This window comes from Thorsellia kenyensis, from assembly GCF_042432445.1.
GTDB classification, from domain to species: Bacteria; Pseudomonadota; Gammaproteobacteria; order Enterobacterales; family Thorselliaceae; genus Thorsellia; species Thorsellia kenyensis.
This window is the reverse complement of record NZ_JBHLXE010000016.1, coordinates 1-115,343: the sequence shown is the minus strand read 5'-3', so window position 1 is coordinate 115,343 and position 115,343 is coordinate 1. Positions and strand designations below refer to the sequence as shown.

Here is a 115,343-nt window from a genome sequence, read left to right as displayed (position 1 = left end):
TGGGGATAAAGTGACTCAACTACCCAAAGACTTTGAAATAGTTGCTAAAACTGATAGCTGTTCATTTGCTATGATGCAAAATGTGGATCGTCATTTTTATGGACTACAATTTCATCCAGAAGTCACGCATTCAAAACAAGGGTTTGTTATTATTGAACGTTTTGTCCATGAGATCTGCGGTTGCCAATCCTCTTGGACACCTGAAAATATAATCGAAGATGCGGTACTTAAATTAAAAAAACAAATCGGTGAAACTGATGAAGTGATTCTTGGATTATCGGGAGGGGTTGACTCTTCTGTGACTGCTTTATTATTGCATCGAGCTATCGGTAGTCGACTGACTTGTGTGTTTATCGATCATGGGTTATTGAGATTGAATGAAGCTGAGCAAGTGATGGAAATGTTTGGACAAAAATTTGGACTGAATATTATTCATGTCAATGCGGAAACTCGTTTTCTTGATGCATTAAAAGGAGAAGTAGATCCTGAAGCTAAGCGAAAAATAATTGGAAGAGAATTTGTAGCTGTTTTTGATGAAGAAGCCGCTAAACAAAATCAGGTAAAATGGCTCGCCCAAGGTACCATATATCCTGATATTATTGAATCTGCAGCGGCGAAAACAGGTAAGGCGCATCTGATTAAATCCCACCATAATGTGGGTGGGCTACCTGAAGATATGAAGTTAGGTTTGGTCGAGCCACTAAAAGAGCTATTTAAAGATGAAGTACGTAAATTAGGCCTCACACTAGGACTTCCTTATGATATGCTTTATCGCCATCCTTTTCCTGGTCCAGGTTTGGGCGTTCGAGTTCTTGGTGAAATTAAAAAATCTTATTGTGATATTTTACGAAAAGCCGACGCTATTTTTATTGAAGAGCTTTATAATGCTTCGTTATATCATCAAGTGAGCCAAGCTTTTACCGTATTTTTACCTGTGCGTTCTGTCGGTGTTATGGGCGACGGGCGACGCTATGATTGGGTTGTTTCTTTAAGGGCCGTAGAAACGATTGATTTTATGACCGCCCGTTGGGCGCATTTACCTTATGATTTTCTAGGTAAAGTCTCTAACCGGATTATCAATGAGGTAGAAGGCATATCTAGAGTGGTCTATGATATCAGTGGTAAACCACCTGCAACAATTGAATGGGAATAGGAAGTACATAATTAGAATAATATCCTGTTGTTTAGCTTTGTATATAAAAAATGAAGGCTAAACAACGGAACTAATGACTATCCCTTTCTATTTGTTCCGAATTTTTAAAGGTTGCGATTATGATAAAAGCGCTCATGATTGAAAAATTACAAGGAACTCACTCCGCTAGCATACAAGAATTTGAAGAAACACGCCTAGCCCCTAATGAATTAAAAATACTTATTCATTACTCCACCTTAAATTATAAAGATGCCCTAGCCATCACAAATAAATCACCTATTATTAAAACCTACCCAATGATTCCAGGTATTGATTTTGCAGGAGAAGTGCTGGAGAGCCTTCACCCTAGATTCCAACAAGGAGATTTGGTTGTCGCCAATGGTTTCGGATTAGGGGAAAAAATTATGGGGGGGCTTGCAACACATGCACAAGTACCAGCAGAACAAGTAATTCATCTACCTACTAAATTTACTCCTAAAGACACTATGATGATTGGTACTGCTGGATATACAGCAATGTTAGCTATTATTGCTTTGCAAAAATATGGTATAACGCCTGATAAAGGTCCCATTTTAGTTACAGGTTCGAATGGGGGAGTAGGAAGCTTTGCAATACGTTTATTAACTAAATTAGGTTTTTATGTGGTTGCAGCAACTAGAAGGATTGAGGAAGAGGAATATTTGAAAAAACTTGGTGCGAGTGAAATCATAGAAACTGACTCTTTAATTGCAGCGGGTAAACCTTTGCAAAAAGAAAGATTTGCTGGTGCAATAGATAATCTGGGTGGCAATGTACTAGTCAATATTTGTGCTGCTCTTAAGTATAGCGGAGCCGTCGCTTCTTGTGGTATGGCAGTAGGTTTAGATTTTAATGCCTCTGTTGCTCCCTTTATTATAAGAGGAGTTGGATTATTAGGCATAGACAGTGTCATGCGAAGTTATGAGCAGAGGGTATATGCATGGTCAATACTTGAAAGTCTTTTGACTAAAGAAGACTTAACACCTATTTGCAAAGAAATAACTTTAGAAGAGGTCATTGACAAAGCGCATCAACTTATCGGAGGCAATATTAGAGGCCGTCTTTATGTTAATATACTTAGAGAAAATAGACACTAAATAATTAACATAAATAAGTTACATACCTTGTTTTTAATTGACTATAGTCATCTTGGTGCGATTATCAAACTCTTCACGGTTTAATAGCGAAAGTAAAAAAGCTGGGTCAAATTCCTCATTTGTACTTGTTTCTTTGTTATCGAGTACCTGTAAGGCCAGTTCTCTTTTGGCGTGATGTAATTCAATGATATATTCTTCAATCGTATCTTTTGCAATTAAACGATAAACTGTTACAGTTTGTGTTTGTCCAATCCTATAGGCTCTATCACTTGCCTGATCTTCAACGGCAGGATTCCACCAAGGATCTAAATGTATAACAGTATCAGCCTCAGTTAGATTTAAGCCTGTCCCTCCTGCTTTGAGACTAATCAAAAAAACATCTGCTTTGTCGTCTTTGAAGGCTTTAATTTGTTCTTCTCTATGCTTTAAAGGGGTTTGACCATCTAGATAACTAAAATTAATTGATGAATCAGCAAGTAATCTATCTAGATGATGTAATAAGCCTACAAATTGGCTAAATACTAATATTTTGTGCCCCCCCGCTAACGCATCTTTTATGATCTCAAGGGCTTTTAACAGTTTACTGCTAGGCTCAGTAATATTATCAAAAACTAAGCTTGCATCACTACATATTTGCCGTAATCGGGTGATCCCTGCCAATATTTCAATCGGCATGTGCCTTTTTTTATTCAATATATCCAAGCGAACCGCTTCATAAGCAGCTCTTTCTGCTGAAGATAATTCAATATCATGGTTGATCTCTATTTTTTCAGGTAATTCTTCTAATACTTCTTTTTTAAGGCGTCTTAATATAAAGGGGGTGACTAAAAAACGAAGCTCAGTAATAGGGTCTTCCTCTTTATTAACTCTTGTAAAATGCTCTCTGAATTCACCTAAGGATCCGAGTAGAGAAGGATTTAAGAAATGAAATAAACTCCAAATATCTAATAAATTATTTTCAACAGGAGTGCCAGATAGTGCCAGTTTTCCATTACTAGGTAAAGATAAAAGAGCCTTAGTACGTTGGCTAGAGGGATTTTTTATTTGTTGAGCCTCATCGATGACTATCATCTGCCAATTTATAGTTTGTAAACTTGTTTGAAAGAGGGCTAATTGACTATACCCAATAATCAGTAGGCGATTGGGCTTTGAATACAACCCTTGAAGAAGAGCGTCTTTGTCATCAGCCATTTCAAAAATTGTGACTTCTATCGTAGGAGTAAATTTTAGGGTTTCATTTTTCCAATTATATAAAACAGATTTAGGGCAAACCACCAATGAGGGGCCTTTGTTAGAAAAATGCTCAATCACCTTCAATGCCTGTAGCGTCTTACCTAATCCCATATCATCTGCAAGACAAGCACCAAATCCATGATGAATGAGGTTTATTGCCCATTTAACCCCTTCTTTTTGGTAAGGTCTCAACATACTGAGTTTTTCATTATCGATTAATAAAGGTTCTTGCCATTGAGACATTTTATTTTGCCAATCGGTATTATCAATAGCTTTAATCACATCATCTAGTTGTCCACTGATAGGTGAAAAATCCTGCCTTACTTCCCCATTTTCATTCACAAGGTGAGACAATACGGCAAGCTGGTGCTTTAGTGATTGAGTAAACTGTAAACGACTTTCCCCCTCACCAAGAGCTATATAGCCTAGCCTTCTCGCTTGCAACATCTGCTGCAAAGTGATGATTTCTTCCCCATCAATAACAAATTCAGCATCTAATTTTAATACGCTTCCCACCGATTTAAACTCAAAAGCTAAGTCTTTAATATCGACTTTAATTATACGGTGCTGATCTTTCAACCAGTGCAGTTTAATATTTGATACTGATTCGAGTCGTCTTACCGTCGTTTCTGCATCAAGGAGTGGAATTATATACTCTTGATTTTCATTAAAATTTTTTATTTCAAGTATGTTTAGCAAATCTTCTACGATAGATTTCTCTTGCTCAATATCTCTTTTGACCCAACGATCTTGCCCCATATAGTACCATTTATCTCCAAAAGCACTCGGTACTTGAAGTGAGTTATCTTCAGTCTGGTGAGTGATGGCAAGAATTAAAACCTCTTTTTCAAATTTTAGCCAAACATGGGCAAAAGGTTCAAAAGTAACAATCTCTATATTAGATGTATCGTTAATATAATTATACCAACTGATGCGATTATTGATTTTTTCTATTAAAGATTCAGTAACTTTTGCTGAGATGATAGGGACTTTCTTCAGCATGTTTAAAAAACGGGAGGTTTCATGGCTGTGCGATTCAAATAGATAAACATTATCTGTATGCTTTCTTAATAATTTTTGTTCATCAACATATGCTGAACTTTTTTCATCAGGGTATTTTTCAATATGTACTTTATCTGTTTCAAAAGGTTCAAAGGTTAATAATATAGGATGTAATGTAAGGGTGATAGGATAGCCTTCATCACTAAAAAGATTATGTGCTGAGTGTAAAAGGGCGAGTAAAGTCGAGTTAAGCCTAAATGTTTCTTTTTCATGGGCAAATGTTTGAATTAAGTAATTCGCGATGGTTTTGTCATGATCGCTTATAATATGCCCGTAATTCTTATGAAGGGTGTGGATGTTGACTTTTCTTCCTAACGTCCAATCACGGTGAGTTTGTTTTTGGATTTTACCGCATAAATCGAATTTTTCAGTAAATGCCCAAATAAAGCGGATTGTAGTTAAATTCTCACTCTCTAGCATTGTATCTATTCCAATCAATTGGCTAATAACTATTTTAATAAATTGTAAACGAGCTAGTCTAATTTAAATCGAGTAATTTTTAAAGGCTTGAATCCATAAAAAATAGAAAAAGAATGAAAATGTGATTTAAGTTAATTTTTCGTGAGCAAATTATAAAAATGTTAAGAAAAAATAAGTAAGGAATGAAATAAATTGTCGGTAATTTTCTTTGCGAGAATAAGTTTTTAACGTTTTAAATGTGAAATTTTCTGCAAACATGTTCTTTTTACGTTATTATAGAAGGATTATTTCGCTAATGAATACCCCTTCAACAAGGGAATTTTTTATAAAATGAATCAGTAAACTATGAAACAAGCTTTTTTTTATCTTTTAACTGAGATAGAACCTAATTTCGATGCTTCTCAAGACCTTTGGCAGCAAAATAAACAAGTTAAACTCACGCAAAGAGAACAGCTAGCGTGCTGGTTGGCTGTTCGTTATTTTCAAACGCGTAAAAAAGTGTTGATTTTTTGCGAAAATGAGATGCATGCTGAGCGAATAGATGAAGCTTTGTGGGCTTATCAACCAGAACGATTTATTGCTCATGATCTGGTTTCAAAGAGCAAAAATCACACGACATTAATTCAAATCGGTTGGCCAGGGCATAGGAGTTTAGATAGTAGAGATATTCTTATTTATCTGGCCGATGAATTTTCTGATGTCACAACATTTTTTAATTCTGTGATTGATTTTGTCCCTGCCATTGAACAAGAAAAAGAAGTGGCCAGGATTAGGTATAAGCAATTTCGTGAAATGGGATTTCATTTAAAAACTGGGCCTTTGCCTGAAAAATTTTTGGCGAATACTCAGGATTAGCTTCAAGAACTTTCCCTCAAAGGTGACAGTAGGAGTCTCATAACATGGCTCTTTATAAAGAGTTCAGATGAAGAATTTACTGTACAATGATTTGATTAATATGGACTGAAGGAACATTTCCCTCTTTTTTAACTACATGATAGATAATGAGATTTAACAATGGATAAAACATATAGCCCTAAAGATATAGAACAATCACTTTATGATAATTGGGAAAAAGCAGGTTATTTTAAACCTAATGGCGATAGCTCTAAAGAGAGCTATTGTATTATGATCCCACCTCCAAATGTCACGGGAAGTTTACATATGGGGCATGCGTTCCAGCAAACCATTATGGATATTTTGACTCGATATCAAAGAATGCAAGGAAAAAATACCTTGTGGCAAGTAGGTACCGATCATGCTGGAATTGCAACACAGATGGTGGTGGAAAGGAAAATCGCTGCAGAAGAGTCTAAAACACGTCATGACTATGGACGTGAAGCATTTATTCAAAAAATCTGGGAGTGGAAAGCCGAATCAGGTGGTACCATCACAGAACAAATGCGTAGAATGGGTAATTCAGTTGATTGGACTCGTGAACGATTCACCATGGATGATGGTCTTTCAAATGCGGTTAAAGAAGTATTTGTTCGTTTACATGAAGAGGGTTTAATCTATCGTGGTAAAAGACTTGTAAACTGGGATCCTAAACTCAGGACAGCTATTTCAGACTTAGAAGTTGAAAATAGGGAGTCTAAAGGTTCACTATGGCATATACGTTATCCATTAGCCGATAGCGCTAAAACATTAGATGGTCTCGATTATATTGTTGTTGCCACAACTAGACCAGAAACCTTTATTGGTGATACTGGTGTTGCTGTTAATCCAGAAGATCCTAGATACCAACACTTAATTGGTAAGCACGTAATCCTTCCTTTTATTGACAGAAAAATTCCTATTGTAGCTGATGAGCATGCGGATATGACAAAAGGTACGGGTTGCGTGAAAATTACGCCTGCGCATGATTTTAATGACTATGAAGTAGGTAAGCGTCATCAATTGCCGATGATAAATATGCTTAGCTTAGATGGAAATGTGCGAGAAACGGCAGAAGTATTTGACACCCATGGTCAACCAAGCATCGCTTATCCTAATACGATTCCAGAGGCTTTTAAAGGTATGGAACGTTTCGCTGCACGTAAAGCTATCGTTGCAGCTTTTGATGAGGCGGGGCTTTTAGAAGAAATCAAACCTCATGATCTTGTCATTCCTTACGGTGATAGAGGTGGCGTGGTTATTGAGCCTATGCTTACCGATCAGTGGTATGTTAAAACAGCACCTCTTGCTAAAGCAGCTGTTGAAGCGGTGGAAAATGGTGACATAAATTTTGTGCCTAAACAATACGAAAATATGTACTTCGCATGGATGCGTGATGTGCAAGATTGGTGTATTTCCAGACAACTCTGGTGGGGACATAGAATTCCCGCTTGGTATGATGATGCCGGAAATGTTTATGTGGGTAGAACCGAAGAAGAAGTTAGAACGAAGCATGGATTGAATCAAGAAATAGCTTTGAGACAAGATGAAGATGTGTTGGATACTTGGTTCTCTTCTGCACTTTGGACTTTCTCAACCCTAGGCTGGCCTGAAAATACGGATGCTTTAAAACAGTTCCATCCTACAAGTGTTTTAGTCAGTGGGTTTGATATCATTTTCTTTTGGATTGCTAGAATGATCATGATGACACTCCATTTTGTTAAAGACGATCAAGGTAAGCCACAAGTTCCCTTCAAAACTGTTTATATTCATGGATTAATTCGTGATGAAGAAGGACAAAAAATGTCTAAATCTAAAGGGAACGTTATAGATCCTTTAGATATGATAGATGGCATTTCACTTGAGGAATTACTAGAAAAAAGAACTGGCAATATGATGCAACCGCAATTAGCGGAAAAAATTGCAAAACGCACACAAAAGCAATTTCCAGAAGGGATTGAGCCACATGGAACGGATGCTTTACGGTTCACTCTGGCCGCTTTAGCCTCCACTGGACGCGATATCAATTGGGATATGAAACGTTTACAAGGCTATAGAAACTTTTGTAACAAACTTTGGAATGCGAGCCGCTTTGTTATCATGAATGCTGAAGGTCAATCTTGTGGTGAAGGGTTAACAGAAAATGAAATCAAGTTGCTTCCTTATTCGCTTGCTGACAGATGGATTCAAAGCGAATTTAATCAAACAGTTAAAATCGTTAAAGAAGCATTTGATACTTACCGTTTTGATATGGCAGCTAATCAGATTTATGAGTTTACGTGGAATCAGTTGTGTGACTGGTATCTTGAATTGACTAAGCCTGTATTTAACCAAGGTACTGAAGTAGAACAACTTGCTACGCGTTTTACCCTCATCGATGTGTTAGAAAAATTATTGCGTCTCGCCCATCCAGTGATTCCTTTTATGACAGAAACTATATGGCAAAGAGTCAAGCCACTTAAAGGGATTGATTTACCTACTTTAATGCTAGCCCCTTATCCTACATATGTTCAAACCGCTCATGATGAATTAGCGATGAGTGATATTGAATGGATTAAAGAGGCGATTATTGCCATTCGTAATATCCGCGCAGAGAAAAACATTAAACCTAGCTTAGGGCTTGAAGTATTGGTCAGGACACAAGATAGCGATGTTGAACGCCGTATCGCTGATAATCTGACGTTCATTATTAAACTGGCCAATTTAACGGACATCAGGGTTCTTGCGTCAAATGAAACAACGCCTATGTCAGTAACTAAATTGGTTGGACGCAGTGAACTTTTTGTCCCTATGGCTGATTTTATCGATAAAACAGTTGAAATTGCGCGCCTAGATAAAGAGATTGCTAAATTAGAGAGTGAAAAAACTACTATTGCTCAAAAACTAGATAATCCTGGTTTTGTTGATAGAGCTCCTGCTGCAGTTGTTCAAAAAGAGAGAGAGCGTTTAGCTGAGATAGAAGAGAATATTGTAAAACTCGAGCAACAAAAGGACATTATCAGCGCGTTATAATGTCATTTTTAGCGATTGATACAAGTAATTTATGTGAGCACCAAAAGTATGGCTAAGGGAACTAAAAGGGCATTTGTTTGTAACGATTGTGGAGCTGATTATCCAAGATGGCAAGGACAGTGTACTGCCTGCCATGCATGGAATACCATCACAGAAGTCAGACTAGCCTCGCGTACAGCTGTTAGCAACCATCGAACTGGATATGCTGGACTTGATGGTGCTAGTAAAGTTCAAAAGCTCAGTGAAATTTCTCTGGAAGCGTTGCCTCGATTTTCTACTGGGTTTAATGAATTTGACCGAGTACTTGGTGGGGGAGTTGTACCTGGAAGCGCTATATTAATTGGTGGAAACCCTGGTGCAGGCAAAAGTACTTTATTGCTACAGACTTTAGTTAAACTCGCCACTCGCATGAAAACTCTTTATGTTACTGGAGAGGAATCTCTTCAACAGGTAGCAATGCGAGCAAATAGACTCCATTTACCTGCAGATAATCTATTCATGTTGTCAGAGACAAGTATAGAGCAGATTTGCCTGCATGCAGAAGCTGAAAACCCTTCTTTAATGGTTATAGATTCTATCCAAGTGATGCACATGGCCGATATTCAATCCTCGCCTGGTAGCGTCTCTCAAGTACGCGAAACAGCCGCTTATCTTACTCGTTTTGCTAAAACTAGAGGCGTTGCTATTATTATGGTTGGACATGTTACTAAAGATGGTTCTCTTGCCGGCCCCAAAGTATTAGAACACTGCATTGACTGCTCTATTTTATTAGATGGTGACGGTGATTCCCGATTTAGAACGCTTCGAAGCCATAAGAATCGTTTTGGCGCTGTAAATGAACTAGGCGTTTTTGCCATGACAGAGCAGGGGCTTAGAGAAGTCAGTAATCCTTCCGCGATTTTTCTAAGTCGTGGAGAGGAACTGACTTCAGGAAGTTCTGTTATGGTGGTCTGGGAAGGTACAAGGCCTTTACTTGTAGAAATACAAGCGTTGGTAGATCATTCGTTGATGGGTAACCCTAGACGTGTAGCGGTTGGATTGGAGCAAAATCGACTGGCTATTTTATTGGCTGTGTTACATCGGCATGGCGGATTGTTAATGGGCGATCAAGATGTATTTGTCAACGTAGTCGGTGGTGTCAAAGTGACTGAAACCAGTGCTGATTTAGCACTTTTGATGTCTTTAGTCTCTAGTTTTAGGAATAAACCACTTCCACGTGATGTGGTGGTATTCGGAGAAGTTGGACTTGCAGGTGAAATTCGCCCTGTACCTAGTGGCCAAGAACGGATCGTTGAAGCGGCTAAGCATGGTTTTAAAAGAGCAATAGTTCCTTATGGCAATTTGCCTAAAAAACCACCTAGTGATATGCAAGTGTTTGGTGTCAAAAAATTATCTGATGCGTTAACAATCTTTCACGATCTATAAGTTTTTAGCAAAATCCCGTAAACTCCGCCCAATCTAGCTATAATTTTAGTGACTGATAAGTTTCAATAAATTTATTTTGCTTTTCTCCATCTAATTTATGAGGTGAACCTTTAGGTTTTTTATAACTAAATACGTGACCAATGAGCCATTTATACATTCCTTAAAACAGTAAAAAAACTTGATAGGTTGTAGCGATATAACCAACTATCATCTGATAGTTATGCTGATATAAATGTTGAGTTAAATGAGTCAACAGTTCTTATGTTTGTGCTGCATTTAAATAACTTTCAGCGCCATCATTTTCAGGTGTTTTCAAGGTAGTCCTTACTATGTCTTAGCACTGTCGTTTCATGAATTAATTGAGATTCTGTGATTAATGTTGCTGACCAACTGTCATCGGCCAACAATACATCATAAATGCTATCACATATGCGTTGATCGTCAGTCATTTTATATTGAGTTTTTAAATTTGCTCTTTGTTCTGCTGTTAATTTAATTTTCAAATTAAATAGTCTGAACTCTTGATCTTTCAATGCCTGGCATAATCTCCGAGCACGGGTATAGTAAAATTAGCTCTATTTAAGCTAAGTATAAATGCGCTAAGGGGGGAATAAATTGATTGAACATGCACCACTTCACATGCTTGATTTGAAATTAAGCTATCCTTTTATTTAGCGAGGCACATGATCTATAATTGTGCCCCGTTAAATCATATCACGACTATTTAGCCTACATATTTTTCAATTTTATCTTTAGCGCCAGCGATTGCTGATTGCATCATTTCATCACCGTAAGCGATTCCTTCAGCACTGATGATAGTTACTTTTTTCACACCAATAAAAGGTAAAATCTGATTGAAAAATTGATCAATAACCGCATTTTCACCATAAATACCACCTGTTGCTTTTAAGACTAAAGCTTCATTAATGGCTAAAAGGCCTTCAGGTCCTTTTTCTGTATATTTAAAGGTTTCTCCAGCACGGCAAACTAAGTCAAAGTAGTTTTTAAGTTGGCTTGAAATATTGTAGTTGTAGAGCGGTGTACCTATGACTAGGGTATCGTGCGCTTTAAGTTCAGCAATAAGGCTATCTGATAAAGCTAACGCTTCTTTTTGACGAGAACTTAATTCAATACCATCAGTAGGACGTAAAATAGAGACTAATTCACTATCAAGTGTAGGTAATTTACTCTCATTTAAATCGCGTAAAGTGATTTTATCATTCGGATGATTTGCTTCCCAATTCTTGATAGCAAAGTCAACTAATGCATTTGATTGAGAATAATCGCCTAGGATGCTTGATTTTAAAAAAAGAACTTTACGCATATTTAACTCCCATGTTTTAGTTATTATTTATATAATATGATTGTTTAATTACGCAGCTATTTTAGCAATTAGGGAAAATAAATCTATTCAGTTAATTCGCTTAATACATTCATATTTTTTAAATGAGTTTGATTAGGAGGCTAAATACAATTAGAGAGAAAACGCCTACAACCCACTATTTATGACTGTTCACGTTTAAGGGTATTATAAGGCAGAAGAAAACCAAATCAATTTTATTGAATTTAAAAGCCACAATTCCAGTGGCTTTTAAATATTTACGCAGCATGCAGTTGAAGGTAAAAATACATTATGCCCATATGAGTAATGTGTAGTGTTTTTTCCCACGTCTTAAGAGCCCATAGCGATTATAGCGCTTATCACTATCGACAAATAGGTAGTCGGTTTGAGTTATTTTTTCGCCATTGAGAGTGATGGCATTAGAAGAAATTAATGTTCTAGCCTGCCCTCTAGACGGTGAGAATCCAGCATGAACTATTGCTTGTTGTAAATCATCTTCTGCTAAAAGTGTAATTTTAGGCATACCATCTTGCGCTAATTGTTCAAAATCTTCTTCGGTCAGTGCATTTAAATCACCAGAGAACAAGCTCTGAGTAATTCTTTTTGCCGCAGATAAGCCAGCTTCTCCATGGACTAACCGAGTCACATTTTCAGCAAGGATATATTGTGCTTGTGGTGCTTTGCCACTCGTTTTGTCATCGTTTTCAATCGTATCAATTTCTTCAAGTGATAGAAAAGTGAAAAATTTTAAGAAACGGTAGACATCAGCATCTGCAGTATTTATCCAAAACTGATAAAATGAATAAGGACTCGTTTTAGTAGGATCTAGCCAAATTGCTCCACTTTCGGTTTTACCAAATTTAGTACCATCGGATTTAGTAATAAGCGGGACGGTTAATCCGAAGACTTGTTTTTGGTGTAAGCGACGCGTTAAATCAATGCCTGAGGTAATATTCCCCCACTGATCTGAACCACCAATTTGCAAGGTGACGTTATGCGCGGCGCATAGATTTGCAAAATCATAGGATTGTAGGAGATTATAAGAAAATTCTGTAAATGAAATACCACTGTCATCGCGGTTAAGTCTTTGCTTGACAGCTTCTTTGTTGATCATTTGATTAACAGAGAAATGTTTACCAATGTCGCGCAGGAAACTTAACACGTCCATTTGCCCAAACCAGTCATGATTATTAGAGACTATTGCACTATTGCTTCCACAATCAAAGCTTAAGAATGGAGAAACTTGAGTTTTGATTTTTTCACTCCACTCTTTCACTGTATCTGAAGTATTAAGCTTTCTCTCAGCTGCTTTAAAGCTTGGATCACCAATCATGCCTGTAGCACCACCTACTAATGCCACGGGTTTATGCCCCGCATCTTGAAAGCGCTTTAAGCATAATAATGGCACTAAGTGACCTAAATGAAGGCTATCAGCCGTAGGATCAAAGCCGCAATAAAGTGATATAGAGCCTTGATTAAGTTGTTCTTCGAGAGCTTTTTCATCAGTGATTTGAGCTATCAACCCTCTTGATTTTAATTGTTCTATGAGAGACTGCTTTGACATAATACATTCCTTAATATTGATATAATGATTCGTTATGATTTTTAGTGGTAGAAGTATTTTACATCTAATTTTTACTAAATCATTTATCTACAAAAAACAAAAAGGCCGCATACAGATGCATGCAAGCCTTTAGATTAAATTCTACTGCTGAGATCACTCAGCAAAATTCACAATAATTATTTGGCTTTACCTTGGTTTGCAACTGCGGCTGCTTTAGCAGCGATTTCATCAGCATTACCAAGATAATAACTCTTAACAACATTCATATTGCTATCAAACTCATACACTAATGGTGCAGCTGTAGGAATATTAAGTTCTAGAATTTTTTCCTCGCTCATATTATCTAAATGTTTAATTAATGCACGAAGGGAATTACCATGCGCAGCAATGACAACACGTTCACCTTTAGCGATACGGGGTTTGATGTTCTCATTCCAATAAGGTACTACTCTGTCAATAGTTAATGCTAAGCTTTCTGTCAGAGGAATTTGTGATTCGTTAAGGCCTGCATAGCGAGGATCGTTTCCTGCGTAACGTTCATCTTCTTTTGTTAATGCAGGAGGAGTGATAGCATAACCACGACGCCATTGTAATACTTGGTCGTCACCATATTTAGCTGCCGTTTCTGCTTTATCTAAGCCTTGTAATGCACCGTAATGACGCTCATTGAGTTCCCACGCCTTTTCAACAGGTAACCATGCTTGATCGACACCATCTAAGACTTTCCAAAGAGTATGAATAGCGCGTTTTAAAACAGAGGTATAAGCAAAATCGAATTGAAAACCTTCTTTAGCTAATAATTCACCTGCTGCACGAGCTTCTTCCATACCTTTTGGCGACAGATCTACATCAGTCCAACCAGTGAAACGGTTTTCGCTGTTCCATAAACTTTCACCATGACGAATAAGTACTAATTTTGTGATTGACATAAGCAGGCTCCTAAATAAAGTAAAAATAAAAAAACTCGTTCGTTATCATAACATGATAAACCACTCAGCAAAATAATTTCTTCCGTGGATATTATAGCCTATCCATTAACAGGATAAAACATCTAACATACCATATTCGCATGAAGAGAAAGACAAATACTAACATATTGACAAAAAGAGATACACTTCGATAAATTGACAGCTAATTCTTGACTGAGTAAACTTTTTTGGCTCTTCGTCACTTTAGATGGAGTGTTGCTTTTTCAACTACCCTATAAAATACCATATTGCCTGCGGAACTTGTCAAGATAGTTGTTAGTTGTTTATAATTTTTAGGGTATTAAGCGTTTTAATTGCAAGTTCACTGTAGAGTGAAGAGACACCATAATCAAATACGGCATCTAAGGTTCTGCCAAGAACATCATCGTTCAGATGCTCACTATAGATCCCAGGCGCAATCAGTAAATCAATAGGTTTATCAGAAAAGTATTCGGGGACTAAATAGAGTGCTTGAGAATGAAATCCTAGGACATTAAGCAACATCGCTGCAACTGCTTGACCATGACTGACATGACATGGCTTAGTTTTAGGGATGACACGATCAATGTAGTCAATCAACCCAACCTGTTTAATAAAACCAGCAACCAATCCAAGATGCCCATAATCATATACGTCAACATTATCGAAGTTCATAATCACCATCCAAAAAGTCATAATTGATCATTTTTTGCTAATAATGTCAATGATTTAATGTTGAAATGTGATAAATATCACAAAAAAACACGTCAATTAATTAATTTTTGAACAGCGGAATGTCAGATAGAAAGTGAAACAATCAAATCTCTGATGTGGGGCATGCGAAAAGACAAAGCACAATGGAACGACGAGACGACTCAGGCTATGGATGCATTGAAAAAGTCAAAGTTGAAAAGTGCCAAAGCGTGGCAAATGAAGGAAACATTCCGAGCAATTTGTGCAGATGCCCACAAAACAAATGACAAAGAATCCATAGAAAAGAAATTAAATTCATGGATTAGTTGGGCCGAAGATGTCGATTAGCGCCATTTAAAGATGTAGCAAAAACATTGAATAAGCATTTTGATGGCATAGTGCGTGGTCTAATGGATAATCGTAGTAATGCATATGTAGAAGCGATGAATGGCTTATTGCAACAAGCTAAGAGAGCAGCGAAAGGTTATCGAAATATAAATACATTCATTACAATTGCATATTTACGCATGGGTAAATTAGATCATTTGCCTCAAAACCCTATGTATAAACCTCAGAAATCCACATAAGATGACGAGGAGCCGCTATTATAATAGAGTTACTTTTGAATAATAGCCACTATCCCAAACTTACAGATATCATCATAATTCATCTAAACTGATTAGATAAGTGTTGCTAATCAATATTCTAACAATAGTTTACTAAGATTTATCTTTAAGTATATAAGAAGTTGACTAATCAATGCAATAAAACATGGTCTTCAATTAAGTTATTTTAGTAACACTCACAATAGTCTCATTCGGCACTCAACCCAATTAATATACACTAAGTTCTTAATCAATTGCAGTATAAATCAATTGAAAAATTTCAAATTTATTCATTGTTGTTGCCAACAGGTTGCTCTAGACTATAATTTTGAATGATCTGATCAGCAACAATTGAAGGACTCCCATCAGCACGGACAATTTCACCGCTGGCGATCACTTTCTTATTGATGTCAACTTGATTTTCATCCGTGACAGTCTTTGGTAGTAGTAATTGTAAGTCTTTAGAAATATAATACTTTTTACCCGAATAACTTAACAGACATAGCGACCAGAATTGAGGATCGGTATGAATAAATGTCACTACATATGGTGTATTATCCCTATCAACATCATCAGAATCATAACTTTTGGTGAAAAGCGTTCCAGTCACCGAAATAGTTTCTCCTTCATTAATACATCCAGCCATAACAGGAATACTTAAAAATAACGTGATGAATAGTATAAATATTTTCTTCATATTAAACCAATCTGATAATAATGCTATTAAGTCACAATCCACTCAATATTTATCATAATAAAAAACACAAGGGATCACATAATAATGCTAATACAACTAATTTTTTAGATGTATTTTCCATTTTAACTAAAGTTGACTATTAATTAGAATTACTTTAATAATCATCTTCGTTAACAAAATACTTCAGTTCAGTATTTATTTCAATCCCCCGTATAAAACCTGTCTATTATTCATATCATTTAAATAAGATCTAAAATATTGATATTAAATTGACTTTCTTTCCTTTAATCGGTTTATTTATTATAATTAATGCAATTTCAACTCATTAAAAAGGTAAACGCTATGTTTGAAGATTCTAATGCTTGGGCAAATCGATTATTTGATGGTATCGAGGTTTCTGATAGTAGGTTAAAAAATAGATTAATCAAAACCGTGTAACTTATGTCAAATAATCCTGCCATACCTATTAATCGTACAGACTGTGGTGGAGCAAAAATAGAGGGCGCATACAGACTAATACGTAATCCTCGTATCTCAGCTGAAGTAATAGCGAAAGCTGGCTACAAAAATACAGCTAAACTTGTTGATGATTATGATGTTTTACTTGCCCTTGAAGACACTACCACGCTCTCTTCCAATCACTCCAATGTGTTTGATGAAATGGTAAATACAGCCTCAAAAAAATGAAACATGCTAAGGGAATTCTAATCCATTCAGTATTATTACATGACCCTAATTCAGGTGTTCCTGTAGGCCTTGTGTATCAAAATAGATGGCAAAGAGGAGCAATAAAAGCAGAATCAGAACAAGATGCAGAAACGGAGTACACTCGTAAACACACGGTCAACACACATTGAAAATCATTGTAATTTGATTTGTTTTGAAAATGAGTGAGTTAGATAGATCTAATATCAGCCATTGCGCAATGGAAGTAATTCATCCAAACGACTATTCATCCACGTAGGTAATTTCTTTAAACTATCAAATAACCATTTTGCAGGATCTAAACTATTTATTTTAGCCGTTGCCAGTAAACTCATGATCCCTGTCATCGCTTCACCTGCCTTCAGTGAACCAAAAAACGTAATTATTCAGGTGTCGGCATTTTATCAATGACATCCTGAATAAATTTGGGGTATGTATTATGCATGAATAAAGACTCCAATGCGTCAAAAACTGTAATACCATGTTTTTGGCACGTAGAGATATAACTGCGTATGCGACAAAACATCTCAGCACCTTTCATTGAACGAAAACATCCAGAGATTTTCTGATGAACTGTTGTCATCCTGATATCCCGCTCACCTTGATTATTGGTAAAAGGTATAAACGCCTCTGTCATAAACCGTAAGACATCTTCAGGGTGCTTGATTAACCGCTCCAACAAATTTCGCGCTTTACTCCGTTTTACAACCCCTTTTTTAGGTTTCGCATGCTTTTCTAGCGAGACCGTAGGGGGTGGAGGGCATTCAATTTCGGCTTGCTTGAGGAGTGTTTGGTATTGTTGATACACTTCTGCTTGACGTTCACTTGATAACATACCACCATTTGCTATAATTTCTGTATTAAGCCCCGTTAAAAATTGGTGCATTTTTTGTGCCCATGATTGCTCATCTTGTTCATAAGCACGGAGTAATTCCCTTAAATGATGGGCGTTGCACAGCGAATGCTCTGCCTGCATATATTTAAAATAGGCACGCCAATAGTCATGGCTTATTACCCCTCCAAAATGTGGCAAGGTGTTGATTTCATCCATGGCTTTATTCCCCTCGTTTTTCATGGGGGATCATCAGTGTCCAGAGTTCATTTGAAGCATTGTGCAGCCAAATTCTTTTACCACTGACATTGATACCTGTTTCATCTGCATGAATCAGTTCAAAGTGTATTAATGCGTGCTTAGCTGCTTGTTCAAATCTGTCTAAACGTTTAAATGCCAATTCTAGAAAGTTATACAAGGTACCCTTGCTGATATCAACATTGTAGAGCTCATGAAAATGTTGTTGTAATCTGTCATAAGGTATCAGTTGAAAGATAGCCATGTAGACTGGATTTAATTTAATAGATGAGCCGTATTGTGCTTTATGAGTGACACCTTCTGGAAAAGAAGCTGTGAATAATTTTCCTTGAGTATTAGCCACCACTTGAGCTTGGTACTCTCTGACTATTTTAGTGATCACAACTTCAGTGGTTTGCCTACGTTCCAGGCCTATGTCATGGTAGTCATCAGGCGGTAATGTTGACGTATCAACGGGTATTTTTATGATTTCATCGGGGTTATCCACTAACTCAAGCGTGACGCCCTGATGTCCTGATTGACCGCCCTGTTTCTTTTTCGGGGAGCCATCCTTAGTCACTTTACTATCAGGTTTAATATTCTTGGTCTTTCTTTTATCTTGAGAGGGTGGAATACTGCTGTTGAGACAATTGAGACCGACTTGATTCAATAAATCAACTGTTAATTCGATGAAGGTATTAATGATATCAATTGCAGCTTTGAAATCACCATTATAAGACGATACAAATTCTCGAGCCGAGCCGACGAATTGATGAGTGTTGATCGCTTTTTTCGTCAACGTTTTGGTTAAGATTGAGTTTGTATTCATAGTGCATCGTATACACCATGTTTTTTTTGGCAAAAAAAGTGCTTTAAATGCGATTTAGCGAACTTTAAATTTTCTCCTCTCAGAGGGGGATGTGGAATAACAGATTAAGGGCTTAATGAGCTTTGGAGGATCGTTAAATGTGCAAATATTGAGACTCTAAAATAAGCAAGGAAAAACAAAAAAAACACTAAAAACCCCGTCAAGAACATTTACAAATCTAGTTTTAACGGGGATACCTGAATGGTTACCAAAAAAACAACCAGTTTTTTCGACCTATTGCAATCGGTCGAATGGTATGTATATAATTACTATCAATAGGGATTTCGCCCGCTGTTAAATAAACTTAAATAGGTAGCCGCCTAACTTGTGCATCAAGCAATACTTTGTAAAATGCTGTATTGAGTAAATCCATTTTCAAGCCGATAATAGAACAACAATGAATACCACAAAAATAGTCACTGCATCGTTACGCCTTAAATCCCTGTCCTGAAGCACCAGGTTTTACGGGAAAGTAGAAAAAGTAACAATTTATGATATGTATCAAAACGTAGATCTTAATAATCATATAATGTCTTATCAAAGCTCTCCATAGAAGACTGCATCTAATTAGTCCTTTTAGTTTGTAAATATAACCTGGCTATTTGTTATACAACACCCCAACATCTCAAATTATTGCCATTTAATTCATTAGAGGTATTATATGTCGACACTTAGCGCATTTCAAAAATTCTGTTTAGATACCGTCATGAATAAAAATTTATCTAGTGCACAAAAAGCCCGTCAACTATCACTGCTTGCTGAAAATAACTTACCCTATGTAAAACTGCCTAAGGAAGTGCAAGATGCATTATATGAAAGAGTAATATGTAATATGTATGAGGGGCATGCACCTTATAAACCGAGATATGTATTACCAGATTATGCAAAATTTTTAGCAAATGGCTCTAAATGGCTAGAATTAACACCCGCAACAAATTTTGATGACGCACTTAATATGCTCACCATTATTTATCATCATGTGCCCTCTGTCACTGCTATGCCTGTATTCTTGGGCACGTTGGATGAAATATTAATGCCTTATTTGGGTAATGCTAGATAGAACCATTCCAGATGCATTTATGCATGCCAATATAGGACCGAGTGATAATATCATTTGCCGCACTATTTTAAAAATTGATAGAGAACTTAAACAAGTCGCCCCTAATCTCACATTCTTTTATGATGCTAATATTACCCCAGATGATCTGCTCGCTATTGCAATTACTAATATTTGTGGCTCTTCGTCACTTCAGATATTCATGACAAAAGTAATCAAATTATCAGTTTGACCAAACTATGATAGGCAAAAATGAACGCAAGAGTAGCAGTAACTTCAACAGTTTTGATTTAAGTCATTTGTTGGTGTCTAAAAAGAGTAGGGCTGACAAAATACCCGCGGCAATCAAAGGTCCTACCGCGACGCCTTTAAATAAGGCTACGCCAAGCGCTGTACCTAAAAGTAATCCTGTAATTAATTGAGGTTGATAGGTCATTAAACTAACACCTCTACCACCAAGCCAGGATACCAAGGCCCCTACTGCGATAGCGGCGATTAATTTCCAATCAAAAAATGAAGTGAAAGCTTTGCTTGTATCTATTTTGCCTGTCACAATAGGTACTAATACAGCCACAGTTAAAATTGTGATGCCAATTTGCAGCCCATTTTTTTCAACTAAAGGTAATAGAGGTTTTAGCGGTGTATACCTAATGAGAAGCAAAATAACTATTGCATAGATAATAGGGTGATTTTGGGTAAATAGCCCGAGTATTAATAAAACAATGAGTAATATGAGATTCGCGTCAAGCCAGGGAAACATAAAACATTCCTTATTTAAATAACTGGTTTTCTATTTATAAAAGCTTATTACGATGCAATTAGAACAAACCGGTGTGAATTAACAATAACTATTCTGATTTACTTTATAAAGTGAATAGTAAAAAAGGAGATAAGAGATTTTCTGATTTTTTCCTTATATTATTTGAACTCCTGGCCAGAGCAAAGTAGCTAAAAATAGGCATGTCAATAGGATTGTTGTTTATGGGAAAAACTAAACTGACTTCATACTTTTAATGGCCTTGATTAAGGCATTTACTCCCTTCTCTAGTTTATTGCGTGAACATGCGACGTTCAATCGAATGAAATTTTCATACGGCTTACCATAGATTTTACCTGGCATAATGGCCACTCTATGGCTATGAATGAGAGTCTTTTGCAATAATTCACTCTCTAAATTCAAGGCTCTAAGATTTATCCAAGCAAGATAAGTTGATTCTGGGATATGCCAATTAAGTTCAGGAAAATCGCTGTTGAGTTTATCTTGCAGATATTCTAAATTGCCATAAAGATGTTTTTTTAAAGCATCTAACCAAACATCCCCATGATTGTAGGCACTTATATGTGAAAGAACAAAAAATATAGGAGGGGATGAAAGAGAATTAATTTGCTTTAATCGATAGTCGTACTCTTTTCTATCTTCTTTATTGGATATAAAACCATAAGCTCCTCCAAGGGCAGGAAAATTAAAACTTTTTGAGGCAGAGGTAAATATGGCGTAATCTTCTATGGCAACAAGTTGCCAGGGTATATGTCTATTAGAAGAAAAACACATATCCATATGGATTTCATCACTAATGATTTTTACACCATACTGTTGTGCTAAACGTGCTATTTTTCTAAGTTCTTCTAAAGTCCACACTTTACCAGTGGGATTATGTGGAGAGCATAAGATCAATATCGTTGCTTTAGGGTGCTTTAATTGTTGCTCTAATATATCAAAATCACATAACCATGTTCCCATCGGTTCTTGGTAGAGTGGGCAAGGGCTGTAATGTCTCTTATTGGCATTAATTATTTTTTCAAAGCCATCATAAGCAGGTGTGTGTAAAATGATATGGTCCTCTTCTTGAGACCACATTCTAATTAATTCACTCACGCCATAGATCACTGAAGGTGAATAGATTAATTCATCTGATTTTATGAGGGTATTGAAACGAGTATCATACCAATGACTAATTGCTTGATAAAAATCATTATGCTGCCATCTGCTGTACCCAAAAACCCCATGTTCAACACGCTCTTTTAAAGCCTCTAAAACGCAAGGGGCTGTTGAAAAATCCATATCAGAAATTGTAAAGGGCAGAAGATCTTTAACGCCAAATCGATCTTCTACAAAATCCCATTGTGTACAAAAAGAACCTTTACGATTAACTACTTTATTAAAATCAAACATACTAAACACCTGTTTTTATACTAAGCTTGCCTCGGCTATTAAAAGGCAATATACCTAAAAAGGAAAAGCAAAACCAGAAGTTTTGCTTTTCAATTATTATTTATTTGTCTAAGGTGCACACTATGACAATTTAATTATTCACTCAGTGATCTATATAGTTAATTTACTTTCATTAGCTTTTCTAGTCCATCTTTGACTGTTTGCACTTTTGTACCAATAACGACTTGAAGATTGTGGTCGTTCAATTTTACCACGCCAAGTGCTTTTAGAGATTTTAGTTTATTTTCTTGCACTAAACTCATGTCTTGAACTGAGAGTCTTAATCTAGTAATACAATTATCTAAACTCACAATATTCTTTTTTCCTCCAAGGGCAACTAGAATACCTTCAATGTCATACCCTGTTGAGTCAAAATTAGCTGGTGTACCACTGAATTCGTTAGCAAGTGCCTCGTTAGAGTCTTTTTCGCGTCCAGGTGTTGGGATGTCAAATTTGGTAATTGCGAATCTAAAAATAATATAATAAATAACAAACCATAAGCCTGCAATAACAGGAACCCAGTGCCAGTTAGTTTTAGTTCCTTGAAGAACCCCTAAGACAATAAAATCAATTATGTTACCGTCTGTATTCCCGATTGTCACATCTAAAAGCCCCATAATCATAAAACCTAGGCCTGTTAAAATTGCGTGAATGACAAATAAGAATGGAGCTACAAATAAGAATAAAAATTCAATTGGTTCGGTGGTTCCACCTACCATACAAGCAATTACACCCGAAATGAGGAGTCCTTTTATTTTCATGCGATTAGCAGGTTTCGCACAATGGTATATCGCAAGAGCTGCTCCAGGTAATCCACCTAAGAACGCAGGCATTTTACCTTGTGATAAGAATCGAGTTGCACTGACTGAAAACTCCGTTACCTCGGAACATGCCAGCTCTTCTTTGAAAATTAATAAGGCACCACTAATGGTATTGTTACATACTTCTAAAGTCCCCCCAGCCTCCGTAAAACGGATAAGAGTTACAAGAATATGGTGTAGACCAAAAGGGAGTAAAAAACGCTCACCGGCACCAAATAAAAACGGAGCAAAAATACCAGCACCTTGAATTAAAGAACCTAATCCATTGATAGCCGCAGCAAAAAAAGGCCAAATAAAAGGGATTGCTAAGCCCAAAACATTCATGGTCAATAAGGTAATGATAGGAACAAATCTTACCCCGCCAAAAAATGAAAACGCATCGGGTAATTCAGTGCGATGAAATTTTTCATGTAAAAAATAGACCACGATACCGACGATGATTGCCCCTAATATACCGGTATCTATTGTTTGGACTCCAAGTATTGCTTTGATGTTCTGTTTTTTTAACTCCAATTCATCAAAACTTTCTAAAATACCAGCTTGTTTTAGATAAAAATTGATGGATAGGTTAAATACAGCAAAACCAATAAAACCAGAAAAGGCAGCTACACCTTTGTTATCCCTTGCTAATCCAAGTGGAATGGCGATGGCGAACATAACAGGCAAGTAGCCAAAAGCGAAATCTCCTATCCAAGCCATCCATTGAAAGAAAAGTTTAACTGTAGGGTTACCTAACCAAGGCAATTGAGCAATGACTCCCTCACTGCTCAGTGAACTACCAATCCCTAGTAGAATACCGCAAAAAGACAGTAGAGCAACAGGTAGCATAAAAGTCTTGCCTAGACTTTGAAAAAATTCCCAAAAAGTAATTTGGGGTGAAGTAGATTGATTACTCATGTTGAATCCTTGTTTCAATTTAAATTATATGGTCATTGAGGTATGATATAGAATTAACGATTAAACATTTAGAAATATTAGTAAGAAAAACAAGATAATTGGTGTTTAATAGTGAATTTGTGAGATTGATCACACAAAATCATATGAAAAGAGATTGAGTTGATACGCCCATTATCTTTATTCATTAAATAAATTTAGAAAAGGGCCGTATAGACAGTTCTATGTATAAGCTACTTGACTTTCAAGTTTTACCAAAACTTCCACCAAGGCTTTAAGATAGTCTTATTTTGGTTTGCTAATGTGTCCTGCATTATTGTTAGATTGCGTTCAGCTTTTTTTATTACCTCAGCTGTGTCATATTCTGTAGTCAATGCCAATGCAAGCTTACCAAATTCTATAGCCTTATCATAATTGTGTAACTGAAAATAAATAGAAGATATATTGAGTGCAGTACGCCCATTTGTTTCCCAAAATGGAGGGTTGTGAGTTAATGCTTTTTCTAGTTTAATTGAGGTTTCCTCAGGTTGTTGGCTGGCCACTTGACTTAATATATGGATTATCTGACTAAAATAACTTTCTTGTTGTGCTACTTGTTGATCTTCTGAGAGATAGGCATACCATTGATCAAGCCTTTCTAACCATATCATTAATTCTCTAAAGCGACCTTGTTGTCCTAGGTAGGGTACAAAAAAATCGAGTATGTTTTGAGGTGTATATCGACTATATCCATGAGTGTTAGCTATTTGCCATAAATTTTCAGCTGCCTCTACCATTTTCTCAAAATCTTGCAGTAGGTTATAAGCATCAAATATGCCAGAATAATGTTCAGCAAACGGGGATACCTTAATAGCTAAATGAGAAAGCTCTAAAATTTTTTGAGCTCTGCCTTTAATTTCTTCTGGCGTTTTTTTATCACATTCGCTTAGCTCACAGCAAATATTTCTGATAAGCATTGAGAAGTTATGAATATTACCATCCCGGTAATATCCAATCCCTGTTTCATAAAATCTCTGATATTGTTCAAAGCCGCATATTTCAAATTTATGTTTTAATGTTAAAATCGATTCATAATGATCCGAATATTTTTGCCACTCTTCTTCGCGAACAAAAAGTGATTGGCTTAGGTCAAAATTTTCAAATGCTTCACTTGCTGGCATAAACTCACTTTCTAATGCAGTTTTTATACCTAATAAATGGGCTTTAGCCCTGTAATATGCAGAAATATGCTCCTTAGAACGATAGTTATTTGGATCTCTAAAAAAACGTTCACACAGTGTTAATACTTTTTGATGGTATTCATCTTCATTAATTTGAGCTTTATTTTGTATCAACAAGTATATTTCAAACGATTGAATATCAACGTGGCTTGCATCGATTGATTTTGCTTTTGCTAAGTGTTCATTGAGCAGATGGGTTGCGATTTTTTGTTCTTCTTCAGTCAAAATGTAGTCTGAATGTCTATTTTTATTATATAGAGCAAAGCAGTTGTACCAACAAATAATAAGGTGCCAATATAAAGAAGGATTCATCTCATGATGTTTATAAGCTAGTGAAATGGCATGATTTGACGCATCTTTTAAATTAAATCGTATCGCATCTAATGCTATTTTGGCTGCTTTATCGTAGTTGCCCAGCTCAATTATCCAATCCATTAATTTGGTGGTAAAATGATGGCCTTGTCGCGCAATTTCATAGTGACCAGCAAGACCAAATTCAATGGCTTCTTCAAGTTGATTTTGTGCATATTTTTGTTCCGCTTTAATTTGTGCTATTTTAATATTTAATTCTTTTTTAATTGCATCTGGCCAGTCATCTTGAACCAATGCTTTAATATGAAATATCATTTCATCTATGCATTCAGGCATTAAAGATACAAGGAAATTGGCTTGTTCCAACCATGTCTTGGTTGTAACTTTGTCTTTAAATTTATCCTCTTGGAGGGTTTCTATTAAACGTTTAACAGAATTTTCGGCTTCTTCTTTTTGATTGTCACATATAAATGCAAAGCAATCACGAGAATAAATCCATAGCAAGCCTTCCAAATAGTTAACATTTTCCTTAGCGAACCTAGGTTCAAAGGCGATTCTTTTTCTTAGTAATTCTCTATATTTATTCCATTGCTTTGCCGATTCCACGATATTCAAAAACGTTGACCAGTCTTCAAGCACTGCACCTTTATCAGGCGAAGCAAAAAGTTCTTCAACTAAAACATCGCACTGAATAAGAAAATTTTCGTGTTTAATTTTTGTGTAAATAGATAATTTCCACAGGGATATTTGGATAGATATATAGATTTTATCGTTATTGTTTACATTATTTAAAATCGAATTCGTATAGGTCTCTATAACATTCAAAGCCATGTCAAATTCATTGATAACGTACCAAAGTCTAAAATATTTATTTAAAGAAGGATAATCATCAGGTTCACAACGGGTTTCCTCTAAACTACGTTTTAGCAAAAGTATTCTTTGTGCTTCATCAATAGTCTCTTTTGGATGTGAAAAAAAATCCCATTGGGCATCAAGCCATGAATGAAGAGCGCTGCCAGTTAATATATCTATAGAAGTCATGAGATTTCCTTAGTTAAAATGAGTTGATATGAGGATTATTAATTAAGAATGTGATAAGACAAAAGCAAACATTTATTTCATTTTAATGGGCTCTTTGCCTTGCTGAGGCCATGATATTGTATGCCATGGGTGTTTTTTATCATTGAGCCATTCATTGACCATCTGCAAAGTGATTTTGCTACCAATGTAATCGGTATGGCCATTGTTTAAATACTGGATTCTGCCTTTAGATAAGGCTTCAGCGTATTCTTGCCAAGACCCAAAACAATCTCTTGCTCTTATTGCATTCAGGGCCATTAGTTTTCCATGTGTGCCATTATCAATAAAGTTGAGGAGCAAAGAAAGTTGCAGGGTAAAACTCAATTTTGCCGTCGCAAAAGCTATTGCTGCGGCAATATCGTCATCATCATGGCAATCCATCAGGCCTAATCGGTACCAGTTTTGGGTGAAACGTTCTGTGATCATTTCTTCAATCGGTCTATTGCTAAGAGTATACGAAATATTTAAATAAGCCAACAAGGTGGGTTTCCAAATATTTATCAACTCTTTTTCGGGGGCAAATTCGCCATATTTAGCACAAGAAAGATAGTATCTTCCTTTAATGTTTTGATAAGCAAAAGGATGACCTAGAAGTCGCTCAAAGGCGACTCTGGCAGGTAGTTCGTCATTATAATAATCTATATAGCCGAGTGACTGATAATGATTTAATTTTTTAACTCTTAACTGTGATCTAATTGATTTATAAGGGTTAAAAATTAGCAAAATTCCTAGCAAAATAATTGCATATAGCATAAGAGCATTCTCAAAGAAATAAAGTGTAATTCAATTTATTCTTAATAGTCCTTATAATGAATAAAGTTATTAATATATTCGCTGTTTTGTAATTGTTTAAGTAGGTGTGGAGCTTTTGCCGCTATAGCCCAATCAACAATCAATGGTCGATTAACTATTTCTAATGCAAGTTTTGGTACTTTCCAAGCGATATTTATTTTTTCTTCAGTTGTGACGAGTTCACTTATTTTTTTCCACTGGTTTTCACTAAAAACGATGCCAATGTTATTAAGATCTATAGGCATGGTTTTATCGCACTCTAAGGTATTTAAAAAATTAATTAAGATCTCATGATATTTCTCGACAGGCGGTCTGTTTTGTTTACCTTTTACTTCTTGAATGATGAGTCGGTTATTATTTGAAATCAGAGCGCTGATAGTGATTCTAGGTAAATTATTTTCTGTTCTAAAACTGAAAATTTTCATTTGTGAACACTCACATTTTGAAGCGTAGTATTCAGCATAACCACCTATCATTTGTTGTCTGTTTTCAAATTGGCCAATGCAGTGGCGCATGTTTTGGCTTTCATATACTAATTCTTTGCGAAAATGTTCATTTTTAGCAAGCAGTTCAACAAAATTACCTAATGAGGAACTAAAAACACATTTTACTGCTTCAGGGGTGTGAGTGACTAGACCTTTGCTTGTTTTGATTTTAAAAAGGTTATGTTCATGTTCATATAAATATAATGCTTGAAATGCATTTATTTTTATTAATTTAGTACCAATTAGAGAGTATGATCTTGAGTGCAGGAACTCTAGATATTTTGCCTCTAAATTAATAAATACGGGGTGTTCATCATCGATCCAATAGAGCTTAGTCTGCTGTAAAAAAGCATTTGCTAACCATTGAGGTGGGTCATCACAAGTGTTTTCTTTTTGTTTGTTCCTGTTGAGTAGTTGCAGAGCATCACTGATTGAAATTACTTCTATCAACGCAGGATGAGCTTCTGAATAATTTCCTATTATGTAACGATAAAAGTGGTTAAGCATCCACGACTTAATGCTAGGTGAATCCTTGCGAGCAATAGAACGATGCTCAATCCCCTTTTTTAATTCAGCTGCATTAATTACATTTCTCGGGGAGTAACGTGAGAGCGTTAAGTGATTCGCCATTGTGAGGTAGAGTTCATTGTTAAAGTGATCGTATGGATAAATTTTTATGGATGTAACGAAATCTTATGGCGTTTATTTTCTGTTAATTATTAAAATTTGTCAACAATAGTAATAGTTGTTGCTTTGTTAATGTGATCTTGAATGTTCTGTCATTTTTTAGCCAAGCGCGTAACATGTAATTGGTAAAGCGAATTCATTTTTGTGCGATGAAGAATTTTTTACCTAATCCTATCAGTGTCAAATAGGCAAGAAAAAATGTATTTATAATGAAGTTGCTTCAAGTTTCAGGTGCAGTGATTATTCTAATGCCCATTAGGAGGGAATTAAGTCATGTCAATACCTGAAACTTGACTTCTATTGAGTATAGAGTACCTATGATTCTAGTGCTTTTTAAGGATTTCTAGCAGGAATAATTGTACCCTTATCATATTCAAGCCATGTCAGTTTTCTCTGTATTTCACAGTTTTCTGCCACGCTAATCAGCCCTGTATCACCTCTCATTGTAAAATTGCCGCTTTGTAGCGCACCAAAGTTCTGAGCGAGACGATTAGCATCTATACCCATAGCCAGTAATCTTACTTGAGAATAGTCATTTTGCATTAATGTCATAGCCGTTTGGTAACTTAAGGATTGAGGATTAGCAAGAAGAGGGATCTCACTGAATTTGACACCTTGCATTTCTAATCTAAAATCAGGTCCGCTATTGTTCTGATGGCTTCTAGAACTTGCATAAAGTCCTACCGAATTTTTACCAGCTGTTGCCGCATCTATTATAGGTTTGATATACAACCATTTTTCAGCTTCAGCGATGACATAAATGCTATCTACACCACCATCACGTATTGGACCGTTTATGTCTAGGGCATCACCATTAGCACCTATGACTTTTAGGTCATTTAACTCATGAATTGTTCTCACAATGGCACTCGAACCAGTTCTTTGTTCCCAGCGGGAATTAAATGCAGCTGCTACTCTGTCCCCTAGGTTACCATAAGGCACTAAAATAAGTGGTTTACTCTTACCATCAGATATCATACGTTCTGCAGCATCAATGGCTTCATCTTCAGGCGATAACGCGAAATAACAAATATTCGGATTACTCGAAAGCGTTTCAGGTACATTAAGTGCTAATATTTTTAGGTTTCCTTGATAACTACTTAATTGTTCTACTTGATTTTTTAATAAAGGGCCCACCACGGTATCTAAACCTGCAGCTTCTGCTTCGACAAGTATGGAATTAATGTCTTTTGCTTGAGTATCAAAAAGTGATGCATTCAGAGCAATAGGGGCTGGAGTAGACGATGGCACAATGGTTTGAGTATTAGCACTATCCCCGATTAAATCATTGAGTATAGAGGAAGTTTCTGCATTTGTCGCTTGATAACTTGAGACAATATCAGTTGTTTCAAAACCCAATTTTATAGCATTTGCAAAACTTGATACTTGAGACTGTCCACTAAAAGGTAATGCGAGAGCCACTTTAACATTTGATTGGTTTTGTGAGTAATTAGTCGTTGCAATATTTGATGCGCTGTATTGGCCTGGCGATAAAAATTGACTAGGAAAGTGTTCTACTGCAGGGTGTTGTGGATTACGAGTTTTCCAATTGTCTACAGCTACATCAAATAAGGCAGTGTTATTATTATCGTAACGGTAGGTATCATAGATATTTCTAAGTTCTAACCAACCTTGCAAAATAAATTCATTCGCACTTAGAGTGAATCTTTTAATTTCATCAGGGGAGATATTGGCGACTACACGCCAGGTTTCATTAATGAGTTGAGGTTTATCTTGACTTGGTGCTACGGCTTCAAGCCCTATGAAGGCTCTTAATAGCTCAGCAGAAGGGGTTTGTTCAGTCACTTGCATTTGGACCTTTGCTAATCTATATAATCCATTGTCATTTAACACTGATGTATTAATTTGGCTAATTAGACCTTTCGCTTCATTTATTTTAGCTTCTTTGACATACAGCTCTGCACGAGTTAAAGAAAAAAGTGCATAACTTTCATCCCCTAAACCTGTAGGAATTGCATCCAATATTTTGCCAGCTCCAACAAGATTGTTTTCTTGAATTAACGTAGCTGCTTGATAAATCAATATCGTGTTTTTATCGGAACCGGAAGCCTGTTGTAATAATGGTTCATAATCGGATGAAGTGGCTAATGGTGAATCTAACTGACTTTGTCTATTGGTTTGACAACTCGCTAAAAAAAGACTTGAAGCAATAATCAAGCAAAGTTGGGTTTTTTTATGATTTTTTAACATGGCTCTTTTCCAATATATTGAATGAGAAGTAAAACAGAACATTAATTTCTTAATTATAGCAGAAATCAACTAAAAGGAGAGTGTAAATTGTTATCTCATTTTAACAAAAATCCACTTTGTAAATAAATACAAAAAAACTAAAGTTCGTCTATCGATTAGAGAGATAATAAAAATAAGACTGAGAAAAACTTTTTAAAACCAAGGGGAAAAAATAGAGACTTACTAATTTAAGTAATTGATAGATTCATTGAATGAATTGATAAAAGACCACTTTCTTTGTTCTAGAATATTGCAAGCGATAAAATATTTAGTACTAGTAAACGGTTTTAGAAAATGGAATGAAATGTGTTATTATATAAGCCTAGTTTAAGAGTTAAAATGACTAAGCTGAGTAATTCAATCAACAATAACGATTTATTAATACCTGGGAGATGTGATGAATCAAGATAATCAATTAGGACAGTTATTTATCGTACCTACTCCCATTGGGAATCTTGGTGATATCACGCAACGTGCTATTAATACTTTACAACAAGTTGATTTAATTGCAGCGGAAGACACTCGTCATACAGGTAAACTATTACAGCAATTTGCAATAAAAACCCCTATGTTCTCACTTCATGATCATAATGAACAGGAAAAATCAGCTATTCTCATAGAAAAGCTTCAGTCTGGGGTATCTATTGCACTAGTCTCTGATGCAGGAACGCCACTTATTAACGATCCGGGTTATCACTTTGTTAAGCTGTGCCATGAGAATGGAATTAAGGTGATACCACTACCGGGTGCATGTGCAGCGATCACCGCATTATCGGCGGCAGGAATTGCCTCTGATAGATTTTGTTATGAGGGCTTTTTACCCGCTAAGTCAAAAGCAAGAATTTCGATACTTGAATCTTTACAAGAAGAAAGTCGAACTTTAATTTTTTATGAATCACCACATCGAATTAAAGAAACACTGTTAGATATGAAAGCCGTATTTGGTGATGAAAGGAGAGTGGTTATTGCCCGAGAATTGACTAAAATATGGGAAACAATATATGGATCACCTTTAGGTCAGTTAGTCGAATGGATTGTTGCCGATGAAAACCGTCAAAGAGGCGAATTTGTTGTATTAGTAGAAGGTTTCAAAGCGCCGGCCTCTGATGACATGGATTTTTTGAATCAAAAAGTCCTTGCAACATTGAAATTATTAATGAAAGAGCTCCCACTAAAAAAAGCAGCTGCATTCACAGCTGAAATTCATGGGGTGAAGAAAAACCCATTATATCAATGGGGTTTAGATAATCCCCTTGATTAGGTCGAGTTAACTAACCTGTAGCATTACATCCCCAAAAACATAATGTTTTGTTATGATGTAATTTTTAAGTAAAGGAGATAAATATGATTAGCATTCCACAACTTTTGATTATTGCTGTGATTATTGCCTTATTATTTGGCACCAAGCGTTTAAGATCGTTAGGCAGTGATTTAGGTGAAGCCATCAAAGGGTTTAAAAAATCAGTAAAAGATGAAGAGTCTAGCCCTAAATCCGACAACAGCCTCACAGAAACCAAAGGTAATCCTATAAAGGAGCCTCTTCAAGATTCAGTAAATGAACTAGACGATAAAAAAGATAAAAAACTGAAATAGCCTTATTAACAGTAGTCAAATTTTTATCAATAGACGTCTTAGTGAGGAAATATGTTTGATTTTGGTTTCAGTGAAATCGCATTAATTTTAGTATTAGGCCTGGTCGTGTTAGGCCCTGAGAAATTACCTATTGCGTTTAAAACAATAAGCCAGTGGATTAAAACAGCCAGAGAATTAGGTCAAGGTGTACAATATACGCTTAGCCAAGAACTGAAGATGCATGAAATGCAAGATGAGATTCAAAAATTAGGTGAGATGGCAAAATCACAACTATACCCTGCTGATAACAAAGCACTTAAAAAGGAAATTGAAGAATTAAGAGCTACAGTTGAAGAATTGCAAGCTCATATTAGCCTTTTATCCCCTCAAGGCCAAACGTACAAGAGTACTTTGATAAATATAGATCATAATGTAAAAACTCAGCATGTAGAAAATCAGTTTGTTGAGCAAATAATTGAGGAGGAAGATTTAGAAAGAGATGACGATATTGAATACTATGAACAAATAGATCTTAATATCATCAATTGCCATCCTCCAAGGCCTCCTTTAAATAAGGTTAAAATGGAAAATAGAAACTCTTTGATTGCAACAGCTAAAAATCAAGAATGATCCTTAGAAACTTTAAACTCATTATTTAGGTATGTTGCATTGATTTCGATAAAGCGGCTTATCCCTAATTTTTGCTGTTGTACAACTGATTTAATAGAATGGAACTGGTTTAACATAATATGCTAACGCACTCTGAAAGTGATTTTATTTCCCATCTTTATGCATTGCGTACTTGCGTGATAAAATCGCTATTAGCGCTTGTTGTTGTCTTTCTTGCCCTCATTTATTTTTCCAACGATCTCTATCATTTTGTAGCAAAACCTCTTATCAATGAACTTCCAACTAATACGAGCCTACAAGCCATAGGAGTCGCTTCGCCTTGGCTTGCGCCAATTAAACTCACTTTTATGGTCTCTTTATTCGTTGCGATGCCATATATTTTGTATCAATTTTGGTCCTTTATAGCGCCTGCATTGTATAAAAAAGAGAAAAAGAAATTATTGCCATTACTTTGTGCCAGTATTATATTGTTTTATTTAGGTATATTTTTTGCCTATTTTATTCTTTTTCCAGTGATCTTTTCTTTTTTTACGCATTCCGCACCTGCGGACGTGCTAGTGTCTCCAGACATAAATCAGTATTTATCGTTTGTACTAACGATTTTTTTTGCTTTTGGATTAGCGTTTCAAATTCCCGTTTTCACTTTATTGCTCTGTATGAGTGGTGTCGTATCTCCGGAAAGTTTAAAGGCAAAAAGACCATATATTTTTGTCGGAGCATTTGTCCTTGGCATGTTACTGACGCCACCGGATATTTTTTCACAAACATTACTTGCTGTGCCCATGTATCTTTTATTTGAGCTGGCATTATTCTTATCTAGATTTTATGTTCAAAAACCGAATCCTGACGAGGACACCGTACAAAAAAATTAATTTTTTATCTAAATTAAAATATACGTTTTACCACAATTAATTAACAAGGACTTAATATGCTTATTGGCCAATACCCTCAAACCAGATTACGTCGTATGCGTGCACATGATTTTAGTCGTCGATTAATGGCTGAGAATCAAATTACAGTAAATGATTTGATTTATCCTGTTTTTGTGAAAGAAGGGGAGGGGATCATAGAGCCTATTCCCTCAATGCCTGGTATTTCACGTATGAGTATTGATAATTTAGTTAACGAATGCATTATACTTGCTAAACTAGGTATACCAGCAATAGCACTTTTTCCAGTCATTGAGGTGGACAAAAAATCCTTAATGGCTGAAGAAGCATATAATAGTGAAGGATTAGTGCAAAGAACGATAATCGCAATAAAACGTGCAGTTCCTGAGTTGGGGATAATCACTGATGTGGCCCTTGATCCATACACTATCCACGGACAAGATGGTATTATCGATGACTCGGGCTATGTAGTAAATGATATTACAAATGAGGTTCTGATAAGACAAGCTCTATCCCATGCACAAGCGGGAGCAGATATTATTGCACCGAGTGACATGATGGATGGTAGAATAGGACTTATCCGCCAGCAATTGGAAAAGCAGAATTTTGTCAATACACAAATAATGGCTTACTCAGCTAAATATGCCTCGAGTTATTATGGACCTTTTAGAGATGCAATTGGTTCAAGTGGTAATTTAAAAGGTGGCAATAAAAAAACGTACCAAATGGATCCTGCTAATAGTGATGAAGCATTACACGAAATAGCATTTGATATCCAAGAAGGCGCAGATATGGTGATGGTAAAACCTGGAATGCCTTATCTTGATGTTGTTAGACGCTGCAAAGAGACATTTAAAGTACCTACGTTTGCCTATCAGGTGTCAGGAGAGTATGCGATGCACAAAGCCGCTTTTGCTGCGGGGTGGTTGGATGAAAAATCTGTTGTATTAGAGTCATTACTCTGTTTTAAGCGTGCAGGTGCGGATGGTATTTTGACATATTTTGCTAAGGATGTAGCGACTTGGCTGCAAGAGAATTAAAACTCTTCTTGTAGCAATAGGCTAACTTGAAAATCTTGCAAGTTAGCCTATTTATATGAAATATCCATTCAGCTTTCTTCAAAATGTGCTAGTGCTTTGATGATTTTTTTAAAGTTAATAGTAATTGGCTTTTATCCTATTTTCCTTTCAGCGACAAGCTTGGATTAGACTGTACTCAACTTTGAGTCTTTTATTTTATATATTAATGATGGTCATAATACTCGAAATATGTTTGAATTATGATCTCAGTGAAATGAATGATTTGTTATGTTAAATTCATCTATTATACTAAGCCACGAGCGATAAAATATCGCGAGTTCTATTTTAGTCCCCTAGCACAGTATTCTCAGTGATAGAAATATACCTATGGGAATATTTCTGAGCCGTTCCAGTCAATACATTTACCTGATTCATTTTGTGTTAATTGGTTGATAACCTCAGATAAACACTGGGCACTATGATCTGGCGAGAATATTTTATGCTGCGGTTGATTTTTTAAAAAAGGTTCAGATAACTGAGACTTAACTGTACCTGGATGCAGTCCCACTATGATGCCATTATTATTTACTCGTTTAAGTTCAATAGAAGCGGTTTTGATCAACATATTTAGTGCTGACTTTGATGCCCTATAGCTGTACCATCCACCTAACCTATTATCACTTATACTTCCTACTCTTGCTGATAAGGCGGCAAATACGGCTGGAATATTAGGATTTAAATGAGGTAAAAAATATCTTATCATCATAGCAGGTAAGAATGTATTTACAGCAAAAATATACTCTAAATTTTTTAACGAGAGATCATTAATAGATTTTTCAGGTTTTATTGTTTCATTCTGTAAAAAACCGGTTGCTAGTATGATTAAATCCAATTTTCCAGAAATAGTTATATTACTGACTACTTGTTGCATAGACTGATCATCAAAATAATCCACATAAAACTCTGTTAATGAGCTTAATGACTTGTTTTTATTATGAACAGAAGGCTTTAACGCTGTAGAATTAGGACGAGATAGGGTAAATAGTTCAGAGCCTTTGTATTGAGAGTAATGTTGCACTAAGGCACTTCCTATTGATCCTCGTCCACCAATAATAAGAATACGGTTAAATTTATTTTTGCAAGTATCACTGGCTATAGTTATAGAGGGGGTAGACATAGATTCTCCGAAAAAATTGATTTAGGTTGTGGTAAAGTTGAATGAAAAAGATCCATGCTTAATGCCCCTAAATTAATCATCACTCTAAGCCAATAAAAATTATTTCAGCTTATTTAAAATAATATCAGCGGTTTTCATTGCAGAATCAAATGCCCCTTCAACCCTACCACCTGAACAGAAATCTCCTGCAATAGCTAGGTTAGTATCACAATCAACTAGGAGTTTGCTTGTAGAAAAGTCTTGATTATTAGCATATCGCCATAAATGGATATCTTTATGAATAATAGAATCCGAATTAAAGGGCAAAAAACTAGTCACTTTGTGAATTAAATCTTCCAACACATCCTCTTTTTTCATATCAATACATTGCTCACTATATTTAGCTGAGGATTGGACTATCAATGTTGGAGCAGAAGATCTTCCCGGTTTTGTATGGTTTAGAGCGAGCCAAGCAATATCATGATTTTTGATATGAGCGCAGTCAAATGCTGAGTCTAATGGATGATTGAATTCCAACATTGCACTAAAACATGGCGTCATTTTAATCTTAGCAAGATCTTCGTAAAAAAAGCTGTTTTTATCAATAAAATGAAGTGCTTGATGTGAAGGGATCGCTAAAATTATCCAATCAAAATTTGAATATATATTTTGATGAGTATCCTTGAGCGTCCATTGCGTATCGCGATAAATTTTATCAATGTGCACATTGTTTAAAATATGGTATTCAGAGGCTAAATATTTAGCAAGGGTATTCATAGAGGGGGTAGCGATATAACGGGGTTCAATGGAGGGCCATTGTGTGCTGATTAAATTAAATCCATCAAAAAGAGCATATTTCGGATGCCATTGCGTCACTAGATTCTGATTGATTAAAGGTGCTAACCATGCCTTAAATTGAGTGTTTCTAGCTGTAAAGTATTGTGCACCATGATCGAACGTAGTGGAAGTATTTCGTCTTGTTGCTAATCTACCGCCGACACCGCGGGATTTTTCAAAAAGCGTTATATTCGCAAAATTTTTAAGTTTTTGGGCTAGCAAAAGTCCTGTTAGCCCTGCTCCTATAATGGCAATATGATTTTTTTTCATTTTTTAGCCTCAGAAGTATATATAAAAAAAGAACCAAAATTAATATTTTAAATCCATCTTTCAGCAATAGGCTGAATAATAGACTCTCTATTAATACTTGTTATTACTTCTAGTAAAGTCGGGTTATTGGTATAGATTTCGAAAGTTACTGCATGGTGATACTCTATATCGTAAATCTTAGTTTGCTGCTTATTTAGTAGATATTCAAGATGTTTCGCTGAAGTATAATCTGTAGTCACTTTATATCCTTTAAGTAATTCAACAGGAGTGAGTTCTACTTTTGTTAGTCCATCTTTTATAACACCTGAATAGGCCCTTATCAATCCACCTGTACCTAGTAATGTTCCCCCAAAATATCTCGTTACCACTGCTAAAGTATTTAGCATATTAGCATGTCTCAATTGTTCAAGAATCGGTAATCCAGCAGTTTTAGAAGGCTCCCCATCATCAGATTGATTCATAACAAGATTATTATTCTTGTCTAATACTATATATGCATAACAATTGTGATTTGCTTTAGCGTGATTTTTTTTGATCAGCTCTATACTAGATTTTGCGTCACTCTCGTTAGCAACAAAAGATAAGCTAGCTATAAATTTTGATTTCTCTATTACAGTTGTCGATGTAAAGGGATTTGATGGTTGATAATAATACAAAAGAGACCTCTTGAGCTATTAATATCGTATGAATAAGTACACCTAAAATAAGTTAAAAATACAGATGAGTGTCCTGGTTATTTGTTGGTGTAAATATAGATATATTCATACGAGCAACAATATTGTTACCTATTTTTTCTTCCTTAATAAAAGGTGTATTAATAAAAGGAATTAAAAAATAGGACATCTAAATTAGTTAAGACTTTTCTCGCACTTAATTGCGTGGGTTAACACAAAAATCGTTACATTAACTTAAAAAAATGATGCGACCTAATTGAAGCTTTATTCAATAGTTAAGCTAGTATGAGCAATCGCATAAAGTGTAAAAATGCATCAATAAAAAAGATGCTTTAACTCAATTAGGTATTCTATTGGGTGATTAGACAGATAGAATGCCAAGGCAACATGAGTTAAGAGTTAAGATGAAGCGTCTAATTCTTCCCAGCGGCTAAAAGCTTTTTCTAACTCTGCTTCTTTATTTGCTAATTGTTTCAATATTCCTTCTGTTTCTTGATGTGGCTTAGTAAAAAAGTCATTGCTACTGATGATAGCATTTAACTCCGTTATCTCATTTTCTAATGTTTCAAGGAGAGTAGGCAGAGCGTCTAATTCTCTTTGCTCTTTATAGCTCAATTTACGTTTTAGCTCACTAGGCGTATCAGTTTGAGTCGTTTTTCCTAAAGAGTTGTTCTCTAATTTACTTGTTTTATCGTCTAAAACCGAAGAGGATGTCATTGCACCATTTTGTTTAGCTAATTGAGATTTCGCTTCGTGAGACTGGAGTCTTTGTTGATGCGCATCATAATATCCACCAACATAGGTATTGATAATTCCATTACCTTCAAAAATCCAACATTCATTAACACAACTGTCAATAAATTCCCTATCATGACTGACTAAAAGCACAGTGCCTTGATAGCTATCAACTAATTCTTCAAGAAGTTCAAGTGTTTCAACATCTAAATCATTTGTTGGTTCATCGAGTATCAATAAATTGCTTGGTTTTAAGAAGAGCTTTGCCAGTAATAAACGATTACGTTCACCACCAGATAAAGCTTTAACTGGTGTCATAGCTCGTTTCGGAGGGAATAGGAAGTCTTGTAAATAGCCAAGTACGTGACGAGGTCTACCATTTACTAATACTTCTTGCTTACCTTCAGCAAGGTTATCCATAACTGTTTTTTCAGGATCTAACTCTGCACGATATTGATCAAAATAAGCAACATCTAATTTTGTACCCACGTGTAAACGACCTGAGGTGGGTTTCAATTCTTCTAATAACAATTTGATTAGCGTTGTTTTACCACAGCCATTTGGACCAATCAGGCCAATTTTATCTTGCCGTAGTATTTTGGCCGTTAGGTTATCTACAAATCGACGTAAGGCGCCCGTTTGATTATCGACTCTCTCAAATACAACATTCTCTAAATCGAAAACGATTTTACCCGATCGCGTTGCTTCATTAACGTTTAGATTCGCTTTACCTAGGACTTCACGGCGTTGGGAACGTTCTTGTCTTAGGGCTTTAAGGGCTCTTACTCGCCCTTCGTTTCTAGTTCTTCTCGCTTTAATCCCTTGGCGTATCCAAACCTCTTCTTGAGCTAGTTTTTTATCAAATTCTGCGTTTTGTAAAGCTTCTACTCTTAACAGTTCTTCTTTTCCTTCAAGATACTTATCATAGTCACCTGGCCAACTCGTGATAACACCACGATCTAAGTCGACAATGCGGGTTGCCATTTTTCTAATAAATGCACGATCATGCGAAATAAAGATGATGGCCCCGTTGAACTGTTTTAAAAATCCTTCAAGCCATTCAATCGTAGCAATATCTAGGTGGTTAGTAGGTTCATCAAGTAATAGCAAATTAGGTTTTTTCACAAGTGCACGACCTAGAGCTGCTTTACGCATCCATCCGCCAGACAATGAGGAAAGTTCAACGTCTCCATCTAGGCCAAGTTCAACAATGACTTCATTTATTCTGGATTCTAGGCTCCATAAATTATGATGATCTAATTGGGCTTGGAGCTCAAAAAGTCTATCCATTAGTTTATCACTTGGATTATGTGCGACTTCATGAGAAACTGCGTGATACTCTGTGAGTATATTCGCTTGTTCGGAAACTCCTTGAGCAATGTATTCGAAAACTGTGCCAGTAATATGACGGGGAGGATCTTGTTCTAAACGGGCGATGACAGTGTCATTTTCATAGATCAATTTGCCATCGTCTAAGTTGATATGCTTATCTATCACTTTGAGTAAAGTTGATTTACCTGCACCATTGCGACCGACGATACATACACGCTCACCCGTTTCTATGTGCAATTGAGCATTATCTAAGAGAGGGGCATCGCTATAGGACAAATACGCCCCGGATAAACTGATTAAAGACATAAAATTTCCTATTTAATAAAACACATAAATATCTAAAAAATCAAGTAAAGTAAATACTTCACAAATTATTCTAAGCATTAATTTTTACTGCCATTAGCCCTTATTGATTTAAGTGGGTAATTAGCCAGCTCTGGTGGATTTGTTTGTTACGCATAAAATCCAAAGAAAGCGTTTTTTCTGAAATATTGACCGCATCAAATCCAAGAGCATTGACTGCTTTTATATCTAATTTAAAGCCTCTTCGATTATTCGAAAACAGAATGGTGCCTAAGGGACGAAGAAGGGTTTTAAGACCTTCAAGGATGGTTAAGTAGTCTCGCTGTACATCAAATGTATCATGCATACGTTTAGAATTTGAAAAGGTTGGAGGATCGACAAAAATCAAATCATATTGAGTTTTTTCTTCTTGCATCACTGACAACCAGTAAAGGCAATCAGCTTGCACTAATTGGTGTTGCTTGCCACTTATACCGTTGAGCAATAAATTTTTTTCAGCCCAATTAAGGTAAGTATTAGATAAATCAACACTTGTCGTAGTTCTCGCTCCCCCTAATGCAGCATAAACACTTGCGCTTCCTGTGTAGCAAAAAAGGTTGAGGAAATCTTTTGCTTTAGCCATTTCACCTATTTTTTTTCTGGCCAGTCGGTGATCGATAAATAATCCAGTATCTAAATAATCGGTGAGGTTAACCCAAAATTTGGCTTGATATTCCTGAACTTCAATCATATTCTCTTTCTTGGCAATGCGATGGTATTGTTTCTGCCCTGATTGACGTTCACGAGTTTTTAAAATCAATTGTTGTGGTGTTAACTTTAATACATTAAGTGCCGTATTGATGGCATCAAAACGGCGTTTCCTTGCGATATTTTCATCGATCGTTTTTGGAGGAGCATATTCTTGTAAAACGACGTAGTCGCTGTACCTATCAATTGCTACATTATATTCAGGTAGATCGGCATCATAAATTCGATAGCATTCGATCCCTTCTTTTTCAGCCCATTTATCAAATTTAGAAAGATTTTTTTTCAGCCGATTAGCAAAATCAACTGCAATACCATGTTCTTTAATATCGAGTTGGCTCTCTGCATCATGCACTCTTTTGTTAACGTTATCCGAATAATTTACATTGTCTAGGTGATCTGCTTTATAACTACTGATAGAGTAGTTTTTTTGGATACAGTCCAAAGGTCCATTTTTTGCCTTGAACTGTTTACTTGAGCGTAATTGTAAGCTGCCAAGCAAGGTTTCTGAAGAAGTAAATACTGAGAGAGTCCAACCTTTAAAATATTGCTTAGCTTTAAGCCCAATCTGCCCGTATAAAGCAATAAGTTCGGGTTCACTATGAAGTCGCTCTCCATAGGGAGGGTTCATAATAAGTGTTCCTGTTCTGTTGGGATTGAAGGGATTTGAGAGCTCTGTGATATCTTGTGTTGCAAAATGAAAAACACCTGGTAAATCAAGTTCAGCAGCATTTTTTTCAGCGTTTCTTATCATGATAGGATCATTATCGTACCCGATAAAAAGTGGGCCATGTTCTTTACAATGATCGATAAGTTTTTGCTTACCTTCTTTGGCAATCGATTCAGCTTCGCTTTTTATTTCTTGCCAAATATCCGCTCTGTGTCCTCTCCATGCATAGAAACCGAAACGATAACGCAATATACTTGCTGGCATATTCGCCGCAAGCATCGCGGCTTCAATCAATAGGGTACCCGAACCGCAAAAAGGATCGATAAGAGGGGTGCTATTGACCCAACCAGATCGTTTAACAATCACAGCGCCTAGGGTTTCTTTTAAAGGTGCGGCCCCTGTTTGGGTACGATAACCTCTTTGATTTAGTGCGTGAGTACTTAAATCAATTGCAATTTGGGCTTTATCTTTGGCTAAAAAAACATTTATCCTTATGTCAGGATCTTGCTTTTCAACGTGTGGCCTAAGCTTTTTATCTTGAATATATCTATCAACAATGGCATCTTTGACTCTTTGAGCACCGTATTGTGTATTTCTGATCTCTTCATTAGTCCCTGTAAAGCTAACCATGATACTGGCATCTTCTTCGATAATTGCAGGCCAATCGATTTGTTTCACTCCAATATAAAGTGTCATTTCATCATATGCAGCAACACTCTGGATAGGAAGAAGAATTCTAGAAGCGTAGCGGCTATGAAGCAGACTTCTGTAAGCCAGTTTTAAGTTTTCCGTTTGGCTACTGTTTTCTTTGGAAAAATAGACGCCGCCTTGTGTTAATTGGCATTCATCAGCGCCAAGTGAAGTTAATTCTTGTTTTAGTATTTCTTCAAAGCCTCTTGCACATGAGGCAAAATATGTTTGCATGGGATATCCTAACAATCAAATAAGTTTAGTTTTAATTATAGCACAGACTTGCTTAAAACAACTATTTTCTCAATTGGCGCTTTAGCGATAGACTATATAATTTAATTCATTTAAGAGGATAGACAGTAAAATAAGCATTTGAATTAGACAAGATGCTTGATGCAAGGATTTTTAAGTTAAACTTTCTATTTTTCTGCTTTTGCGTTAATTTTTCATCATAAAGTTTCACCATAGATAAGACAAAGTGTAAGATTTTTGGTGTAACAAGTGTTATGATTGCGACATCTAATGCACTGTGCTTTTAATTATGGAGTGCTAACGCTTATATTTAGACAAGGATTGACATGGATATTTTATTTTCCATAATTATTTTACTATTTGTTGTGGCATTATCCTCTAGTTTAGTTAAATTATTACCATTTAATCTTCCTGCACCTATACTTCAAATTTTCTTAGGGGCTCTGGTTGCTTTACCTCCGTTTAATGTGAATATACGTTTAAACCCTGAGGTTTTTTTATTTCTATTTTTACCTCCATTACTATTTACCGACGGATGGCGATTTCCTAAAAAAGAGTTTTATTTTTTAAAACGGCCGATTCTCGCCTTAGCTGTTGGATTAGTTTTTTTTACAATTTTAATTGTTGGGTATTTTATCCATTGGATGATCCCTGTTTTATCATTACCAATGGCGTTTGCATTAGCTGCTGTTCTATCACCCACAGACGTTGTTGCAGTTAATGCGATCAGTGGGCAGGGGAAATTGCCTTCTAAATTAAAATTGGTCTTGGAAGGAGAGGCTTTATTAAATGATGCTACAGGGTTAGTGGCATTTAAATTTGCTTTAGTTGCAGGGGTGACAGGTGTTTTTTCTTTTAAGGAGGCCACTGGAGATTTCCTCTTAGTCGCACTTGGTGGGATCCTCATTGGTGCAAGTGTTGCCTGGATGATGTGTTTTATCCAAAATAAAATTGCTCGATTTAGCCACGATGAGCCAGGTATCCAGGTGATTGTCTTATTGCTTATTCCATTTTTAGCTTATTTGCTTGCCAATGAAATGGCTGTATCAGGTGTGCTAGCGGCAGTATGTGCAGGAATGACAATGACCTATAGTCAAAACGTTATTAAAACCTCTACGGCTTCAAGACTATTAAGTCATAGCATTTGGATTATGCTGGAATTTGTGTTAAACGGCTTAGCTTTTATCCTTATGGGGCTACAACTTCCTCATATCATGCAAACCATTCATGAAAGTCAAATTGAAAATGGGACAAACTCTGTAGTGCAGCTCTTGTTTTTTGTAGTGGCTATCTACATAGCTATGCTGTTCTTAAGATTTATTTGGGTCTATCTTGCCAATAAGATTAAAAATCAAGATTTTACTTCTAAACCTCCATTACCTCAACTTCCTGTACTTTTGACAGCAACTTTCGCAGGAGTAAGAGGAGCTATTACGCTAGCGGCGATTATGGCTATCCCATTTTTAACCAGTAACGGTGCACCATTTCCAAATCGAGAGTTGTTAATTTTTTTGGCCAGTGGCGTGATATTACTTTCTTTGATAGTCAGTAGCTTAGTTCTTCCAGCAGTGGTGAAATATTTTGAAGCGCACATAAGCGATCCTATTCACCAAGAGATCATTTATGCCAATCAACTACTTTCGCTAGAAGCTATTGATGCAATTCGTCTGCGTCAAGAAGAACTATTAAATCAATTAGATTTAGATGAAACTTCGGTGGAGGCGATTAATCAAGTTGCTGATAATTTAGTACAGATATATGAAAGAGAAAGTAATTTAACCGATGAAGAAATTGAAAAGACGTCTCTGGCTATTTTAACACTAAATTATGAAGCAGAACTTCATATTGCAGGGATTAAAGCTGAGAGAAAACTCTTAGATAGGTTACATTTGCAGCATAGGATCAGCGAACCGACATTTAATCACTTACTACGTGATATGGACTTGCGTGAAACGCTGAGTGAAAATAGGCAACAAAGAAAAGTTTGATAGACAGAGTGAAGGCAGAATATGATAGTTCCTGCCTTAGGATATATTAAATATTAACTATTAAAGCTATTTTTTTGACATCAACTTACTTATTTGAAGTCAATAGATCTACTAATCTCTGAAATTGATGAACTGAAAGGGTTGCTCTAGTTCAGAGTTTTTCATGAGTGCAATAACCGCTTGTAAATCATCTCTTGCTTTCCCTGTTACCCTGACTTGTTCACCTTGAATTTGAGTTTGCACTTTTAGCTTACTTTCTTTTATTATTTTAACTATCTGTTTAGCAATAGGGGGTTCAATTCCTTGTTTTAAAGTCGCTTCTATACTGAATGTTTTGCCACTGTGAATGGTGTCTTCAGGAAATTCTAATGCACCATTTTCAATGCCTCGTTTTAATAATTTTTCTTTTACAATATCAATTAATTGCCTTACTTGGAAATCTGATTCGCTAGTGATTTTGATGGTTTTGTTTTTATCATTTAATTCGATTTCTGCATGGACACCTCTAAAATCAAAGCGATTGGTCACTTCACGTAATGCGTTTTCAACTCCATTTCGTACTTCTTGTAAATCGACTTCTGAAACAATATCAAATGATGGCATGTTAACTCCTTTTTTGTGTAAATAACTGATGAGTCTTCAAAGAGAATCACTCAATCAGAGAGAGATTATTAAGCACAATATGCTATTAAAACTGCTATTTTCATTATTATAGACCCCTTGGTATATTATGGCTATGAAAAATACCCCTTTTTTGTGAATCTTAAGTAGAGTTATGCATTCATTAATTAGTCATTTCAGTCGACATTAAGTGTGTTGTCAGCAAAGAAAAACTAATTCTTTGCTAAAGTAATAAAATCAGCATATTTTTTTATTAGCGATCTGAATTGATCATAGGTCAACCCTAGTAATCTAGCCGCTTTTTTCTGGTGGTATAGAGATTGAGCTAACGCAGAATTAATTAAACTTACTTGAAACTCTTGGCTTGCTTGTTTAAAGTCTATAGGTAAATCAGGCATCTTAAATCTATTCACTCCTTGGTCTTTTTGTGCTTCTTTAGAAGGAACACAAGAACTTGATTGTGTTGCTAGCTGAGTATTTTTTTGAGTCTTAAAAGGATTAATAATGAGTTCTTCAATAGGTGCTTTGTTTTCATCCGTTCTAAAGATAGAACGTTCAACAGCATTTTTGAGTTCACGAATATTACCTGGCCATTTATGTTCGTATAGTTGTGCTACCGCATGATCTGAAAATCCGGGGAAATGTGTCCAACCTAACTCTCGACATATACACACTGCAAAGTGTTGAGCTAATAATAGAATATCTTTACCTCTTTCTCTAAGGGGAGGGAGATTAATTACATCAAAAGCTAATCTATCGAGCAAATCAGCTCTAAAAGTTCCTGCTTTGCTAGCGAGGGATAGATCTTCATTTGTTGCACATATGAGCCTTACATCAACTTTAAGTTCTTGACTGCCCCCAACACGTTCTAATTCACCGTATTCAATCACACGTAATAATTTTTCTTGGACAATTTTTGGGGCATTGCCAATTTCATCTAGAAACAAAGAACCTTTATCAGCACGCTCAAACCTTCCCTTATGTCTTTTTTGAGCCCCAGTGAAAGCTCCTACTTCATGACCAAAAAGTTCCGAGTCTAGCAATTGTTCATTTAGCGCAGCACAATTAAGAGTAATAAGAGGAGCTGACCATCTATTTGAAAGAAAATGTAAACGTTGAGCGATTAATTCTTTGCCCGTTCCTCTCTCTCCTAAAATCAGCACAGGTTTATTTATTTTTGCCAATCTTGATGCTTGTTCTAGTATTGCTATAAATTGGTTATCTTCACCGATAAGTTGTTCTGTTTTTTCCATAGTCTGTCCTTATGATTTATTTTTGTTATTTTACAGAGGCACCAAAATATTTTTCCATATTAGCTGAGATTCTGATGAAAAAGAAGCTAAAATTAGCAGTAATTTGGTTTTTTACACCATTTTGGAGTTTAATTTATCATTTATTGGTTGGATTGGTTTTTTTTGACTACAATTAGGTGCTTGGATAGTTAAAATAAATTTGAGTAAACCACTTAAAATGAACCCAAAAATAGTGAGTAGATTATTTTGTTAAATAAATTATTGAAAATAAATGCATTTATATTTCACTTTAAAAGTTGGCATGATTTTTGATTGAGTTATATGTGTCATGACAGTGAAGTTCAATCAAAGCGCTAATTTAATTGTAAGTCGCTTGTAGAACAATTTTAAACTTAAAATTAAAGAAAAAGAGGTAAATATTATGGGAATTTTTTCACGTTTTACGGATATAATTAACTCGAATATCACTGCATTATTAGATAAAGCAGAAGATCCGGCGAAAATGCTTAAGCTGATGATTCAGGAGATGGAAGATACTCTAATTGAAATAAGAACGACTTCAGCTAAAAGTTTAGCAGAGCAGAAACAAATTCAAAGAAAAATTGAAGAAGGTGAAAAGCAGCTGGCTGATTGGGAAGAAAAAGCAATCTTGGCTTTAAATCATCAAAAAGAAGATTTGGCAAGACTTGCGTTGATGGAAAAACAAAAGGTTGTGGAGTGGATAGATGTACTCAAAAGAGATCTTGCTGATATCAGCGAAGCGATTGAGAAAATGAAGAATGAAATCACCGCATTAGAACAAAAATTGGTCGAAACGCGCAATCGCGAGCAAACCTTAGCTTTGAGACATGAGGCGGCAGGTAACTCTTTAGAAGCAAGAAAAAATTTAAATAGTGGCAAGACTGAGGCTGCTATGGCAAGATTTGAACAATTAGAAAGAAGAATTGATGGTATGAATGCTGAATATGAAGCGCTTAATTTTGGTAAAACAAAAGACATCAATCAGCAATTTGCTGAATTGAAGGCGGGAGCAGAAATTGAAAATGAGTTAGCTAAATTGAAAGAAAAATTGCAAAAAAGTGAGTAATTCCATTTAGTCAATAAAGTGATAAGACCAGACGTTAATTAATTGTGACGTCTGGTTATCAAATTACGTAGTGAATTTTTAGGTTAGGGGCCTCTATGTTATTTAACATAATTTTTTTGATTATCTTATTACCAATATTGCTTTTGATTATTATTTTGTTGCTTACACTCAGCTTATTTAAAGGCAAGAAAAAAGCTGTGAATTATATGACAGATGATAATTGGCAAGAGCTTGTTATGCTTGAAGAACATCGAAGAAGAATGGTAGCAAGAGTTGAGTCATTACAAACTATTTTAACTACAGATTTTCCTTCATTATCTATACCTAAGATAGCTGTGCATGAAATAAAAATGAATCGCTCTGACAATTTAGCTTCAACAGTGATTGACAAAGTGGCAGAGGAGCTGAATTATTTAGAACAACATATTTTTAGATTGGAAACTGTACTTGACACGCAATTACCTAATTGGAGAAATGTCTAATGAATAAGAAATTATATCGACTAAGCAATGAAGGTATGGTAGGTGGTGTGTGTGCTGGTATTGCTCAATTTTTAGGAGTATCTGTTAGCCTGATAAGAATCATCGCAGTTATATTTCTTTTTATGGGTTTTTTTGTTATTACAATGGTTGTCTATTTTATTTTGGTCTTTTTATTGGATGATAAACCAATTGAGGCAATTCAACAACAAGGAAAGAAGCCTTTTAAGAGTCGAATTGAAGAGTTGAATGCCCAATTCAGTCAATCTCAACAAAGGGTCAATAACTTAGAAAAGTATATTATTTCAACAAATTATGAAATAGACAAAAAATTTAAAGATTTAAAGTAAAATTATTGTCGTATTAAAAGAGGTCATAGTGTTTTTTTGACGTGTAGCTACGAATTTTAAACCTATCAATTTGAAACCTGTATATAAGTTATTGAAAGAGTGAATCGAGTGAATCATGCGCCCAAACAAACAATCACACTTATAGGATTAGGAGCTTTAGGAAAAGTAATAGTATTTAAAGCGAACAGTAGGAATTTGTCTATTCAAGCTATTGTTCGCCACCATACGAAAATGAATTGTGAATATCTTTTAAATGATACTGATGGCGTGAGCCATAAGCTGAATGTCGCATGTAATGATTTTGAAATGTTATCACAAAGCGATCTTATCTTGCTTACCGTCAAAGCTTTTTCAATTATCGAGATCTTAGAACAGTTTGATAAAATCCTACCTTGTGATGTCCCGATTATTTTAATCAATAATGGCATGGGCATAAAAGAGCAAATCGAAGCGCGATTGCCACATAGGAAACATCAATTCTATCAAGTCATAACAACGATGGCTGCGTATACTGACTCTTTAGGAACGCACTTTGTATCAAAGGGTATGTCATATTATGGAAAAATATTTACTTCTTCAATACAAAGCAAAAGCTGTATGAGTTTTACTGAGTTGAACAAAAAAGAGCGAAGGCATACTGAGAATGAAGCTCTTACCATGTTCGAGTCTCTTTTTCTAGAGAATGGTGAGATATCATTAATCCATAGAGTGCATGAAATTTCTTATTATCAATTGGAAAAATTGTATATTAATGCTTTGATAAATCCATTAACTGTAAAATATCAATGTTTAAATGGTGGTTTACTTGACCATATAAATGAGTTGAATTTGCTGATTGATGAAATTTTGCTATTTCACTCAGCCCTGCATTCTAGTAATGCAATAAGCCAAAATTTAAGTCGAGATGAATTATACTTCAAACTTATGGATGTTATTCAAAAAACTCAGTACAATCAATCCTCAATGCTTCAAGATTTCCTGGCCTCTAGACGATTGGAAATTGAGGAAATATCAGGATATATCTTAAAAAAATCCGCCCTTATGTGTTTAGATTTACCGGCCACCCAATTGTTGTATGAAGAGGTGAAGAAAAGAATTTTAAGAGAACCCATCAAACATTAAAACTAGAATTAAAATTCAAATTTAAAAACTAAACAGGCTATTGGAGTGGATTTTGTTGTTAAGTTGGTTTTCGAGTCGTCTTAAAACATTCCGTTTTGATTTTTTACTTTTTTTTCTAAGTAACTATTGGCTAAACATATACACAAGATAAAGGAAAAAAAGTAAATGGATTAAATCACTTTACATTTTTACGCTAAAAGGTAGACTTGACATATTTTTTGTTAATTATTGATCTCTAAAAACGAAAGTAATCGGTAATTGTAATAAATAGGAATTATATTAGTATCTTACAGAGAGGTTTAAATGTCACAATTTGTTTTTACAATGCATCGACTGGGAAAAGTTGTCCCACCTAAAAAGCATATTCTTAAGAATATATCATTAAGTTTTTTTCCTGGTGCTAAAATTGGTGTGCTTGGGTTAAATGGTGCAGGTAAGTCTACACTTTTACGTATTATGGCGGGTGTTGATAAAGATTTTGAAGGAGAAGCTCGACCTCAACCAGGCTTAAAAATAGGCTACTTGCCGCAAGAACCACAATTAAATCCAGAACATACAGTTAGAGAATCAGTGGAAGAGGCTTTATCTGAGGTAGTGAATGCGATTAAACGTTTAGATGAAGTCTATGCACTTTATGCTGATCCTGATGCTGACTTTGATAAGTTAGCTAAAGAGCAAGAAGGATTAGAAGCCATCATACAAGCACAAGATGGACACAATATTGAGGCGCAGTTAGAGAGAGCAGCTGATGCGTTAAGATTACCTTCTTGGGATGCGAAAATCGGTAATTTATCTGGTGGGGAACGTCGCCGAGTGGCGCTGTGTCGTCTATTGCTTGAAAAACCGGATATGTTACTTCTTGATGAGCCTACCAACCATTTAGATGCTGAATCAGTTGCATGGCTTGAACGTTTTTTACATGACTTTGAAGGTACAGTTGTGGCAATTACCCATGATAGATACTTCTTAGATAATGTGGCAGGTTGGATTTTAGAGTTAGATAGAGGGGAGGGGATTCCTTGGGAAGGCAACTACTCTTCTTGGCTTGAACAAAAAGATCAACGCTTAGCGCAAGAAGCTTCAGCAGAAGCTGCACATCGAAAATCAGTTGAAAAAGAACTCGAGTGGGTAAGGCAAGGAGCTAAGGGGCGTCAATCTAAGGGTAAAGCGCGTTTAGCTCGTTTTGAAGAATTAAACAGTATTGAATATCAAAAACGTAATGAAACGAGCGAATTGTTTATTCCACCTGGACCTAGACTGGGTGATAAAGTACTTGAAGTAAATGGATTAAATAAGTCCTATGGTGACAAGGTCTTGATAGAAAATTTAAGTTTTTCTATACCTAAAGGGGCTATTGTAGGGATAATAGGTCCTAATGGTGCGGGTAAATCCACACTATTTAGAATGATTACGCAACAAGAGCAACCAGATAGTGGCTCTATTGATCTTGGAGAAACGGTTGTAGTCGCCTCTGTTGATCAATTTAGAGACGATATGGATGGCAAAAAAACGGTTTGGGAAGAAGTTTCTGGTGGATTGGACATCATGAAAATAGGTCAGTTTGAGATCCCAAGCCGTGCCTATGTTGGACGCTTTAATTTTAAAGGGGTTGATCAAGGTAAAAGGGTTGGTGAATTGTCTGGTGGTGAAAGAGGGCGACTGCATCTTGCTAAATTACTTCAAGTCGGCGGTAATCTATTGCTTCTTGATGAACCAACGAATGATTTAGATGTTGAAACACTTCGTGCTCTTGAGAATGCTCTGCTTGAATTCCCAGGGTGTGCAATGGTCATTTCACATGACCGTTGGTTCCTTGATAGGGTGGCTACACACATTATCGATTATCAAGATGAAGGGAAAGTTGAATTCTTTGAAGGAAACTTTACTGAATATGAAGAGTACAAAAAACGCACTTTGGGCGCAGATGCATTAGAACCTAAGCGCATGAAGTATAAAAAAATAAGCAAATAAGTTATGTATTAAATAGACAATTAAGGCCAGTTAGCACGTAAAATTCATTAATTGATAAATTTTTTTAGCCGAACTCCATGAATTTCATTTATGAAAAGAAAATTCATTCTCGACTAATTGCGTGTAAATCGCTATACTTCTGTGCCTTGATTCTAAATTTTGAATGGATACTGGCGTATTTAATGGCCAGTAATTTGATACACTGTGTATCTTACCTGAATGGCTTTTGGTAGGATATTGATTTTAAATTAATTAAAAATTTTTGAGGAATGACCATGTCAGTTGCTGATGAAAATACACCTGCAGTTGCTACTGAAAACGAAAAGGTTTCTAGTGAATTAGTTCGTAAGGCGACATTAACCATTACCGCTGATGCTTTTGCTAAAGCAATGCAATCTGAATTAATTAGAGCATCTAAAACTGTTCGTGTTGACGGATTTCGTAAGGGTAAAGTCCCTTTAAATATTGTTGAGCAACGTTTTGGTGCTTCAATTATGCAAGATGTGATTGGTGGGTTACTGCAAAGAACTTATTTTGACTATTTATCAAATGAAAAAATCATGCCTGCGAGTGACCCAACATTTAACGTACATCAGTTTGAACCTAATTCTGATATAAATTTTGAAGTGGAATATGAAATATTCCCGGAAATAAAATTACAAGATTTAGATAAAATCGAAATAGAAAAAAAAGTTGCTGAAGTTGAAGAAAGTGATGTTGATGAAATGCTAAATACATTACGTAAGCAACAAGCTACTTGGGTTGTATCTGAAGCCGTTGCGTCAAAAGAAGCAAGAGTAACTATTGATTTTGTGGGTCAAGTTGATGGTGAAGTATTTGAAGGCGGAGAAGCTAAAGATTTTGTTCTTGTTATGAATGAAAATCGTATGATCCCTGGATTTGAAGATGCTATCGTGGGACGTAAAGCAGGCGAGAGCTTTGATATTAATGTGACATTCCCTGAAGATTACCAATCCGAAAACTTAAAAGGTAAAGCAGCAATCTTCAAAACAACGCTAACCAAAGTTGAAGAGCGTGAACTTCCAGAATTCAGCGCTTCTTTCATTAAGCGTTTTGGTGTTAAGGATGGCACTCTTGAATCATTAAGAGCTGAAGTTAAGAAAAATATGATTCGTGAATTAAAAGCAGTCATCAAAAATAATGTCAAAGCACAAATTTTTGATGGGCTTTTAGCAAACCATAAAGTAACTGTACCTAATGCTGTTGTAAAAAGAGAAATAGATAATCTTAAAAAACAGGCCTTAGCGCGTTTTGGTAATGCAAATAAGATGGATCCTTCTAATCTTCCTGATGCGCTTTTTGAAGAAGAAGCAAAAAGAAGATCAAGCATTGGTTTACTGTTATCAGAAGCAATCAGTCATTTTGAATTAAAAGTTGATGAAGAATTAGTTAAAACAATGATTGAAGAAATTGCTTCTGCTTACGAAAATCCAGCCGAAGTGGTAAAACATTATAATAAAGATAAAAACTTAATGAACTCTATTCGTAATGTAGCTCTTGAGCAACAAGCAGTCGATACCATTGAAGGAAAAGCGAAAGTAACGGAAGTTAAGTCTTCTTTTGCTGAATTGCTAAAACAAAACCCGTCGATGGGTATGTAATTTAATATTTTTCAACAGACAATTGCCCGCATTATTTGCGGGCTTTTTTGCGCATTACTTCTGATTAAGTTGACTATATTTTAATGAAAAGAATTTAATTTTATTTTATTGGCTTAATTATATTAGAATGAGTATTATCTTCGTTTTAATATAATTAATTCAAACACTCACTTTTTGTCATGTTTAAGGAAAATAAGATGCTGAATAATACACATTCTCTCGCTGAACAAATGGCACTTGTGCCAATGGTTATTGAGCAAACCCCAAGGGGTGAACGTTCATTTGACATTTACTCACGTCTATTAAAAGAAAGAATTATCTTTTTGACTGGTCAAGTCGAGGATTATATGGCTAATCTTATTGTTGCTCAGTTACTTTTTTTAGAGTCTGAAAGTGCAGAAAAAGATATCTATCTTTATATCAATTCACCTGGTGGCGTTATCACAGCTGGTATGTCTATTTATGATACCATGCAATTTATTAAACCGGATGTAAGCACAATCTGTATGGGGCAAGCGTGTTCTATGGGAGCGTTTTTATTAACTGCTGGTGCTAAAGGAAAAAGACACTGTCTTCCTAATTCAAGAGTGATGATTCATCAGCCTCTTGGTGGCTATTCAGGTCAAGCTACTGACGTACAAATTCACGCACAAGAAATGTTGAAAATAAAGCAAAGAATGAACACCTTGATGGCGAAACATTCTGGAAAATCAGTAAAACAAATTGAAAAAGATACTGAAAGAGATAATTTTATGAGTGCACAAGAGGCCATGGATTATGGTCTTATTGATTCAGTATTAACGCAACGTCCAGCATAATATAATCATAAAAGTATGGATTTTAAGCCCATCTGAAACGTCATCTATTTTATCTATATAAACTTTAAATCCATTAAACTATATAGATAGTTATCACCTTTTAGTTATGGGATAAATGCCATGATTACGTTAATAGATTAATTGAACTTATAACAAACGCATTAGAGTAACTAATTGCCTTTATTGAGGTTAGAGCATGACTGATAAGAAAAAAGATAACAATGAGGGAAATAAAACCTTATTTTGCTCATTTTGCGGTAAAAGTAAAAATGAAGTAAAAAAATTAATTGCAGGACCCTCAGTTTATATCTGTAATGAATGTGTTGAATTATGTACTGACATTCTTGGGCAAGAAATTAAAGAAATGTCATATGATGATACGACAAAACCGTTGCCGACTCCCCATGAAATTAGAGCTCATCTTGATAGCTATGTGATTGGGCAAGACCAAGCGAAAAAGGTATTATCAGTAGCAGTTTATAACCACTATAAACGCCTAAGAAATAGTATGAACAGTGAGTCACAAATTGAATTAGGCAAAAGTAACATTCTTCTCATAGGACCCACTGGTAGTGGTAAAACTTTACTCGCTGAAACTTTGGCTAAAATGTTAGATGTGCCATTTACTATGGCTGATGCTACTACTCTTACAGAAGCTGGATATGTTGGTGAAGATGTTGAAAATATTGTGCAAAAACTACTACAAAAGTGTGATTATGATCCAAGTCGTGCAGAAAGAGGGATCATATATATTGATGAAATAGATAAAATTACACGTAAATCAGATAATCCCTCTATAACACGTGATGTTTCTGGTGAAGGCGTACAGCAAGCATTATTAAAATTAATTGAGGGAACAATTGCTTCAGTGCCACCTCAAGGGGGACGCAAGCATCCTCAACAAGAATTTATCCAGGTGGATACATCTAAGATTCTATTTATATGCGGTGGTGCTTTTGCTGGTTTAGAAAAAATTGTGGGTATGAGGGTTAACACGGGTACCAGCATTGGATTTGCTGCGACAGTTAAAACTGCGAAAGAAAAACAAGTCGACACACAATTATTTAGTAAGGTAGAACCTGAAGATCTAATTAAATTTGGATTAATCCCAGAATTTATTGGTCGTTTACCTGTGACTGCGGTTCTTGAAGAACTCAATGAAGAGGCACTTATCCAGATTTTAACTGAGCCTAAAAATGCGTTAACAAAACAATATCAAGCTTTATTTGAATATGAAGGTGCGACACTTGAATTTACTCATGCAGCGCTTACCGCAATGGCTAAAAAAGCATTGGAAAGAAAAACTGGGGCTAGAGGATTACGCTCTTTGATGGAAAAAGCGTTACTCGAAACTATGTATGAATTACCTTCCTTAAAAGAGGTTAATCATGTGTATGTAGATGAACGCGTGATTACTGAAAATGAAATGCCTACCATGTCATTAAAAAAAGCAGATGAGACGAACGCTCCGTCAGTAAAAAAATCAACAAGAGCGAAAGGAACAAAAAAATTAACAACGGTTGATACTAAGCAATCAGCTAAGTAATTTTTAAAACGCCTAGTTTATTTGCTTATGCGGATAAACTAGGCGTCCTATTAGTTTAAAAGACTTTTTTCTTCAAATTTGTCTAGTTAAAGATAAATTCTCCCTACCAGTTGAAAACTCATTTATAATCCCAATATTCTATCTCATTAACGAACAAATTTTTTTTGAATTTGAGTGCGGATACTCAATATTTAAAAGCATACATAAAGTATTAAAAGCGCCTAAGAGGAAAATAAAATGGCTGAGAATATTAAAACGGAAGAGCAAACGACAATATTGCCCGTTTTACCCCTTCGTGATGTAGTGATTTATCCCAATATGGTTATTCCTTTATTTGTAGGGCGAATAAAATCAATTGATAGCTTAGAATATGCGATGTTAAATACTAAGCAAATTTTACTTGTTGCGCAAAAAGAGTCGACAATAGACGATCCTAGCTTTGATGATTTATATCAAATAGGAACAATTGCCAATATATTACAAATGCTTAAATTACCTGACGGTACAGTAAAAGTTTTAGTTGAAGGAACAGAAAGAGCTGAAATTTTGGAAAAAAATCCTATTGCGGAAGTACAGTTCTTGAGTGCTGAAATTCAACTTTTTCAAACAAAAGCATTAGTAAAAAAAGAAAAAAAGGCGCTTGTTAATGCATTGCTTGAGCATTTTGAAAGCTATATTAAATTAAGTAAGAGAATCCCAAAAGAGGTCTTAGCTAACCTCGAGGAAATTGAGGATGCTGAAAAATTAGCGGATGCTATTACTGCACATATGCCATTTAAATTATCAGAAAAGCAAGATTTGCTTGAAATGAGAAACTTATTGGCACGTTTTGACTTTTTGATGGAAAAAATGACTAAAGAAATAGAAGTCTTGCAAATGGAGAAAAAAATCCGCAATCGTGTTAAGTCACAAATGGAAAAGAGTCAAAAAGAGTACTATCTCAATGAACAAATGAAAGCTATACAAAAAGAATTGGGTGAACTAGATCCTCAAAATGATGAATTAGAGGAATTGAATAAAAAAATATTAAAAGCGCAGATGCCTGAAGCAATTCAAGAAAAAGTACTTGCTGAACTTAATAAATTAAAAATGATGTCATCTTCTTCACCTGAGGCAACAGTACTACGCACCTATATTGATTGGATGATTCAATTGCCTTGGGCTCATAAAAGTAAAATTAAAACAGACATAAAAAAAGCTGAATTGACACTTAATAAAGATCATTTTGGCTTAGAAAAAGTGAAAGAACGCATTTTAGAATACCTTGCAGTACAGGCACGCGTGAAGCAGCTAAAAGGGCCTATTCTATGCCTTGTAGGTCCTCCAGGTGTAGGTAAAACCTCATTAGGTCAATCAATAGCTAAAGCAACGGGGCGAGAGTATCAACGTATTGCATTAGGTGGCGTTCGCGATGAAGCAGAAATTAGAGGCCATAGAAGGACCTATATTGGTGCAATGCCTGGTAAGTTAATTCAAAAAATGGCCAAGGTTGGAGTGAGCAATCCTCTTATTTTATTAGATGAAATTGATAAGATGGCATCAGATATGCGAGGAGATCCTGCATCTGCTATGCTGGAGGTTTTAGATCCTGAACAAAATAATGCATTTAATGATCATTATATCGATGTCGATTATGATCTATCTGATGTGATGTTTGTGGCTACTGCAAACTCTTTAAATATTCCAGGGCCACTACTTGATAGAATGGAAGTGATTCGTTTATCAGGGTATACCGAAGATGAAAAGCTGAATATAGCTAAAAAGCATCTCTTACCAAAACAGCTAGAACGTAATGGCTTGCAAAAAACGGAATTAAAAATAGAAGACAGCGCAATCGTTGATATCATCAGATATTATACTCGTGAAGCAGGTGTTCGAAATTTGGAAAGAGAGCTTGCGAAGATCTGTAGAAAAGCGGTTAAATCATTAATTAGCGTTGATGAGCCTAGCTTAATTAAAGTGAATGCTAAAAACCTTTCTGAATATATTGGTGTCAAGCGTTTTGATTATGGACGTGCTGATAAAGATCATCGTATTGGCCAAGTCACAGGGCTTGCTTGGACAGAAGTTGGCGGAGATTTATTGAATATTGAAGCGGCTAGCATGGTGGGTAAAGGTAAACTAAATTTCACAGGTTCCCTTGGTGACGTCATGAAGGAATCAATTCAGGCTGCAATGACTGTTGTTAGATCAAAAGCTGACAAATTAGGTATCAATGAAGATTTCTATGAAAAAAGAGACATTCATGTTCATGTGCCTGAAGGAGCGACACCTAAAGATGGTCCTAGTGCAGGGATAGCTATGTGTACAACTATAGTATCTGCGTTGACGGGAAATCCAGTTCGAAAAGATGTTGCTATGACAGGAGAAGTAACTCTTCAAGGTCAGGTGCTCGCAATCGGTGGATTAAAAGAGAAATTACTTGCTGCGCATCGTGGGGGGATTAAACTAGCGATTATACCTAAAGATAATATTAAAGATCTTGAAGAGCTCCCTGCAAATATTCTGTCTTCTCTTGAAGTGAAGCCTGTGAGTCATGTCGATGAAGTGTTGTCTTTAGCGCTGGTCAATCCGCCTTTCGGGTTTAGTATCGACAAATAAGGTTATGAGATAAGGCACACTTTTGTTATTAATTTCGATTGGGAAAGAGAATCTAGTGTATTATAGTCCCATCGAAAACTCAGCTTATTTTAGTGAATAGTTTGACAATTAAGCTAATAGTTTACGTGCTCAGTTCTAAAAAGAGTAAGCATTTAAATACGCTAATTAATGGACATGAAAGGTTATTATTTTTACAAAGTACTTAAAAATATATAAAATTTATGTAATGAAAGGCTGTCAACAGTTGAAATGTTTGCTTTTAGGCTTTATACTTTTGAAATAATGTACTTTGAAACGGCTCAAAAACACTATAAAGTGTCTTTATGTCTATTTATTGAGCAATACTGAAAATAAATAGTAGGTAATCACACAAGTTTCAGAGTAAAATATGGATTCTTTAAATTTGCGTATCGGTTAGGCTCGCTTAACCAAATTTTAATAATTAAAATGATAAAGGAAGGTTAAAATGAATAAGTCTGAATTAATTGAAGCTATCGCGGGTAAAGCTGAAATATCTAAAGCAGCTGCAGCACGTGCTGTTGATGCATTTACTTCAAGTGTTACTGAAGCTTTATCTAAAGGTGACACAGTGACTTTAGTTGGCTTTGGTAGCTTCGATGTTCGTGAAAGAGCTGCACGTAAAGGTAGAAATCCTAAAACAGGCGCAGAAATTGATATCGCTGCAAGCAAAGTACCAGGCTTCCGTGCAGGTAAAGCGCTAAAAGAATCTGTTAATAAATAATTATAACTAATTTATTTATCTATTTATGAGCGCATACTGTTTGCGCTTTTTTTATTTAATAATCATAGTAATTTTCTCATTGATTTAATAGAGAAAAATGATGGAGTGTTTCAATTATGATGATGGACAGGATCCGCGGTGCTGCTCAGCATATATTATTCAAAATATTGCTTGGCGTAATTATTCTCTCTTTTATCCTTTCAGGGGGCTTTTACTATATAGCGGCAGCACCTACTTATGCAGTTAAAGTCAACGGAGATGAAGTTTCACTTCAGGAGTTTAATGATTTATTCCAAAATCGCTCATATTTATTACCTGATGATGCGGATAATGAAGCTATTGATACACTCAAAGAAGAAGTCTTAAAGTCAGTGATCGATAAATTACTGATAGAACAATTTGTAAAATCATTGGATGTTACGATTTCTAACGATCAAATTAAAATGTTGATTGCACAAAACCCAATGTTCTTGAATGAATCAGGTCAATTTGACACACAAAAATACGAAGCTTTCTTGAATGAAAGATTTTTAACTGGAGATCAACTTGCTGAGTACATTCGTACAAAAGAGTTAACCCCACTTATTTTGCAAGAGTTAAATAATACTGTATTTACTCTTCCTAGCGAAATCGATGATTACGGCAAATTATTCTTACAAAAACGCACCATCAGAACAGCGCCTATAGATTTAAAAGTGTTTACTGAGAAACAGTCTGTAACTGATGAAGAGTTAAAGCAGTTTTATGAGGAAAATGAAATAAAATATACTCTACCTGAAGCTATTAAACTCAGCTACGTGATGATCGATAGAACCGATTTTCTTAATAGAATTGATGCTAATGAAGAAGCAGTGAAAACCTACTATCAAAGTTTTCTAGCGGATAAGAATTTCGCAATTATCCAGGTTGCTTCAAAAGCAGATGCGGAAAAAATCCTTGAAGAATTAAACGCTGGGGCAGACTTTGCTACCTTAGCCAAAGAACGTTCATTAGATATTGGTACCAAAGCAAGTGGTGGTGAATTAGGTATGATGAGTGTACAAGACCTACCAGATGCTTTTGCTGAACTAAAAACCCAAAATTTAAAAGAAAAAGGTCAGTTATCCTCTGTTATTCCATTTAATGAACAGTTTATTGTGGCTAAACTTGTTGATATTGATGATTCAATGCCAGAAGTCGGTACCCCAGAGTATCAATCCCTTGTAACTCAAATGAAAGCTGAAAAATCAACGGACTTATTTTTTGAAGCTCAACAAAAAGTCAGTGATATTTTAACGGGAGATTCCCCATCATTAGATGAAATAGTTAAAGTTGCTAATTTAACGATTATGACAACAGAGTTGTTTGATAGAGAAAATATTCCAGAACCGCTTAACTTTGAGCCGATTCTTGTTGATGCTTTTAATAGTGACTTTATAGAAAAAGCAGGTCAACCCGATGCATTTTCTGAACTCATAACACTTTCAGATGATAAAGTGGTTGTACTTCGTATTGATGAGCACAGAGAAAAAACGTTACAAAAATTTGATGAAATCAAAGAGCAAGTAACTGCTGATTTGAAACTTAAGAAATCTGAAGATGAGTTAAATACATTGACGGCACAAGCAATAACTGACCTTGAAAACAAGAAAGAGGGTGCATTGAATGCCCTGAAAACTGAATTTAAAAATCAAGAAGTTATCACCGCTGATTCTGATAAACCAGAATATCGTCAAGATGTTGAGTATCTTAAAGCTATTTTTGCACTACCCTTACCGAAAGAGGGTGAGTCAACTTATCAATCAATAACTAAGCAAAATGGTGAAAGAGTCATTGTCGCATTTGATGATATTGAATACCCAACACCTTCTGAAGAAGAGTATAAAGATTTCGAAGCACGCCTTAATAATTTAAAGGCAAGACAGTTTTCTGAAAGTTTATTGAAAAAACTTAAGGCAGGCGCTGAAATTGAGTATGGTGATATCGGTCTAGATACCTCCGCACTCTAATTTGCGAACGAAAAATTAAAAGAGCTGCTCGTGCAGCTTTTTTTTTACGTTTACCCAGCAAAGTCACAGTTGAAGAATCAAGTAGAATAAAGTTTTGAAACGACAGCTTAGGTAAAAGGTCCATTCCAACTTATCAAGATGAATAGCTGGTGAAATGCTTGTAGCTGATACATACATTATGTAACGCCCAATCAAAGGGTTGAAGTTCTCCAACTATTTGACTTATTAAATCTGAATAAGTTGAGAACGTTTCACAGAAAGTTAGGTATTTATTAATATCAGTTGTATAGTTAACTATACGTACGTTTATGTTAATCGGATAAAACGTGAACCTCTTATCCTTCTCGATTTGATGGAAAAGTCGCGTTACAATTAAGTGTATAAAAATACGATGGACTTGATTAAATAAATATCAAAGTTACTGTTTAATATAGGATAAAGAAGATGATCCCCAAATTAACTAGCGCTCCTTCGAACAACATACAAGTGACTGAATTTTTAAAAAGACTGAAAGCATCAGGATTTACAGGTGAGGTCACTGATACCTATTCTGATAGATTAACACTTGCGACAGATAACAGCGTTTATCAATCTTTACCTCAAGCGATTATCTTTCCTAAGTCTACCGCAGATGTCAGTTTAATGGCTAAAATAGCAGGGCTTGAGGAATATCAAACACTCAGCTTTGCCCCAAGAGGCGGTGGTACGGGTACTAATGGTCAATCACTTACCAGCGGTATTGTGGTTGATATGTCTAGGCACATGAACCATATCTTGGAAGTTAACGTTGAAGAGCGTTGGATCCGAGTTGAAGCGGGTGTAGTAAAAGATGCATTAAATGCTTTTTTAAAACCTTTGGGGTACTTTTTCTCTCCCGAACTATCAACCAGTAACCGAGCGACAATAGGTGGAATGATTAATACAGATGCCAGTGGACAGGGTTCTTTGGTTTATGGTAAAACATCCGATCATGTATTAGGATTAAATGCGGTATTGATATCAGGAGATTTATTAGAAGCCTTTCCAATGCCTTTAGAGATAGCAAAAGAGATAGCTAAACAAAATACACCTACAGGACGAATCTATCATCACGTGATAAAGACCTGTTTAGACTACAAAGAGCAAATCATTGAAAAATTCCCCCCTCTAAATCGTTTTTTAACAGGATATGATTTAAAGCATGCGTTAGATGATAAGACTAATCGTTTCGATCTGACCCGTATTCTTGCAGGTTCAGAAGGCTCTTTAGCGTTCATTACTGAGGCAAAATTAAACATCACTCCGCTGCCTAAACATAGACGATTAATAAATATTAATTATGATTCGTTTGATTCTGCACTAAGAGCAGCTCCCGTTATGCTAAAAGCTAACGCACTATCTGTTGAAACAATTGACTCAAGTGTTTTAAATTTGGCAAAAGAGGATATTGTTTGGTCAACTGTTAATAATCTTGTTAGCGCCCTAGATGATACAGATAAGATACAAGGGTTGAATATGGTGGAATATGCCTCAGATGATGAGGCTTTGATAGAGCAACAGGTAAAAACGTTATGTGAGATGTTGGATGACTCAATACAAATGGGGCAAGGAGTGCTTGGGTATAGGCTTTGCGATAAAGTAGAAGAAATTGAACGCGTATATGCTATGCGCAAAAAAGCCGTCGGATTGCTTGGTAATACTAAAGGTACGCAAAAACCCGTTGCTTTTGTAGAAGACACATGTGTTCCCCCTGATTCATTGGCTGATTATATATTAGAGTTCAGAGCACTATTAGATAATTATGGATTAACCTATGGCATGTTCGGACATGTTGATGCAGGTGTACTTCATGTCAGACCTGCATTAGATTTAATTGATCCTGTGCAAGAAGAGTTATTACACACCATTACAGAAGATGTTGTGAGATTAACAAAGAAATATGGCGGCCTTTTATGGGGAGAACATGGTAAAGGTTACCGAGCTGCTTATAGCCCTGAATTTTTCGGCCCTGAACTATACAAAGCGCTAAGAATCATCAAAGGAGCATTCGATGCGAATAATCGAGTAAATCCTGGGAAAATATGTACACCTATTCAAAGTGATACAGCGGAATTGATTTCAATTAAATCATTGAAAAGAGGTGCTTATGATCGCCAGATTCCTGTAGTGGTTAGAGAAAGTTTTATTGGGGCTATGTCATGTAATGGAAATGGACTCTGTTTTAATTACGATAAACATGCGGTCATGTGTCCATCTATGAAGGTAACGTCGAATCGCTTACATTCGCCTAAGGGAAGAGCTATGCTTGTGCGAGAGTGGCTGCGTTTATTGACTGAAAAGGGAGTAACTCCAAAAGATTTCAATGAAGCCTTGACTATGAATAAAAGTGTCACATCAATTCGATTTTTTCGAGAAATTGTGGAGAAGACTAAGAATACACTATCAAAACGTAAAGGCGAGTATGATTTTTCTCATGAAGTTAAAATAGCTATGGATGGTTGTCTATCATGTAAAGCATGTGCAACTGAATGTCCTATTAAAATAGATGTTCCCGATTTTAAAGCGCAGTTTTATCATATGTATCACTCTCGTTATCTTAGACCAATAAAAGATCATGTCTTAGCCCATATTGAAACCTTAGTGCCTTTCTTAGCTAAAGTGCCTAAAGCAACTAACATAGTAGTTAATAATCGTTTTTCTGAGCACATGATTAAAAAAATAGTTGGATTACAGGATTTACCTGCATTAGCAATACCGACACTCAAGCAAAGAGTTGAAAGGCATCCATCTGCTTTTAAATCGATTGAAGCAATTAAACAGTTAAATTCGAACGAGCGAAAAGATTATGTATTTATAGTCCAAGATGCGTTCACTACGTTTTATGAAGCAAAAGTCCTAGAGGATCTGCTGCAATTATTGGATATATTAGGCTTTAAACCAGTAATTTTACCATTTAAAGCAAATGGTAAAGCACAACAAGTCAAAGGCATACTCAATAAATTTCATAAAACGGTTCAACAAACAGCGGATTACTTAAATGAAATTGCTGAGCTAAATATACCCATGATTGGTGTTGATGCGGCAACAGTTCTATGCTATCGAGATGAATATGTAAAAACTTTGGGAAAAGAGACAATACAATTTAAGGTCTCGCTTATTCAAGAATGGTTATTACCTTGTCTTGAACATCGTAAAGAAGAAATTGATAGACTTATGGCTGCAGTACAGAAAGGAAATAATTTAAAAGAAGAAAGTTCGGCATGGACACTTTTTTTACATTGCACCGAGCGAACTAAAGTTGTTTCAAGTTTTTCAGATTGGCAACGTATTTTTGCGTTATTTAATCAATCTTTACTCAGTGAAAACGTAGGTTGCTGTGGTATGGCTGGTACTTATGGTCATGAAGTTGAGCATGTAGAAGAAAGCAAAGCCCTTTTTGTCATGTCTTGGCAAGAAAAATTGGATAAAAAAGAAAAAGGTAAAGTTTTGGCTACTGGGTTTTCATGTAGGAGTCAGGCTAAAAGGTTTTCTAGCCAAGAGCTACTTCATCCTGTTAGCGCCTTATTGCATATTTTACAAGGTAATGATCATGAAAAAAATTCATTTAATGTGGTTTAGGCAAGATTTAAGGCTGATTGATAATCAAGCATTGACAGCTGCTGTAGAGGATAAAGATGCCCAAACAGTGGCAATTTATATTCATACTGAAGCGCAATGGGATAAACATGAAACATCAATGGGAGCAAGAGCTTTTGTTGCTAGACAGCTTCAATCATTAGACGCAGAGTTAAGGGAACTTAATATTCCTTTTTATGTATTAGAGAGTACCGATTTTAAGGCGTCTTTAAAATTGCTCAATTCATTTGTTCAAATGCATCATGTCCATGCCCTTTTTTTTAATAAACAATATGAAGTTAATGAACTTGCGCGAGATAAAGAAGTCCATCAATGGATCAACGAAATAGATTGTTTGGCTTACATAGCTGATTTTGATGACAGTGTATTAGTCCCTCCAATGAAAGTGCTTACCCAACAAGGTGAAATGTATAAGGTTTTTACTCCTTTTCGTAATGCATTTTTGAAAGTACTCACTGAACAGCATCTTAGGGTATCTAAGGCACCAGATAAAAAAGCTGAAAACGTTTTTGTTTTAGATGGACAATTTGAATCTTTAGTTATTTCTTGTAAGGATCTAGTACAATATTATGAGAAAAACACCTGCCAATCGATACTAGAAAATCTACCTAAAGTTTCTGAAACAGAAGCAATCAACAGTTTACGCGTTTTTTGTACTGAGCACGCCGCTAAGTATGATGAAGTGAGGAATTTTCCGTACCAGGATAAAACCAGCCGACTGTCCGCCTATTTAGTGCATGGCTTATTGTCCCCAAGGCAATGTGTAAGACGTTTAATGATGGTGCATCCAAACGTTTTTAATGAGCCTAAATCGGGGGCGTTCTGTTGGCTCAATGAACTCATCTGGCGAGAGTTTTATAAACACTTGATTGTGGCTTTTCCATTTTTATGTAAGCATCAACCGATGATTGAGTGGACCAAAAATATTGAATGGCGTAATGATATGAGTTTATTTGATGCATGGAAAGAGGGAAAGACCGGTTATCCTATTGTAGATGCAGCTATGCGTCAACTAAACCAAACTGGCTGGATGCATAATAGATTAAGAATGGTTGTAGCCAGTTTTTTGGTTAAAGACTTACTGATTGATTGGCGCTTAGGTGAATCCTATTTTATGTCTAAACTAGTCGATGGTGATCTTGCAGCAAATAATGGGGGATGGCAGTGGGCAGCCTCAACAGGATGTGATGCGGCGCCCTATTTTAGAATTTTTAATCCTACCTCGCAAAGTGAAAAGTTTGATGAAGAGGGACATTTTATTCGTAAATATGTTCCAGAATTAGCAAAACTCTCTTCTTCCACTATCCATGAACCTTTTGCAAAAAATGCGCCCTTTGGCCTTAATTATCCTAAACCCATAGTGGAACATAAACGCATGAGAGAGCAAACGCTAGCAGCTTATGAAAAAGCTAAATCCTTTGGAACAGCGTTAGAATAAAAGAGTAAGTAAATTTTATATCAATAGCTTAAGGGGCTATTACGCATTAAGGGAATCTCTCTTGAAGAGGTTCAGATGGTTACATTATCCCAAAAACTTAGACTGAAAATAAAAAGTGTTTACATCGAGAGGATAAAGCTTGTTTGTATCTCTAAGTTTCTTTACAATAAAATGTTAATTTTTAACTGCGTTTCAAGGTATTATTACTCTTTAGATGAATGAGTGAGCAAGATTTTTTGAGGGCATAGATAAACTCAAACAACATCAAATAGTGAATAGATCAGCAGATAAGTTTCTAAGAGCGAGCAAAAAACAGAATTTCCGTGGTGGTTTTGTGTTTTACTGTATGTGAATATTACGTAACATCAGTTATTTAGATTCGCTTGAAAAGATATAAAAAATTTTTTAGCAAAATTAGGTAATAAGGTAAACAGGATAGGTATGAAAATTACAAAGCAAGGCAAACAAAACACGCTATTTAATATAACAAAAGGTTTTTGGCCTTTATTTTTTGTCTGTTGTTTGAGTGTCATTATTATCTATAGTAGTCAGTCACTTGCACAAACAACTAATGAAACTAATTTAAATTTGCAATCAATAGCTCAGACCTCTAGTGCTCCTATCGAAGTGCCTGTTATTGAAGCAAAAGCCTATATTTTAATGGATGCCTCCAATGGTCAAGTCTTAGCGGAATATAATGCCGATATGAAACTGGCGCCAGCAAGCTTGACCAAAATTATGACGAGTTATGTTGTAGGTCAATTTCTAGCAAAAGGCCAAATTGCTAACGAAGATATTGTCACTGTAAGTAAAAATGCGTGGGTTCAAGGAAATCCGGAACTGAAAGGTTCCTCTTTAATGTTTTTAGAGCCCAATCAACGTGTATCAGTTTTAGATCTAAATTTAGGTTTAGTGGTCCAATCTGGAAATGATGCTGCTATAGCTTTAGCTGAGCATGTCTCTGGTTCACAAGAAAAATTCATTCAGTTGATGAATGAATATAGTGTACAAATGGGACTGGTTAATACCCATTTTAAAACTGTCCACGGGTTAGATATGGATGGTCAGTTCAGTACTGCACGCGACATGGCACTTCTCTCTAAAGCGCTTATTAAAGATTTACCAGAAGAATATAAGCTTAACAGCATTAAAGAATTTACTTACGGTAAAATTAAGCAAATGAATCGCAATCGATTACTTTGGAGCGATACACTTAAAGTTGATGGACTAAAAACAGGTCATACCAGCGGTGCTGGTTATAATCTTGTCAGTTCTGCGTATGATGACACAGGAATGCGCCTTATTGCGGTTGTTTTAGGAACCGAAAGTGATAAAAAACGTTTTAGTGAATCTGAAAAACTACTCAGCTTTGGCTTTAGAGCATTTGAAACACGTACACTAGCAAAAGCAGGCACTGTTTTATCTAAGCAACCTATTTGGTATGGTGCTCAAAATGAAGTTGAGTTAGGATTAAGTGAAGATGCAGTTCTTACTTTCCCAAGAGGCCAAGCAAATCAATTAAGAGCAACACAAACCCTTTCACAGACAGTCTTAGAAGCTCCATTAAATCAAGGACAGGAAGTAGGGAAAGTTGTATTTAAGATAGGGGAAACTGTTATTGCTGAAAAACCGCTTGTGGTATTAAAGGCCGTTGAACAAGGTGGTTTTTTCAGTCGATTATGGGACTTCATTGTCTTAACCGTTTCTGGATGGTTTAGTTAATTGTTTAAACATTTGATCATTTTCTAGAATAATTTGAACCTACTAAAATGAACTGCTAAGCATTGAGTGATAAATGCCTAAAACACTTATGATGGAATACGAATGGCTCATTTTGTTAAGAATTTAAAAGACAGTTCTATGGCTAAACTTTTGCCGAAGTCAAAACACCAAGCACTATGCCCACATTGCGATCTTGTGGTTGATATGCCCTCTTTGAATGCAAATCAAAAAGCACAGTGTCCACGCTGTGAAACTACGCTAAGTACTCTGTGGAGTGAACCTTTTAAGCGAGCCTCAACCTATAGTCTTGCAGCACTTTTTATGCTGGTATTGTCTAATTTATTCTCTTTTGTTACCTTAAATGTAGCTGGTTTAAGCAGTGATATTTCGCTTGTTTCTATCTTAGATATTATGGTTGAGCAACGATATGATTTGTTAGCTTTTCTGTTTATGGTGTTTGTGCAAATTTTACCCGCATTTTGTATGTTTGCGCTCTTTTGTATCAGTAGCAGAGCCAATTTACCGAAAGCAGTGAAGATATTTTTAGTGCGCTGGTTAATTCGATTGAAACACTGGTGTATGGTTGAAATTTTTCTTGTTGGAGTCTTGGTTAGTTTTGTTAAATTAATTAGCTATGGGCAAGTAGGGGTAGGGCCAAGTTTTATCGCTTTTTGCGCGTATTGTGTTCTTCATGTGAGAGCTTTTCAATATGCTGATAAGAAATGGCTTTGGGATTTGGTTGAATCACAACCAAAAATACGGTTACTTGAGCCAGGAAAAACAGGGATTAGCCAAGGAGTCAAATCATGTGGCTGTTGTGGTGCTATATTAGAAAACGCTTCTATAGAATGTCCAAGATGTTACGCGCATAGTTTTGTCCGTAAACCGCAAAGTATCCAAATCACAATGGCGTTACTTATAGGATCTATTGTTTTATATTTACCCGCTAATTTACTGCCGATTATGAATACTTCTGCTTTTGGTAATAGTATTGATTCGACTATCATGGCAGGAGTTATTTTATTAATTAATGAAGGGGCATTGCCTATTGCGTTAATTATTTTTATTGCCAGTGTGCTAGTCCCTAGTTTAAAAATGATTGCAATTGCCTGGCTATGCTGGTGCACAAAAACTAAAAAAGTGTTAAATGGTCATCGCATGATGCAAGTTTATGAAGTTGTAGAATTTGTTGGCCGTTGGTCTATGGTGGATGTTTTTGTTATTGCTGTTTTAGTAGGTTTGGTAAGTTTTGGTAATCTTATGGCGGTATTCCCAGCAAGAGGTGTCATTTTTTTCGCCTTTGTGGTGATAGTAACTATGATAGCTTCGCAGTTTTTTGATCCTAGACTGATGTGGGATAGGCTGGAAAAAAATAAACGTGCAAAGGTGAACTAAAGCTATTTTTGTAACACAATTCAATGAATAATTTTAATCTTAATAGGGTTTATGATAAAAGACTATGACAAAACAAACTGATTCAATGTCAAAACAGGTTGAAACTAACAAAAATGCAGGTAGTGAGCATCCCCCTGTAAAAGAGCATTATAAGGACTCACTCGAAGGCTCAGAAAACAATAGTGAGGGGTTTCTGGCAGAAGTTAAAGCAGTTAAACGTTTCTGGTCTCCTGTGTGGATAGTTCCTATATTGTGTGTTTTTATAGGCCTTTGGATTATTTATGAGCATTATAGCTCTTTAGGGCCACAGGTGACTTTGACGACTTCAACGGCTGAAGGAATTGAGGCCGGTAAAACAAGAATTAAAACACGTAATGTGGATGTAGGAATCGTAGAAAGTGTTGAGCTCAGTGACGATTTTTCACAAGTGATTCTGACTGCCCGCTTATCTGATGGTAAGGAAGATTTTTTAAGGACTGACAGTGCTTTTTGGGTCGTTAGACCACAGATTGATAAAAGTGGAATCTCGGGTTTAGGTACCATTTTATCTGGTCCCTATATTGAGTTATTACCTGGGGTAAGCAAAGAAAGTAATAATACATTTGCTTTACTCGATGCGCCACCTATCGCTGCCCCAGATGCAAAAGGACTGCGTATATTTTTAGAAAGTGATGAGTATGGTCAATTAGCAGCGGGTGATCCTGTATTATTCAGAGGGTATCAAGTCGGTACTGTGGAAACAAGTGCCTTTAATCATGAAACTAAAAAAATGAAGTATCAGCTTTTTATCAATTCTCCTTTAGATAATCTGATTACTGAGAATGTAAGATTCTGGAAAGATAGTGGTGTAAATGTTGATGTTTCTGCTCAAGGGATTCGTTTTGAAATGTCATCTTTAGCCACCCTATTCAGCGGAGGCGTGAGTTTTGACGTGCCTAAGGGGTGGTCTGCTGGTCAAAAAGTTGCCAATAATACCTCGTTTCGATTATTTAATAACAGAACCAATATCTTAGAGCGTGAATTTAAAGAATTTGATCCTTACGTTATATTGGTCAGTGAATCAATTAGGGGTTTAGAACCTGGTGCTCCGGTTGAATTTAGGGGTATTCGTTTAGGAACAGTCATTGAAGCGCCTATGAATATTAACGATGAGCAAATTGTGAAGAATGATAATTTGGTGATTCCGATCTTAATTCATATTGAACCTGCACGTTTCACTGAGCTATTAGGTGAACAATTTAATGTCGTAGAGCAGTATGAAAAGGGTAATATCAAGGGATTAAGGGCTTCTCTAAAAGCAGCAAATCTATTGACTGGGGCGGTATTTATTGATTTGGATTTTTATCCAGATGATATTTTAGTGCAAGAAAAGCAAACATTTGCCAATTATCGTGTTCTACCGACAGTCAGTGGCGGAATTGCTCAAATTCAGCAAAAAGTCATGTTAACCTTGGATAAAATAAATAAACTACCTGTAGAAAATTTCATACAAGAAGCGACTGGCACACTTGAAACGAGCAAAGAAACGTTAGTGGCATTGAATGATACATTACACAGTGTTAATCAATTATTGAGTAATCAATCCACTCAAGAATTGCCTGCTGTGATGAAGACAACATTGCATGAATTAAATACCACACTTGAAGGGTTACAACCAGGCTCACAGGGTTACTCCTCTTCGGTACAAACACTACAGAGATTAGAACAAACGTTGCGAGAATTACAGCCTTTATTACAGACATTAAACCAAAAAAGTAATGCGCTCATTTTCGAAGCTCCAGCAACGGTTGATCCTGTACCAAAAGCCGCTAAGCCATAATTTCAAACGCCTCATGTGCATACGACATGAGGCCATTTACTAATAAACAGAGGAAATGTACTATGTTTAAACTCACCCGTTTTATCCAAAGTACCTTAGTATTTATTGGAGTAACATTTTTGGCTGGTTGTGGGTCATCGGCGCAAGAAGGTCCTAATTATTATCAACTTCCCTTCAATACAACTACTTCATCAGCCCAGTCAGATCAAATCGGCAGGTCTTTACCCGTTGTGTGGATAGAACCTATTATTTTATCTTCTCAATTAGCTTCAAGGAACATTGCATTTCAAACCAGTGATGTCAATTATACCTTAGCCCAAAATCATCTATGGGCAAGCGCATTAGAAGAACAACTTTCCGTAGCCTTTGAAACTGATTTAAATGCAATTTTATCTGGTTTTTTTATTACTAGACAAGGCAACTCTCAAGCTGATTATCGTGTTCAAATCAGTGTTTTGGAATTTCATCCTAGATTTGACGGTAAGGTCGTGATGTCAGGTCGATTTAATATTACTTCAAAATCAGGCAAGACAATCACTCAAGCTTTTAAGAGTGAGACATTACTTACAAAAGATGGATATGAAGAATCAGTCAGACAACTTGCCGTTTTGTGGCAAAAAGAGATTGAACTCATAGCGCAAAAAATCAGAGAAATAAACTGATATACTCTTTCTTTATAAACTGAGGTGATCATGATTATCCGTACATTCAAAGATGAAGACTTTGATAGTGTGATTACGCTATGGGAACGCTGCCATTTGAATAGTGATGAGGGGGATTTAGAGTTAGACATTGAGTTGAAATTAGCTCATGGGATCTCCCTTTTTCTAGTTGCTGAAGCTTCTGGTCAAGTCGTAGGTACTTTGTTAGGTGGCTATAATGGACAAACAGGCACAGGATCACATTTAGCAGTTCATCCTGAATTTCGGGGGCGAGGTATTGCTAATGCATTAATCACTCGACTTGAAAAAAAGTTGAGTGCTATGGGGTGCCCTAAACTCGAATTTTCTGTTAGTAGTGAAAATTATATGCTGATCCATATGTTTGAAAATTTGTCATATAATGAACGAAATATAGTAGTACTAGAAAAAACGATCCTGCACAAAGCGGAATAAATTACTTAATTAATCTATCATTTGTTTCACATCAATCAGTATTGACTTTCTTAATGCGTAGCCTAATTACTTTTTAATCAAATAAGAGTAGACTGATGCTCTTATGAATGGCTTTTCAAGACGTTTCAAAGTAACTTATCAATACAAAATATACCAAATGTTATAATGAGTTGATTTAGTGAGATAACGAATGAAGCTATAACCTTACTGAACATTCAATCTGTTTTTTCAAATTTTATGGAGAATTTATGCAAAATATTAATCCAACAAAAACAAAAGCATGGCAAGCGCTAACGACCCACTTTGCAACAATGAAATATGCTTCGCTCAACGAACTTTTTGCCAATGACTCAACTCGCTTCCAAAAATTCTCTAAAGTTTTTGGCGAAGATATCTTGATAGACTATTCTAAAAATTTGATCAATGATGAAACACTTGCCTTACTTTTACAATTAGCGCAAGAGACTGAACTCAGTACTGCAATAAATGCGATGTTTAGCGGAGAAAAAATCAATAAAACAGAAGACAGAAGTGTACTCCATGTCGCCCTAAGAAATAGAAGTAATAGACCTGTTTTAGTTGATTCCGAAGATGTAATGCCCCAAGTAAATGCCGTTTTAGCTAAAATGAAGGCGTTTACCACTCGAGTGTTATCGGGTGAGTGGCAGGGATATACAGGTAAAAGTATCACTGATGTGGTTAATATTGGTATAGGTGGATCGGATTTAGGTCCTTTAATGGTTACTGAGGCCTTAAAACCCTATAAAACTCCCCTTAGCATGCATTTTGTTTCGAATGTCGATGGCACACATATTGTTGAAGTATTAAAGCAAATTAATCCTGAAACGACACTATTTTTAGTTGCTTCAAAAACATTTACAACACAAGAAACCATGACAAATGCACATAGTGCAAGAGATTGGCTACTCTCATTTGCAAAAGAAGAGTCTGCTGTTGCTAAGCACTTTGTGGCACTTTCTACTAACAGTAGAGAAGTCAGCCGATTTGGTATTGATACTGACAATATGTTTGAATTTTGGGATTGGGTCGGAGGCCGCTATTCTCTTTGGTCTGCTATTGGCTTATCTATTGCTTTATCTATAGGTTTTGACAATTTTGAGGCACTTTTGCAAGGTGCTCATGATATGGATAATCATTTTAAAGAAACACCATTTGAAGAAAATTTACCTGTTATTTTGGCATTAATAGGAATATGGTATAATAATTTTTATGGCTGCGAAACGGAAGCTATTTTGCCTTACGATCAATATATGCATCGTTTTTCTGCTTATTTCCAGCAAGGTAATATGGAGTCGAATGGTAAATTTGTAGATAGAAATGGTGATGAAGTTGATTATCAAACTGGCCCAATTATTTGGGGGGAGCCAGGAACTAATGGCCAGCATGCATTTTATCAATTAATTCATCAAGGGACTAAAATGATCCCTTGCGATTTTATTGCTCCAGCTAATAGCCACAATCCTCTTTCAACACACCATGAAAAATTGTTGTCAAATTTCTTTGCACAGACGGAAGCATTGGCATTTGGTAAAACGAAAGAACAAGTTGAATCAGAGTTTCTTTCTCTTGGCAAACCTATTGAAGATGCTGCACATATCGTTCCATTTAAAGTATTTAAAGGAAATCGACCCACGAATTCAATATTACTAAAATCTGTTACTCCTAAGTCCCTTGGCGCATTAATCGCGCTGTACGAGCATAAGATATTTACTCAAGGAGTTATCTTAAATATTTTTTCTTTTGATCAGTGGGGTGTTGAATTAGGCAAACAATTGGCTAATAAAATTTTACCAGAACTGGCTGATGATAAAGAAGTGGTAACACATGACGTATCCACGAATGGGTTGATCAATTGTTATAAGAGTTGGAGACTTTAATAGTACTTAACTTTAATAGTACTTAACTTTAATAGTACTTAAGTTTCAGATTGAGTCAACGCGTTATAACGAAAACCCTACTCAGTTAGGGTTTTTTGTTGCATGCCTGTCAAAACTAGCAAGCCCATCTTCTTGAAAAAAACTAGGACACATCCTGACTAATAGACAGTATTTGAATTAGTGATATATGCTTATATGCTTCACAATTTAGATAATTATTAAGCATGTTATGCGCCAGTTCTGGGAGTTTATTTTTAGGCTCAACATAAGTTAAAGACAGGTGCTTAATGTATTAATCGCTTATCTACATTGACTTTAAGGCCTTTATTCTTTATACACCTAAGATAAAATACATGGGTAAGCCACATAGGTAAGTCACCTTAGATAGACCTAAAACTTCTCAGTATTTAAAATATCTAGCCCCACAAGAAATAGCCTTAGTGATTAATTCTAATAATTTATGTGCATTGAAGTTTCAGTGAATTGTACTTTCCCGAAATCAACACATTGAATTTTTTTGAAAGCACTAGCAATGCAGTACTTTCAGCTGATACTTTTTTTCCATTTTTAAAATGCCCTGTAGCATTTTATTTTTTCTTTTCTTTTTGTGTTGTAAAAACAGCTGTATGTACACAGCTGTTTTTCTTATCAGAATCCTCAATAAACTCTCTTTTCCAAGACTTTAATTGATGTTCAAAAATACCTTTCATACGACACCACTGACTGAGTTCTTCGCCAGAGAAAGCATGTGATTCTGCGATAGCTAATAATTTTTATTGAGCTGATCCAATTTACTATCAGAAGAGAGTTGATTTAATTGTTCTCTATGATTTCTAAGCCAAGCATCTAAGGAGCTCTTTGTTATGTTGAGTTCTCAGGATACCTCTTGCAGATAAGGATCTCCTTGGTTATTAGCGAATTTAACGGCATTCATTTAAACTTCACCTGAAAATTTTGGTTAGTCAGATTTGTAAACATCCATTTATTTAATGGTGGTTTACTATAAAATTATTAACAATTATCCTAATTGATAGAGGGATTATGGCTTAGATGAATGCTGATGTAACGCTGAAATTTTTGCGGTTTTATTTTGTCCAAATCAATGAGAACGAGACCATCAATACTGTCGCAAAAAGATGCATCTATACCAAAATCTAGGAATTTTGCCCCTCCAGACTCGCACAATTCAGTATATTGCTTATACAAAGTTGGTACAGAACAGTTCATATTTGCAAGTAAACTTTTTAAAGTTACAAAATCATTTGTATAATCATCGCCAGAAAAATAACTCAAAATTTCCGGCTGACTTTCAGGATAAGGGGCTCTTGATTTAGCTAATTCTATTGTATGCTGAAAGTAAAGGCGATAAAAAGCCACTAATAAATCTTTTGCTTTAGTTGGCATAGCACCCGAAATGGTCACCGGCCCTAATAAATATTTGTGCTCAGGATAAGCAGCTAAAAAGGCTCCTATTCCTTGCCATAGGTAATCTAAGCCACGTAATCCCCAATATTTAGGTTGAATGAAGCTTCTGCCAAGTTCCACACCTTTTTCAAAATATTCGTTCATTTGTGTATTATAAATAAAGAGCGAGTGGGTATATAAAGACTCAATCCCCTTTTGTTTGACAATCTCATTGGTTGGTATTAAGCGGTAGGCGCCAACAATTTCTAATTCTTCAGGATCCCATAACATTAATTGATAATAGTAATCATCATAAATGTCTACATCTCGGCGTAATCCAGTCCCTTCACCAACAGCTCTAAAGGCAATCTCTCTTAAGCGCCCAAGCTCACGTAATAAAATACTATTTGATTCATCTTCTCGTCGATAAAGATAAATGGATTTTCCATCAGGTGTTTTCCCCAAAGATTGCTGGGCTTCAATATGTTTTTTAAGCATCTTTCGCTCTTCAGGTGCGGCAATGGGTGAACGGGTTGCAAATAGTAATGCTCTGCCTGAAGCTAGCCTATAAACATGTTTGCGGAACCGTCTGGCTAAATCAGACAGCGGCATACCTTGATCTGTAAAATTCTCTAAAGGGATCATTTGCCCAATTTTAACCGTAATGGTTTTACCCCTTTGCTTAAACATTTCTCTAACTAACATTAATGTTGATAAGGGACGATATAGCCAGGAAACAGTATAAAAAAGGAAACTATTTTTCGCTTGGACATGAATTGGAATGATGGGAGCTCGGTATTTGATGGCTAACTTAATAAATCCAGTTTGCCAGCGAGGATCTCTTACTCCTTTGGGTTTAACTCGAGATACTTCACCTGACGGAAAGATAAGTAAACAACCTTTATTTTTGAGTTGTTGGTGCATAGCCTCTATTTGTTTGCGCTGAGTTGATTGATTGATATTATCCACACCGATAAATAAACTGCTTATAGGTTTTAAATAAGAAAGAAATTGATTAGCAACCACTTTAATATCTGGTCGTACTTTTGATATGAGTTTTAATAACAGAAGGCCATCTAAAGAACCAATCGGATGATTAGACACAATAATGATAGGGCCTTCTACAGGAATATTTTCTAAATCATCAGCAACATATTGGCTGCTGACATCAAAATAATCAAGTATTTGTTCTACACATTCGATTCCTCTTAAATGTGGATACTTGGCAGAAAATTCGTGGAAGTCTTTTTCTCTTACAAGTTTTCTTAATATACTTTTCTTTATTTTGCCTGTAAATGAGTTATCAAAATGACTTGGTAAAATTTCATCTAAATTGAACATCTAATGGTTCCTTTATTAAAACTACATCTTTATTTAATTATTTATGGTTGTTGTGTGTACATCAGGGTAATAACAGATCTTAGTCAATCAATGGTTAGAAAGATGGTAAGGATAATTTTAAGGCTTAAGGTTTGATATGTAAGAGGTACGCTTTAACAATTTTTCGTTTTGTACTCAAACCAGATATTTCTCCCTCGAAAAACAATAAATTTTTAAATCCAGCAATGGAAGCTTAAATCCTTAATAGGATTGTTTATAAAAATCACCTTGATTATAACAATACTTTCCTATGAATTGAACGCAATAATTACAAATAATTAATTTTTGTTTACTGAACACTTAATCCTAATGTAATGAATTTATAAATTTTGTGATATTGAGGGCTTAGCTCTTTTTTCAGCTGATAAATAAAAGTGCAAAATGCCCCCTAATAATATGCTAGAAATGCACTATTAATTTTCATTACGATAGATCAGATAGTCGCCTGTTTATTTGTTTATTTGTTTATTTAATAGAGGGAGATAAATCAGTTGTTGATGTGGGTGAAATAAATAAGATGCTAATGGCTAGCAATAATGCTAGCCATTATTGAAAGGTTTACTGCTTTTTCTCTTCTTCTTCCTTAGAATTTTCTAAATGTTCTAATGCAAGACCAGTGATTATGGATAAACAGCAGGCTAATAACGTACCTAAAATCCATGCAAAATACCACATAGTGTTCTCCTTAATGTATGGTCTAGATTCAAACCTAGACCATAATAATTAATATAGACGATGTTTATTATCTTCAATAAAGCGATCATTTAAACGGCCGAACATTTTGTAATAGCACCATGCAGTATAGCTAAGCACAATCGGCACAAAAATAATAGCAACAATAGTCATGATTTGTAAGGTCATTTGGCTAGACGTTGCATCCCACATTGTTAAACTGAATTCAGGATTTACAGTTGAAGGCATAATGAATGGGAACATTGCAATACCAAAAGTCATGATCACACCCGCTTGCGTTAATGAAGAAAAAATGAATGACCAAGCACAACGACCTAACTTTGAAAATAGAATAACAAGCAAAGGAGAGATAGCTCCTAAGGCTGGAAAAATCCATAAAGTAGGATATTTCTTATAGTTATTCATCCACGCACCAGTTTCAGTAGCCACTTCTTTACCAAAAATTACAGAATCTGCCGAGGTATCAATAGCTGATTTCAAAATAAAGCCATCAATTCCATAGGTTATCCAAATACCACCAACTACAAAAGCGATAGAGGTAATCAACGCAGTTACGATTGATGCTTTACGCGCTCTTAGATGTAATTCATCCACGGTACGCATCTGTAAGTAGGTTGCACCTTGCATTGATATCATCATGAGACTGACCACGCCTGCAAGTATAGCAAAAGGATTGAGCAAGCCAAAGAAGTTACCGTCGTAAAATATATTTACGTCGGCATCAAAATTAGTCGGTACACCTTGCAAAAGATTACCAAATGCAACCCCAAAGACTAATGCTGGCACAAAACTTCCTGTGAATATCCCTAAATCCCACCATCCTCTCCAGCGTGGATTTTCCAGTTTTGATCTGTAATCAAATCCAATAGGACGAAAGAATAGGGCACTTAATACCAATATCATTGCCACATAAAAACCCGAAAATGCAGTAGCATAGACCATTGGCCAAGCGGCAAATATTGCTCCACCCGCCGTGATAAGCCAAACTTGGTTACCATCCCAATGTGGGGCAATACTATTAATCATCACGCGACGTTGTGTATCTGTTTTACCAATAATAGGGACGAGTATGCCAACGCCCATATCAAAGCCATCAGTGATAGCAAACCCAATCAGTAAGACACCAATCAGTAGCCACCAGACAAACCGAAGTACTTCATAATCAAACATAATTAGACTCCTTGATCTGCATTTGCTAAATTAGAAACAGTGCTTTGTTCAAAATGGTAGCGACCAGTTTTTAGAGAGCTAGGCCCAATGCGAATATATTTTCTCATTAAGTAGATTTCTATTACAAGAAATACAGTATACAAAGCCAGAATGAGTCCCATAGAGAAAATCATGTCCCCTACGGTAAGATTTGAAGCAGCAATATGTGTTGGAAGGATTTCACCAACAGCCCACGGCTGACGACCATATTCCGCAACAAACCAACCCGTTTCAACAGCTATCCAAGGCAATGGTAAACTCCATAAAGCCCAGTGATGAACCCAGCGTTTTTTACCGATTTGATTTGAAAATGTGGTATACACACATGTAATAAATAAAAATAACATCAATATACCGCTCAACACCATGATCCTAAATGAAAAGTAAAGAGGTAATACACGAGGGATTGAGTCTTCTGTAGCTTGAGCAATTTGTTCTTCAGAAGAACCGACAATTTCATTGTTGTAACGTTTTAGAAGTAGACCATAGCCTAAATCATTTTTGGTTCTTTCAAATTCAGCCATAACTGTAGGATCTTGGCTGCCCGCGCGAAGTTTAGTTAAAGCATCATACGCGATAATCCCATTTCGTATTCTGCCTTCATGTAAAATTTTAAGGTCGTTAATCCCTAAAACTTCCCCATCTAGAGAACGAGTAGCAATTATTCCAAGTGCCCAAGGAATCTTAATCGCAAAGTGATTAGTCATGTTTTCTTGATCAGGGATGGCAAATAGGGTGAAAGCAGCTGGAGCTGGTTGAGTTTCCCATTCCGCTTCAATAGCGGCAAGCTTAGTTTTTTGCACATCGCCGAGCTCATATCCTGATTCATCACCTAATACGATGACAGATAGGATAGCAGCAAGTCCAAAGGTAGAAGCCATGGCAAAAGATCGTTTAGCAAATGCAAAGTCTCTGCCTTTAAGAATAAAATAAGAACTAATGGCTACAACAAAAATTGCTCCCGTTGTATAACCCGCAGCGACAGTATGTACAAATTTGACTTGTGCGACAGGATTAAATAGCAATTCACTAAAGCTACTCATCTCCATACGATAAGTGAGGTAGTTGAATTCAGAACCAACAGGATGCTGCATCCAGCCATTGGCTATCAGTATCCAGAGGGCTGAAAGATTTGAGCCGAGTGCAACAAGCCAAGTTACGGTTAAATGTTGTAATTTAGATAGCCTATCCCAGCCAAATATAAATAAACCCACAAAAGTCGATTCTAAAAAGAACGCCATTAAGCCTTCAATAGCTAGAGGAGCACCAAAGATATCTCCTACATAGTGAGAATAGCGTGACCAGTTGGTACCAAATTGGAATTCCATTGTCAGTCCAGTGGTAACCCCGAGGGCGAAGTTGATCATAAAGAGCTTACCCCAAAAGCGAGTCATATCTTTATAGATTTGTTTGCCTGTAAGGACGTACGTTGTTTCCATTATAGCCAATAAGAAGCTTAACCCTAAAGTCAATGGCACAAATAAGAAGTGGTACATCGCTGTTAACGCAAACTGTAATCGAGAGAGTTCTACAACGTCGATCATTTTACCTCCAGCGTCAGTAAGAAAAGGATTGATTTTTAAAAACAATTATTCAGGTTAGAATAAAATAGAGAACATAATCATCAGTTATGTATATTTGCAATGTAATTGTAAGATAATCAGAGTAAAACAAAAGCGATATTCGATTAAAGGCTTTTTTTTTACCAATTTGAGATTAAATCACTACAAAAACAACATATTCTCTTAACATTATAATTAACAATTTGATTCAATAATTTAACATTTGGAGAGAGCTTGATTTAGATCAAATTAAAATGTATTTAAATGAATTAGTTAAGTGATATAAAGTTGAGAAAAAATGATGAAAGGCGGGTAGAGATATAAGCAATTGAGTTACTATTGCTTATATCTCTAATAAATGCATAGTTTTGCTTTGGCATTTAACATATTATTGATGTGGCTCGTAGTCCATCAATAACTGTCGGGTGGTTGAAACTAAATCCAGAGGCTTGAAGTTTTGCACTAGACACATTTTGGCCACCAACAAATACATCTGCCATTTCTCCTAACATGGAAGTCAGCACCAATTTTGGCATAGGAAAAAATGAGGGGCGTTTGATATATTTTCCTAATGTTGATGCAAAGTTTTGTTGTGAGATAGTCTCAGGTGCAACCAAATTATATGTCCCGTTTACGGTTGAATTCGTCATAGCAAAAGCAAAAGCTCTGCTTACATCCTCTCTATGCACCCAACTGAGAATTTGTTTTCCATCGCCTAATTTTCCACCAACACCAAAATAGAAAGGAAGTGCTAATTTAGGTAACGCCCCTCCTTGACCAAACACAACCCCTAATCGAAAAGTCACAAGCCTAGTGTTGTCATCGGATAAAAGTTGAGCCTTTTCTTCCCATATTTGGCAAAGTTCAGCCATAAATCCTTGGCCTGTTAAACTTTCTTCTGTCAGAATTTCATCGCCATCTCTGACACCATAAAAGCCAATTGCAGATGCCTGAATAACAAGTTGTGGTTTTTGGGGACACTGCTTAAACCAACTTACCAATTGTGTCGTAATGTTCAGTCGACTTTCAATGAGTTTATTTTTTTGCTTTTGTGACCAAGGCAAACCAACAATTTGTTTTCCTGCCAGATTAATAACACAATCCACATCAGGCAATGAAGCTAATTCATTCAATTGACTAATCACCGAAATATTAGGGCCTAAAAGAGTCTTGGCTTTTTCAGGGAAGCGAGTTAAGAGGGTAACTTTATGATGAGCTGCCAATAACTGAGAGGTGATTAAAGATCCTATAAAACCGGTACCCCCTGTTAGTAGTACATGTTGAGGCGTGAGATTGTTAAATGGGTTATCCATTAAAGAAAGCGTAATAGGTGCATTTCGGGTTAAGCCTTTGAGTAATCCAGTCATACAGTAAACTCCATTAAAAATCCATCAAAGCATACACAATAGCACAATAAAAAGCGAGTTACATATAAAATGCTACTGTTTCACATCATTAATATGCTCTTCATTGGCTAAAAAGTGGTAAACAGCTACCTGCCCACGAATATTTAGTTCTGAGGGATCAGTATCCTTATCAGAAGAGCGTTTCGTAGTTGGTTTTGTTTCTTTTCGGAGTTCATGCACATATTGATTATCTAATGCTTTATTTAATACCCTAGCTTTAGTTGTATCACTAAATAATAAATTAATGATCATGAGCACTCTATTTTTAATATGTTCATCGAGAATTGGGACAGCAACTTCAATTCTATTGTCAATATTGCGTGTCATCCAGTCGGCTGATGATAGATATATTTTTTTATCGCCACCATTTTCGAAAATATAGACTCTATCATGCTCTAGGAACCTATCAACAATACTTATTGCTCTGATGTTATCACTGACACCTTTTATTCCAGGGATAAGTGAGCACATACCACGAATAAGTAAATCTACCTTGACTCCTGCTTTTGAGGCTTGGTAGAGTTTGTCAGTCAGATCGTTGTCTACCAAATTATTAATTTTAAGTGTTATTTTTGCATTTAAGCCAAGTTGTGCATTTTTTATTTCATTATCTATTAGCTGATGCAAGCGTTTTCGGCTATTTTGTGGCGAGACTAATAAGTGTTTAAATGTCACAGGTTTAAAAGGATTTTGAATGAAATTGAATACGCTCCTCACTTCATTCGTGATGTCAGGATTAGCGGTCAGTAAGGCGTAATCGGTATAAATCTTTGCTGTTTTTTCATTGAAATTACCCGTTCCGATATGGGCATAACGAACAATTTCATTACCTTCCTTTCGACTAATTAGAAAGAGTTTGGCATGGATCTTTAACCCGGGCACAGAAAAAAGTACGTGTATGCCTGCCTGAGTCAGTTTTTTGGCCCAGCTGATATTAGCTGCTTCATCAAATCTAGCCTGTAATTCCACAACAACAGTGACTTTTTTTCCATTATATGCAGCATGAATTATGGTATTCAATATTTGAGAGTCTTTGGCAACTCTATAAATATTGATTTTAATTGATAACACATCAGGATCAAATGCGGCTTGGTGCAATAATTTTAATACATGATCGAATGTGTAATAGGGATAGTAAAGGAGAATATCTCTATTTTTGATGGCTAAAAATTTGTTACGAAATAGTGAAAAGTTTTTATTTGATAGTGTAGGCAACGGGGTGTTTTGCAAAAGAGGCTTATTCATTTGTGGAAAATTAATAAAATCTCTAAAATTGTGATATCGACCTCCTGGTACTACAGAATCATAATTTGACAGTTCGAGTTTTTTCATCAAAAGCTCAACCATCGCATGCGGCATTTCCCGTTGATAGGTAAATCTGACTGGCTCTGCGGTTAGGCGTTGCTTGAGGCTTGAAGACATTATTTCTAATAAACTTGACTCCACCTCGGTAACTAAATCGTATTCAGCATCGCGTGTCATTTTCATTGAGTAAGCGTGGGCTTCTTCAAAATCAAAAAAAGGTCTGAAAATATCTTCTAGGCATAATCTAAGTACATTGTCTGCTAGAATCATTGTTTTTCGACGACTTAATGCCTCTGGCGGAAGTTTTATAAACCTTGGCACTTTATCTGTTGGAATTTCTAACAGTGCATATTGAATTGTGCTTTCATGAATAATTTCTACAGCAAGATATGTATATTCATCCTTTAAAAAGTCAATTAACCGTGTATCTTGATTAATTAAAATAGGAATGACGTGTTGTTTTATTTCTTTGTTGAAATATTCTCTTACCCACTGGGTTTGCGTTTCACCTAATTGATGTTCATTGACGAGAAATATATGGTGGCGAGCGAGCTCTATTAACAGGGTAGAATAGATTTGGTCAAATTGTTCATCACTTTTAAAAGATTTTGCTTGAATTTTTTTTAGTAGGTGCCTAAGTGTTTTGCCTGTTCCTTGTGATTCCGCAATGACTACACGTCTTTTAAGATCGGAAAAACGAACTTTGTAGAATTCATCTAAGTTATTGGCATAAATCCCTAAAAAACGCATCCTTTCAATAATAGGATTGCGTTTATCAGCTGCTTCTTGGAGCACTCTTTCATTAAATGCAAGCCAACTCAGCTCTTTTTCTATATATAATTTTTCTTGCCTCATGATCTTTCCAATTCAGTTCAATATGACATCTGAGTATAAATGTTCGAAATGAGTGGACATTCATACTCTTATAAAACAATTGATTGAGATAAAGATACTCTATAACACTTATAAATGACAAATTTATTATACTAAAGTGATTACTCTTATAAAATTATTGTCTTAGAGTATTCTCGCCTCGGCCTATCCACTTATAAGTGGTAAGTGCCTCAAGCCCCATAGGACCTCGGGCGTGCAGTTTTTGGGTGCTTACAGCTACTTCAGCCCCTAAGCCAAACTGTGCGCCATCAGTAAATCGAGTGCTGGCGTTCACGTAAACTGCAGCAGAATCAACTGAGTCAACAAATAAGTCAGCTAATTGCATACTCTGAGTTAAAATAGCGTCAGAGTGAGCAGTTCCATATTCTCTGATATGTTTAATGGCTGTTTGCATGTTATTAACCATTTTTATATTAAGCGCCAAACTAAGAGATTCTTCACTATAATGAACATCATTGGCTTCTTGAATTTTATCAAACCTGTTGGTTTTATTTAAAACTTGCATTGAGTTAGGGCAGACACGAAAAGAAACCCCTTTATTCAATAAATCATCATATAACAAAGGAATGAATGCTTCAGCAATCTCTGCATCGATTAATAGCGTTTCTAGGCTATTACACGCACTTGGCCTTTGGCATTTGGCATTTTCAATTAATGCTATAGCTTGAGCAATTTTTTCTGTATCAAATGTTCCATTGAAAATATAAGAACTTTCCAAGTAAATATGGCATACACCAATTCCACCTGTGATAACTGGTATAAAAGAGTTCTCCTTGCAGAGTTTATGCAAAGCAGCTCCTCCCCTTGGGATTAGCATATCGATATATTTATCTTGTTTTAGCAACTCATTAACCCATGCTCTATCTGGATCTGTAATAGCCTGTACACAAGTTCTAGGTAAATTAAATTCTTCTAAAGTATCTTGGATAACACTGACCAAAAGCTTGTTAGTATGCTGGGTCTCTTTGCCACCACGTAAAATCACAGCATTGCTTGTTTTAAGACAAAGACTAGCAACATCTATTGTAACATTCGGCCTAGCTTCATAAATCACCGCGACAACGCCTAAAGGAACTACACGTCTCTCAAGACGTAAGCCATTGGTTAAATTTTTCCCTTCTAATGTGTTGCCAATAGGTGTTGGTAAGGATGCAACATGCCTGAGTTCATCGATGATTTGTTTTAAGGTATTGTTATCTAAAACTAAACGGGCAATTAATGAAGGGGGAAGATTGGCTTGTTCTGCAGCAAGTAAGTCCTGCTTATTGGCCGCGATTAGAAGATCTTTCTGTGCCAATAATGCTTCTGCTAATCGCAAAAGTAGTTGATTTTTTTCATCAGCTGAACATTTGACAAGATCCCATGTTGCATGTTTAGCAGCTCTCGCTATCTCTTGCATTTCAATGGCTATTTCTTTTTGATTCTCGATTTTCATTTGCGCACAGTGCCTTTAAATAACTAAAAAAGAACTAAAATTTATCCATAATTATTCAGTACATTTAGAATTGATTTATACTATTTACCGATACATCATAGCAACAAGACCTTCACAATTAAACCTTATTTGTAAAAAATTAAGGTGATATTATCTAAGAGCCTAAATTCTAAAAATAGGGTATAGTTGTTAATATGAATGGGCCTTATACTGACTACTAACAATGTCCTTTCACTAATTGAAGTAAATTTTATTGATCGATCTTAAGTTCATAAAGAGTCAATTTGAGGGCAGTTAGTGAAATTTTTTTGAATATTATTTTAAATGTTAAGTTACTTTTAGCCAAGATATCGTGATTAAGTCAAATGTTATGCAAGTATTTTCAGTAAATGCTATCTTTTTTGTGGCGCTTAATAAATAATGATGCTATCAATAAAGGCGTTTTTGAGCACATAATGCTCTAGCAAGTTATTAGTGTGATTAGATAAATACCATTTCGATTATAAATCGTAAGCTGTCAAGCAACTTTTTCATTTGTTGAATGACCGAAAACAAAGTCTACACTTTGGGTAAGTAGCTACTTTAAAAGATAACTTTACAAAAAAGCATATATTTTTTTTGTTTTTTTTTATGTTAAATATTAAAGTATCAGTCCATAAATATTAATGGTTGGTTTAATTTTTTTGTGTTTTAATTATGCAATGACCTAAACTACAAATAAGTCGTATTTTTAACTAGAAATAGTTATGCATCAAAACTTATTAAACCATAATATGGTATTGCAAACATATTGCTAATTCACATAAGGGATAAGGTATGAATAATTTTTACGGTCGTTCTTTTTTAAAACTTTCAGACTACACTTCTGATGAAATACATCAATTATTGACCTTAGCTCATGTACTTAAAACCTCAAAGAAAACGGGCACTGAAAGCAAATCTCTAGAAGGCAAAAATATCGCATTAATATTTGAAAAGGACTCTACTCGTACTCGGTGTGCATTTGAAGTGGCTGCATTTGATCAAGGGGCACATGTGACTTACTTAGGACCTTCAGGCAGCCAATTTGGCCATAAAGAGTCGGTCAAAGACAGTGCAAGAGTGCTAGGACGCTTTTATGATGCAATAGAATACCGTGGTCATGGACAAAAAATCGTAGAAGAGTTATCTCAATATGCTGGTGTTCCGGTATGGAATGGCTTAACTAACGAATTCCATCCAACTCAAGTATTGGCAGATCTTTTGACCATGACAGAACATTGTAAACTACCACTAGAAGAACAAAAATTAGTATATGTCGGTGATGCTCGTAACAACATGGGGTACAGTTTACTTGAAGCGGCAGGTTTAATGGGCTTTACTCTAACTTTGATTGCGCCTAAGGCATTTTGGCCTGATGAAAATTTTATCTCCCAATGTAAGAAAAAAGCCCTGTTGAGTGGAGGTAAAATTGATATCACTGAGTCCATTTCTGAAGGTGTGATAGGTGCTGATTTTATCTATACAGATGTTTGGGTCTCGATGGGAGAGTCTAAATCTGTTTGGGAAGAAAGAGTTAATTTATTAAAGCCTTACCAAGTGACGATGAGTATGCTAGAAAAAACAGGGAATCCAAATATTAAATTTATGCACTGCCTACCTGCATTTCATGACTCTGAGACAGTGATAGGTGCTGAACTTGCTAAGCAATTTGATATGCCTAATGGAATTGAAGTCACTAATGAAGTCTTTGAATCAAGCCATAGCATTGTTTTTGATCAAGCTGAAAATAGGATGCACACCATTAAGTCTGTCATGGTCGCAACGCTATCCCCTTTACTTTATTAATATGTTTGCTTTCATTGGCAATTAGTGAATTTTCTAATTGTCCTTAAGGTGCGCGTTAACAAGATTAAAATTGGGCAATTCTTAGAAAAATAGGGCAATCACTAAAATGTTCAATTAATTCTTGCAAATTATCTCTTAATGATTTATCGTAATATCATTATTTATTTATGTTACTTGAACTAACTGAAAATGTTATTCACTTATTAAGGTATAGACTATGTTTGATTTAAATTTATTTTTACATCATCACCATCACACTGAATGATCTTTCAGGTGATATGCTTGGAAGAAATATAACTTCCAAGCGGTCTAAACTCTACTACTGACCCTCGGGAGATTACTTTCGGGGGTTTTTTTATGGTGATTTATAAAACATATGTGTAATTTTTAACAAAAAACTTCAATAAAATTTTCATAAAACTCTAAGGAGAGAAGAATGCTATCTAAAAATCGTTTACGTATTGCTATGCAAAAATCGGGTCGTTTAAGTGACGGATCTCGCGAACTGTTAGCTAATTGTGGCGTAAAAATTAACTTGCATACTCAACGTCTTATTGCATTTGCTGAGAATATGCCTATTGATATTCTTCGAGTCAGAGATGACGATATTCCTGGACTGATAATGGACGGGGTTGTTGATTTAGGTATTGTTGGGGAAAATGTCCTTGAAGAAGAATTACTAAGCAGAAGGGCAAAAGGTGAGGCGCCAAGTTATAAGATGCTAAGACGCTTAGATTTTGGTGGATGCCGCCTTTCATTAGCGTCTCCTGTTGATACCGAATTTAATGGCGTAAAAAGTCTTGAAGGTGCTAGAATTGCCACTTCTTATCCTTATATTTTAAGGGATTATCTACAAAAACAAGGTGTTACATTTAAGCCTTGTTTACTTAATGGTTCTGTAGAAGTCGCTCCAAGAGCAGGACTCGCTGATTTAATTTGTGATTTAGTTTCCTCTGGTGCAACACTTGAAGCGAATGGTCTAAAAGAAGTGGAAGTCATTTATCGTTCAAAGGCTTGTTTAGTACAACGTGAGGGTGAAATGAGCCCTGAACGTCTAGCACTCATCGATAAATTGTTGACCCGTATACAAGGGGTTATTCAGGCCCGTGAGTCTAAATATATTATGATGCATGCACCGAAAGATAAATTAAATGAGATTGTTGCCTTGATGCCAGGGGCAGAAAACCCAACCTTGTTGCCATTAGCAGGTGATGAAAGTAGAGTTGCACTTCATATGGTAAGTTCAGAGAATTTATTTTGGGAAACAATGGAAGCAATTAAAGCCTTAGGAGCAAGTTCCATTCTTGTTCTTCCTATTGAAAAAATGATGGAGTAGAGAACCATGGCGGATTTTTCTTTTAAACAACCTATTATTTGGGCTGATGCAGAACTAAAAGTACGACAAGCTTTGCTGCAGCGACCTGCGATGTCAGTAAATGCGTCAACAAGCAAAGTAGTCAGTGATATTATCATTAAAGTGAAACAAAAGGGTGATGAAGCAATAAAATCTTTTGCTCAACAATTTGATAAAACTGAATTAAAAACCATAAAAGTTAGTCGTGAAGAAATTGAATCAGCTCAAAGTCGCCTATCAGAGGCTTTAAAACAAGCTATTTTAGTTGCTAAAAATAACATATCACGTTTTCATGAGGCGCAGGTTCCTAAAGTTATAGAAGTTGAAACCATGCCTGGTGTGGTATGTCGTCAGGAAACAAGACCTATTGAGTCAGTTGGATTATACATACCGGGTGGAAGTGCTCCTCTTTTCTCTACTGTTTTGATGTTATCCGTTCCTGCGAAAATTGCAGGATGCAAGAGATTAGTTCTTTGTTCCCCACCGCCTATTGCGGATGAAATATTATATACAGCGGCATTATGTGGTGTTGATGAAATTTTTCAAGTAGGTGGGGCTCAAGCGATTGCAGCCATGGCTTTTGGTACAGAGACTATTCCAAAAGTAGATAAGATTTTTGGACCAGGCAATAGCTATGTTACAGAAGCGAAAAGACAAGTTTCTCAAGCAATTGATGGTGCAGCAATTGATATGCCAGCAGGGCCATCCGAGGTGCTAGTGATTGGAGATCATCGTGCAAACCCTGACTTTATTGCAAGTGATTTACTTTCGCAAGCTGAGCATGGGCCTGACTCTCAAGTGGTTTTAGTCACAGAGTCTGAACAATTAGCTTTACAAGTCGTTGAATCAACTTTAAAACAATTAAGCACATTACCAAGACAAGAGACTGCAACAGAAGCTCTTAGACATTCTCGGATAATCATAACTGAACATATCAATGAAGCCATCCATGTGAGTAATTTATATGGACCTGAGCATCTTATCCTTCAAATTGAAAATGCCTCTAGTTATGTTTCTCAAATAACGAATGCAGGATCTGTCTTTGTCGGAGATTATTCACCAGAATCTGCTGGGGATTATGCCTCTGGTACAAATCATGTCCTTCCGACCTATGGATATACCAAAACTTATTCAAGTCTTGGGCTGGCAGATTTTCAAAAAAGAATGACGGTTCAAGAACTGAATCAAGAAGGATTGATGAATTTAGGGGCCACGGTTGAAATTATGGCGAGTGCGGAACAACTCATAGCACATAAAGAGGCCATATCTGTACGTTTAGCACATATTAATGCCAAGCGATTAGTTAAATAGTGTGATGCCATTTTAGATATTTTTCATTCCATGAGAGATTAATTATGACAAATCAAAACCAAATGCAAAATGATGTGCAAGAATTATTAAAAAAAATCACAAGAAAAAATGTACAAGACTTAACACCTTATCTATCGGCAAGGCGTCTGGGTGGAAAAGGTGACGTTTGGTTAAATGCAAATGAGTACCCTATCACTCCAAAACTCACTGTGCACTCTGATTTAAATCGTTATCCTGAGTGTCAACCTTTGGCGGTAATTACAAGGTATGCTGAGTATGCTGGCGTAAATCCAGATGAAGTTCTCGTAACTCGTGGCGCCGATGAAAGCATTGAATTATTACTAAGGGCATTTTGTGAACCAGGTAAAGATGCGGTGATGTATTGTCCTCCCACTTATGGGATGTATAGCGTCAGTGCTGAAACATTTGGGATACAACAAAAAATAGTCCCCTCAACAAAAGATTGGCAACTCGATCTTGAGGCTATAGCTTCACAGATGGCGGATGTCAAATTAATCTATGTCTGCAGCCCTAATAATCCAACAGGAAATTTACTTCATGATGCGGATTTAATTAAATTGCTAGAAATGACCCAAGATCGAGCGATTGTCGCTATTGATGAAGCATACATTGAATTTTGTTTACAGAATAACAAAACCGCATGGTTAAAACGCTTTCCTCATATGGTGATTTTAAGGACATTATCAAAAGCTTTTGCGCTTGCCGGTTTGCGTTGCGGTTTTACACTTGCCCATAGGAATATTATTGACACATTATTAAAAGTGATAGCTCCTTATCCATTAGCAGCTCCTGTTGCAGATATGGCTGCACAAGCTTTGTTACCTGAGGGCATTGAAACCATGAAACAAAGAGTACTTGAAATTGAAAAAAATAGGACTTATTTGATTGAAGCGCTTAGTCATGATGAACGAGTTGTGCAGATCTACCCAAGTTTTACTAATTATATTTTAGTTAGATTTAAAGATTCAGCACCTATTTTTAAAGGATTATGGGACAGTGGTGTGATTTTAAGAGATCAGAGTAAACAACTAGGATTAGAAAATTGCATCAGGATTACTATAGGAACAGAAGAAGAGATGCAAGCTGTTGTAAGGGTATTGAGATCTCTAACAGTAGCATAAGAAAATAATGTTAAGAATTATTCTAAGAAAATGACAATAAAATCTTAGAAGTTAGATTAATTTTGAATGATATAAAGCTAAGGATAAATCATTTATTTTTCCTTAGCTTTTTTAGCCTACTTTTAGTAGGTTTGTTTTACTGAACGTAATAGATGCTTTTGAATAAATTATGGCAGTTAGAGAGTTGTTACTTAACGAATTCAATTCAATAAACAGCGTTTAAGTCGATTTTTGTTGTAATTAGAAGCAGCATGGCAGTAGCTTAACTTTGCTAGATGAGTTGTTTATTTACATGTTGAAAATTTTCGTGAAAAAAAGTAATGTATGGGATAAAATTGCATATCTTAATATTGATATTCGAATCATAAAAAACTAACAAAACTAACAAAACTAACTAGAGTTTATTATGTTAAGTCTTTTGTTATCAAAGACATTATTTCAAATGAAACGCAGAGATTAGGAGTAAAAATGAGTGTAATTAAGTGTCCACACTGTTTTACGGTTTCAGATCATGGAGTGAATATATGCAAAGGCTGTCGTGCCGAGGTGAGATATGGTTTTGGAAAACGTAGCGTTATTGTGAGTTTTATTTTATCTTATTTTGCAGCAACAAATACTATTCATCTACTGGCTTCATTCCTGCCGTGGATAACAATAGATAAAAGTAATGGTTTTATTGTTATCGGTGTATTTTTAGTTGTTTATTTTTCGATTATGCTTTTTATATGCAATAAATTATTTAAAAACTCCATTCGATTTATCAGATTTACGAGAATCTAATCAAATCAATGCAATTAGGATACGAAAATGCGGCTAATTTAGGTAGGAATTGGCTCTAAATTAGTACAAGCCGTTGGCTCCTTATTATATTGTGATGACATATGACTTTGAGTTAAGTCTGTTCAAAAAATTAACAAATGCCGTTAGTTTTTTATATACTGGGCTAGCAGTTGATAAAAAATACCAGAGTCCTATCAATATAGTCCTAAATGTGTTCTCTAATAGAATTTAGGACTAAACTTCTCTAAGTTATCCTTTTTTGTTTCAATAGTATTTTAATACAACAAAGAATAAAATTTACGACGGTATTGCGATGCTAAAGGATCACCTGTACCTAAGGCAGCCAATATATCTAAAAATGATTTTTTCATTTCACCGTCCAAGCAGTTCATCTCTTTTTTAAGAACCTCAAAAAGGCTAGATAAAGCCTCTTCATTTCGTCCAACTTGATGTAGTTGAAGAGCTAATGTATTGATTGCTCGAAAATCATTTGGATTTTCCGTCACTTGTAGCTGCAATTGTTGTATTTCAGGGGAATCGGCCGCTTTTCGTGCTAATTCAATTTGTGCCAGTAATCCTTGATAGAGTGAATCTCTATCTTGTGGTAATAAATGGGTCAATGTTTCCTCTGCATCATCAATACGTGAAAGGATAATTTGTGTTTCGGCTAATTTTAGAACAATGTCTTTGAAAATTGGGGCTTTGTTATCTGAAGCCTTAAATGCAGTTCTTAGCAGACTAAGTGCCTCTTGATACTGTTCTTCTGCTATGTGCCCTAGCGCTGCATGGAATGCTTGCTCAGCCTCTGAAGGTAGGGCATCTGCTAAAAATGCTTTGAGTTCTTCATAAGATTGTGGCCCTTGAATGGCATTAATCGGCTGACCGTCTTTAAATAGATAAAAAGTTGGTAAGGCTTGAAGTCCAAATTGTTGAGCTATGCCCATTTGTTCATCACAATTAACTTTGGCTAATATAAATAAGCCTTGGTACTCATTAGCTAAAGATTCCATCAATTGAGTTGAGGTTTGACATTCAGGAATTTGGGATGAAAAAAAATAAAATACCAAGGGTAACTCAGTGGATTGCCCTAGCACTTCTCTGATATTTTCGGTTGTGATATCAACAATCGTTAAAATCTCATTATTCATGGTGATGTTTCTTCCTCATTCAATCGTAAAAGTTAAGTTATATAAAAGTTTTGACTTGGCTTAGTGGGTTTAAAATGAAAAAAACACAAAGCCATTATTTCCAGCGTTTTCTAAAACTAAACATCGTTTCTTTAGTAGGTGATTTTACTACTTGAGAAATCAAAACAATAATGCTTATGAATAAAAAAACGCTAAATATACCAGTCATCCATTGGGATATTTCTAAGCCTAAAATTGCCCCTTGTATGTCAGAGCATAGACCTTTAGCTTCAAAAATAGAGGGAATCCATTCATTCCACTTCAAACCAAAATAGAATCTGGGGAATAAATCGCATTTATCCATTGGAGTAGGAAAAAATTGCATTTTTACTTGTAACCAACTATAACTCAAGCCATAGGCGGCAGAGTAAATCCAAAGGCCAATCGCAGTTATTCTTATAACAAAATTTTTTGGCGCGATCATGCCTAAAATTGAGGCAAACCAAATCCCTAAAATGGCTGTTCTTTGATAAATACATAACACGCAAGGTTGCATATCAAATCCATGCTGTAAGATTAATGCAGTACACAGCATGAAAGTTGTGATAACAAAAAGCAAGAACCAGGCCTTTTTGCCTATTGAAATCGATTTAAGATATTTTAACATTAGTGATTTCTCCTTGTTATCAACATTTGCTTTGGGTTTATCTTGCGTAATTTAGACAAATAATCCGAACAAATGCTGCTATATGATAACTTAATGCTGACCTATTGAACTAAACTTTACGTGGTCTTCTTGCTGCTGTTGCCATTTTATTATGGCGCTGTACTGCACGTCTGATTTGCCCCGTTTTAAGTTTTTTCTTATCTTGCTGTGGATTCACTTTTCCTTGGGTCTCTTTAGGTAACTGAACTAATTCACGCAGATAGTTGACATTATTGATGTCCATTTCTTGCCAACCCCCTCTAGGTAATCGAGTAGGAAGTGAAATATTGCCGTAACGAATCCTAATTAAGCGGCTTACTTGTAAATCAACCGCTTCCCAAATGCGTCGGACCTCACGATTACGGCCTTCCGTTAGCACAACATTATACCACTGATTAATGCCTTCACCGCCGGAAGCTGTTAGCTTTTTAAATGAGGCTGGGCCATCTTCAAGCTGAACTCCTCGAGTCACCATCCTTTTTTTATCATCCGTCACTTCACCGAAGACACGTACAGAGTATTCACGTTCGATTTCATTGCTCGGATGCATTAATCTATTGGCTAACTCTCCATCATTGGTAAATAGTAACAAGCCAGAAGTATTAATATCTAGTCTCCCTACAGCAATCCAACGACCATGGCTTATCTTCGGTAATCTTTCATACACAGTAGGTCGCCCTTCAGGATCATTCCTAGTACAAATCTCACCCTCAGGTTTATAGTAGATAATTACTCTACATTTTTCTTGTTCAGGCTCCTTAATAGAGATGATTTTCCCATCCACCCTAATTTTTAGGTCAGGAGAGATAATGACCCGCTCACCTAAATGGGCTATTTTACCATCTATACTGACCCGTCCTGCTTCGATTAATACTTCAACTTCACGTCGTGATCCTAAGCCTGCTCTGGCTAATACTTTTTGTAGTTTTTCACTACCAGGTACTGATGGCGTGTTATTTTCATGTACAGTTTTAGAAGCAGTATTTTTTACTTGCGATGTTAAACGTTTGGATGGAGCAGCGTGAGTTGTTTTATTATCTCTTTTAAGGGCATCTTTTGCACCATTTTGAGAAAATGAAGGCTTGTTGGAGCGTTTATTGTTTTTATCAGATTGATTTTTAGAATCTTTGCGTGTGCTAGACTCAGTATTTTTTTTTGAAAATTCAGTTCTTTTTATCATGGAGTTTACCTACAGGCGCCTTCACAGACGTCATTAATGAAGAGGGGGAATGTGTACTTATAACTAACAGGAGAAATAAGTGTTGATAATAAATATAGCTCATTAAGCTTTATCTCTGTTTGATTATAGCATTGATTAGCGAGAATGAAATAGTTCTATTTTGTGAGATTGTAAGATGTTTTAACTACAAAGATTGATAGGAATGAAATAGGCGATTAAAAGTAGGATAAAAAAATCGCCGCTAGATATGAAAACTTAGCGGCGAGGGAGATTAAATAGTTTTTAAATTATCAGTGTATTACTATTTTTTTGAAGAGTTAATTAATTCTGTAATTCCACCGATTGAACCTAAAATATTAGTGGCATCTAAAGGCATCATAACTACCTTACTGTTTTCAGATGAACCTATTGCAGTAAGGGCTTCAGTATATTTTTGTGCAACGAAATAGTTAATGGCTTGTAAGTCACCAGAAGAAATAGCGTCTGAAACCATACGTGTTGCATTGGCTTCAGCTTCAGCTGCTCTTTCTCTCGCCTCAGCTTGTAAAAATGCAGATTGTTTTTCCCCTTCAGCTTTGAGAATTTGCGACTGTTTTTCTCCTTCAGCCTTTAATATAGCAGCTTGTCGAATACCTTCTGCTTCAAGAATATCAGCACGTTTAGTTCTTTCTGCTTTCATCTGTGCATTCATCGCATTAACAAGTTCTACTGGCGGTCTTACATCTCTAATTTCGATTCGGGTAATCTTTACACCCCAGGGGTTTGTGGCTTCATCAACAATGCTAAGTAAGCGTCCATTGATAACATCTCTTTGGGACAACATTTCATCTAATTCCATTGCACCAAGTACAGTTCTGAAGTTAGTCATCGCCAAATTAACAATAGCGGCTTCTAAGTGGCTAACTTCATAAGCAGCTTTTGCTGCATCAATTACTTGAATAAAACAGATGGCATCGATAGAGACATTCGCGTTATCACGAGAAATTACTTCTTGAGATGGAATATCTAACACTTGTTCCATCATGTTGATTCTACGACCCACTTTATCAATCATGGGAACAAGAAAATTTAATCCCGGTTTTAATGTTTTAGTATAACGACCAAAGCGTTCTACGGTCCATTGGAATCCTTGAGGGACAACTTTGACAGATGAATAGATCAGTATGACCGCAAAAATAACGATAATAATAGGAAAAATATTAAAATCACCTAAAATTTCATTGAACATATGAATTTCCTTAAATAAATATTAAACACATAAATAAGTTTTTAGAATGGATTGTCATCAAAAACATATTGATGATCAATTGCCTATTTAAAAACACGCAAAAGAATTACACGGATAATTCACCATAAAGATCATATTCATCACTGTCATTGATCACTACCTTGACAATTTGACCTGGCAAGAATGAAGAAAGATCACCTGTGATAAACACATTTCCATCGATTTCAGGTGCATCTGCTTTACTTCTGCCTATGGCGCCTTCCTCTTCAATTTCATCAAGCATAACTTCTAATGTTTTACCTATTTTTTCTTTTAGTCGCTGGGTAGATATCTCTTGTTGTAATAGCATAAAGCGATTAAAGCGATCTTTTTTAATGTCATCAGGGACCGGATCATTTAGTTCATTCGCCTTAGCGCCTTCAACAGGGCTGTATTCAAAACATCCAACTCTGTCTAATTTTGCTTCTTTAATAAAGTCAAGCAACAGTTGAAAATCTTCTTCAGTTTCACCAGGGAAGCCTACGATGAAAGTCGATCTGAGGGTTATCTCAGGGCAAATTTCTCTCCAGTGCTTTATACGTTCTAACGTTCTTTCTATACTTCCCGGACGCTTCATTAATTTTAATATTTTAGGGCTAGCATGCTGAAGAGGGATATCTAAATAAGGTAATATTTTTCCTTCTGCCATCAAGGGAATAACATCATCTACATGAGGATAAGGATAGACATAGTGAAGTCTCACCCAAATACCTAAACGACTTAAAGCCTCACATAACCCATTTAGATGTGTTTTGACAGGCTCTCCTTGCCAAAAGCCTGTTTTGTGTTTTACATCGACACCAAATGCTGAAGTGTCTTGGGATATGACAAGCAGCTCTTTAACTCCTGCATCGGCAAGACGTTTTGCTTCATCAAGGATACTACCAATTTCACGGCTATCTAAATCACCGCGCATTGAAGGTATAATACAAAAGGTACAGCGATGATTACATCCTTCCGAAATTTTTAAGTAGGCATAATGTTTAGGTGTTAATTTAATGCCTTGTTCTGGCACTAAACTTAAAAAAGGATTGTGCGCAGGTTTTGGCAAATACGTATGAACATGTTTGAGCACTTCTTCGTAACTATGTGGGCCTGTTATCTCTAAAACTTGTGGATGCACTTCTCTGATTTGATTTTCTTTGGCACCAAGACAACCTGTGACTATCACTTTGCCATTCTCACTAAGTGCTTCTGCTATGGTTTCAAGGGATTCTTGAACTGCACTATCTATAAAACCACAGGTATTAACAATCACGAGATCTGCGTCATCAAAAGAAGGTACAACTTGATAACCCTCAATCTTTAATTGTGTTAAAATTCTTTCAGAGTCCACTAAGTTTTTAGGGCAACCTAAAGAAATAAATCCGACCTTTGGGGTTTGAGATTTTAAAATAATACTTTTAGAGTCAGCGTTTTGCGACATGTCAATTCCTTGGTTATTCTTAATTCAGTACGAGAAGCACTCACAATGGCTTTAACTTGCTATTGTACACTCTTAATCAATAGGATGTTAGATTTAATAATAAAAAAATGCGATTTTTTCTCGCTTCATACAGTTTTTTGTTTTCTTAATTTCATCCTCAAACGTAAAACCATTTTTAATAAATAAAGCAAAAATGAATCAGATAAAAATTAAACCGATAAACACCTTAAAACTTAAAAGAGCTCTTTATGGGCAAAAAGAACCCAAGAATCTATTTCCTTTTGATGCTGCAGATGAGTACTTACTAGAAACGCTCCATGAAAGCACGTATAGTAATATTCAAGGTCCAGTTATTATCTTTAATGATGCTTTTGGTGCACTATGCACTGCGTTATCTTCTTTGCATCCTTACCACGTTTCTGATTCATTTGTAAGTCAATTATCACTAAGGGAAAATTTACAGCGCAATCAGATAGAAAGTAGTCAAGTAACTATATTGGAAAGTAATGCATTGCTGCCAAAAGCTCCTGCTCTCATTATCATAAAAATCCCCAAATCCTTATCTTTGCTTGAGCATCAGATAGAGCAGATCAAAGCAATTATGAGCGATAAAACGAAAATTATTGGTGCAGCAAAAGCCCAAGATATCCACACATCTACTTTAAAATTATTTGAAAAAATAGGGCTCACTACGACCAGTCTCGCGAAGAAAAAGGCGCGGTTAGTTTTTTGTATCCCGAATGTTACCTCGCAAGAACAGCCATTAGGTGAATTCGTACAGATAACACCTAAAGTGTCTACCTTTAATCTTGATGGACAAACAGTGATATCGAATTATCCGAATGTATTTTCTAGAAATCAGTTAGATATTGGCGCCAGGTTTTTTATAGATCATCTACCCGCTGATTGTTCTGGTACATTTGTGGACTTAGGTTGTGGCAATGGAGTCATTGGGCTGACTTTGCTAAAAAAAAATCCAGATGCTAAAGTTATATTCACAGATGAATCTTATATGGCATTGGAATCAAGCCGTTTAAATGTATTAACTCATCGAGCAGACTGTCTGGATAGATGTGAATTTTTGATCATGGATGCATTACAAGGATTTCCTTCCTCAACCGTTGAGAGGATTTTTTGTAATCCCCCTTTCCATCAACAAAATACACTCACAGATCATATTGCTAGAAATATGTTTTTAAATGCAAAAAATAGCTTAGTGAAGGGCGGTGAGCTTATGATTGTCGGGAATAGGCATTTGAATTATTACCAACAATTAAAAAAACTATTTGGCAATTGTATTAATGTGGCAGGAAATAAAAAATTTGCTATCTTAAAAGCAACTAAGATGGTTTAACTCATTGACTGGCATTTTATTTTCATCTTTTTAAAATGTGATATGTTGGTGTTCCACTCTTAGCTTATCAGTAAATTAGGGCATCCAATCATAAAAAGATAATGATTGAATGCCGCCTATTAAATTTAAATGTAAGGAGACGTTGATAGACTTATCATTAGACTATTACCAACCTTTAACAGCTCCACCATCAAATAAAGAGTTTGCTTTTTCGAAGACTTCTTCAGATTGGTAAGCTTGGATAAACTGTTTTACTTCTTCAGAGTCTTTATTGTTTTCTCTAGCTACAATGATGTTAACATATGGTGACTCTTTATCTTCAACAAATATGCCATCTTTAGTTGGTGTTAAGCCAATTGAACTCGCGTATGTTGTATTGATTACTGATAAAGCCACTGTCTTATCGTCTAAAGAGTTTGGAAGAAGAGGCGCTTCAAGTTCAACCAAGTTTAATTTTTTTGGATTTTCTACTACATCAAGCACGCTTGGATTTAATCCAACACCTTCTTCAAGCTTAATTAGCCCTTGTTTTTCTAATAAAAGAAGAGCACGGCCAAGATTGGTCGGATCGTTAGGTAGGGTAATCGTGCTACCCTCAGCTAATTCATCAATACTTTTGATGTTTTTAGAGTAAGCCGCAATAGGATATACAAATGTATTTGCGACAGGTGTTAATTTATATCCACGAGCTTCGATTTGTTCATCTAAAAAAGGCTTATGTTGGAAAGCGTTAAGATCTATGTCACCTGAGTCAAGTGCTTCGTTAGGGATAACATAATCATTAAATTCTACCAATTCAACATCAAGGTTAAATTTCTCTTTCGCTACTTTTACTGCAGTTTCAGCAACTTCGTACTCTTTACCAGTGATAACACCTACTTTAATGCCATCTGCTAATACAAATTGGCTTAAAGCTAAAGAAACAGCTAATACACTTGCTTTGATAAGATTGTTTTTAATACGCATAGTTAAATCCTCTTAGTTAAATAACAAAAAATAAAAAATGTTTATAACATCAATTTTATTTACAACAAAAGTTTTACTTCTTTCTTACAGGTTACCTAAGAAAGGTGAACCCATGTAACCAATCAAAATATCAAAAGATAGATCATAATTAACTTATCTTCTATTAAAACGCTTACTTAGATAAGATCCTGTTAACTGAATAATTGTCACAATTAAAACAAAGATAATGACAACGGAGTTCATTACAAAAGCATCGTATCCAACATACCCATATTTATGAGCAATTTGCCCTAAGCCGCCAGCTCCTACCGCGCCACCCATTGCAGAATATCCCACTAAACTGATGAATACAACAGTAAAGCTATTAATGAGCCCAGGTAAAGCCTCTGGAATTAATACTTTAAAAATAATGCTATGAGGTTTCGCACCCATTGAACGGGAAGCCTCGATTAATCCTTCAGGAAGTTCTAATAGAACATTCTCAGTCATACGAGCAATAAAGGGGGCGCAGGCAACAGTCAGAGGGATAATTGCAGCCCATATTCCATGTTTTTGCCCTGCAATAATTTTAGTTAACTCTAACAGCCAAACAATCAAGATAAAAAAAGGAATTGCTCTAAAATAGTTGACAATCAAGCTTAAAATACGATACAAAGTTGGATTAGCTAAAATTCCATTCGGTCTTAAACAAAACAACAAAACTCCAATAGGTAAGCCAATCAAGATCCCAGAGGTTCCTGAAACAAAGGTCATTGTTAATGTTTCTAAAATACCTTGAGGAAACAATTTGACGATAACTTTAAGTGCTTTTTCTGATGGGGTGAACCAATTCACTAATAGATCAAACATATCCTAATTCCTCAATTTTGACATGATTTTCACGTAAAAAACGTATAGCAGAAGTTAGTCCTTCACTATTTCCACTTAATTCAGCCAACATCACACCAAATTTTACGCCACCTGCATAATCCATTTTAGCACTGATAATATTGCTAAGGACCTGATGTGATTGCGCAATTTCAGATAGTAAAGGTGCATCAACAGATTTACCTGTAAATGTCATTTTCAATAAGGGGTGCCCATTGTCTTTAGGTGTTTGAGATAATCTTATTTGGTAATCTTCTGGAATTTCTATATCGATGCTAGAGTTAATAAAGCTTTGCGCTAGTTCAGTTTTAGGGTGAGAAAACAGTTCAGCAACACTGCCTTGTTCTATCAGTTGTCCTTGGCTAATAACGCCGACTTTATCGCAAATACGCTTTACTACATCCATTTCATGAGTAATTAACAGTATCGTGATGTTGAGTCTGCGATTGATGTCTTTAAGTAATGTAAGAATTGAGGTAGTGGTCGCAGGATCAAGGGCACTCGTTGCTTCATCACACAATAGAACTTTAGGTTCAGTAGCTAGGGCTCTTGCTATCGCAACACGTTGTTTTTGTCCCCCAGATAAGTTTGCAGGGTAACTGTTGTGTTTGTCTGCTAAGCCAACAAGTTCGAGAAGCTCAGTAACTCTCTTTTTGATAAATGATTTATCTGAAATATTACTAAATTCAAGAGCTAAAGCGACATTACCAAATACAGTTCTTGATGAAAGGAGATTAAAATGTTGGAAAATCATACCAATTTGGCGACGTTGTTTAATGAGCTCTTGGTTAGAAAGTGTTGTCATGTTGACACCATCGACTATAACATCTCCTGAAGATGGCTTTTCTAGGATATTTACACATCTAATGAGTGTGCTTTTCCCAGCACCTGACGAACCTATAACACCAAAAATTTCCCCTTTTTTGATTTCCAGGTTTATATCTTTTAGTGCGTGTACTGACAGATTTTTTTGTTGGTAGATTTTATTAATATTTTTGAGAGTTATCATATTCATTATTTTAAGATTAAACGGTTAAATTTATGATTTACGTAGCAATAAGAATCACTCATTCGCTTCATGATGTTTATAATGCACTTTGGATGGATGGATGTCAAGATGTCTAGACGTCTATTTTTAGTGGATTTATTTTTAAGACTCAAAATTTGTATTTTTTCTGATAAATTGCATGTCGCCTAAAAAATAATTAAGTGATTGAATTATAGATATATTTATTGTTTTTTTTATTTTTTGTATTCTATGGAAAAACATTTCTATAGCAGAGGGACAGCTAGAAATCCTGTGTATGAAATAAAATTAAGCGCTAAAAATTACTCATTGAATTAATTAATTTTTTTTATTTTAACGGAAAAAACTCAAAAAATTAAATGTGGGAACATAATTTTTCCTTATAGCTTATAACTTTTAGGTGTGAGACGTTATAAATTATTGCTGTATTATCTATTTCATCTCCTGAAATAAGCCAATTTATAATACCACTTGACTGAAGACTGGAGCATGAATTTAACGTGTACACCATAAACTAGATAAGTTGAATTAAAAAACATGTCTTGCATATTCAATCATCTATTCAATGGTGAATGATCTTATTACAACCTTAAGGAGAACTTATGAATTCCAAAAGTAAATTGACTAGAATACTATCGATTTTTGCAGTAATGGCTTTTTCAAATATTGTATCGGCACAAACCATTAAAGTTGGAGTAATGACGGGCAAAGAGTATGAAGTTGCTCAAACTGCTGTAAAAGTGGCTAAAGAAAAATTTAATTTAGATGTTGAACTTATAGAATTTAATGATGGTGTTATACCTAATGAAGCAGTAAATTCAGGCGATATTGATTTAAATGCATTTCAACACAAACCATTTTTAGATGAACAAATTGAGGCAAGAGGGTACTCCCTTGCTATTGTTGGTAATACCTTTGTGTACCCGATTGCTGCTTATTCTAACAATATAAAGAGCATTGATGAGCTAGCTAAAAAGAGTACAGTTACCCTGCCTAATGACCCAACTAATTTAGGTAGGTCATTGTTATTAATTGAAAAGCAGGGTTTGATTCGACTCGCCCCAGAATCAGGTTTGAATCCAACATTGATTGATATTATTGAAAATCCTAAGGAACTTAATTTTGTGGAACTAGATGCACCGTTATTGCCAGCTTCATTGGATGACAAAACCGTTGCTTTTTCAGTGATTAATACAACATGGTCAAGTTCAATTGGATTAACACCTGAAAAAGATGGTCTTTTCGTTGAAGATAAAGATTCTATCTACGTCAATATTATTGTATCTAGAGAAGACAATAAAAATGAAGAAGCGGTAAAGCAGTTTGTAAAGTCTTATCAATCTGAGGAAGTATATCAGAAAGCTTTTGAATTATTTGATGGTGGTGTCATTAAAGGATGGTAATGAGGTTTGGCCATTTTGTCCTTTAGGAATTATTAAAAAGCCCGTAAACCCTTGTCCAATCGGTCGGGGATATAATTGCGAATTTGTGGTTTCTTGCGATTTTAGTGTTTTTTTGTTGCATTTCCAGCATTAGAAGCCAAACAGGAAGGTGACCAAGGTACACGATAATTACTCGTTTTGCGTAAATCTATGCTATCTGGTTGCAACCTATAAAGTGGGAAAAATAGCCCTTTAGGGCTGTGAGTCCTCACAGCAAGTCAGACTTAACCTATAGGAATTTTAGTCTCAGCAAATTTGAGTTTTGATTCCTTAGGTGTAGCAAATAAATAAACAAAGGTAAGAGGTCCAATTCTACCTATAATCATCAAGATGATAATGAGTATAAGTCCTAGATTCGATAAATTACTTGTTAATCCTCGAGAAAGGCCTACAGTACTTAGCGCAGAGATCACCTCAAAAACCAAATCTAATATATGAGCATTTTCAGATAAGGTTAAAATAAACGTACTGAACCAAATCAGTAGGATAGTGAAAACAGCCATACTAAAGGCTTTGTGTATTAGAGTTGGTGCAATTTCTCTTTTGTATAATGTGAGTCGATTGTTTCTTCTTATATAGTTAATAGATGCAAGAATTATAACAACAAATGTGACTACTTTAATCCCCCCCGCAGTACTTAAAGAGCCCCCACCAATGAACATAAGTAAAATGGTTAATAGGGTCGTTGAGTCTGTAACTTTACTATAATCGATGGTATTAAATCCTGCAGTTCTTGGGGATACAGCTTGAAACCATGATGCTAAAAGTTTGCCTGTATTTGATAAATTGGCTAAAGTTCCTTCGTTTGATTTCTCTAGCATAAAAAAAGCAAGAAAGGCTGAAAGATTTATCACTAGTGTGCTTAAAATCATTAGCTTGCTGTAAATTGATAATTTAGTCCATGTTCTATTATTTTTAATATCAATCCATACAGAGAAACCGAGCCCTCCTGAAATTATGAGTAAAGAAATCACTAAGTTTACTACAGGATCTTCTACATATTTCATTAGATTATCTGGTTCAAGAGCAAACCCTGCATTATTAAAAGCACTGACGACATAAAAAAAGGACTTAAATAGACTTTCACTTATCCCATATTCTGGTAACCAATAGCTAGAAAGAATGATGATTCCAATACATTCAGCTGTGATCGAAAATAGTATGACCGCTTTGGCTGTCGTATACAGTGTTTTAGTATTAGTTTGACCGAGAGCTTCTTTGGCTATGCTTTGTTTCAAAAAGCTGAGTTTACCGCCTAGAGCTATAATAGTCACTACTGCAAAAGTCATTAAACCAATACCACCAAATTGAATCAACAAAGTAATTATAGCCTGTCCAAGAGGAGTAAATTGGGTCCCAGTGTCTACAACACCCAATCCAGTAACAGTCACAGCTGAGGTCGCTGTAAATAAACTTTGCAAAAAAGTGATAGGTTCGGTGGTTGAAAAAGGCATTAAAAGCGCAGCTGTCCCTAAAGCAATTAATAAGATGACACAAAACAGCAGGACATACGGAGGAGCTAAGTTAATCATTAACTTACGAAGATTATTTTTGTGGGATAATCCTTTATTAAGTTCATGGTAATTTGTTGTCATTTAGAACATCCAGAAATAAATAAAACACTATAAAATATTAAAATGAACAAGCTCTATGAAAATAGATTAGCAATAGCAATTAATTTTTCATGTTCAGCAGTTAAAAGAAAGGTATCACCAAAATGCAGGACAAAATCAGGTGAGACAGGAGCGAATATTTCTTCATTTCGTTTAACTAGTAAAGGATGAATTTCATTGAAATGTTTTGTTATCAAATCTGAAATTTTAACGTGGTTAAATTTTTCTTTAATTTTAATAGAAACACTATAAACCCCATCACCCATAGAGATAAAATCTTCAATCATTGGATAGTTCAAAGAAATAGATACGTGTTGTGCAATATCTTCCTCAGGGTGAATAATTTTTGATACACCTAATTTTGAAACAATAGTATGGTGTTCTTTGCTGTTAGACTTTACCCAAATAGTTGGAGTATTGAGTTCTTTTAGGGCAAAAATAGTGAGTAAACTTGCTTGTATATCTGATCCTATTGAGACAATGACGGCATCACTTTCTTGTATGTTTAATTCAGCTAAACATCCTTTGTCTGTTGCATCACAGTTCACCACCAAAGTCATCAGATCAGCACATTTATCTACAATTTTTTGATTGCTATCAATCCCTATCACATTATGGCCTAACGACACAAGATTTGTTGCTAGAGCAAGCCCAAATCTCCCCAATCCAATAATAGTAAATTGTTTCATTTTTCACCTTTAAAAAATGTTTTTAGTATTTTAAACATCTTGCCAGTCACCAAATAGTTATATTTAAAAGTTGAGTAGTTAATCAAGCTGCTGACTTCATAGATGCTAGTTTTAAATAAAACAGCGACATAATACAAGTACTATATTATGGGTTACACGACAATAAAAAAGAGTTTAATTTCCCAATTAATCAAAAATTAAGTTTGTTAAATGTAATTTTTTATGTCTAAAAGCTTTTATTCGGTAGTCTAACAGAATAGAGCTGAAGAACAAGGTAAAATGGTATTAGTGTTAGCGAGTCAAATATTGAGGGGTATTTAATTTACAATTGGAAAAGTTATTGTTTTTGAAATATGGAGTATAAATTTAATTTCCTTGTTGGAATAAAATAACTATATTTTCAGAGAGCTTTGCATAAGTTTATAAATTGTCACCACACTGAAAGAGTGGTGACAATTTATACCGAAACGCTGGTGTTTTGTATGTATTTTGTTTGTTTTGAAATCGCAAATGATGATTAAATGTGCGAATTTAAAATTTATACAGAAATTCAAATGTAATACCCCTATTTTTAACTCAAATCAATAATGGAAAATTTGTTAGTAATGAATAGTTCAGCAAAAGTGAATATGTCAAAACAACAGGGTGTCTCAATTGAGCACTTTATAAAATTACATTGGTTTTAAATGGATGAGATGGGAAAATTACAGAAAGACAATAGGTAGTGAATTGAAAGGAATAAAGCTATCTTAGTAGTTGGGGTAATGGTTGTATAAACTTAATTGAAATCAACAGGCGATGCTTGGTAATGCTAGAAGGTTAGCAAATTTTTTTATTATTAAATCAAATGCATAGTTAAAATAATTTTATGTTTGAAACTTAAATCATTTTTACACCTTCTTGTTTTGCTAGGATTTGAAACTTCCTTTTTCTCTTTTGTATTCTGCAGTACTCATTAAATTGAAAGCGAAGTGTTTAACTATTGATAAATTTTGGGTATTTATCCTATCATGCTCCTCTGATGAATCCTCTTTCATGGCCAGACATAAACGCCAAGGAAGTGAGTATCTACGAACCAATGTCCTCTAGTAGATTGCAAGGATTCACGTGCAGTAAGATTTTCATTACATAGATAATACGAAGTTGCAAAAGTGCCTGTTTTCTTTGCTATTAGGCTTCTACATCTAGCATTTACTGTAAATGTTTAATATTTGGCCACTTATATTTTGTTATTTATTTTTCTTCGCATCAATAACATAGGCATTCCTTTGTTCTCTTCGTCAATGACAACGGTTATTCTGAATAGAAGTATTTTTTTCGGATTTTTCACTATTCCATAATTCTTGAAGTTTTTTTCTATTACTTTGTATAAATTAGGTTGACTGCCTTTTCTAATCTCTTTAATACTAAATAATAAAACAAATGATTTTATGTTTCGTTTCTCAAAAGTATAAATTGTCCACTTTTCACAAATTCTTTTTTTAATCAGATAAAATCTATGTACGCTGTCTTACGCTCCCCACAATGTGAGGAAAAAACGCCAAAATAAGAGTATTTTGGGTTCAGCCCTAATATACAAGGGAAATTCCGGAAATTATCTTTTTATTATAAATCAATGGATAAGAAAAACACAAGAAATAAAAAAGTTAAATATTGAAACTTTCTTAAACAAACTGCTTTTAATTTGAACGGAAATTAGCTATTATTGCTTTTAATAATTATTAAAAAAAGAGTATTTTCTTATTAAAGGTGCATTATGGAAAAGTATTGGGGTAAAATAAACAGTAAAACTGAGAATTTTCATCTGCTTGTGTATCATTCTTTAGATGTAGCTGCAGTTGCATGGCAGTTACTAAATCCAAATGAGAAACTCTGCAAGGATTTAGCTAATTTTCTGGGATTAACCACTAAACAGACTCGCGTAATTATTACTTTTTTTGTTGCACTACATGATTTAGGGAAATTTACCGATGCATTTCAAAGATTAGCTCGTTTTGACCCTTACTTAGCAGGCGGATTCAAAAAAGCATTCGATTATAATCCAATGGATTTAAAGCATGATGCTTTAGCTTTTTTGTTTTTTGAAAACATTCTTGAAAAAATCTCATTTTGGCATTCTAAAAGTAATGTTGATGTAAGAGGATTAAGGCAGATTGTTAAACCTTTATTTAATGCTGTATTTGGCCATCATGGATTGCCTGTTGAGGTTTCAGGTCAAGCGCTTCTAAATGCTAAAAAGTATGTTAATGAACAGAATTTTGTCGATGTAAATAAATTCATTGATCGTGTATTCGAACTATTATCGCCAGAGTTCCCAGATGATTGGTTTGTTAGAGATAAAGAACTTGCAAATAAAACAAAACAAATTAGCTGGATAGTTGCAGGTGTAGCTGTTTTAAGCGACTGGCTAGGTTCCAATACAGAGTATTTCAGCTATCTTGATAAATTAATATCTCTTAAAAAATATTGGGAATTAACGCAATCGCAGGCTTTAACTGCAATAAGGGAAATAGGTTTGATGAAGCGATTACAGGCTCAGGAATTTATTTCTTTTGAAAAAACATTTGGATTTAGGCCTACAGATCTTCAATCTTGGGCTGAACGCGTCAAACTAGTTGAGACACCTCAATTATTTATTCTAGAAGATACAACGGGTTCAGGAAAAACTGAAGCAGCCTTGACAATTATGCATAGATTATTAAATTTAAACGACTCTCAAGGTTTTTTCTTTGGTTTACCAACGCAAGCCACTACGAATGCAATGTATGAAAGAGTGATTAAATATTTTTCTAATTCGCTAAGCTACCCTACTGAAAATTCTAGTATCACTTTGGCTCATAGTGCTAATAGTTTGAATAAAACCTTTATTTCATCTATTAATTTTGACCATAACGACTACCATTCTAATGAAGAGTCTATTTTGTCAACATGCCATCGTTGGTTTAGTGATTCAAGAAAAAAAATTCTATTAGCTCAGGTAGGTGTGGGAACGATTGATCAGGCGTTATTAGCGACGTTACCTCAAAAACATCAATCGTTAAGGCTGTTAGGACTTTTTGGTAAGGTACTCATTTTAGATGAGATACATACTGCAGATACTTATGTTGATGATTTATTGAAAAATTTAATGACAATCCATGCTTCTTATGGCGGAAGTATGGTATTGCTAACAGCTACCTTATCTAAAAAACAGAAATTAAATTTAATTAATCATTGGGAGCGCTTAATTGGTGTGCAAATTACAAATGACATTTGCAATCAGTTTCCCTTAGCTACCGTTGTAAATGGGGTAGGTACGATTTCTGAATCCTTAAAAAGCAACTCAAATAATTCACGTGAAATAGGCGTTCAATTCCTTCATGATATCGATGAATGCTGTAATTTTGTAATTAAAAAGGCTAATGAAGGGTGTTGCATTGTATGGATAAGGAATACTGTGGATGAATCAATTCAAGCCTATCATAAAATTAAAAAATTAGTGAATATGCAAGATAAAGTAATCTTATTTCATAGCAGATTTACTTTGTCAGACAGACAATTAAAAGAAGAATTAATTCATCGCTATCTTGGTAAGGCTTCTGATAATAGTTTGAGACAACACACTGTAATTATTGCTACCCAAGTTTTTCAAGAGAGTTTAGATGTCGATACAGATTTACTGATTTCTGATATCTGCCCTATGGATCATTTAATTCAAAGAGTTGGACGATTACATAGACACATTCGAGATGAGAATGGAAAAGTAAATAATGATTTTGTTGATAAAAGGCCCTCTCCAATTGTTTATATTCATAGTCCTATATGGGATCAAAATCCAAGTGAAAATTGGTTAAGTAAAGATTTTCTTGGGACTGAAGCGGTTTATCAATCGCCAGCTCGTATTTGGTTGACTATGAAAATACTTATTGAACTGGCTGCTATTAGGATGCCTAAAGACGCAAGATTATTAATTGAATCAGTTTATGGCGATGATGTAAACATCCCGATAAACTTACAAAATAAAGATATCTTAGTGCAAAGTAAAGATATCCATAAAATTAATTTAGCACATAACGTCAGCTTAAAATGGGCAGAAGGGTATTCTAAACGAAGTGTGGATAGCGGAAATTGGTTAAATGACACTCTTGAAGCTTCAACTAGGTATTCTGAAAGAGATGTTAGACAGGTGATTGTTTGTAAAAGAATTAATGGTGAGCTAGTCTTTTATCATGATTCACTCCTTCACTATGAATATAGTGTAATTAAAGTTGATTCAAATAAATATGCAAAAAACTTGTTGCAACCTACAGATATTGACCAACAGATATTTGTAAAAAAGTACTCAGCCACAAAATTTGTTCAGATATGGTGCCACGAGGAGGATGAAAATTATGGCTATGAAAGTGAGGTCGGATTTTATGTTAAGGAGAAAAAACAATGAACTTGTTGAAAGATGAATTTCTTGTTGTTAAGTATAAAAATGGATTGGAAAGATCAATCACGTTTGATTTAATTTCTGATCCTGAAATTGTTGATTTTCTAGCGCCCAGATCAGATTTTTTAGGTGCCATGTATCAATTTGCAATTTACGTACTACAAACAATAGCCGCACCAAAAGATCTATATGACTGGGAAGATAAATATTTAAATCCAATGTCAAGAGAAGAATTAAACTTATTGACTGATCAGATTGCTCATGCCTTTAATTTATTTGGTAAAGGCCCACTATTTATGCAAGATTATGATGATTTGTCTTCAGTAAAAAATAATACACCAGTAGCTAGTCTCTTAATTGAAGCACCAGGAGAAAATACATTAAAACAAAATACAGATCATTTTATTAAACGTGGATTTTGTAATGTAATGAGTCCTGAAATGGCAGCTTTAAGTTTATTTACCCTACAAATAAATGCTCCATCAGGTGGGCAAGGGCATCGTACAGGTTTAAGGGGAGGCGGGCCATTAACCACAATTCTTAAGACTAACGATCAACACCGTAGTTTATGGCAAACTTTATGGTTAAATGTTTTGAGTTTAGATGAGTGGTCATATGATAAACCTGATTTCACTACAGGTGAAGTATTCCCATGGCTTATACCTACTAGAAGTAGTAAAGAGCCAGGTAGTGAAATTTACCCAATTAATAAAGACTTTAACATTCATCCATTACATATGTATTGGGCAATGCCAAGACGTATTAGACTTTCCTTAGAAAAATGTAATTCTGTCTGTGATATATCAGGCAAACGAATAACTCAAGGAGTGTTTAATTATCGAACTATTAATTATGGTCATAATTATTCAGGGTCCTGGTGGCATCCTTTGACACCTTATCGTACAAATCCACAAAAACCAGAGGAAGATAATTTATCTGTGAAGGGACAACCTGGAGGAATTACCTATCAACAGTGGCAATCTTTATTGTTTAATCGCCAGACATATGGATCACATCCAGCAAAAGTTATACAAGCATTCGGGGATGAAAGGTTCAGTTATTTAGAAAAACAGGAACAAAGCGCTCCTAAACTTTGGGCGTTTGGATTTGATATGGATAACATGAAAGCTCGTTGCTGGTATTCAACTGAATTCCCCATATTTTACCTCCCAATTGATCTTAGAAATCAACAAGTAGATGTTATTCAAAATATTATTGACGTATCTACAACAACGTTAAAAGGGTTGAGGGAGTATCTAAAATTAGCTCTAAAAGGAAGTGCTGAGAAAAATAAAATAGACAACTCGGCTATCAATGCAACTTTCTATCAAAAAACTGAATTATTGTTTTTTCAGACAGTTCAAAAAATTAAGTGGGAAGAAGAACAAGAACTGGTAACTTTAACAGATAAAAATGCTAGAGAGTTCGTATATAACTTAAAAAATATTGCGTTAGAAATATTCGATTCTTTAACTATCGATAATATTCAATTAGGTATGGTTTCTAAAATAAAAGAAATGGTACAAAACCGTAAAGCATTAGATGCCTATTTAAATGGTTATAAAAATAAAGAGCTTTCGAGTTTTAAAAAAATGTATTTTTTTGATAAAAAAGAGGCGGTAAATATGGAGAATACACATGGAAAAAAATGAATTTAATCAAAAGATTATAAGCTGGTGGGAAAGGTTGCATCATCATAAAGAACCTTTTTTACCTAAATCATTTAAAGCAGAACTAAAGCGGTGTGATTCATTGTTATCGGTGATGTTAACTAGCTCATTTCATCAATTTAGAAATGAGGTTTTATCTGAAGTAGAAAATCCAGACTTAGAAGTCTGGGCTGTAATAGTATGTTTATTTGCACATATTAAAACAAAAACAGTAGTACCAGAATCTATAGCCAAGTCATTGGGAGTAAAGCAAAATGGTTCTGAAAAAGCTAAGATGAGTGAATTAAGATTTAATCAACTACAAAAAGTATTAGAGAAAGATGAGTTTTTAATTCGAATGATTAGAGCAATAAAACTTTTAGATGGTACAGCATGCCCTAAAACATTAATGAGTGATATTCAGCAATGGTTCAAAGAAAAAAAATATCCTCAAGCTATACCTCCATCCCAACAGTTATCTGTTAAATGGGCATTAGACTATTATCAATAACATAAAATATTTAATTATTCATAAGGAATCTTATATGACAAAATTTATTCAGCTACATTTATTAACATCTTACCCAGCTTCTAATTTAAATCGAGATGATTTAGGCAGGCCTAAAACCGTCAGAATCGGTAATACTGAAAGAATTCGAATTAGTTCGCAAAGCTTGAAGCGTTCTTGGCGTGTATCGGATTTATTTCAAGAATCGTTAGGTGAGCATATTGGTATTCGAACTAGAAAAATAGGCTCAGAATTACAAAATAAATTTTTATCCGCGGGTATCGGCACTAAAGAAGCATTTGAATATGCTTCTTTAATAGCTTCAGTGTTTGGAAAGTTGCAAAGTAAAAGCGTTGATATTGAACAGATAGTACACATTAGTCCATTTGAAAAACTAGCGATTGATAGCCTAGCTGATATTATTTGTACCGAAAAACGAGCTCCCTCTGAGGAAGAGTTAAAATTATTGAGACATGAAAATATTGCAATTGATATGGCACTATTCGGTAGAATGCTAGCAAATAAACCAGAACATAATATTGAAGCTGCATGTCAAGTAGCCCATGCTTTTAGTGTGCATTCAACACTGATTGAAGATGATTTCTTTACGGCAGTAGATGATTTGAATGTGGGTATTGACGATTCAGGCGCTGGGCATCTAGGAGAAAGTGCGTTTGCTTCAGCTTTATTTTATACCTATATTTGTATCGATAAAGAGTTATTAATAGAAAATTTAGCCAACAATACTGAGCTCGCTAATAAAGCAATTGCAGCTCTCGTTGAGGCAGCAGTTAAAATTTCTCCAAAAGGTAAGCAAAATTCCTATGCATCTAGATCATATGCTTCTTTCGTCTTGGCTGAAAAAGGTGCGCAACAACCACGCTCATTATCTGTCGCATTTTTAAAATCAATTAATTCCGATGACTATTTGACAGATTCAATAAATATACTTTTACAACAACTTAATTCATTTGATGAAGTATATGGAAAATGTTCTGACGAAAGATATATGTTAAATACAGTTACTTCTCAAGGAAATTTTTCAGAATTTATTGAATTCATTAAAAAATAAATAAGGATTATAAATATGTCATATCTCATATTTAGATTGTATGGACCAATGGCAGCTTGGGGGCAAGCTGCCATTGGTGGTGTGAGGCATAGCGAATTAAGACCAACTAAATCAGCAATAATTGGGCTTGTTGCTGCTGCTCTTGGTTATAAAAGGGATGATTCTGTTAATATGCAAAAATTAGCTTCGAGTTTAATGTTTGCAGTGAAAACAATTAATCAAGGAGAATTATTAAGGGACTTTCATACCACTCAAGTTCCATCTAGTAACAAAAAAGGACCGATAAAAACTAGAAAAGATGAATTGACGGGTAAAAACCACGCTCTAAATACCATTTTATCCATCAGAGATTATCGCTCTGATGGGCTTTGGATTGTAGCGTTATGGTTAACAAAGGAACCTGAAATTTCATTAGAAACAATTCAAACAGCCTTCCTAAAGCCTAAGTTTTCTCTGAGTCTAGGTCGCAAATCTTGCCCGCTAGCACTCCCAGTTACACCTATGATAATAAAGGATAAGACACTAAAAGAAGCATTGGATTATAAATTTTCTCCTTTATCGATGTTTAGTTATTTTGAAGATCGTGTATTTAAAAAAAATAACTTAGTTACTTATGCATGGGAAGGAGAACGATCACTTTTATTGGCTGATGGAAGTCAACTGGAAAAAGTTCAAACCATTTCTAGATGGGATGATCCAATAGACAAATTACGTTGGCAGTTTAAAAAACGTGCCGAGCATGTACTTTATTTAGAGGACTAGATATGTTTTTATCAAGAGTTAGAATTAATCCAAATTTAAAAAAATTAGCTGAACATTTAGGTTCTGGGGTAAGTTATCATTCTCACCAACTACTTTGGAAGTTATTTTCTCATAATGAAGAAAGACAATTTTTATTTAGAAAAGAACTAGTAAAAAGAGGCCCATTAGCAGGTTTAATAGAGTTTTATGTGCAGTCAGAAGAATTGCCTGTTTCTAATGGTAATCAGTTTATTTTAGAGACCAAAGAATATGAACCTAAACTTAATGTAGGAGATAAATTATCGTTTAGGTTGAGGGTAAACCCTACAATCAAAATCAATGGAAAACGACATGATGTAGTAATGCATGCAAAAACAAAGCTTAGAAATAGTGATAAGTTGGATAAAGTGGCTGATTTTGATTTAATTACTCAATCGGCGATTGAATGGATAACTAACGAAATTAGAACACAAGCATGGGGAATTAGATTTGATATATCTCCTGTGGTTTTGTCCTATCAAAAAGAAACAATTTTTAAAGAAAGTAAAAAACAAACCTTGAGTTATGGAGTGGTTGATTTTGAAGGCGTCTTAGTGGTTACAGATGTTGAAAAGTTTAATTCTACTCTTAAAAATGGAGTTGGGCGTGCAAAAGCATTTGGATGTGGGCTTTTTTTGATTAAGCGTCTTTGAGAAAGAGTTGAAAAATGGCTTTTATTCCTTTAAAACCGATACCGTTAAAAGATAGAGTTTCAATGATATTTATTGCGATGGGCCGTATAGATGTGAAGGATGGTGCATTTGTGGTAATAGATGATACTGGTGAGCGAATGCTCATACCCATTGGTTCAGTATCATGCTTAATGTTGGAACCAGGTACTAGAATTTCGCACGCTGCAATCAAATTATGTGCCCAAGTGGGTACTCTAGTTACATGGATTGGTGAGGGCGGAGTAAGATTTTATTCTGCGGGTCAACCAGGAGGCGCAAGAGCTGATAAGCTTTTATACCAAGCTAAACTCGCTTTAGATGAACAGCTAAGATTAAAAGTGGTTCAGAAGATGTTTGAAATTAGATTTGGTGAATCAGCACCTAAAAAAAGAAGTATTGAACAGCTAAGAGGATTAGAAGGAAACAGGGTGAGAGTTTTATATGCCGAAATGGCCTCTAAGCACGGAATTAAATGGAATGGTAGAAATTATGATCGTGATAATTGGGGTGGAGCTGATATTATCAATCGAGCTATTAGTGCGGCTAATTCATGTTTATATGGAATAACTGAAGCGGCAATTTTGGCTTCAGGTTATGCCCCTGCAATAGGTTTTTTGCATACAGGGAAACCATTAAGTTTTGTTTATGATATTGCTGATATAATTAAATTTGACACAGTTGTCCCTGCTGCATTTAGCATAGCGTCTAAAAATCCTGTTAATGTTGAAAAAGAAGTTAGGGTCTATTGTAGGGAGGTTTTTAGAAACGAAAAAATAGTAAATAAATTATTTAATTTAATAGAGCAAGTTCTTAGTGCTGGTGAAATCGCCTTACCTGAAGCTTATAAAGATTCACAACCGCCTGCAATTCCTAATGCTAAAAAAATAGGTGATGAGGGTCATAGGAGTAAATAAATGTCTATGTGTGTTGTTGTAACAGAATCAGTTCCACCAAGATTAAGAGGGAGATTAGCTATATGGTTATTAGAGATTCGAGCAGGAGTCTATGTAGGAGATGTAAGTGCAAGGATAAGAGATATGATTTGGGAGCAAATCACTGAACTTGCCGAAGATGGTAATGTAGTATTATGTTGGTCAACTAATACTGAGTCCGGGTTTGATTTTGTTACCTACGGTAAGAATAAGCGGTTTCCATTTGAAATGGATGGTATAAAACTAGTTAAATTTTCACCTTTGTTAGATTTGAAAATTTAATTTTAGCTCTTTAAAAAAATAAAAATAATCGGTAGAATTTGCATAGGGTGAATTCAAGACATAAGTGCATACCCCACGATAATTTTTTCTCTGGTTATGCCTGTTAGTTCTT

General features: G+C 35.5%; 87 protein-coding genes, 6 pseudogenes and 1 other annotated feature (1 of these 94 running past the window's edge). Of the genes and pseudogenes, 49 read left to right on the top strand and 44 right to left on the bottom strand.

Going from position 1 to position 115,343, the window contains the following annotated elements:
* Both guaA and acuI read left to right on the top strand, forming a co-directional pair.
* On the top strand, positions 1-1,153 hold the 3' portion of the coding sequence (gene guaA, locus ACFFIT_RS01910; protein WP_385875869.1) for a glutamine-hydrolyzing GMP synthase. Its footprint begins 428 nt before the window's first position; only the last 1,153 of its 1,581 coding nucleotides appear in the window; the start codon falls outside the window, past its left edge; the stop codon is at positions 1,151-1,153.
* Between the two features lie 119 nt (positions 1,154-1,272).
* Positions 1,273-2,268 (top strand): acrylyl-CoA reductase (NADPH), encoded by a 996-nt coding sequence (acuI, locus tag ACFFIT_RS01905; RefSeq protein ID WP_385875867.1) that lies wholly within the window; start codon positions 1,273-1,275, stop codon positions 2,266-2,268.
* A gap of 33 nt (positions 2,269-2,301) precedes the next feature.
* Here acuI and ACFFIT_RS01900 read toward each other — a convergent pair whose 3' ends face one another.
* Positions 2,302-4,983: a DEAD/DEAH box helicase gene (locus ACFFIT_RS01900; RefSeq protein WP_385875865.1), complete on the bottom strand. Its 2,682-nt coding sequence runs from the start codon at positions 4,981-4,983 to the stop codon at positions 2,302-2,304.
* Positions 4,984-5,328: 345 nt separating this feature from the next.
* On the opposite strand from ACFFIT_RS01900, the gene ACFFIT_RS01895 reads away from it, so the two are divergent.
* The 3 genes from ACFFIT_RS01895 (at position 5,329) to radA (ending at position 10,293) form a co-directional block, all read left to right on the top strand.
* Positions 5,329-5,838, top strand: a complete 510-nt coding sequence (locus ACFFIT_RS01895) for a DNA polymerase III subunit chi (protein ID WP_385875863.1) — start codon at positions 5,329-5,331, stop codon at positions 5,836-5,838.
* Positions 5,839-5,997: 159 nt separating this feature from the next.
* Complete coding sequence (locus ACFFIT_RS01890) at positions 5,998-8,868, top strand: valine--tRNA ligase (protein ID WP_385875862.1); 2,871 nt, start codon at positions 5,998-6,000, stop codon at positions 8,866-8,868.
* A gap of 48 nt (positions 8,869-8,916) precedes the next feature.
* Positions 8,917-10,293: a DNA repair protein RadA gene (gene radA, locus ACFFIT_RS01885; RefSeq protein ID WP_385875860.1), complete on the top strand. Its 1,377-nt coding sequence runs from the start codon at positions 8,917-8,919 to the stop codon at positions 10,291-10,293.
* Positions 10,294-10,330: 37 nt separating this feature from the next.
* On the opposite strand, the gene ACFFIT_RS01880 is transcribed toward radA, so the two are convergent.
* From ACFFIT_RS01880 to ACFFIT_RS01855, 6 genes are all read right to left on the bottom strand, one after another.
* Positions 10,331-10,450, bottom strand: a complete 120-nt coding sequence (locus ACFFIT_RS01880; RefSeq protein WP_385875858.1) for a winged helix-turn-helix domain-containing protein — start codon at positions 10,448-10,450, stop codon at positions 10,331-10,333.
* A 145-nt stretch (positions 10,451-10,595) separates the two neighbouring features.
* On the bottom strand, positions 10,596-10,796 hold the full coding sequence (locus ACFFIT_RS01875) for a hypothetical protein (RefSeq protein ID WP_385875856.1): 201 nt from the start codon (positions 10,794-10,796) through the stop codon (positions 10,596-10,598).
* Between the two features lie 221 nt (positions 10,797-11,017).
* A complete protein-coding gene (locus ACFFIT_RS01870; protein ID WP_385875854.1) occupies positions 11,018-11,617 on the bottom strand; it encodes an NAD(P)H-dependent oxidoreductase in 600 nt (199 codons plus the stop codon).
* A 307-nt stretch (positions 11,618-11,924) separates the two neighbouring features.
* Entirely contained in the window at positions 11,925-13,199 is a 1,275-nt protein-coding gene (gene tyrS / locus ACFFIT_RS01865; RefSeq protein WP_385875852.1) for a tyrosine--tRNA ligase, read from the bottom strand.
* A 176-nt stretch (positions 13,200-13,375) separates the two neighbouring features.
* Positions 13,376-14,128 carry a 2,3-diphosphoglycerate-dependent phosphoglycerate mutase gene (gpmA, locus tag ACFFIT_RS01860; protein WP_385875851.1) on the bottom strand — a complete coding sequence of 251 codons (753 nt, stop codon included), beginning with the start codon at positions 14,126-14,128 and terminating at the stop codon, positions 13,376-13,378.
* Between the two features lie 315 nt (positions 14,129-14,443).
* Positions 14,444-14,821, bottom strand: coding sequence for a DUF4277 domain-containing protein (locus ACFFIT_RS01855; RefSeq protein WP_385875850.1), 378 nt, complete (start codon positions 14,819-14,821; stop codon positions 14,444-14,446).
* A gap of 126 nt (positions 14,822-14,947) precedes the next feature.
* Between ACFFIT_RS01855 and ACFFIT_RS01850 the strand changes: the two are divergent.
* Positions 14,948-15,426: pseudogene (locus tag ACFFIT_RS01850) on the top strand (transposase).
* Positions 15,427-15,730: 304 nt separating this feature from the next.
* Here ACFFIT_RS01850 and ACFFIT_RS01845 read toward each other — a convergent pair.
* Positions 15,731-16,141 (bottom strand): hypothetical protein, encoded by a 411-nt coding sequence (locus ACFFIT_RS01845; protein ID WP_385875848.1) that lies wholly within the window; start codon positions 16,139-16,141, stop codon positions 15,731-15,733.
* A gap of 441 nt (positions 16,142-16,582) precedes the next feature.
* On the opposite strand from ACFFIT_RS01845, the gene ACFFIT_RS01840 reads away from it, so the two are divergent.
* Positions 16,583-16,828, top strand: a complete 246-nt coding sequence (locus tag ACFFIT_RS01840; protein WP_385875846.1) for a hypothetical protein — start codon at positions 16,583-16,585, stop codon at positions 16,826-16,828.
* Positions 16,825-16,998, top strand: coding sequence for a hypothetical protein (locus ACFFIT_RS01835; protein WP_385875844.1), 174 nt, complete (start codon positions 16,825-16,827; stop codon positions 16,996-16,998). The genes ACFFIT_RS01840 and ACFFIT_RS01835 overlap by 4 nt, the downstream gene beginning before the upstream one ends.
* A 54-nt stretch (positions 16,999-17,052) precedes the next feature.
* Here the strand turns inward: ACFFIT_RS01835 and ACFFIT_RS01830 are convergent, their stop codons facing one another.
* The 4 genes and pseudogenes from ACFFIT_RS01830 to ACFFIT_RS01815 all read right to left on the bottom strand — a co-directional run.
* Positions 17,053-17,193 (bottom strand): transposase domain-containing protein, encoded by a 141-nt coding sequence (locus ACFFIT_RS01830; protein WP_385875842.1) that lies wholly within the window; start codon positions 17,191-17,193, stop codon positions 17,053-17,055.
* A 35-nt stretch (positions 17,194-17,228) separates the two neighbouring features.
* Complete coding sequence (locus tag ACFFIT_RS01825) at positions 17,229-17,921, bottom strand: IS66 family transposase (protein ID WP_385875840.1); 693 nt, start codon at positions 17,919-17,921, stop codon at positions 17,229-17,231.
* A complete protein-coding gene (locus tag ACFFIT_RS01820) occupies positions 17,902-18,744 on the bottom strand; it encodes an IS66 family transposase (protein ID WP_385875838.1) in 843 nt (280 codons plus the stop codon). The genes ACFFIT_RS01825 and ACFFIT_RS01820 overlap by 20 nt, the downstream gene beginning before the upstream one ends.
* 244 nt (positions 18,745-18,988) lie before the next feature.
* Positions 18,989-19,075 (bottom strand): annotated as a pseudogene (locus ACFFIT_RS01815) (hypothetical protein); the annotation flags it as partial.
* A gap of 369 nt (positions 19,076-19,444) precedes the next feature.
* Here ACFFIT_RS01815 and ACFFIT_RS01810 point away from each other — a divergent pair.
* Positions 19,445-20,039: pseudogene (locus ACFFIT_RS01810) on the top strand (glycyl radical enzyme domain-containing protein); the annotation flags it as partial.
* 96 nt (positions 20,040-20,135) lie between these two features.
* Here the strand turns inward: ACFFIT_RS01810 and ACFFIT_RS01805 are convergent.
* The 7 genes from ACFFIT_RS01805 to ACFFIT_RS01775 all read right to left on the bottom strand — a co-directional run bounded on the left by ACFFIT_RS01805 (position 20,136) and on the right by ACFFIT_RS01775 (position 30,554).
* Positions 20,136-20,600 carry a DUF441 domain-containing protein gene (locus ACFFIT_RS01805; protein WP_385875836.1) on the bottom strand — a complete coding sequence of 155 codons (465 nt, stop codon included), beginning with the start codon at positions 20,598-20,600 and terminating at the stop codon, positions 20,136-20,138.
* Positions 20,601-20,831: 231 nt separating this feature from the next.
* On the bottom strand, positions 20,832-22,013 hold the full coding sequence (locus ACFFIT_RS01800; RefSeq protein ID WP_385875835.1) for a MalY/PatB family protein: 1,182 nt from the start codon (positions 22,011-22,013) through the stop codon (positions 20,832-20,834).
* A 158-nt stretch (positions 22,014-22,171) separates the two neighbouring features.
* Positions 22,172-23,770, bottom strand: coding sequence for a maltose/glucose-specific PTS transporter subunit IIBC (gene malX, locus ACFFIT_RS01795; protein ID WP_385875833.1), 1,599 nt, complete (start codon positions 23,768-23,770; stop codon positions 22,172-22,174).
* 248 nt (positions 23,771-24,018) lie between these two features.
* The gene (locus ACFFIT_RS01790; RefSeq protein ID WP_385875831.1) at positions 24,019-26,340 is read right to left on the bottom strand and encodes a hypothetical protein; all 2,322 of its coding nucleotides are present in this window, start codon (positions 26,338-26,340) and stop codon (positions 24,019-24,021) included.
* Between the two features lie 72 nt (positions 26,341-26,412).
* Positions 26,413-27,132: a DUF1266 domain-containing protein gene (locus tag ACFFIT_RS01785; protein ID WP_385875829.1), complete on the bottom strand. Its 720-nt coding sequence runs from the start codon at positions 27,130-27,132 to the stop codon at positions 26,413-26,415.
* Between the two features lie 41 nt (positions 27,133-27,173).
* Entirely contained in the window at positions 27,174-28,286 is a 1,113-nt protein-coding gene (locus ACFFIT_RS01780; RefSeq protein ID WP_385875827.1) for a hypothetical protein, read from the bottom strand.
* A gap of 390 nt (positions 28,287-28,676) precedes the next feature.
* On the bottom strand, positions 28,677-30,554 hold the full coding sequence (locus tag ACFFIT_RS01775) for a penicillin-binding protein activator (protein WP_385875825.1): 1,878 nt from the start codon (positions 30,552-30,554) through the stop codon (positions 28,677-28,679).
* 436 nt (positions 30,555-30,990) lie between these two features.
* Between ACFFIT_RS01775 and rsmI the strand changes: the two genes are divergently transcribed.
* From rsmI to hemB, 5 genes and pseudogenes are all read left to right on the top strand, one after another.
* Positions 30,991-31,854, top strand: coding sequence for a 16S rRNA (cytidine(1402)-2'-O)-methyltransferase (gene rsmI, locus ACFFIT_RS01770; RefSeq protein ID WP_385875824.1), 864 nt, complete (start codon positions 30,991-30,993; stop codon positions 31,852-31,854).
* A 77-nt stretch (positions 31,855-31,931) separates the two neighbouring features.
* Positions 31,932-32,076: pseudogene (tatA, locus tag ACFFIT_RS01765) on the top strand (twin-arginine translocase TatA/TatE family subunit); the annotation flags it as partial.
* Between the two features lie 161 nt (positions 32,077-32,237).
* The gene (gene tatB, locus ACFFIT_RS01760) at positions 32,238-32,795 is read left to right on the top strand and encodes a Sec-independent protein translocase protein TatB (protein ID WP_385875822.1); all 558 of its coding nucleotides are present in this window, start codon (positions 32,238-32,240) and stop codon (positions 32,793-32,795) included.
* Positions 32,796-32,914: 119 nt separating this feature from the next.
* Complete coding sequence (gene tatC, locus ACFFIT_RS01755) at positions 32,915-33,667, top strand: twin-arginine translocase subunit TatC (RefSeq protein WP_385875820.1); 753 nt, start codon at positions 32,915-32,917, stop codon at positions 33,665-33,667.
* A 56-nt stretch (positions 33,668-33,723) separates the two neighbouring features.
* A complete protein-coding gene (gene hemB, locus ACFFIT_RS01750; protein ID WP_385875819.1) occupies positions 33,724-34,725 on the top strand; it encodes a porphobilinogen synthase in 1,002 nt (333 codons plus the stop codon).
* 364 nt (positions 34,726-35,089) lie between these two features.
* Here hemB and ACFFIT_RS01745 read toward each other — a convergent pair whose 3' ends face one another.
* The 5 genes from ACFFIT_RS01745 to rlmKL all read right to left on the bottom strand — a co-directional run bounded on the left by ACFFIT_RS01745 (position 35,090) and on the right by rlmKL (position 42,349).
* Entirely contained in the window at positions 35,090-35,881 is a 792-nt protein-coding gene (locus tag ACFFIT_RS01745; protein ID WP_385875817.1) for an SDR family NAD(P)-dependent oxidoreductase, read from the bottom strand.
* Positions 35,882-35,980: 99 nt separating this feature from the next.
* Positions 35,981-36,967, bottom strand: a complete 987-nt coding sequence (locus tag ACFFIT_RS01740) for an NAD(P)/FAD-dependent oxidoreductase (RefSeq protein WP_385875815.1) — start codon at positions 36,965-36,967, stop codon at positions 35,981-35,983.
* Between the two features lie 47 nt (positions 36,968-37,014).
* On the bottom strand, positions 37,015-37,623 hold the full coding sequence (locus ACFFIT_RS01735; protein WP_385875814.1) for a YigZ family protein: 609 nt from the start codon (positions 37,621-37,623) through the stop codon (positions 37,015-37,017).
* Positions 37,624-38,040: 417 nt separating this feature from the next.
* A complete protein-coding gene (locus ACFFIT_RS01730) occupies positions 38,041-40,014 on the bottom strand; it encodes an ABC transporter ATP-binding protein (RefSeq protein ID WP_385875812.1) in 1,974 nt (657 codons plus the stop codon).
* 100 nt (positions 40,015-40,114) lie between these two features.
* The gene (gene rlmKL, locus ACFFIT_RS01725) at positions 40,115-42,349 is read right to left on the bottom strand and encodes a bifunctional 23S rRNA (guanine(2069)-N(7))-methyltransferase RlmK/23S rRNA (guanine(2445)-N(2))-methyltransferase RlmL (protein WP_385875810.1); all 2,235 of its coding nucleotides are present in this window, start codon (positions 42,347-42,349) and stop codon (positions 40,115-40,117) included.
* Positions 42,350-42,693: 344 nt separating this feature from the next.
* Here rlmKL and ACFFIT_RS01720 point away from each other — a divergent pair, with 344 nt between their 5' ends.
* Positions 42,694-44,355, top strand: a complete 1,662-nt coding sequence (locus ACFFIT_RS01720; protein ID WP_385875809.1) for a Na+/H+ antiporter — start codon at positions 42,694-42,696, stop codon at positions 44,353-44,355.
* Between the two features lie 111 nt (positions 44,356-44,466).
* Here the strand turns inward: ACFFIT_RS01720 and ACFFIT_RS01715 are convergent, their stop codons facing one another.
* Both ACFFIT_RS01715 and pspF read right to left on the bottom strand, forming a co-directional pair.
* The gene (locus ACFFIT_RS01715) at positions 44,467-44,958 is read right to left on the bottom strand and encodes a YajQ family cyclic di-GMP-binding protein (RefSeq protein WP_385875807.1); all 492 of its coding nucleotides are present in this window, start codon (positions 44,956-44,958) and stop codon (positions 44,467-44,469) included.
* Between the two features lie 230 nt (positions 44,959-45,188).
* Positions 45,189-46,229 (bottom strand): phage shock protein operon transcriptional activator, encoded by a 1,041-nt coding sequence (pspF, locus tag ACFFIT_RS01710; protein WP_385875805.1) that lies wholly within the window; start codon positions 46,227-46,229, stop codon positions 45,189-45,191.
* A 421-nt stretch (positions 46,230-46,650) separates the two neighbouring features.
* Here pspF and pspA point away from each other — a divergent pair, with 421 nt between their 5' ends.
* The 19 genes from pspA (at position 46,651) to pgi (ending at position 73,557) form a co-directional block, all read left to right on the top strand.
* Positions 46,651-47,316 (top strand): phage shock protein PspA, encoded by a 666-nt coding sequence (gene pspA / locus ACFFIT_RS01705; RefSeq protein WP_385875804.1) that lies wholly within the window; start codon positions 46,651-46,653, stop codon positions 47,314-47,316.
* Positions 47,317-47,411: 95 nt separating this feature from the next.
* Positions 47,412-47,798, top strand: coding sequence for a hypothetical protein (locus ACFFIT_RS01700; protein WP_385875802.1), 387 nt, complete (start codon positions 47,412-47,414; stop codon positions 47,796-47,798).
* Positions 47,798-48,145 (top strand): envelope stress response membrane protein PspC, encoded by a 348-nt coding sequence (gene pspC / locus ACFFIT_RS01695; RefSeq protein ID WP_385875800.1) that lies wholly within the window; start codon positions 47,798-47,800, stop codon positions 48,143-48,145. The genes ACFFIT_RS01700 and pspC overlap by 1 nt, the downstream gene beginning before the upstream one ends.
* 108 nt (positions 48,146-48,253) lie before the next feature.
* Complete coding sequence (locus ACFFIT_RS01690; RefSeq protein ID WP_385875798.1) at positions 48,254-49,267, top strand: ketopantoate reductase family protein; 1,014 nt, start codon at positions 48,254-48,256, stop codon at positions 49,265-49,267.
* Positions 49,268-49,570: 303 nt separating this feature from the next.
* Complete coding sequence (ettA, locus tag ACFFIT_RS01685; RefSeq protein WP_385875797.1) at positions 49,571-51,238, top strand: energy-dependent translational throttle protein EttA; 1,668 nt, start codon at positions 49,571-49,573, stop codon at positions 51,236-51,238.
* A gap of 275 nt (positions 51,239-51,513) precedes the next feature.
* Positions 51,514-52,860 (top strand): trigger factor, encoded by a 1,347-nt coding sequence (tig, locus tag ACFFIT_RS01680; RefSeq protein ID WP_385875796.1) that lies wholly within the window; start codon positions 51,514-51,516, stop codon positions 52,858-52,860.
* Between the two features lie 197 nt (positions 52,861-53,057).
* Complete coding sequence (gene clpP / locus ACFFIT_RS01675; RefSeq protein ID WP_385875794.1) at positions 53,058-53,678, top strand: ATP-dependent Clp endopeptidase proteolytic subunit ClpP; 621 nt, start codon at positions 53,058-53,060, stop codon at positions 53,676-53,678.
* 196 nt (positions 53,679-53,874) lie between these two features.
* A complete protein-coding gene (gene clpX, locus ACFFIT_RS01670; RefSeq protein WP_385875792.1) occupies positions 53,875-55,224 on the top strand; it encodes an ATP-dependent protease ATP-binding subunit ClpX in 1,350 nt (449 codons plus the stop codon).
* A gap of 237 nt (positions 55,225-55,461) precedes the next feature.
* A complete protein-coding gene (gene lon, locus ACFFIT_RS01665) occupies positions 55,462-57,825 on the top strand; it encodes an endopeptidase La (protein ID WP_385875790.1) in 2,364 nt (787 codons plus the stop codon).
* A gap of 466 nt (positions 57,826-58,291) precedes the next feature.
* Positions 58,292-58,567: a non-specific DNA-binding protein Hbs gene (hbs, locus tag ACFFIT_RS01660; protein ID WP_385875788.1), complete on the top strand. Its 276-nt coding sequence runs from the start codon at positions 58,292-58,294 to the stop codon at positions 58,565-58,567.
* Between the two features lie 116 nt (positions 58,568-58,683).
* Positions 58,684-60,555, top strand: coding sequence for a SurA N-terminal domain-containing protein (locus ACFFIT_RS01655; RefSeq protein WP_385875786.1), 1,872 nt, complete (start codon positions 58,684-58,686; stop codon positions 60,553-60,555).
* A gap of 444 nt (positions 60,556-60,999) precedes the next feature.
* Complete coding sequence (gene ydiJ, locus ACFFIT_RS01650; RefSeq protein WP_385875784.1) at positions 61,000-64,152, top strand: D-2-hydroxyglutarate dehydrogenase YdiJ; 3,153 nt, start codon at positions 61,000-61,002, stop codon at positions 64,150-64,152.
* Complete coding sequence (gene phrB / locus ACFFIT_RS01645) at positions 64,124-65,608, top strand: deoxyribodipyrimidine photo-lyase (RefSeq protein WP_385875782.1); 1,485 nt, start codon at positions 64,124-64,126, stop codon at positions 65,606-65,608. The genes ydiJ and phrB overlap by 29 nt, the downstream gene beginning before the upstream one ends.
* Positions 65,609-66,049: 441 nt before the next feature.
* A complete protein-coding gene (locus tag ACFFIT_RS01640) occupies positions 66,050-67,330 on the top strand; it encodes a serine hydrolase (protein ID WP_385875780.1) in 1,281 nt (426 codons plus the stop codon).
* A 138-nt stretch (positions 67,331-67,468) separates the two neighbouring features.
* Positions 67,469-68,725 (top strand): membrane integrity-associated transporter subunit PqiA, encoded by a 1,257-nt coding sequence (gene pqiA, locus ACFFIT_RS01635; RefSeq protein WP_385875906.1) that lies wholly within the window; start codon positions 67,469-67,471, stop codon positions 68,723-68,725.
* 64 nt (positions 68,726-68,789) lie between these two features.
* A complete protein-coding gene (gene pqiB, locus ACFFIT_RS01630; protein ID WP_385875778.1) occupies positions 68,790-70,544 on the top strand; it encodes an intermembrane transport protein PqiB in 1,755 nt (584 codons plus the stop codon).
* Positions 70,545-70,606: 62 nt separating this feature from the next.
* On the top strand, positions 70,607-71,206 hold the full coding sequence (locus ACFFIT_RS01625) for a PqiC family protein (RefSeq protein WP_385875776.1): 600 nt from the start codon (positions 70,607-70,609) through the stop codon (positions 71,204-71,206).
* A gap of 30 nt (positions 71,207-71,236) precedes the next feature.
* The gene (locus ACFFIT_RS01620) at positions 71,237-71,659 is read left to right on the top strand and encodes a GNAT family acetyltransferase (RefSeq protein ID WP_385875774.1); all 423 of its coding nucleotides are present in this window, start codon (positions 71,237-71,239) and stop codon (positions 71,657-71,659) included.
* Positions 71,660-71,907: 248 nt separating this feature from the next.
* The gene (gene pgi / locus ACFFIT_RS01615; protein WP_385875772.1) at positions 71,908-73,557 is read left to right on the top strand and encodes a glucose-6-phosphate isomerase; all 1,650 of its coding nucleotides are present in this window, start codon (positions 71,908-71,910) and stop codon (positions 73,555-73,557) included.
* Positions 73,558-74,144: 587 nt separating this feature from the next.
* Here pgi and ACFFIT_RS01610 read toward each other — a convergent pair.
* From ACFFIT_RS01610 to ACFFIT_RS01575, 8 genes are all read right to left on the bottom strand, one after another.
* Entirely contained in the window at positions 74,145-74,267 is a 123-nt protein-coding gene (locus ACFFIT_RS01610; protein ID WP_385875770.1) for a hypothetical protein, read from the bottom strand.
* Between the two features lie 313 nt (positions 74,268-74,580).
* Entirely contained in the window at positions 74,581-76,302 is a 1,722-nt protein-coding gene (olsF, locus tag ACFFIT_RS01605; protein ID WP_385875768.1) for a bifunctional ornithine lipid synthase OlsF, read from the bottom strand.
* Between the two features lie 597 nt (positions 76,303-76,899).
* Positions 76,900-77,016, bottom strand: coding sequence for a cytochrome bd-I oxidase subunit CydX (gene cydX, locus ACFFIT_RS01600; protein ID WP_385875766.1), 117 nt, complete (start codon positions 77,014-77,016; stop codon positions 76,900-76,902).
* Between the two features lie 48 nt (positions 77,017-77,064).
* Positions 77,065-78,204: a cytochrome d ubiquinol oxidase subunit II gene (gene cydB, locus ACFFIT_RS01595; protein ID WP_385875765.1), complete on the bottom strand. Its 1,140-nt coding sequence runs from the start codon at positions 78,202-78,204 to the stop codon at positions 77,065-77,067.
* A gap of 2 nt (positions 78,205-78,206) precedes the next feature.
* Positions 78,207-79,787 carry a cytochrome ubiquinol oxidase subunit I gene (locus ACFFIT_RS01590; protein WP_385875763.1) on the bottom strand — a complete coding sequence of 527 codons (1,581 nt, stop codon included), beginning with the start codon at positions 79,785-79,787 and terminating at the stop codon, positions 78,207-78,209.
* Between the two features lie 398 nt (positions 79,788-80,185).
* The gene (locus ACFFIT_RS01585) at positions 80,186-81,172 is read right to left on the bottom strand and encodes a TIGR01777 family oxidoreductase (protein WP_385875761.1); all 987 of its coding nucleotides are present in this window, start codon (positions 81,170-81,172) and stop codon (positions 80,186-80,188) included.
* Positions 81,173-81,244: 72 nt separating this feature from the next.
* On the bottom strand, positions 81,245-83,371 hold the full coding sequence (ppk1, locus tag ACFFIT_RS01580) for a polyphosphate kinase 1 (protein ID WP_385875759.1): 2,127 nt from the start codon (positions 83,369-83,371) through the stop codon (positions 81,245-81,247).
* Positions 83,372-83,525: 154 nt separating this feature from the next.
* The gene (locus ACFFIT_RS01575; RefSeq protein ID WP_385875757.1) at positions 83,526-84,845 is read right to left on the bottom strand and encodes a glutamate-5-semialdehyde dehydrogenase; all 1,320 of its coding nucleotides are present in this window, start codon (positions 84,843-84,845) and stop codon (positions 83,526-83,528) included.
* Positions 84,846-85,661: 816 nt separating this feature from the next.
* Here ACFFIT_RS01575 and argF point away from each other — a divergent pair.
* The 5 genes from argF to ACFFIT_RS01550 all read left to right on the top strand — a co-directional run bounded on the left by argF (position 85,662) and on the right by ACFFIT_RS01550 (position 91,259).
* Positions 85,662-86,672 carry an ornithine carbamoyltransferase gene (argF, locus tag ACFFIT_RS01570; protein ID WP_385875755.1) on the top strand — a complete coding sequence of 337 codons (1,011 nt, stop codon included), beginning with the start codon at positions 85,662-85,664 and terminating at the stop codon, positions 86,670-86,672.
* A gap of 240 nt (positions 86,673-86,912) precedes the next feature.
* Positions 86,913-87,031: a sequence feature (His leader region), on the top strand.
* Positions 87,032-87,108: 77 nt separating this feature from the next.
* Positions 87,109-88,008, top strand: a complete 900-nt coding sequence (hisG, locus tag ACFFIT_RS01565) for an ATP phosphoribosyltransferase (protein ID WP_385875753.1) — start codon at positions 87,109-87,111, stop codon at positions 88,006-88,008.
* Positions 88,009-88,014: 6 nt separating this feature from the next.
* Entirely contained in the window at positions 88,015-89,337 is a 1,323-nt protein-coding gene (hisD, locus tag ACFFIT_RS01560) for a histidinol dehydrogenase (RefSeq protein WP_385875751.1), read from the top strand.
* A 62-nt stretch (positions 89,338-89,399) separates the two neighbouring features.
* Positions 89,400-90,479, top strand: a complete 1,080-nt coding sequence (gene hisC / locus ACFFIT_RS01555; RefSeq protein WP_385875903.1) for a histidinol-phosphate transaminase — start codon at positions 89,400-89,402, stop codon at positions 90,477-90,479.
* A gap of 468 nt (positions 90,480-90,947) precedes the next feature.
* On the top strand, positions 90,948-91,259 hold the full coding sequence (locus ACFFIT_RS01550) for a hypothetical protein (protein ID WP_385875749.1): 312 nt from the start codon (positions 90,948-90,950) through the stop codon (positions 91,257-91,259).
* Positions 91,260-91,534: 275 nt separating this feature from the next.
* On the opposite strand, the gene ACFFIT_RS01545 is transcribed toward ACFFIT_RS01550, so the two are convergent.
* The 5 genes and pseudogenes from ACFFIT_RS01545 to rimO all read right to left on the bottom strand — a co-directional run bounded on the left by ACFFIT_RS01545 (position 91,535) and on the right by rimO (position 96,965).
* On the bottom strand, positions 91,535-92,407 hold the full coding sequence (locus ACFFIT_RS01545) for a co-chaperone YbbN (protein WP_385875747.1): 873 nt from the start codon (positions 92,405-92,407) through the stop codon (positions 91,535-91,537).
* A 94-nt stretch (positions 92,408-92,501) separates the two neighbouring features.
* Positions 92,502-93,053: a disulfide bond formation protein DsbB gene (dsbB, locus tag ACFFIT_RS01540; RefSeq protein ID WP_385875746.1), complete on the bottom strand. Its 552-nt coding sequence runs from the start codon at positions 93,051-93,053 to the stop codon at positions 92,502-92,504.
* 109 nt (positions 93,054-93,162) lie between these two features.
* Positions 93,163-94,026 (bottom strand): annotated as a pseudogene (gene rluB / locus ACFFIT_RS01535) (23S rRNA pseudouridine(2605) synthase RluB); the annotation flags it as partial.
* A gap of 547 nt (positions 94,027-94,573) precedes the next feature.
* A complete protein-coding gene (locus ACFFIT_RS01530; protein ID WP_385875744.1) occupies positions 94,574-95,500 on the bottom strand; it encodes an SPFH domain-containing protein in 927 nt (308 codons plus the stop codon).
* 106 nt (positions 95,501-95,606) lie between these two features.
* Positions 95,607-96,965, bottom strand: coding sequence for a 30S ribosomal protein S12 methylthiotransferase RimO (gene rimO, locus ACFFIT_RS01525; protein ID WP_385875743.1), 1,359 nt, complete (start codon positions 96,963-96,965; stop codon positions 95,607-95,609).
* Positions 96,966-97,158: 193 nt separating this feature from the next.
* Here rimO and ACFFIT_RS01520 point away from each other — a divergent pair, with 193 nt between their 5' ends.
* Entirely contained in the window at positions 97,159-98,319 is a 1,161-nt protein-coding gene (locus ACFFIT_RS01520) for a methyltransferase (protein ID WP_385875741.1), read from the top strand.
* Positions 98,320-98,484: 165 nt separating this feature from the next.
* Here the strand turns inward: ACFFIT_RS01520 and metQ (ACFFIT_RS01515) are convergent, their stop codons facing one another.
* The 3 genes from metQ (ACFFIT_RS01515) to metN form a co-directional block, all read right to left on the bottom strand.
* Entirely contained in the window at positions 98,485-99,285 is an 801-nt protein-coding gene (gene metQ / locus ACFFIT_RS01515; protein ID WP_385875739.1) for a methionine ABC transporter substrate-binding lipoprotein MetQ, read from the bottom strand.
* A 153-nt stretch (positions 99,286-99,438) separates the two neighbouring features.
* A complete protein-coding gene (locus ACFFIT_RS01510; protein WP_385875737.1) occupies positions 99,439-100,134 on the bottom strand; it encodes a methionine ABC transporter permease in 696 nt (231 codons plus the stop codon).
* Positions 100,127-101,161, bottom strand: a complete 1,035-nt coding sequence (gene metN / locus ACFFIT_RS01505) for a methionine ABC transporter ATP-binding protein MetN (RefSeq protein ID WP_385875735.1) — start codon at positions 101,159-101,161, stop codon at positions 100,127-100,129. Before metN ends, ACFFIT_RS01510 begins: the two co-directional genes overlap by 8 nt.
* A gap of 698 nt (positions 101,162-101,859) precedes the next feature.
* Here metN and metQ (ACFFIT_RS01500) point away from each other — a divergent pair.
* A pseudogene (gene metQ, locus ACFFIT_RS01500) lies at positions 101,860-102,582 on the top strand (methionine ABC transporter substrate-binding lipoprotein MetQ); the annotation flags it as partial.
* Positions 102,583-102,845: 263 nt separating this feature from the next.
* On the opposite strand, the gene ACFFIT_RS01495 reads toward metQ (ACFFIT_RS01500), so the two are convergent.
* Both ACFFIT_RS01495 and ACFFIT_RS01490 read right to left on the bottom strand, forming a co-directional pair.
* Positions 102,846-104,216, bottom strand: a complete 1,371-nt coding sequence (locus ACFFIT_RS01495) for a TrkH family potassium uptake protein (RefSeq protein ID WP_385875733.1) — start codon at positions 104,214-104,216, stop codon at positions 102,846-102,848.
* Between the two features lie 53 nt (positions 104,217-104,269).
* Positions 104,270-104,923 (bottom strand): potassium channel family protein, encoded by a 654-nt coding sequence (locus tag ACFFIT_RS01490; RefSeq protein ID WP_385875731.1) that lies wholly within the window; start codon positions 104,921-104,923, stop codon positions 104,270-104,272.
* Positions 104,924-106,679: 1,756 nt separating this feature from the next.
* On the opposite strand from ACFFIT_RS01490, the gene cas3 reads away from it, so the two are divergent.
* From cas3 to cas2e, 8 genes are read left to right on the top strand one after another with little or no spacing between them, the layout of a single operon-like run.
* Complete coding sequence (gene cas3, locus ACFFIT_RS01485; RefSeq protein WP_385875729.1) at positions 106,680-109,343, top strand: CRISPR-associated helicase Cas3'; 2,664 nt, start codon at positions 106,680-106,682, stop codon at positions 109,341-109,343.
* The gene (casA, locus tag ACFFIT_RS01480; RefSeq protein WP_385875728.1) at positions 109,340-110,989 is read left to right on the top strand and encodes a type I-E CRISPR-associated protein Cse1/CasA; all 1,650 of its coding nucleotides are present in this window, start codon (positions 109,340-109,342) and stop codon (positions 110,987-110,989) included. The genes cas3 and casA overlap by 4 nt, the downstream gene beginning before the upstream one ends.
* The gene (gene casB, locus ACFFIT_RS01475; RefSeq protein WP_385875726.1) at positions 110,976-111,497 is read left to right on the top strand and encodes a type I-E CRISPR-associated protein Cse2/CasB; all 522 of its coding nucleotides are present in this window, start codon (positions 110,976-110,978) and stop codon (positions 111,495-111,497) included. Before casA ends, casB begins: the two co-directional genes overlap by 14 nt.
* A gap of 34 nt (positions 111,498-111,531) precedes the next feature.
* Positions 111,532-112,566: a type I-E CRISPR-associated protein Cas7/Cse4/CasC gene (cas7e, locus tag ACFFIT_RS01470; RefSeq protein ID WP_385875724.1), complete on the top strand. Its 1,035-nt coding sequence runs from the start codon at positions 111,532-111,534 to the stop codon at positions 112,564-112,566.
* A gap of 15 nt (positions 112,567-112,581) precedes the next feature.
* The gene (gene cas5e / locus ACFFIT_RS01465) at positions 112,582-113,328 is read left to right on the top strand and encodes a type I-E CRISPR-associated protein Cas5/CasD (RefSeq protein WP_385875723.1); all 747 of its coding nucleotides are present in this window, start codon (positions 112,582-112,584) and stop codon (positions 113,326-113,328) included.
* A gap of 2 nt (positions 113,329-113,330) precedes the next feature.
* Positions 113,331-113,999, top strand: a complete 669-nt coding sequence (gene cas6e / locus ACFFIT_RS01460) for a type I-E CRISPR-associated protein Cas6/Cse3/CasE (protein ID WP_385875721.1) — start codon at positions 113,331-113,333, stop codon at positions 113,997-113,999.
* A gap of 14 nt (positions 114,000-114,013) precedes the next feature.
* The gene (cas1e, locus tag ACFFIT_RS01455; protein WP_385875719.1) at positions 114,014-114,931 is read left to right on the top strand and encodes a type I-E CRISPR-associated endonuclease Cas1e; all 918 of its coding nucleotides are present in this window, start codon (positions 114,014-114,016) and stop codon (positions 114,929-114,931) included.
* Entirely contained in the window at positions 114,932-115,231 is a 300-nt protein-coding gene (cas2e, locus tag ACFFIT_RS01450; RefSeq protein WP_385875717.1) for a type I-E CRISPR-associated endoribonuclease Cas2e, read from the top strand.
* Positions 115,232-115,343: the final 112 nt, after the last annotated feature.

What these genes read in the sequence shown, in the direction of transcription:
- cas1e (WP_385875719.1), top strand. Translation starts at nt 114,014, where the DNA reads ATGGCTTTTATTCCTTTAAAACCGATACCGTTAAAAGATAGAGTTTCA.
- ACFFIT_RS01575 (WP_385875757.1), bottom strand. Translation starts at nt 84,845, where the DNA reads ATGAAAATCGAGAATCAAAAAGAAATAGCCATTGAAATGCAAGAGATA.
- ACFFIT_RS01785 (WP_385875829.1), bottom strand. Translation starts at nt 27,132, where the DNA reads ATGCTATATGCAATTATTTTGCTAGGAATTTTGCTAATTTTTAACCCT.
- casA (WP_385875728.1), top strand. Translation starts at nt 109,340, where the DNA reads ATGAACTTGTTGAAAGATGAATTTCTTGTTGTTAAGTATAAAAATGGA.
- ACFFIT_RS01790 (WP_385875831.1), bottom strand. Translation starts at nt 26,340, where the DNA reads ATGACTTCTATAGATATATTAACTGGCAGCGCTCTTCATTCATGGCTT.
- ACFFIT_RS01620 (WP_385875774.1), top strand. Translation starts at nt 71,237, where the DNA reads ATGATTATCCGTACATTCAAAGATGAAGACTTTGATAGTGTGATTACG.
- ACFFIT_RS01495 (WP_385875733.1), bottom strand. Translation starts at nt 104,216, where the DNA reads ATGACAACAAATTACCATGAACTTAATAAAGGATTATCCCACAAAAAT.
- argF (WP_385875755.1), top strand. Translation starts at nt 85,662, where the DNA reads ATGAATAATTTTTACGGTCGTTCTTTTTTAAAACTTTCAGACTACACT.
- malX (WP_385875833.1), bottom strand. Translation starts at nt 23,770, where the DNA reads ATGAGTAATCAATCTACTTCACCCCAAATTACTTTTTGGGAATTTTTT.
- ACFFIT_RS01550 (WP_385875749.1), top strand. Translation starts at nt 90,948, where the DNA reads ATGAGTGTAATTAAGTGTCCACACTGTTTTACGGTTTCAGATCATGGA.
- cas2e (WP_385875717.1), top strand. Translation starts at nt 114,932, where the DNA reads ATGTCTATGTGTGTTGTTGTAACAGAATCAGTTCCACCAAGATTAAGA.
- ACFFIT_RS01740 (WP_385875815.1), bottom strand. Translation starts at nt 36,967, where the DNA reads ATGAAAAAAAATCATATTGCCATTATAGGAGCAGGGCTAACAGGACTT.
- ACFFIT_RS01700 (WP_385875802.1), top strand. Translation starts at nt 47,412, where the DNA reads ATGTTATTTAACATAATTTTTTTGATTATCTTATTACCAATATTGCTT.
- tatC (WP_385875820.1), top strand. Translation starts at nt 32,915, where the DNA reads ATGCTAACGCACTCTGAAAGTGATTTTATTTCCCATCTTTATGCATTG.
- pgi (WP_385875772.1), top strand. Translation starts at nt 71,908, where the DNA reads ATGCAAAATATTAATCCAACAAAAACAAAAGCATGGCAAGCGCTAACG.
- pspF (WP_385875805.1), bottom strand. Translation starts at nt 46,229, where the DNA reads ATGGAAAAAACAGAACAACTTATCGGTGAAGATAACCAATTTATAGCA.
- pspA (WP_385875804.1), top strand. Translation starts at nt 46,651, where the DNA reads ATGGGAATTTTTTCACGTTTTACGGATATAATTAACTCGAATATCACT.
- ACFFIT_RS01530 (WP_385875744.1), bottom strand. Translation starts at nt 95,500, where the DNA reads ATGTTCAATGAAATTTTAGGTGATTTTAATATTTTTCCTATTATTATC.
- ACFFIT_RS01610 (WP_385875770.1), bottom strand. Translation starts at nt 74,267, where the DNA reads ATGAAAGGTATTTTTGAACATCAATTAAAGTCTTGGAAAAGAGAGTTT.
- pqiB (WP_385875778.1), top strand. Translation starts at nt 68,790, where the DNA reads ATGACAAAACAAACTGATTCAATGTCAAAACAGGTTGAAACTAACAAA.
- tatB (WP_385875822.1), top strand. Translation starts at nt 32,238, where the DNA reads ATGTTTGATTTTGGTTTCAGTGAAATCGCATTAATTTTAGTATTAGGC.
- ACFFIT_RS01655 (WP_385875786.1), top strand. Translation starts at nt 58,684, where the DNA reads ATGATGATGGACAGGATCCGCGGTGCTGCTCAGCATATATTATTCAAA.
- ACFFIT_RS01870 (WP_385875854.1), bottom strand. Translation starts at nt 11,617, where the DNA reads ATGCGTAAAGTTCTTTTTTTAAAATCAAGCATCCTAGGCGATTATTCT.
- ACFFIT_RS01805 (WP_385875836.1), bottom strand. Translation starts at nt 20,600, where the DNA reads ATGTTTCCCTGGCTTGACGCGAATCTCATATTACTCATTGTTTTATTA.
- ACFFIT_RS01835 (WP_385875844.1), top strand. Translation starts at nt 16,825, where the DNA reads ATGAAACATGCTAAGGGAATTCTAATCCATTCAGTATTATTACATGAC.
- ACFFIT_RS01820 (WP_385875838.1), bottom strand. Translation starts at nt 18,744, where the DNA reads ATGAATACAAACTCAATCTTAACCAAAACGTTGACGAAAAAAGCGATC.
- ydiJ (WP_385875784.1), top strand. Translation starts at nt 61,000, where the DNA reads ATGATCCCCAAATTAACTAGCGCTCCTTCGAACAACATACAAGTGACT.
- ACFFIT_RS01585 (WP_385875761.1), bottom strand. Translation starts at nt 81,172, where the DNA reads ATGACTGGATTACTCAAAGGCTTAACCCGAAATGCACCTATTACGCTT.
- hisG (WP_385875753.1), top strand. Translation starts at nt 87,109, where the DNA reads ATGCTATCTAAAAATCGTTTACGTATTGCTATGCAAAAATCGGGTCGT.
- ACFFIT_RS01520 (WP_385875741.1), top strand. Translation starts at nt 97,159, where the DNA reads ATGAATCAGATAAAAATTAAACCGATAAACACCTTAAAACTTAAAAGA.
- hisD (WP_385875751.1), top strand. Translation starts at nt 88,015, where the DNA reads ATGGCGGATTTTTCTTTTAAACAACCTATTATTTGGGCTGATGCAGAA.
- ACFFIT_RS01640 (WP_385875780.1), top strand. Translation starts at nt 66,050, where the DNA reads ATGAAAATTACAAAGCAAGGCAAACAAAACACGCTATTTAATATAACA.
- tig (WP_385875796.1), top strand. Translation starts at nt 51,514, where the DNA reads ATGTCAGTTGCTGATGAAAATACACCTGCAGTTGCTACTGAAAACGAA.
- hbs (WP_385875788.1), top strand. Translation starts at nt 58,292, where the DNA reads ATGAATAAGTCTGAATTAATTGAAGCTATCGCGGGTAAAGCTGAAATA.
- olsF (WP_385875768.1), bottom strand. Translation starts at nt 76,302, where the DNA reads ATGTTCAATTTAGATGAAATTTTACCAAGTCATTTTGATAACTCATTT.
- ACFFIT_RS01490 (WP_385875731.1), bottom strand. Translation starts at nt 104,923, where the DNA reads ATGAAACAATTTACTATTATTGGATTGGGGAGATTTGGGCTTGCTCTA.
- tyrS (WP_385875852.1), bottom strand. Translation starts at nt 13,199, where the DNA reads ATGTCAAAGCAGTCTCTCATAGAACAATTAAAATCAAGAGGGTTGATA.
- ACFFIT_RS01880 (WP_385875858.1), bottom strand. Translation starts at nt 10,450, where the DNA reads ATGTATAAATGGCTCATTGGTCACGTATTTAGTTATAAAAAACCTAAA.
- casB (WP_385875726.1), top strand. Translation starts at nt 110,976, where the DNA reads ATGGAAAAAAATGAATTTAATCAAAAGATTATAAGCTGGTGGGAAAGG.
- clpP (WP_385875794.1), top strand. Translation starts at nt 53,058, where the DNA reads ATGCTGAATAATACACATTCTCTCGCTGAACAAATGGCACTTGTGCCA.
- lon (WP_385875790.1), top strand. Translation starts at nt 55,462, where the DNA reads ATGGCTGAGAATATTAAAACGGAAGAGCAAACGACAATATTGCCCGTT.
- pspC (WP_385875800.1), top strand. Translation starts at nt 47,798, where the DNA reads ATGAATAAGAAATTATATCGACTAAGCAATGAAGGTATGGTAGGTGGT.
- metQ (WP_385875739.1), bottom strand. Translation starts at nt 99,285, where the DNA reads ATGCGTATTAAAAACAATCTTATCAAAGCAAGTGTATTAGCTGTTTCT.
- ACFFIT_RS01855 (WP_385875850.1), bottom strand. Translation starts at nt 14,821, where the DNA reads ATGAACTTCGATAATGTTGACGTATATGATTATGGGCATCTTGGATTG.
- ACFFIT_RS01730 (WP_385875812.1), bottom strand. Translation starts at nt 40,014, where the DNA reads ATGTCTTTAATCAGTTTATCCGGGGCGTATTTGTCCTATAGCGATGCC.
- cas6e (WP_385875721.1), top strand. Translation starts at nt 113,331, where the DNA reads ATGTTTTTATCAAGAGTTAGAATTAATCCAAATTTAAAAAAATTAGCT.
- ACFFIT_RS01720 (WP_385875809.1), top strand. Translation starts at nt 42,694, where the DNA reads ATGGATATTTTATTTTCCATAATTATTTTACTATTTGTTGTGGCATTA.
- gpmA (WP_385875851.1), bottom strand. Translation starts at nt 14,128, where the DNA reads ATGTCAATCACAAAATTAGTACTTATTCGTCATGGTGAAAGTTTATGG.
- ACFFIT_RS01830 (WP_385875842.1), bottom strand. Translation starts at nt 17,193, where the DNA reads ATGACAGGGATCATGAGTTTACTGGCAACGGCTAAAATAAATAGTTTA.
- ACFFIT_RS01545 (WP_385875747.1), bottom strand. Translation starts at nt 92,407, where the DNA reads ATGAATAATGAGATTTTAACGATTGTTGATATCACAACCGAAAATATC.
- ACFFIT_RS01900 (WP_385875865.1), bottom strand. Translation starts at nt 4,983, where the DNA reads ATGCTAGAGAGTGAGAATTTAACTACAATCCGCTTTATTTGGGCATTT.
- ACFFIT_RS01840 (WP_385875846.1), top strand. Translation starts at nt 16,583, where the DNA reads ATGTCAAATAATCCTGCCATACCTATTAATCGTACAGACTGTGGTGGA.
- ACFFIT_RS01625 (WP_385875776.1), top strand. Translation starts at nt 70,607, where the DNA reads ATGTTTAAACTCACCCGTTTTATCCAAAGTACCTTAGTATTTATTGGA.
- ACFFIT_RS01845 (WP_385875848.1), bottom strand. Translation starts at nt 16,141, where the DNA reads ATGAAGAAAATATTTATACTATTCATCACGTTATTTTTAAGTATTCCT.
- hisC (WP_385875903.1), top strand. Translation starts at nt 89,400, where the DNA reads ATGCAAAATGATGTGCAAGAATTATTAAAAAAAATCACAAGAAAAAAT.
- ACFFIT_RS01590 (WP_385875763.1), bottom strand. Translation starts at nt 79,787, where the DNA reads ATGATCGACGTTGTAGAACTCTCTCGATTACAGTTTGCGTTAACAGCG.
- ACFFIT_RS01890 (WP_385875862.1), top strand. Translation starts at nt 5,998, where the DNA reads ATGGATAAAACATATAGCCCTAAAGATATAGAACAATCACTTTATGAT.
- ACFFIT_RS01510 (WP_385875737.1), bottom strand. Translation starts at nt 100,134, where the DNA reads ATGTTTGATCTATTAGTGAATTGGTTCACCCCATCAGAAAAAGCACTT.
- ACFFIT_RS01775 (WP_385875825.1), bottom strand. Translation starts at nt 30,554, where the DNA reads ATGTTAAAAAATCATAAAAAAACCCAACTTTGCTTGATTATTGCTTCA.
- cydX (WP_385875766.1), bottom strand. Translation starts at nt 77,016, where the DNA reads ATGTGGTATTTTGCATGGATTTTAGGTACGTTATTAGCCTGCTGTTTA.
- ACFFIT_RS01715 (WP_385875807.1), bottom strand. Translation starts at nt 44,958, where the DNA reads ATGCCATCATTTGATATTGTTTCAGAAGTCGATTTACAAGAAGTACGA.
- cas7e (WP_385875724.1), top strand. Translation starts at nt 111,532, where the DNA reads ATGACAAAATTTATTCAGCTACATTTATTAACATCTTACCCAGCTTCT.
- ACFFIT_RS01745 (WP_385875817.1), bottom strand. Translation starts at nt 35,881, where the DNA reads ATGTCTACCCCCTCTATAACTATAGCCAGTGATACTTGCAAAAATAAA.
- cas3 (WP_385875729.1), top strand. Translation starts at nt 106,680, where the DNA reads ATGGAAAAGTATTGGGGTAAAATAAACAGTAAAACTGAGAATTTTCAT.
- clpX (WP_385875792.1), top strand. Translation starts at nt 53,875, where the DNA reads ATGACTGATAAGAAAAAAGATAACAATGAGGGAAATAAAACCTTATTT.
- acuI (WP_385875867.1), top strand. Translation starts at nt 1,273, where the DNA reads ATGATAAAAGCGCTCATGATTGAAAAATTACAAGGAACTCACTCCGCT.
- dsbB (WP_385875746.1), bottom strand. Translation starts at nt 93,053, where the DNA reads ATGTTAAAATATCTTAAATCGATTTCAATAGGCAAAAAGGCCTGGTTC.
- phrB (WP_385875782.1), top strand. Translation starts at nt 64,124, where the DNA reads ATGAAAAAAATTCATTTAATGTGGTTTAGGCAAGATTTAAGGCTGATT.
- cas5e (WP_385875723.1), top strand. Translation starts at nt 112,582, where the DNA reads ATGTCATATCTCATATTTAGATTGTATGGACCAATGGCAGCTTGGGGG.
- ACFFIT_RS01895 (WP_385875863.1), top strand. Translation starts at nt 5,329, where the DNA reads ATGAAACAAGCTTTTTTTTATCTTTTAACTGAGATAGAACCTAATTTC.
- rsmI (WP_385875824.1), top strand. Translation starts at nt 30,991, where the DNA reads ATGAATCAAGATAATCAATTAGGACAGTTATTTATCGTACCTACTCCC.
- rlmKL (WP_385875810.1), bottom strand. Translation starts at nt 42,349, where the DNA reads ATGCAAACATATTTTGCCTCATGTGCAAGAGGCTTTGAAGAAATACTA.
- radA (WP_385875860.1), top strand. Translation starts at nt 8,917, where the DNA reads ATGGCTAAGGGAACTAAAAGGGCATTTGTTTGTAACGATTGTGGAGCT.
- rimO (WP_385875743.1), bottom strand. Translation starts at nt 96,965, where the DNA reads ATGTCGCAAAACGCTGACTCTAAAAGTATTATTTTAAAATCTCAAACC.
- ACFFIT_RS01800 (WP_385875835.1), bottom strand. Translation starts at nt 22,013, where the DNA reads ATGTTTGATTTTAATAAAGTAGTTAATCGTAAAGGTTCTTTTTGTACA.
- ACFFIT_RS01825 (WP_385875840.1), bottom strand. Translation starts at nt 17,921, where the DNA reads ATGAAAAACGAGGGGAATAAAGCCATGGATGAAATCAACACCTTGCCA.
- cydB (WP_385875765.1), bottom strand. Translation starts at nt 78,204, where the DNA reads ATGTTTGATTATGAAGTACTTCGGTTTGTCTGGTGGCTACTGATTGGT.
- ettA (WP_385875797.1), top strand. Translation starts at nt 49,571, where the DNA reads ATGTCACAATTTGTTTTTACAATGCATCGACTGGGAAAAGTTGTCCCA.
- metN (WP_385875735.1), bottom strand. Translation starts at nt 101,161, where the DNA reads ATGATAACTCTCAAAAATATTAATAAAATCTACCAACAAAAAAATCTG.
- hemB (WP_385875819.1), top strand. Translation starts at nt 33,724, where the DNA reads ATGCTTATTGGCCAATACCCTCAAACCAGATTACGTCGTATGCGTGCA.
- pqiA (WP_385875906.1), top strand. Translation starts at nt 67,469, where the DNA reads ATGGCTAAACTTTTGCCGAAGTCAAAACACCAAGCACTATGCCCACAT.
- ppk1 (WP_385875759.1), bottom strand. Translation starts at nt 83,371, where the DNA reads ATGAGGCAAGAAAAATTATATATAGAAAAAGAGCTGAGTTGGCTTGCA.
- ACFFIT_RS01780 (WP_385875827.1), bottom strand. Translation starts at nt 28,286, where the DNA reads ATGGCGAATCACTTAACGCTCTCACGTTACTCCCCGAGAAATGTAATT.